Genomic DNA, 113,152 nt, shown 5'->3' on the forward strand with positions numbered 1-113,152 from the left:
GCGCGGACAACGAGGCCGGGCTGTCGTCGAGTTCGAGGCCGCACTGCGCCGCGCGGGCGCGCAGCAACTCGCATTCCGCGAACAGCTCGGCCACGCCCTCCGGGTCGGTCCTGACGGCGGCTGCGAGAGCCGCCCCCCTGGTACCGCCTTGACGTTTACGCCAGTTGTCCAGGAAGCGAATCTTCATACCTCCAGGGTCCCATCCCGGAGGGCATCCGCATCGCAGGGCGCGCGACCGCGTCGGTTCCCCGCCCCGCCCCGGTGCGGCCACCGTCCTCTTCCCTAGGGTACGGGGATGACGTCGCAGAACTATCTCTCCGAACTCTTCTCGCTGGACGGCCGGGTCGCCGTGGTGACCGGCGGGAGCTCCGGGATCGGCCGGGCCATCGCCGGGGCGCTCGCTCGCGCCGGAGCGAGCGTGGTGGTCGTGGCACGCAGGGAGCCGGAGCTGGTGCGTACCGTCGGCGAACTCGACGCGGAGGGCTGCCGGTCGGCCTGGGTGAGCGCCGATCTGGGGTCGGCCGACGGTGTGCGCAGGGCGGGCGACGAAGCGGCGGCAGCCTTCGGTGAGCCGGACATCCTCGTCAACTGCGCGGGCGTCAACCTGCGTCCGCCGATGAGCGAGCTCGACGAGGAGGTCTGGGACACCACGATGACGGTGAACCTCAAGGCCCCCTATCTGCTGGGCCGCCGCTTCGGCCCCGGCATGGCCGAACGGGGCTTCGGCCGGATCATCCACATCACGTCCCAGCAGGCACACCGGGCGTTCGTGCAGAGCGGTGCGTACGGGGTCTCCAAGGGCGCTCTCGAATCGCTGGCCCGCTCGCAGGCCGAGGCCTGGTCACCGTCCGGGGTCACCTGCAACACGCTGGTGCCCGGCTTCGTGATGACGCCGCTCAACGAGCGGCTGTCGTCCGACCCGGAGCGGGTCGCGGCACTGGCCGCGCGCACGATGGTCGGACGCAACGGCCTGGCCGAGGACTTCGCCGGTGCGGCGGTGTTCCTGGCGAGCGCCGCGTCCTCCTACGTCACGGGGCAGTCGCTGTTCGTCGACGGCGGGTTCTCGGTGCACTGAGGGGCTCTCGGTGCACCGAGGGGTTTTCGGTGCACCGAGGGGTTTTCGCGCACTCCGGCGGCCGGACGCGTTTCGAGACGCCCGGCCGCCACCGTCTCAGCCCTCGGTGCCTGGACCCGGCTCGCCGGACGCAGCATCGGCCGCCACAGCGGCTGCGACGTCGGAGGACGCCACGTCCTTGTCGACGCTCAGCCCCGAGAGCACACCCGTACCCCCTTCGAACTCCAGCAGGGCCAGCACGATGTGACCGGCCCCGACGTGATCGTGCCCGAGGCGCAGCGCCTCCCGGAAGGTGAGCTCCAAGACCTTGCGGGCCCCGGCGTCGTACGGGATCAGCTCGGGGACCTCGTCCACCGCGTCGGGCAGCGAGAGGGCCACCGCCTCCCTGACCGCCTCGGGCGAGATGCCCTGCCCGGAGAGGACCTGGGCGCCGAGGGCATCCGGCTCCGCCAGCAGGCCGAGGATCAGATGGCCCGTGCCGATCTCGTCGTTCCGCGCGGCGTGCGCCTCGTTGTTCGCGGCCATGACGACGTTCCTGGCCTGCTCGTCGAATCGGCCGAAGCCCTGGCTCGGGTCCAGGTCCGAGGTCTCGTCGGGCTTCTTCGGCACGAACCTCTTCTGGGCGGCCTGCCGGGTGACCCCCATGCTCCGCCCGATGTCCGTCCATGACGCGCCCGAGCGGCGCGCCTGGTCCACGAAGTGGCCGATGAGGTGGTCGGAGATCTCGCCCAGGTGGTCCGCGGCGACCACGGCTCCGGCGAGCTGTTCAAGGGCGTCGGGATGGGCCTTCTTGATCGCGTCGATGAGGTCGTCGAGACGGATGGGCGGATCGGCGCGTAGCGGCTTCGTCATGAGGCAACCCTAGGTTGACACCCAGAGGGTGTCAACCTTGAGTTGACATCGCGCGTGCCGAGTCTCGCCCGTGCCGAGTCACGGACGTCCGGACGTCCCCTCGTGCGGGGGGCTCAGACGTCGAGATCCACGACCACCGGGGCGTGATCGGAGGCACCCTTGCCCTTGCGCTCCTCGCGGTCGACGTAGCTGTCCTTGACGGCCGCCGCGAAGGGGGCGTTGCCGTAGACGAGGTCGATGCGCATGCCCTTGTTCTTCGGGAAGCTGAGCTGGCGGTAGTCCCAGTAGGTGTACGGGTGGTCGTACTTGAGGGGGCGCGGCACCACGTCCGAAAGGCCCTCCTCGCGCAGTGTGGCGAGCGCGGCACGCTCCGCGGGGGTGACATGTGTGGCGCCCTCGAAGAGCGACGGGTCCCAGACGTCCTCGTCCGCCGGCGCGATGTTGAAGTCGCCGAGGACCGCGAACGGCAGCGCCCCCGCGGCGTCGGATGCGACGGCCTTCTGGAGGGCTTCGAGCCAGCGCAGCTTGTAGGCGTAGTGGTCGTGGGCGACCTCGCGGCCGTTGGGCACGTAGACCGACCAGACGCGGGCCGGGCCGCAGGTCGCCGAGACCGCTCTCGGCTCCTGCACGCCCTCGTACTCCGGGCCGCCCGGCAGGCCCGTCACGACGTCCGCGAGGCCCACACGGGAGAGCAGCGCGACGCCGTTCCACCGGCCCGTGGCGTTGACCGCGGATTCATAACCCGCCTCGCGCAGCGCTTCGGTGGGGAACTGCTCCAGCGTGCACTTGGTCTCCTGGAGGCACAGCACATCGGTGCCGCTGCTCTCCAGCCAGGCCAGCAGCCTGGGAAGCCGTGCAGTGATCGAATTGACGTTCCAGGTGGCGATGCGCATGGAGCAAACCTAACCGCTCCCACTGACAACGGCGTCAGAGACGGGTCTCGTCGCCCGGGGTCAGCCGGCCGTGGTCCGCGCCGCCAAGGGCGCCGATCTGCCGGTCGTAGATCGGTCGGGCGAGGTCGGTGAGCAGGGCGTCGTGGACGTCGATCGCACGGCGCGGCTTCACCTCGCGCACGTAGTCGATGACCTCCGAGATCTTGCTCCAGGGGGCCATGACCGGCAGCAGCAGCGTGTCCACAGGACGGCCGGGCACCGTGAAGGCGTCGCCGGGGTGGAAGACCGAACCGTCGACGAGGAACCCGACGTTGGTGATCCTCGGGATGTCCGGATGGATCACCGCGTGCAGCTCTCCGTGCACCTGTACGTCGAACCCCGCGGCGGTGAACGCGTCACCGTGGCCGACGGTGTGCACGCGTCCCGGGAACGCGGCGAGAAGCTGCTCGGCCACACTGCGCAGGGTCCACACCCGCGCGGCGGGGTTGGCCTCCAGCGCCGCGCGCAGCCGCCCCTCGTCGAAGTGGTCGGGGTGCTCGTGGGTCACCAGGATCGCGTCGGCACCGACCGCGGCGTCTTCCTCGGCGAACCCACCGGGATCGATGACGAGCGTCTGCCCGTCCCGCTCCAGACGGACGCAGGAGTGGATCTTCTTGGTGAGGGTGAGAGACGAAGTGTTCATCCCTCCATCCTGCTACGCGGGCGGAGTGGTTTCCTCCTGTATCACGGACTGCGCGATCTCGAACGCCGCGCCTGCCGCCGGGATGCCGCAGTAGACGGCCGTCTGGAGCAGCACCTCCTTGATCTCGACGGGGGTGAGCCCGTTGCGCAGGGCCGCCCTGACGTGCTGGGCGAGGCCGCCGAGGTGCCCGGAGGCGACGACAGCGGTGAGGGAGACACAGCTGCGGGACCTGCGGTCGAGGCCCTCCCTGCTCCAGATCTCGCCCCAGGCGTAGCGGGTGAGGAGCTCCTGGAAGTCCTCGGTGAAGCCGTCGGACGTGGCCTTCGCGGCGTCCACATGGGCATCGCCCAGCACCTCGCGTCTGACCTTCATGCCCCGCTCGTACAGGTCGTCGCGCCCGGTGGCGGAGGCGTCGGGCAGCTCGACAGCGGCGGTGATCTCCGCGACGGGGACGACAGGGGCGAACGGTGCGGCGAACCCCGGCGTCGGCGGCACGGGGATCGACGCCAGGGTGTCCTGCCAGGCGGTCGAGAAGTGCATCAGCAGCAGGTCGGTGACGGCTGCGGGCTGCTCGACCGGGGCCAGGTGGGAGGCGCCGGGCACGAGCGCGAGCCGGGCGTCGGGGATGCCGGCCACCAGGGTCCGGGCCTCGGCGGGTCCGGTGACCTTGTCCTCGGCCCCGACGAGCACGAGGGTCGGAACCCCGATACGGGGCAGCTCCGTACGGATGTCGAAGGCGGCCAGGGCCTCGCAGGCGGCGATGTAGCAGCCCGGGTCGGTGGTGCGGACCATCTGGACGGCCCACTCGACGATGGCGGGCTGGGCGGCGGCGAAGCCGGGCGTGAACCAGCGCTCCGGCGAGGTCCGGGCGATCGGCTCCAGGCCGTTGGTGCGGACGATCACTCCACGCTGCCGGAACTCGTCGGCGGTGCCGAAGCGCGGCGACGCCGCGACGAGCGCCAGGGCCGCGACCCGGTGCGGGTGGCGCAGCGCGAGGTCCGCACCGACGGCGCCGCCGATGGAACAGCCCACGTATCCGAAGCGCTGGACGCCGACGCTGTCCAGCGTGGCCAGGAGCCGATCGGCGAGGTCGGTGACCGCGGCTGCGGGGTGCGCGGGGGCTCCGCCGTGACCGGGCAGGTCGTACCGGAAGATCCGCCAGTGCTGGGACAGCTCGGGTATCTGGCGGTCCCACATGTGCCAGGTGGTACCCAGTGACGGCCCGATCACCAGGACCGGAGCGTCTTCTGGCCCGTCAAAGCGGTATTGCATGGTGTTCGGTGGTGTCTCAGTCACCCGGAAAACCCTCTCATCTGTCACGAGATGTCACATCGCCGGGGTGGACGCCCTGGCCGGCCTCGGCCCTCTCACGATGCCAGCTCCGACGCCGGGGCCTCGCCCACAACCAACAGCCGGACTTCGAATCCACCTCAATCCTGCTCACCGTTCAGCTGGGTGAGACGCTCGACCAGGTACGAGACGTGGCTCACGCTTGCCCCTCCTCCGCAGCCCCGTGCAGACCGTCCCATGTGATGGCGGCTCCACGAAGATCCTCTACATCCGGCTTGACACACCACCGCTCGGTCGTCGCGATACCGGTGTGCCCAGCTCATCGCGCAAGGATGTGGTCCGGCACTCCGCTGTCGGCCAGGAAAGTGAAGCACGACGAACGTATCGAAAGTGCTGGTCACCGGCGTGGCACCGCCTAAAATGGCATGTGCTCCTCGTCCGGTTGTGCTGGGATCAATCCCTATGAATGATTACTTTCTCGATGAAGCCGACTTGACGGACAGGATGGAGCGGAATCTGGCGGAACACGCCTGCCATCTGCACCGGAGCGTGTCCGGTGCGACCGTCACGGAGACCGATGACCTCCTGGTCGCAGACAGCGGCCTGGACGACGACACGTTCAATATCGTCGCAGCGGCCCGCTTCGCCGCCGACGATGCCGCGGCCCGTATCTCCGAGACTCTCGGGTCGCTGGCCGGCACCGGCCGCGGCTTCTCCTGGTGGGTCGGACCTGCCTCGACACCGACAGACCTCACCACCCGCCTGACCGCGGTCGGTCTGCCGGTGTCCGAGCGTGAGACGGCGATGTGGGCCGAGCTGGACGTCACCCTGCCGGTTCCTTCTGTCCCAGGTCTGGACATCCGAACGGTGAGCACGCCCGAGCAACTCGCCGACTACGCCACGGTCCTCGCCGCGAACTGGAATCCACCCGCCGAAACCGTCCGTGACTTCTTCGCCCGGGCTGCTTCCGAGGCGCTGGCCGCGACCTGCCCGGCCCGGTACCTGGTGGGCTATGTGGAGAACCGTCCGGTCTGCTCCGCCGAGGTGTTCCACCACGCGAGAGTCGCCGGCATCTACAACATCTCCACCCTGGCCGCCCAGCGCCGGCGCGGCTACGGCGGAGCCATCACGCTCGCGGCCCTTCACGCTGCCCGCGAGCGGGACCACCACATCGCGGTCCTGCAGGCGTCTGCCGACGGCGAGCCTGTGTACCGCCGCCTGGGGTTCCGCGCCTGCGGCCAGTTCGTCGAACACGCCATCAACACGTGAACCTCCACGACTCCACGGACTTCCGTCCGTCGCCCCTGAGTGAGCTGGTCACAGCCATTCGTTGACGGCCGCTACGAGGACAGTGGCCTCGTAGCGGCCCGCGAGCTTGTCGTATCTCGTGGCCACAGCCCGGTTCCTTTTGAGGCGGTTGATGCCGCACTCGACGGCATGCCGAGCCTTGTAGTCCTCGGCGTTGAACCCGGGCGGCCGACGCGGCCCCGAGGCGGGGCACGCGGACCTTCTTCAGCACGGGCTCGAACCGCGGCGAGTCGCCGCGCTGCCGGGCGGTTCTTTCTGTAGTTCACCCTGCCGACGAGCTCCGGCCGGACAGACGAGCGGTCGGGCTGGTCAAGACCTCCGGTGTGGTGGAGGTGACCAGGAACTCATGGACGGAGGTCTTCGTGTCCCGCCGTAACGCCCTGCCGGCCGTTCGGTAGGCAGCTACTGGTTGAGCGGGTCCGCTCCGGCCGCGCGCCCGAGGGCGACGCCTGCTGCCCCGCGCTCCGTCCATCACACGGGTCCGGCTCCGGGCCGGGACGGAAGAGCCAGATCATCGAGGATCTCGGAGAGCTCCTTCTCGGTGACGGTGTCCAGCGGCCGGGCAGGCAGACGCACGGCCGCCGAGGCGATAACGCCCCTCCGCACCAGCACTTCCTTGTGCACGGCCCACGCCTGGCCGGGCCGGACACCGATGTGGATGAGCGGGAGAAGCCTGTTGAACGCGGCGCGCGCCTCGGCCCTCCTGCCCGCGGCCAGGTCATCGAGGAGGGAGCGAAGAAGATCCGTGAACTCGCAGGCAGGCATGGTGCCGACGGCGCCGTTGTCGTACTCCTCGATGAGCGCCTGGGCGTTCTGCCCGCCGAGCACGGCAAAGTCGGCCGAGAGAAGTCCTCGGAGCGAGTCGATCTTAGTGGCGGTGGGAGGGGCCTCCACCTTTACGGAGGTGATGCCGGTGACATGCGACAGCTCGGCGATGGTCCCCGCGGCGATGGGTACTCCGGTGACACCCGGTGCGTCCTGCACCATGACCGGTATGCCGGCTCCGGCCGCCACCTCGGTGAAGAATTCGCCGATCTGGTCGGGTGCGGGCTTGGAAAGGAAGGGGGGCAGCACCATGAGCTGGTCCGCACCACCTGTGGCTGCGGCATGCGCCTGTTCCAGTGCGGTGACGGTACTGGTGCCGTTGACGCCTGCGACAACGGGAAGTTCCGGGCCGCCGATGCGGCGCACCTCGCGCAGGATGATGGCTCGCTCTTCGGTGGTCAGTGCGAAGCCCTCGCTGGCCATACCGAAGACGGCGACGCCGTCCACGCCGGCCCGCAGCTGGAACTCGACCAGGGAGCACAGTGACCGCACGTCGAGTTCGCCGGTGGCCGTGAAGGGCGTGGCAAGGATGGGGATGAGGCCGGTGGGCGCCGGTGTCATGGTCAGTGCTCCTCGGAGAGTTCGGTGATCTTTTCGACGTCGACGTCGACGCCGAGTCCCGGCCCCGTCGGCAGTTCGTAGCCGGTGGGACCGGCCTTCAGCGGGGTGCGCAGAATGGACTGCGCGACCGGCAGAGCATTCGCCTGGAACTCGAAGAACGGACTGTCGGTGGCAACGGCCGAGACATGGACGCCGGCCGCCAGGGCGATCCCGAGGCCCACCGAATGGTGGCAGGCGACCGGGACGTGATGTGTGGACGCAAGGTCGGCGATGACGACAGCCTCGGTGATGCCCGTGCGCGCAACGTCGGGCTGTACCAGCTGGACCGCTCGCCTGGCGAGCCAGTCGGCGAACTCGTAACGGTTGCGCAGTGCTTCGCCGAGGGCGATGGGCGTCGAGAGACGGGCTGCGAGTTCGCGGTGGCCCTCGACGTCTTCCGGTGCCAGCGGCGCCTCGAAGAACAGAGCTCCGCGCTTGTCCAGCTCACGGCCCAGTTCGATGGCTTCGCCGATGCGGTAGGCCCAGTGGGCGTCCACCGCGATGGCGAGAGAGGGCGCAGCAGCCGCAACGGCGTCAAAGGTGGCCAGGTCAGCGGCGATGCCCTTGCCGAGGGCGAGCTTGGTCATCGTCGCTCCCTCTCGGGCCCATCGGGCGGCCAGGGCGGCGCGAGCCTCGTCGGTGGGCTCGGGCAGGCCGGAGACGTAGGCGGGGACGGTGGTACGCATCGGTCCGCCGAGCAGTTCGGCGACCGAAAGGCCGGTGATCTTTCCGTACAGATCCCACAGCGCGATGTCGACCGCGGCCATGGCGTCGGCCTGGTGGCCCACCAGGTGGCCCCGTTCGCGCATGAGTTGTCGCATGCCCTCCCACAGAGGGCGCACTCCTCGAGGATCACGACCGACGAGCCAGCCGGCCAGCAGACGGTCCACGACAGCGCGAGGAATCTCCGGACCCACCGGCGCGAGGGCCTCCCCCCAGCCGCTGAACCCCTGGTCCGTGTCGACTCGCACCAGCAGCGTCTCGAATCGCCCGGAGTAGAGGCTGCGCCAGGGCTCCCGAACGACGTAGCCGCGATCCGCAGTGAGTTCCTCGCCGTCGTCCAGCCGTCCGAGGTACGCCTCGGGGCCCTGGATCTTCACTACGTATGTCCTGACAGCGGTGATCCGCATCGCTTCCCAGCCCTTCGTCTACCGTCGCGATAAATAATGCACATCTCTTGCTAATAACGCAAGTGAACACCGTTATTTGTCGGATCCTGCGAGGGTGGCAGCACCAGCCAGTTGATTACACCTCTAACTGCATGAGACTTGCTAATATCGCAAGCATCAACCAGAATTGCGTCATGGTCTCTGAAACAGGCGGCAATCAGAGTGTGGAGCGGGCCTCCGCCGTGCTGAACGCGTTCACCTTGGGGCGCCCAGCGCTGCGCGTGTCCGACGTCGCGAAGGAAATCGGCCTGGGTCTCTCCATCACCTCCAGGCTCCTCTCCACTCTGGAGAGTGCGCAGTTGGTGCGCCGTGATCCGGTGAGTCAGCTCTACGAACTCGGGTCGGCCGTGCTCACCCTGGCCGGGGTCGCGCTCAACAACGATCCCGTATACCGGCAGTCCCGAACGGTGGCTCAGCGCCTGGCCTGGGAGCTGGGCCTCGGGGCGAACGTGGCCGTGCTGCGGGGCGACCATCTCTTCTATCTGCTGAACGTCGAAGGACACCTCGCACAGAAGTCGTTCTCCCTGATGGGACAGCGCAATCCCCTGCATGCCACAGGGATCGGCAAGTGCCTGCTCCTCGGCCTGACCGCGGAACAGCGCAAGGAACTGCTGGGCGAGGGGCCGTTCACCGCCTACACCACGCGCACCCTGACCGAACTTCATGTGCTGGAGGAGGACCTCGCGACAACTGTGGCGCGCGGATACGCGACGGAGGTGGAGGAACTCGCACTGAGCCGGGCGTGTGTCGCCGCGCCGGTGCGCGACCACACCGGCCAGGTCGTGGCGGCCCTCTCCCTGTCCGGGGCGTTGTCGGCGATCGCGCTGGAGAAGCGCGAAGCCGAACTGGGCAGCATCGTCATTGAGGCTGCCGACGCCATCAGCATCGGTCTCGGTTATCTGGGGCCCGTTCATACGCCCGCCAAACCTCAGAAGTAGCCGGCACAGCTCGACAGCACGATCACACGGCGTGGGCCGCGTCCTTCGGGAACGCGGCCCACGCCGTGTGATCGGTGTACGTGCGACAGCCGTCCTCCTGACACTCAGCGAGCCACGGTTCCGGCAGGGGCCTGGGCGAACGCGAGTGCCGATCGGTCCGGGAGCCCTTCCCAGTCCCCGTGCGTAGCGACGCACACACCGGCGACTGCGGCAGCCGTAGCCATACGTTCCTCTTCCGTGCTGCCCATGAGCAGCGCGGCAAGGTAGCCCGCCACGAACGAGTCACCCGCGCCCACCGGATCGACCGCCCGGACAGCGAGCGCAGGAGCGCGAGTGGTGCCCGCCGGGCCGACGGACAGGGCGCCTGCCGCGCCCATGGTGACCACCACTGTGCTCGGCCCCCGGCTCAGCAGCTCCTGCGCGTTCTCCTCGGGGCTCGCCGCCGGCCTCTGCGTCAGCAGGGATGCTTCGTCGTCACTGGCGAAGAGCACATCGACGAGGGGCAGTAGTTGCAGCAGTTCCGCCCTGGCTTCCTCCGCCGACCACAGCCGCGAACGGTAGTTGAGATCGAAGGACACGGTCGCTCCTGCGGCTCGTGCCCTGCTCAGGGCCGATCGGACGGTCCGCGCCGCCTCAGCCGACAGGGCTGAGGTGATCCCGGAGGAATGAACAGCGCGGCTGCTCTCCACAAGGCCGTCCGGCAGGTCGGCGGGACGAAGCCGTGAACCGGCGGAGCCGCTGCGGTAGTAGTGGACGCTCCGGCTGCCTGAGACTGGCTGCTCCTTGAGCATCAGCCCGGTGGGAGCGGCCCCGTCGAGGACAGCGTGTACTTCGAGGTCCTCGCCACGCAGCCGGCTCATGACGAGCCGGCCCAGTTCGTCGTCGCCGACCCGCCCGATCCACGCCGCCGAGCAACCCAGGCGGCGCACTCCGATGGCCACCGTGGATTCCGAACCGGCCACTGTCATGCCCAGCGTGCGGGCGTGCCGGAGCGGTCCGACGTGGTCGGGGACGAGGGTGGCCATGGTCTCGCCGAGAACGGTGAGGTCGACTGTCCGGCTTGCGGTCATGAGGTGTGGTCTCCGGAGGCGAGGACGTACCGGCGTGCGCGGTGGTGCAGCTCGGTCAGGGAACCGCCGCTCAGTGCGTCGCCGATCAGAGGGGAACTCACTCCGACGGCGACGGCGCCGGCCCCGCGGTAGGCGGCGATGTCGTCCACCCCGATCCCGCCGGTGGGCACTACGGGGATGTCGGGCAGGGGTGCGGCGAGGCCGGCGACATAGTGCGGTCCGAGGGCGGAGGCCGGGAAGATCTTGACCGCAGAGGGTGCGCACCGCCACGCGGTGAGCACTTCGGTCGGAGTGTAGGCGCCGGGCAGCGAGCCCAGCCCGGACGCTCGGGCCGCGGTGATCACTACGGGATCGGTGTGGGGGCAGACAACGAAACGTCCGCCCGCGTCCGCGGTGCGCGAGACATCCTCCGTGGTGAGGACGGTGCCTGTGCCGATCAGGACCTCGGAACCGAACTCCTTGGCCGCGGCGGCCACCGCCTCCATGCTGCCCGGGGTGGGGATCGTGACCTCGACGATCCTTACCCCGGCTTCCACGAGCACCCGTATCGCGTCCAGCAGGGGACCGTGACCGCGTGCACGGAGGATGGCCACGAGGCCGTGGCTGTGCAGGGCTTCGGAGAGCGGGTCGGGACCCGGAGGTACTGCGGGGGGCATGAGGGCCTTTCGAACGGGTGGGGAATGCCGGTCGGGAAAGGTGCACGGTGTTGCCGACGGCCGTGCACCTTCGTGCGGTCAGGCCGCGACAGCGGCCTCGGCCCGGGGCCCTGTGGTCTCCTTGACCCATCGCAGCACGGTGATCAGCGTCACGGCCGCGGCGAACATCAGGTAGTAGGCCGGGGAGAAGTCGTAGCCGGTGGCGCCGATCAGCCAGGTGGCGACGTAGGGGGAGGTTCCGCCGAAGAGCGTGACGGAGACGTTGTAGGGGATGGCGATGGCACCGGAGCGGATCCTGGGCGGGAAGAGTTCGGCCATCGTGGCGTTGATGGCGCCGTCGTATGCGGCGAGTGGCAGGCCGAGCAGGACCATGCCCAGCACAGCGAGTGGCATGTTGTCGAACGACATCAGTTGGAGGGCCGGCCACGCCACGATGAGCGTGCCCGCGGTGCCGCCGACCAGGAGTGGCTTGCGGCCGACGCGGTCCGACAGCAGGCCGAAGAGCGGCACCGCGACGGCTACGACGGAGAGACAGATCGTGGCTGCGAGGAACGACTGGACCTTGCTGAAGTTCATCGTGGTCTGCAGGTAGCTGACCATGAAGCTCTGGAGCATCCAGTGCCCCACACCCTTGATGACCATGATTCCGGACAGGACGAGCATGGCGACCCGGGCGGTGCGGAAGGTCTCACGCGTGGGCGACTCGGAGATTTCGCCCGCCTCCTGCATCGCAAGGAAGTCCGGTGTGTCCTGCATCCTGAGGCGCAGCAGCAGTCCGGCTATACCGAGTGGCAGTGCCAGCAGGAAGGGGAGACGCCAGCCCCATGCGGACATCGCGTCCTCTCCGAGCCCCGCGGTGAGGACGAGTGCGAGGCCGGAACCGACAACGAAGGCGACGAAGCCGATGGCGGCGCTGTAGCTGGTGAAGTAGGCGCGCCGGTTTGCGGGTGCGTACTCGAACAGCAGGGTGACCGCGCTCGATGTCTCGCCACCGGCCGCGAATCCCTGGACGAGACGCGCGATCACGAGCATCAGCGGGGCCGCGGCACCGACGGCCGCGTGCGTGGGCAGAATGCCCATGGCGAAGGTGGACAGGGAGGTCACCAGCACGATGATGGCGAGCACGCGCTTGCGGCCGATCCTGTCGGCAAGAGGGCCGAAGAAGAGGGCACCCAGCGGTCGCACGGCGAAGCCTGCGGCGAAGATCGCGAACGTGGACAGCAGTGCCGATGCCGGGTCCCCGTCGGCGAAGAATTTCGACGCGATGATCGTCGACAAGGTGCCGTAGATACCCAGGTCGAACCACTCGACGAAGTGTCCGGCGCCGGCTGCGAGCAGCAGCTTGCGTGGCGATACCGGCGCCGGGCACTCGGCTGCGCCGGGCATCGGCGGGCGGTGCGACTTGTGACGGATTGACTGGTCGGGCATGTCGTCCTCATCGCTCATCGGGGCAGTGCGGCTCTTTCGCGGGAGCGGACGGAGTAAGGCAGATAGCGCAGCCGCCCGACCAGCGGACGACGGCCTCGCTCGATCCATCATGCGACACTTCAAACTCTGCACGCCGCTTGCTAATAGCGCAAGAGATGATCGATATTTACCGAGGGTTGCGCACTCGCGTGCCCACCAGGCAGCCGGAGTGGCAGCCCATGGATCACTCGCACGGACACCCGGTCACCATCGGGCCGAGTCAGCAGCCCTCCGCCGGGTCCACACATGCAGCCTTGGCCGCGTTGAGCAGATCCAGGGAGCGCAGCAGGGTGTCGGTGCGGCGCCGCGCCGAGGCGCCGGGCGAGGAGGAGACCTTCAGGCCCACGAAGAGGGGCTCGGCACGCGCCGCGGCGCGAAGGCTCTGCGCGCTCCTCGCCCGGTCGAGCAACGACGGGTCACCGGCCACCACCGGATCCACCACCGGATCCGCCACCGGATCCGCCACCGGAAGGTGAACGTCCGCCCACGGACCGCCGCGAGCATCGGACCGGTCGGTGCAATGCCTCCACGGAGGACGGAGCCGGCACCGAGGGGGCGGAGTGGATCTCCACGGCACGGACGGTCGGCCGTCCCATGCGCTCGTGTACGTCATGCACTACCCGGAGGGCTGTACGTGCCACCGCCGGCGCGTCATCGCGCCCCTGCGGCGAGGCCGCCGCCAGCCCGAACCCGGGGTCGGACCACATGCGGGCGGCAGCGTCCGTCACCAAGGCGTGATGACGAGGTCACCATCGGCGAGCCGGTCCAGGATCCAGCCGCTGCCGCGTCGGTGCAACTGTCCTTCGAGAAGAGGCACTTCCAACTTCTACCTCTCCGGCGCCACCGAACCGCGCGACGGCACCGACGCGGGCGACCGCTACCGCCTCACGCTCCAACGGCGTGCTCCCCTACACCGCCGCGCCGCAGAAGACCCCCGCGGACGTCACCCTCACCTGCACGGTTCCTTGTCGGAGACGGCCGCGGTCACCCTGCGGCAGAGCTCGGTGGCGGTGAGCACCTGTGTCCTGGCTGCCGGCGTGAACTCAGTGCCCCATCATGGCGGAGGGGTCTGTGGCCTTGACCTTCTTGCGAGGGAGCAGCACGGCGGGAACGAGACACACGGCGACGAGGATGGTCGCCACCAGGAATACCGAGGCAAACGCGTCACCCATCTGGGAACGCACCTCGGCTGGAGTGGTCGCGGTGACGGTCTTGAGTCCGTTGGTGAGGAGCACCGAGAAGAGAGCGGTACCGATCGAGGCAGCCACCTGCTGGACGATGTTCATCAGGGTCGAACCGCGGGCCACCGTGTGCTCCCTCAGGGTGGCCAACGCCGACGCCATGATCGGCATCATGGAGGCACCCATTCCGAGGCCCATCACGAAGAGTGCGGTGATGATGTATGCATAGGAGGTATCGGCGCCGAGCTGGGTGAACATGCCCATGCCGACGGTGATAACCGCGATGCCGGTGATGACGATCTTGCCGGGGCCGATACGGTCGGCGAGCATCCCGGCGATCGGCATGGTGATCATCGCGCCGATGCCCTGCGGAGCGAGGAGCACTCCGGAGTCGAGCGCCGACTCCCCGCGTACCTGCTGGAAGTAGAGCGGGAACAGCAGACTCGCGCCGAAGAACGCCATGGCGAACAGCGACATGGCGATCACGGCGACGCTCAGGCCCCGATTCTGGAAGAGCCGCAGATCGATCAGCGGGTGAATGTTGCTGCTCCGCAGCGCCCAGGGAACGAACGCGGCGAGGAGGACCAGACCGATGACCGCGGGCACGAGGACCTTGGCAGCCCAGACCGTGCCGGTCTCCGGGATGGACGAGACGCCGTACAGGAAGGTCGCCAGTCCGGGCGAGAGCAACAGCACGCCCACCCAGTCGAAGGTCTCGGACGGCTCGACATGGTCCTTGGGCAGAACGATCGCCGCGTACGCCAGGGCTATCGCACCGATGGGCAGGTTGATCAGGAAGATCCAGTGCCAGGAGGCGATGTCGATCAGCCAGCCGCCCAGAATGGGGCCGAAGATCGGGCCGAGCAGCATGGGGATGCCGAGCACAGCCATGACCCGGCCGACTCTTTCGGGCCCGGCGGCGCGGGTCAGGATCGTCATACCGAGCGGCATCAGCATGCCGCCGCCCAAGCCTTGGACGACTCGGAACGCGACCAGCATCTCAAGGGATGTGGCGGCTGCACACAGCGCCGAACCGGCCGCGAACAACGCGACCGCGAGCAGGTAGAGCCGTTTGGTTCCGAACCTGTCGGCCGCCCAGCCGGTGAGCGGGATGACACTCGCCAACGCCAGCGTGTAGCCGGTCATGGTCCAGGCCACCTGGGCCGAGGTCGCCCCGAACTCCTTCTGGAACGTCTGGAGTCCGACCGACACCACGGTGATGTCCAGGATCGACATGATCCCGCCGAGCACGACCACTCCGGCCACGAGGAGGACCTTGCTGTCGAGCTTGTCGCGAGATCTTCCTTCAGGAGGGCCGGGCTCAACCCGTTGCGACGTAGTCATTGCTCAGCCTTTCGAAGAAGTGACGGAACCACCCCAAGCCACTCGACTCCATCCACTCACCCCCAGCTGGCGGCGTCTGTGTCGCGCTCCGGGCAGAGGTGGAGGCGGGCTCCGTCCGTTCGCAGGGGCCGGTCTGAATCCGTCTGAATCCAATAGAGATTGAGTTTTTTGACGGCCGGATCGAAGAGGCAGAATGCATGCGTTCCGTTGTGGGACATGAATGTACCAGCGCCGGTGGGCCCGTATCGTTTCGAGGGATGACAAGAAACGTGCACCTTCGTGATCGCGTTGCGGTCGCAATCCTTGACGCCGCAGCAGCACTGCTCGCCCGACGGGGGGAAAGTGTCAGCATGGCGGAGGTCGCAGCGGCAGCCGGCGTGGGCCGAACCACGCTGTACCGCTACTTCCCGAGCCGAGAGGCTCTGCTGGACACCCTGTCCCAGGACGCGTGTGCGGAGTTGATCGACAAGCTCGCGAACGCCGGCCTGGACGACGTCGAGGTGCCTGAGGGCATGGCGAGGGTGACCAGGATCGCGATGAGCCAGGCGGCCAAGTACCAGGCGCTGATACGCCTGCACGGCAAACCCGACGTGCCCGACGAGACAGCCCGGCAACTCATGGCGCCCCTCATCGCGCTCTTTGCCCGCGGGGCCGCCGATGGCACGTGGCGGAGGGACCTCAGCACGGACACGCTTCTCGACCTCTACATGGCGCTTCTGGAAGGGGCCCTCGGCCAGGCACTCCACGCCAAGCTCGGCGTGGAGCCCGCCGCCGCTTCCATCACCTCCGTCTTCATTCACGGAGCGGAACGCACGGCAGTGTGAAGCACCGGTGCTGCGAACTGCCGTCTTCGTGCGGCCCCCTGTGACCTTCAGGAGGCCGCACGCCCAACTGGGCACGGACGGCCGCCATCTGAGAGACGTGCCCGTCTTCCGCCAGCCGGCGTCCGGCGCCTCGTACGTCGCCTACGGTGCGCCGCGCGCGTCGTGGGTCAGCGTCCGTGGTGGTGCATGACGTGCTTGGTCCGCGAGTAGTCCTCCAGGGCGTAGACCGACAGGTCGCGGCCGTAGCCGGAGCCCTTGAAGCCGCCCCAGGGCAGCTCGTTGGCGAGCACCAGGTGGGAGTTGACCCAGACCGTGCCGGCGTCGAGGCGGGCCGCGACGGCGTGGCTGCGGCGGGCGCTCTCCGTCCATACGGAGGCGGCGAGGCCCGCATCGACGTCGTTGGCGCGGCGGATCGCCTCGTCCTCGTCGGTGAACGTCTCGATGGTGACGACGGGCCCGAAGACCTCATCACGGGTGATCTCGGCGCCCTCGGCGACGTCGACCAGGACGGTCGGGGCGACGAAGTAGCCGGGCAGGTCCTCCTCGACGGCGGCGCCCCCGACGGCCGGTCGCGCGCCGTGGGCGATGGCGCGGCCGATGTATCCGCGGACGCGGTCGTAATGCGGTTCGGAGACCAGCGGACCGATCTCGACCGAATCGCCCGCCCGCGGGTCGCCGACCGTGATCTGCTCGATCTCGCGCACGACGTGCGCGGTGAACTCCTCGGCCACGGACGCGTGTACGAGCACGCGGCAGGCGGCGCCGCACTCCTGCCCCGAGTTCCAGAACCCGGCCGTACGCAGTGCCTTCGCAGCCGCTTCGAGGCCGGCGTCCTCGAAGACCACGAACGGGGCCTTGCCGCCCAGCTCCAGGTGGGCGCGCTTGACGGTGTCGGCGGCGGCGCGGGCGACGGCCTGACCGCTGCCGGTGGAACCGGTCAACGCGATCATGGCGATGTCGGGGTGGCGGGCGAGCCGGTCACCGACCACGGAGCCGCGCCCCGTGACGACGTTGAAGACGCCCGCCGGGAGCAGGTCCGCGACCAGTTCGGCGAACTTCAGCGTGGACAGCGGGGTCTGCTCGGAGGGCTTGAGGACCAGGCAGTTCCCGGCCGCCAGGATGGGCGCGATCTTCCAGGCCCCCATCAGCAGAGGGTAGTTCCACGGGGTTACCGCGCCGATCACACCGAGCGGCTCGCGCAGCATCAGCGACGTGTGGTCGGCGACGTACTCGCCGGAGGCCAGGCTGCTCCCGGTGGCGCGCAGGGCGCCCGCCATGAAGCGGAAGCCGTCCGCGGTCATCGCGATGTCGTCGCGTGAGACCGCGAAGGGCTTGCCGGTGTCGGCCGACTCCAGGCGTACGAGGAGGCCGGCGTGGGTGTCGACCCGGTCCGCGATCGCCATGAGGACGTCGGCGCGTTCCTTGGGGGTGATGCGGGCCCAGGCCGGGTGGGCGGCGCGGGCGGCGGCCACGGCCCGGTCGGTGTCCCCGACCCCGCCGAGCGGGACACGGGCGAGGAGTTCCTCGGTGGCCGGGTCGAGTACGTCGGTCGTCTCGGCGCCGGTCCCGGTGAACCCGCCGTCGATGAAGTGTCCGAGCGGGGGCAGTTCGTCCGCGCTGATCAGGGGCGCGGTACCGGCTGCGGGACGGTGGACGGTGAACGTCATGGCAGGGTTTCCCTCGGTCGCGGTCTCAGACGGTCAGGTGGGGCAGTGCTGCGAGCGCGGTCCTGATGCGCTCGCGGTGTTCCGGCTCGATGTCGCGCAGCGGCTCGCGCGGCGCGCCGACGGCCAGGCCGATCTCCTGGAGGGCGGCGCGGACGCCCTGGATGAAGGGACCGCCGGTCATCAGCGTGTCCATGAGCGGGTAGACGCGCTTCCAGCGGGTGCGGGCCGACGCCAGGTCGCCCGCGGTGAGGGCCTGGTGGACGGCGACGAGGTCGGCGGCCATCACGTTGGCGGTGCCTGCCATGACGCCGGCAGCGCCCTCGGCGACCGAGGCGAGCAGCAGGCTGTCCCATCCGAGGAATGTGTCGATGACGTCGCCGTGACGGTGGATCAGCTGCCCGGCCTGCGCCATGTCGGCGCTGGTGTCCTTGATGTACTTGATGTTCTCGACCTCGCGGGCGAGCGCGCCGACGGTGTCCGGGTCGAGGTTGACGCCGGTGGCGTCCGGGATGTTGTAGAGCATGACCGGCACGGCGACGGAGTCCGCCACCGTCCGCAGGTAGCGCAGGGTCTCGTCCGCCGTCAGCGCCTCGTAGTACGGCGCGACCACCATCACGACGTCCGCGCCCGCCTGCTCGGCATGCCGGGTGAGGGCGACGGCCTCGCGGGTGGCGACTGCGCCGGTCTGGGCGATGACCGGGACACGGCCCGCGGCCTGGTCGACGACGGTCTCCACGAGGAAGCGGCGCTCGTCACCGGTCATGGCGGCGAACTCTCCGGTGGAGCCGCCGGCGACGACGCCGGACACGCCGCCTTCGATCGAGCGGTCGACGAGGACGCGCAGCAACTTCTCGTCGATGTCACCCACTTCGTCGAAGGGGGTGGCGAGTGCGGTCAGGATGCCGTTCTGCAGAGTCATGGTTGGCCTGCTTCTCCTTGCGAGGGTGGCGGGGTTCGGGCAGGGGGTGGTCGCGCTGGTCAGGAGGCGACGGTGAGGCCCGCGCGGGCGGTCTGCCGGTCGGTGGCGAGCAGTCCGCGGACGTCCGTCGCGGCGTTGAGGCCGGACTGGATGGCGGTCTCGGTGTAGAGCGAGCCCATGTAGTCGCCGGCGAGCATGACGCGGCCGGTGCGGCGGGTCAGGACGGGCTGGAGCTTTCCCCGGCCGGGGAAGCAGTAGGGGGCGCCCAGCGGGAGCCGCCAGATGTGCGACTCGGCGACCTCGGACGCGACGCCGGGCAGGACCTGGTCGAGATCCTCCAGGTAGGTGTTCCGGATGCCCTCGTCGTCCAGGTCCATGAGGTTGCGGGCCAGTGTGCCCGGCGAGAACGTCATCAGCGAGGACCCGGGGTGCCGCTCGCGGCTGTATCCGTGCTGGACGTTGGACATGTTGAGCACGACGTTGAAGGACCGCTTGGGCGTCGCGATGCCGTAGGCGTCGTCCCAGGGACGGCGTCCGGTCTCGTTCGTCAGGAACGCGGCGCTGACGTAGGGCCCGTACTGGATCTTCGACAGTGCGTCGCGCAGATCCGCGTCCAGGTCGGGGGCGATGCGGTGGGTGACCGGCGCCGGGGTCGCGAGCACGGCGGTGCGCGCCTCCACCTCGAACTCATGGCCGTCCTGCTCGTAGCGGACGACGACCGAGGCCTTCTTCTGTACCACTTCGCGTACGGTCGCCCCCCGCCGGACGCTGTCGCCGAGTGCCGCCGCGATGGATTCGGTGAGTGTGGAGGGGCCGCCCACGATGGAGTTCGACAGGCCGGCGCCGATGTTCCACACGAGGCTGAAGTAGCCGACCCCGGCACCGGCAGAGATCTGGTCGATGTCACCGGCGGAGCGGGTGACGGTGGGCTCGAAGAGGGCCTGGGCGTCGGCGGGGATGTCGCCGATGAACTCCTTGAAGCTGATGTCGTTCATGAAGTCGTAGACACGCTGCTGGCGTTGGGCCTCGCTCTCGCCCTTGCGCCGGCCGACGATGCGGGCGTACCTGCCGACCTTCGTGAACACCTTGGCGCCTGTGGTCAGCATGCCGATGCGGGCGGACGGCGACATCGGGATACGGAAGGGGTACGTCTCCACCCGGCCCTTGAGCAGCAGCTTGCCGTTCATGTGCAGTCCGGACAGCGATCCGGGGACGGGGACGGCGTCGACGCCGGTGCTGTCGAGCAGCCACGAGGTGGCGGAATCGCCGCCCGCGTAGACATGGCCGCCCCAGTTCAGGAAGTAGCGGCCGCGCTTCTCGGAACGGATACGGCCTCCGATCCGATGGTCCGATTCCAGGACCAGCGTGTCGAGGTGGCGCAGCCGCCAGGCGGCGGAGAGACCGGCGATGCCACCGCCGACGATGACGCCGTCTTTCATGGGAGTGCCCCCTGTTTTGCGGCAGGCCCGGCAGGCCGCCTGGTGAGTGGGGAGTGCGGGATGGGGACGCGCGCGATCGGAAGGGTCGCACGGCGAACTGAAAGCAACACTAGGATGTGATCACAGATCACACAATGGGTTCGGGGCCCGGATTTCGCGGAGCCAGGATGCGATCGGACATCACGCACCGAGCCCGGGTGCCCCCGCGGGGGCTGATTAGGATGCGACGGTGGATACCTCGAAACGCCTGGAACCGACGCTCTCCATGGCCGACCGCGTCTACGCGGTGCTGCACGAGTCGATCATGAGCGGAGAGTTCCCGGTCGGGTACCGGCTGCGCATCCGTGACCTCGCGGCCCTGGTCGGTACGAGCGAGATGCCCGTACGCGAAGCGATCCGCCGCCTCGAAGAGGCGGGCTTCGCCGAGCGCGTCCCCCACCGGGGTTCCGTGGTGAAGGGCCTGGATCTCGCCGAGCTGGTGCACGCCTACGACGTACGGCTGCTGCTGGAGGTCGAGGCCACACGGCTCGGAGTCGACCGCATCGGCGATGAGGGCATCGCCGAGATGCGGGAGGGGCTGATCGAGATGCGCCGGGCCATCGCGGAAGGCCGGGTGATGGACTACCTCGATCTCGACGAGGCCGTCCTCGGCGTCCTGTACGAAGCGTCCGGCAACCCGGTCCTCGTGGACACGCTCCGCTCCCTGTGGGCACAGTGCCGCGCCTACAAGACCGTCGGGGCCCGGTCCGCCCTCGACAAGCCGGACAACGATGCGCTGTGGCGCCACCAGGAACGCCTGGTCGACACTGTCGAGTCGGGCGACGCCGAGGCGGCGGCCGCCGTCACGCGCGAGTCCTTGGTGAGCGCCACGGACCGCATCAAGGCGCAGCTGCGGGACCAGAAGAAGAAGGAGCAGGGGAAGGAGTAGGAGTCGGAATCCCGTCCGGCTCCCTGACGGTCGGCCTCTCCGTCCGCCAGTACTCGGCCCCCTGGATACCGAGCGGCCCCGGGTCGAAGTGCGGGTCGAGGCCGTCGCGCCGCTGACGGTCGTAGTCGCGGATCACCTTGCGGACGACGGGGGTCAGCAGCAGGACACAGCCCATGTTCAGCCAGCCCAGGATGCCGTAGCCGATGTCCCCGGCCGCCCACATGGCGTCCGCCGTGACCGCGGTCCCGATGAAGGCGATGGCCACGGTTCCGGCCTTCACCAGCACGTCCAGCACCTTGCTGCGGCGGTCGCCGAGCAGAAAGACGAGGTTGGTCTGGGCAACGTAGAAGAAGAACACCATCGAGGTGAACGCGAACAGCGCCACGGCGACCGCCACGAAGACCGCGCCCCAGCCCGGCAGGCTGGAATCGATGGCTTCCTGCATGTAGTTGGGGCCCGCGACCGCGCCCGGGACGTTCTCGACGAGGAACCCGCCGGCCGGGTCCTTCACGTTGTACGCCCCGGTGACCACGAGCAGCAGTCCGCTCGCCGTACAGATCAGCAGAATGTCGATGTAGATACTGAAGGCCTGGATGATGCCCTGCTTGCCGGGGTGTGTGGTGGTGGCCGCGGCGGCTGCGAAAGTGCCCTCACCCAGGCCGGTCGCCGAGGCGAACACCGCCCGGCGCACGCCCCATGCCACCGCGTAGCCGACGATGCCGCCGAACACCTGCTCCTTGCCCACGGCGCTGGAGACGATGAGCACCACGGCGTCGGGCACCTTTGTGATGTTCAGGCCGATGATGACGAGCGCACTGACGATGTAGCCCACGGCCAGGAACGGGACAATCTTCTCGACGACCTTCACGACCCGCCGCGTACCACCGAGGACGACGAACCCCAGGACGACCGCGAGGACGACGCCCACCACTTTGCCGTCGACACCGAAGGCCAACTCGGCACTGGAGGCGATGTTGTTGGCCTGCACGCCGGGGAAGACGAAGCCGTAGCCGATCAGGGTCGCCACCGCGACGACGGTGGCCAGCCAGGGCGATTTGAGCCCGTACTTGATGTAGTACGGCATGCCACCGCGGTCCTCGCCGTGTTCGCGGCGTTTGTAGACCTGCGCGAGCACGGACTCGGCGTACGCGCAGGTGGAGCCGAGAAGCGCGGTGATCACCATCCAGACGAGGGCGCCGGGGCCGCCCGAGGCGACGGCGGTGGCGACGCCCGCGATGCTTCCGACGCCGATCCGGCTGGACAGGGACAACGCGAGCGTCTGCAACGAGGACAGTCCGCCCTCACCCGCCTCGCCCGCCCGCAGATGCCGGAGCATGTCGGGGAAGCGGCGGAACTGAACGCCCTTGGTGAGCAGCGTGAACAACACGCCGATTCCCAGGGCGACATAGGCCAGTGGATTCCAGATCCACCCGCTGATCGTGGACAGCATTTCCATGGAGGCGTCTCCAGTGGCTCGGTGACACCCGTCCCTGGACGACGGCGGCACTCTACGCCGTGAGCCCGCTCACAGGAAGCCTTGCGTGATCTGTGATCACATATTAATGTTCTGGTCGACCGGGGGCCGCCGGGCCGTGCCTGAGCTCTCAGCACCGACACCCACTGACACCCGTCCCTGGCTGACTCCTGCGGACGGTCCTGGCGGATACATCCCGACTCCCCCAAGAATCCTGAGAATTCCTGACTCCCCGGTGCGGCGAGGCACTTCACGCGCTCCGGCGCCGGGCCACGGGCAGACCACGGAAAAGGAACGCGATGACCGAAACGGGACGGCGTACCCCCGGGCGAGGGGCGGCGGCCGGCTCCGCCGGGACAGGGGCGCTGTGTGTGCTCGCGGCGTCCTTGCTGTGGGGCACGACGGGCACGTCGGCGACGTTCGCCCCGGATGTGGGACCGCTGGCGATCGGCGCGGTCGCCATGGGCCTCGGCGGGCTGCTCCAGGCGCTGATCGCCGCGCCCCGCATCGTCGCGGAAGCGGCCAGGCTCCGCACGGAGCGGGGCGTGGTGCTGATCGGCGCGCTGGCCGTGGGCACCTATCCCCTGGCCTTCTACAGCTCCATGCACCTGGCCGGGGTCGCCGCCGGGACCGTCGTGTCGATCGGCTCCGCGCCGCTCGCCTCCGCGGTGATCGAGCGGTACGCGGACGGGCGGCGCCTCACGCCCCGGTGGCTGGCCGGAGCGGCGCTCGGCCTGTCAGGAACCGCCCTGCTGTGCGCGGCCGAGGCCGCTTCGGCAGGATCAGGGGACCGGCAGTCGGCCACATCGACGGTGCTCGGGGTGGCGCTCGGCCTGCTCGCAGGCCTCACCTACGCCCTGTACTCATGGGCGGCCCACCGCCTGATCACCCGAGGCGTCACGGCGCGCGCCGCGATGGGCACCGTGTTCGGGATCGGCGGCCTGCTGCTGATGCCGGTCCTCCTCGCCACCGGCGCCCCGCTGCTCACCTCCTGGACCAACGTGGGCGTGGGCATCTATATGGCCCTCGTCCCGATGTTCATCGGCTACGTCCTCTTCGGCTGGGGCCTCGCCCACGTCCCGGCGAGCACGGCGACCGCCCTTTCCCTCCTGGAGCCCACGGTCGCGGCGATCCTGGCGGTCCTCGTCGTCGGGGAACGGCTGCCGGTGCTGGGGTGGTTCGGCATTCTGATGGTCGTCACCTGCCTCGCGGTCCTCACGGTGCCGTCCCGGGGGACGCCTCGTTCGCGGGCGGGGGCCGTCGAGCGAGGCGGCGACGCGGGAGACGGTCCGTGGGCGGGGCCGACCTCACCCGTGCCCCGGCAGCCCGGGGTCAGCCGGTGACCAGGCCAGGATCGCTGGTGCCGGCCTCGCCCGTCTCGACGTGCCCGGCGAACCGGCGGAGGAACCCCGGGTCCGCGTCCGAGACCACCGTGACGTCGTACCAGTGCTTACTGCCCCGCAGGTCGACGTTGTGTTTCACGGTCGCCCCCGCGCGCACCGACAGGGTCTGCGTCTCTCCCCCGTAGGCATCGGCACCACGCACGGTCAGCTGTACGGTCCCGTCCCCGGTGTTGGTGAGGGTCAGCTCAAGCCCCTCGCCCGCCCCGTCATGACGCGCCGTCACCTCAGGTCCGGCCGCCTTGCCCGGCCCGCGGAAGGTCCGCAGGAATCCGTTCGGCCCGTGCACGGTGAGGTCGGTCGCTTCCTCGGAGTACGCCGTGTTCCAGCTGTCGGAGACCGACGTACCGGCCCCGGTCGTGTAGGTCCACGGCCCGTCGGTGCGGTTGCCGGACGTCACCAGGAAGTGCGCTCCGGCGGCGTCGCCACCGCTGAAGGTGAGCTGGTACTTCCCGGTGGCCGGATCGGCCGCCCCGTCCACGAACGGTGCGTAGGGCAGCGGCCGGGTGGGCCGCCCGCCCTGCTCCTGCTTCGGCACGCTGCCGGTGGCCGGGGGCTGCGGTACGTAGTCGGGGTGCCGGTCACCGTCCGGGGGCGCGTACCCGCCGGTGGAGGGCAGCGAGGCGGGTGAGGTGTCCGTACGGCTGAAGTCGAAGGCCGAGGTCAGGTCACCGCAGACGGCCCGCCGCCAGGGCGAGATGTTGGGCTCGCGCACACCGAAGCGCTCCTCCATGAACCGGATGACGGAGGTGTGGTCGAAGACCTCCGAGCACGAGTAGCCGCCGGTGCTCCACGGGGACACGACGGTCATGGGCACGCGCTGGCCGAGCCCGTACGGCCCGGCCGCGTAACCGGCGTCGCCGGGAAAGTGGTCGGCGGAGGTGTCCACCGTGGACAGCCCCTGCGCCGCCCCGGACGGCACGAACGGGGGCACGACGTGATCGAAGAAGCCGTCGTTCTCGTCGTAGGTGATGAAGAGGGCGGTCCGGCCCCACACATCGGGGTCGGAGGTCAGCGCGTCCAGCACCTGCGAGATGTACCAGGCACCGTAGTTCGCGGGCCAGTTGGGGTGCTCGCTGTACGCCTCGGGGGACACCACCCAGGAGACCGAGGGGAGCGTACCGGCCCGTACGTCCGCCTTCAGATCGTCCAGGAGCCCGTCGCCGCTCTTGACGTCGGTGCCGGTGCGCGCCTTCTCGAAGAGCGGGTCACCCGGCTCGGCATTGCGGTAACTATTGAAGTAGAGGAGGGAGTTGTCGCCGTACGTCCCTCGGTAGGCATCGTCGATCCACCCCCAGGAGCCGTCGGCGTCGAGCCCGTCACCGATGTCCTGGTAGATCTTCCACGACACCCCGGCCTCCTCCAGCCGCTCGGGGTAGGTGGTCCAGCCGTACCCGGCCTCGTCGTTCCCGAGCACCGGACCGCCGCCCGACCCGTCGTTGCCCGTGTACCCGCTCCACAGGTAGTAGCGGTTCGGGTCGGTCGAGCCGAGGAACGAGCAGTGGTAGGCGTCGCAGATGGTGAAGGCGTCGGCGAGCGCGTAGTGGAACGGGATGTCCTCACGGGTGAGGTGGGCCATCGTCGTCGCCGTCTTGGCGGGCACCCACTGGTCGTAGGCACCCTTGTTCAGCGCCCGGTGCCCACCGGCCCAGTCGTGGTTGAGGTCCTGGAGGAACTGGAGCCCGAGATCGTCGGCCTGCGGCCGGAACGGCAGCACTTCCTTGCCGAGTCCGTCCTTCTGGTGCCAGACCGGCTTCCCGTCGGGCAATGTGACCGGACGCGGGTCGCCGAAACCGCGCACCCCCTTCATGGTGCCGAAGTAATGATCGAAGGAACGGTTCTCCTGCATCAGCACGACAATGTGCTCGACGTCCTGGAGCGTGCCCGTGCGTCCCTTCGCGGGGAGGGACGCGGCACGGGCGATGCTGCCGGACAACGCGGAGAAGGCGACCGTGGATCCGGCAAGTTGCAGGAGACGGCGACGGTTCAGTTCTGCCATGGGTGGAGGCCTCTGTGGGGTGAGGAAACATGAGGGCGGAAGCGACTGGAGTGTTCCAGAAGCGACCTGCTCCACGGAAGACCTCACGGTGCGCGCACGGTGTCGTCCGGCCGAACAGTCGGCGCCGGGGCAGTGGGCGCGCGGGCCTACAGCGCCGGGGCTACGGCTGCGGGGCTACGGCCGGGCCCGCCGTCAGGGAGTCGCCGCGGAGACCACGTAGACGACCGGAGCCGCCGGATCCGTCATGTTGACGGTGATCGTCTGGGTGGGGCGCGGGGACTCGTTCGTGTGGACCGTGCCCGCCCAGTCGACGCCAGGACCGAAGAACCAGCCGGTGATCCTGGTGTCCCGTTCGCCGATGCTGACCTTGCCGGTCTCCAGCGCCGCCCGGCCGGTGCCGACGCCGCTCAGGAAGCGGTCGAGTCCGGCGGAGGTCGTACGGAACTTCACGTACATCCGGCTGGCTTTCCAGTTGTTCGTCTCGTAGTACTGGACGCCGGCCGCGTTGCCGGGGACGGGCAGTTCGAAGATCCGGCGCTGCATGCCCGACGGCCAGTCCTCGCGCAGTCCCTGGGCCGCGGCCTCGGCCTCCTTGTCCTGGCCCGAGCGGCGGCTCTGGCCCGCGGAGATCACCAGGTAGCCCGCCGGGATGCCGATGAGCAGGACGATGATGGTCAGCGTGATCAGGCGCCGTCTGATCATCCTGCGCCGGTCCTGCGGAGGCGTCCCACCGCCGTCCCCCGGGGAGCCCGAGGAACCCGACGAGCCCGAAGAGCCGGAATGCCCGGAGGAGCCCGAGGAGCCCGAGGAGCCGGACGTGGGGGGCTGGCGCGGCACGATGTGGTGCTCGGCTGCGGTCATGTGCGGTGATCCCTCGAAGCTGCGGTACGGAGCGGAGTGCGGGTGGCCGGGGGTGCCGCGTGGCACGGCCCTCGGGTCACTCGGCGGGCCGGGTGCTGCGGGTGTTGCGGATGGTGCTCGCGGCCTGGTCGTAGAACTGTGCGTACCGCTCGTAGCGCTCGACGCGGCGGCGGTTGGTCCGCCGGAACCTCCGGGCGACCAGCCGCGCCAGGTCGGCGGCGCCGACCATGCCGGCCTCGGGGCCCAGCTGCGCCTTCGCGATCCGGGCCTCGGGGCGGTAGCCGCGGCCGGTGAGCTGACGCTTGAAGGCGTCCCTGGCCGGGCCGATCAGCAGGTCGTCGGCGGCGCTGACACCGCCGCCGATGACGAAGCAGGACGGGTCGAGGGCGGCCGCGAGATTGGCGATGCCGACACCGAGCCACTGGCCGATGTCCTGGAGGAGCTCGACACACATCGCGTCGCCCTCACGGGCCAGCTCGGTGATGAGCGGCCCGGTGATGTCGGGGATGTTGCCCTTGACCCGCTCGATGATCCCGTACGCGACCGGGGAGTCGGCCGCGGCCAGCTCCTTGGCCTCACGCACCAGGGCGTTGCCCGAGCTGTACTGCTCCCAGCAGCCGCGGTTGCCGCACGGGCAGCGGTGTCCGGCGGGCACGACCTGCATATGGCCGAACTCACCCGCGACCCCGTACTTGCCGCGCTTGACGTGCCCGTCCTCCAGGATCGCGCCGCCGATGCCGGTACCCAGCGTGATCATGACCAGATGGTCCTCGCCGCGGCCTGCGCCGAAGCGCCATTCCGCCCAGGCCGCCGTGTTGGCGTCGTTGTCCACCATGACGGGGACCACGAGACGGGAGGCGAGGGCGTCGCGGAGGGGCTCGTCGCGCCAGGCGAGGTGCGGGGCGAACAGCACCTTGGAGCGGTCCGCGTCGACCCAGCCCGCGGCGCCGATCCCCACGGCGTGCACATCGTGCCGGTCGGAGAGGTCGAGGACCAGCTCGACGATGGTGTCCTCGACGACCTGGGGGCTCTTCGACTTGTCCGGCGTCTCGGCCCGGATGGTCTCCAGGATGGTGCCGTCGGCGTCGACGACCCCGGCCATCACCTTCGTCCCGCCGATGTCGATACCCACCGTGGGGACTCTGGGCGCCGTGAGGTGCGAGCGCCGCTCCTTGGTGCCGACGGTCCGCAGGACGGTGGCGCGGGCGGAGCCGCGGTGTGTGAAGTCGCGGTACGTGCTCATCGTCCCTGCGCAGGTCGGGGGGCCGGGCGGTGATCAGTCCGGCGGCGGACGGCGCCCGCCGTACCCGATTCTGCCATTCCCGCGCCCCCGGAACGGATCTCCCGGCCGGAGACGAGGGAAGCGGGACAGGGTTTACGGGGTGTCGTCACCGGCCGGACGGCCGCCGATGTGGTCGGGGGACGGGGCGCGCTCCAGCTCGTGGCTGAGCTGGTCGAGCTCGCTCCCACCGGCCATCTGACGCGTCAGTTCGTCCAGCGTGACGTCGTCCTTGGTGTGGCTGCCTGACATGACGCCGCGCTTCAGCAGTACGAAACGGTCACCGACGAGATACGCATGGTGCGGGTTGTGCGTGATGAGGACCACGCCGAGTCCCGCGTCCCTGGCGGCCGCGACGTACTTGAGCACGACCCCCGACTGCTTGACGCCGAGCGCCGCGGTCGGCTCGTCGAGTACCAGGACCTTGGCACCGAAGTACACGGCGCGGGCGATGGCCACGCACTGGCGCTCACCGCCGGAGAGCGTGCCGATGGGCTGGTCGACGTCGCGGAGGTCGATGCCCATGCGCAGCAGCTCCGCGCGGGTGGTCTCGCGCATCCGCCGCACGTCCAGGCGCTTGAACGGGCCCGAGCCCTTCGTGGGCTCGGAGCCGAGGAAGAAGTTGCGCCAGACCGGCATCAGCGGAACGACGGCCAGGTCCTGGTAGACGGTGGCGATGCCCCGGTCCAGGGCGTCGCGCGGGTTGACGAGCGTGGTCTCCTCGCCCTCGATCAGGAACGTACCTGCGTCGTGCCGGTGCAGCCCCGCGATGATCTTGATGAGGGTCGACTTGCCGGCGCCGTTGTCGCCGAGCACACAGGAGATCTCCCCCGCGCGGACCTCCAGGGAGACGTTCTCCAGGGCCTTGATGTTGCCGTAGTACTTGCTGACGCCGTCGAGCTGGACGAGCGCCTGGCCGGCCGCGTCCCGGGGGGCCGGAGCCTGGGTGGCCGTCATTTCGTCGCCTCCGCGCGCTTGCGTACCCAGTGGTTGAGCAGGGTGGCCAGGAGCAGCATCGCTCCCAGGAAGAACTTGAACCAGTCGGGGTTCCACTCCGCGTACACGATGCCCTTGCTGGTCATGCCGAACATGAGCGCGCCGATCGCGGACCCGATCGCTGAGCCGTAGCCGCCGGTGATCAGACAGCCGCCGATGACGGCCGCGATGATGTAGATCAGCTCGTTGCCGACGCCCTCACCCGACTGCACCACGTCGTAGGAGAACAGCAGGTGCTGGCCGGAGACCCAGGCGGCGAAGGCGACACCGAGGTAGAGCCCGATGCGTGTACGGATCACCGGGACGCCGACCGCTCGGGCGGCGTCGGACTCGCCGCCGACGGCGAAGATCCAGTTGCCGAAGCGGGTCCGGATCAGGATCCAGGTGGCGACCGCGACGAGTGCGGCCCACCAGAGGATGGTGACCTTCAGCTCGACGTCGCCGATGGTGAGGTAGGAGGCGAAGACCTTACGGGCGGAGGCGAAGCCCTCCATGTTCCCGATGGACTTGGTCGAGACGGTCTCGCCGATCAGCTTGGTGAAGCCGAGGTTCAGTCCGGTCAGCATCAGGAACGTGCCGAGCGTGATGATGAAGCTCGGCAGCCTCGTACGGGTCAGCATGAAGCCGTTGAAGGCACCGAAACCCAGGGTGACCAGCAGCGACACAAAGACGCCGACCCAGACGTTGGCGGTCATCTGGTAGCTGAACATCGAGGAGATCAGCGCGGAGCTGGTCACCATCACACCGGCGGAGAGGTCGAACTCGCCGCCGATCATCAGCAGCGCCACGGGCGCGGCCATGATCCCGATGGTGGAGGCCGCGTACAGCACCGTTCCGAGGCTGGAGGTCTGCAGGAAGCTGTCCGCGACGAGCGCGAAGAAGAGGAAGACGGCCAGCGCACCGACGACCGAGCCGAGCTCGGGCCGGCCGAGCAGCTTGCGCAGCGGGGAGGTGCGCAGCAGACGTTCGTCGGTGTGGGACGCCGCCGGTTGCCCGGTCGCTGTCATCGCGTCCCCCGGTTCGTGTACTCGGCCAGCTCGTCGGCGTCGTCGCGGGTGATGACCTGCGGGCCGGTCAGGACGGGCAGGCCGCCGCCGAGGACGTTCTGGTTGTAGCGGTAGAGCCAGAGCAGGTCGACGGCCTCGTACCCCTGGAGGTAGGGCTGCTGGTCGACGGCGAAGCCGAGCGTCTTGTTCTGGAGGCCGGTGGCGACGCTCGCGTTGAGGTCGAAGGTGTCGATCTCGGCCTTGCTGCCCGAGGTCTGCTTCGCCTTCACGGCCGCGGCGGCGAACGGGGCGCCCAGTGTGACGACGGCGTCGATGCTCTTGTCGGAGTCGAGCTTGGCCTCGATGGACGCCTGGACGTCGGGCATGTTGGTGCCGTCGACGTAGAGGTTCTGCATCGTCCCGTCGAAGGACTTCTTCGCTCCGGCACAGCGCTGCTCATGGCCGACGTTGCCCTGCTCGTGCAGGATGCACAGGGCCTTCTTGCGGCCCCGCTTGCCGAGCTCGTCGCCGACGGCCTCGCCCGCGATGGACTCGTCCTGGCCGATGTGGGTGAGCGCGCCGAAGGCCTTGGACTCGGCGGAGCCCGAGTTCACCGTGATGACGGGGATGCCGGCCTTGACGGCCTTGGCCACGACGGCCTTCATCGAGTCGGGCTTGGCGAGCGAGACGATCAGGCCGTCGACCTTCTTGTCGATCGCCGTCTGGACGAGCTCGGCCTGCTGCTGGCCCTCGTCGTTGTGCGAGTAGAGGAAGTTGATGTTGTCCTTGCCTGCCGCCTGCTCGGCGCCCTTCTGGACGATGTCCCAGAAGGTGTCACCGTCACCCGAGTGGGTGACCATGGCGAACGTCCAGCGGGGCGTGTTCACCGCGGACCGGCCCTCGGCCGCCTGCCGGGCCGCCCGCTCCTCCGCCCGCTTGCCGCCGGTGCTGCTGCATCCCGCGAGGGAGGCCGCCAGTACCGCTGCCAGCACGGCGCCCATCACGCGTACCCCTGTACGAACCCTTGCCACGACGCCGTGCCCTTCTTGTGCTGCTCGCTGTGCTGCCTGGTGAAGCCGGGGAGGGCGGAGCCGCCGCCCGGCGGGCCAAGTATCCCCGAGCCCGGACCGGCGTGACCCGGCAGGGGCGCGGGCCGCGCCCTCCCGTCGTTCTAGCGACCACGCATGACCGCGTCAACGATTTTGTCCGAACATTCTGACCCGGGCCCGCGGAGCCCGGGATCTCAGGACCGGACCAGCAGCTGGAACTCGAAGGCGTACCGCGAGGCGCGGTAGACGTGCGAGCCGAATTCGACCGCCAGGCCGCCGTCGTCGAACGTGATGCGTTCCATCGTCAGCAGCGGCGCTCCGGCCGGCTCCGCGAGCAGCTCCGCCTCCTCCGCGGTGGCCGCGCGGGCGCCCACCGTCTGCCGGGCGCTGTGCAGGGTGATCCCCGAGGCGCGCATCATCCGGTACAGGCCGGTCGACTCGAGCCGCTCGGCGGAGAGGTCGAGCAGCTGCGTCGGCAGGTGGTTGCGCAGGAGTGCGATGGGCTCGTCGTGCGCGTACCGCACACGCTCGACGAAGTGGACGTCGCCGCCCTCCTCGATGCCGAGCGCGGCGGCGACCTCGGGGGTGGCCGGCTCGACCGTGCTGCGCAGGACCCGGGTCGTCGGCTGCCGGCCCGCGGTCTCCAGGTCGTCGTAGAGACTGCTCAGTTCGAGCGGGCGTCTGATCCGGCTGTGCACGACCTGGGTGCCGACCCCGCGCCGGCGCACCATGAGCCCCTTGTCGACGAGTGACTGGATGGCCTGGCGGACGGTGGGCCTGGACAGTCCGAGGCGGGCGGCGAGGTCGAGTTCGTTGCCGAGGAGGCTGCCGGGTGCGAGGCGCCCCTGCTCGACGGCCGCTTCCAGCTGCTGGGCCAGCTGGTGGTAGAGCGGGACGGGACTGCTGCGGTCCACGCCAAGACCCAGGGCGGCGGAGTCGGCGGTGGGTTTGGGCACGGCAGGGAGCGTACCGCACCCTTCGGTTTGTCAGGACATATAGTTGACAGTGCGCCCGGGGACCGGCACGTTGGGTCCATGCGCATCGGAATCATCGGCACGGGCCGGATCGGCTCCTTCCACGCGGGCGTCCTGGCACGCCACAGCGCCGTCACCTCGCTGGTGGTCGCGGACGCGGACGCCGCGCGCGCCGCCGAGGTCGCGGCGCGGACCGGCGCGACCACCGCCGCATCCGCCGACGAGGTGTTCGCGGCGGGGGTGGACGCGGTCGTGATCGCGTCGGCGACCTCGGCACACGCCGATCTCGTCGGCCGCGCGGCACGCGCCGGGCTGCCCGCCTTCTGCGAGAAGCCGATCGCGCTGGACCTGGCGGGCACCCTGGGCGCGCTGCACGAGGTCGAGCGGGCCGGCAGTGTGCTCCAGCTGGGCTTCATGCGCAGGTTCGACGCGGGGTACGCCGCGGCGCGCACCGCGGTGCAAGCCGGGGCGCTCGGCCGACTGCACACCGTGCGGGCCGTGACGTCCGACCCCGCTCCCCCGCCGGCCGCGTATCTGCCGCTCTCCGGCGGCCTGTTCAGGGACTGCCTGGTGCACGACTTCGACATCCTGCGCTGGGTGACGGGCCGTGAGGTGACCGAGGTGTACGCGACCGGCTCGGACGCGGGCCCCGCGATGTTCCGGGACGCGGGCGATGTGGACACGGCGGCGGCGCTGCTCACCCTGGACGACGGCACGCTCACCACGGCGACGGCCACCCGGTGCAACGGGGCAGGTTACGACGTCCGCATGGAACTGGCGGGCGAGCAGGACCAGATCGTGGTCGGCCTCGACGACCGTACGCCGCTCGCGTCCGCCGAGCCGCAGGGGCCGCCCGCGCCGGCCAAGCCGTGGCCGGGCTTCCTGGAGCGGTTCGCCCCGGCGTACGAGGCCGAGCTGGACGCGTTCCTCGCCGTCGTACGCGGGGAGCGGGCGAACCCGTGCGACGGCCGCGAGGCGCTGCACGCTCTGCGCATCGCCGAGGCGTGCGAGCTGTCGCGCGCGCAGCGCCGCCCCGTACGGCTGACGGAGATCGCCGAGGCCTGAGGGCGACGGGCGCTACCAGGCGACCGGCAGGCTCTCCGGGCCCCGTATCAGCATGCCCGTACGCCAGGACAGGTCGGCCGGTTCGATGTCGAGCCGCAGCTCCGGGCAGCGTTCGAGGAGTGACCGCAGGGCGATACGCGCCTCGATGCGGGCCAGCGGCGCGCCCAGGCAGTAGTGGATGCCATGACCGAAGGCGACGTGCCCGCGGGCGTCCCGGGTGATGTCGAAGCGGTCTCCGTCCGGGAAGCGGGCGGGGTCGCGGTCGCAGTCGGCCATCGCGACCAGGACGAGCTCGCCACCGCCGGGGATCACCGAGCCGGCGACCTCGATCGGTTCGGTGGTGAAGCGGTAGGTGGGGGTCTCGACGGGGCCCTCGTAGCGGAGTGTCTCCTCGACGGCGTTGTCGATGAGCCCGAAGTCCGCCCGTAGCAGGTCGAGTTGGCCGGGATGGGTGAGCAGGCTCAGGACGCCGTTGGAGATGAGGTTGACCGTCGTCTCGTGCCCCGCGACCAGCAGCAGCCAGGCCATGCCCGAGAGTTCGTCGGGGGAGAGCTGGTCGCCGTCGTCGTCCGAGGTGTGGATCAGCGCGCTCATCAGGTCGTCCCCCGGGGCGGCACGCTTCTGCGCGATCAGCCCGGCGAGGTAGTCGGTCATGGCGGCGCTCGCCCGTCCGCGCGCTTCGGCGTCGAGGGAGGAGACGGCGATGTTGGACCATTCGCGGAATGCCTGCCGGTCCAGGGACGGCACACCCAGCAGTTCGCAGATGACGGCCATCGGCAGCGGGAACGACAGCGCCTTGACCAGGTCGGCGCTCCGGACAGGCCCTGCGGTCATGGAGTCGAGGAGACGGTCCGTCATCTCCTGGATGCGCGGGGCGAGTTGTTCCATCCGGCGTGGGGTGAACTCCCTGGCGACGAGCTTGCGCAGTCGGGTGTGGGTCGGGGCGTCGCTCCCCAGCATGTTCGTCCCCGAGGACACCTTGCTCAGGCCCAGCGAGGGCGAGGCGCTCTGCCAGCTCTTGGAGAGCCGCTGGTCGGCGAGGAGGGCACGCCCAGCCTCGTAGCCGACGACGAGCCAGGCCTCCGCGCCCTCCGGGATACGGACCCGGTGCACGGGGCCGCGGGCCCGTAAGCGTGCGTAGACGGGATAGGGGTCACGGATGAAGGCGTCGCCGAGCGCGCCGAGGTCGAACAGGGCTTCTGCGGTCGCTGTGGACTCTGTGGTCAACGTGTTTCTTCCCTTCGGGCCGGACGGGCGGAGAGAACGGTCCCCTGTGCCACCGCGCACAGGGTCTCCGCTCCCTCGTCGTCCGTCGTGTACAGATCGCAGCGCACGACGGCCTGCCTGCGGCCGGTGTGCACCACTTCGGCGCGGGCGCTCAGGGTGCGCCCGCTCGCCGGACGGACGTACTGGATGGAGAAACCGCCGGTCAGGACGGCCGCTCCGAGCGTCGTCCCGGCGGCGAACGTCAGTGCGTTGTCGGCCGCGTAGGACAGCACCCCGCCGTGCAGGAAGCCGTTCTGCTGGGTGAGCTCCTCGCGTACGTCGACCTCGAGCACGGCCCTGCCGTCCCCGAACTCCGTGATCCGTGCGCCGACGAGGGCGCTGAACGGCTGGCTGTCGAGGACCTGCTGTGCGGTGTCGGGGGAGAGTTCAGGGGTGGTGGCCCCGGAGGTCTTGGAGGCCGTGGAGTTCTTGGCTGTCTTGGATGTCATGGAGTCCATCCCACCTCACCAGCGCACCGGAAGATGGCGGACGCCCCGGAGCAGCATCCCGGGCAGCCAGTCGGGTTCCCCTCCCTCCGGGTCGCGCACCAGGCCGGGGCAGCGCTCCAGCAGCGCGCGGATCGCGATGCGGCCCTCCATCCGGGCCAGCGGGGCGCCCAGGCAGAAGTGGATGCCGTGCCCGAAGGCCAGATGGCCCTGCGCCTCGCGCCGGATGTCAAAGGTGTCCGGATCCGGGTAACGGTCGGGGTCACGGTCCCCCGAGCCCAGCGCGACCAGCACCGCCTCGCCCTTCGGTATGACGACCGGGCCGACCGGAACGGGTTCGCGGGTGAAGCGGAAGGTCGACGTCGCGACGGGTCCGTCGTAGCGGAGCATCTCCTCGACGGCGCCGTCGATCAGCTCGGGCCGGGCACGGAGCAGGGCCAGCTGCTCCGGATGATCGAGCAGGGCGCGTACGCCGTTGGCGATCAGGTTGACGGTCGTCTCGTGGCCCGCCACCAGGAGCAGGAACGCCATGCCGATCAGTTCGTCCGGCGACAGACGGTCACCATCCTCGTCGTTCGCCTGGATCAGGGCGCTCATCAGGTCGTCGCCCGGGGCCCTGCGCTTGTCCTCCACCAGCGTGTCGAGGTAGGCGCCCATCGCGTGGACCGCCTCGTTCTCCTTCTCCGGAGAGACGGGCGTGACGATGGCGTTGGACAGCGCCCTGAAGACGTCCCGGTCGATGTCGGGTACGCCGAGGAGCTCGCAGATCACGGTCATCGGCAGCGGGAAGGCGAAGGCGTCGACGAGGTCGGCGCTCCCGCCGGGCACCATCGTGTCGAGCAGGTCCTCGGTGATCTGCTCGACGCGCGGGCGCAGTGACTCGATCCGCCGGGCGGTGAACTCGCGTGAGACGAGCTTGCGCAGCCTGGTGTGGCGTGGGGCGTCGAGCTCCAGCATGTTGGCGTTGATCGGGTTGCTCGACGCGGAGAACTGCTCCGTGACACGCCAGTCCTTGCTGAACCGCTGGTCGGCGAGGGCCGCGCGGGCCTCCTCGTAACCGACGACCATCCAGACGCGCTCGAAGTCGTCCGTGCGGACCTGGTGTACCGGTCCCTCGGCACGCAGCTTCGCGTAGTGCGGATACGGGTCGGCGCCGAATCCCTCCGCCCCGCGCAGATCGATCACTGACATCGCCCTGCCCCCATTCCGGACCGGCCGCGGTCCGACCGGTTCAGCCTAGGCGGCCGTCCCGCGCCCCGTCCTCGTCCTCATGGAGGAGACCCGCGTCGTGCACCAACAGGGCGATCTGGACCCGGTTGTCGAGCCCGAGCCTGGCGAGGATCCGGGACACATGCGTCTTCACGGTGGCCACGCTCAGATGGAGCGTCGCCGCGATCTCCGCGTTGGAGCTGCCCCGGCCGACGGCCGCGGCCACGTCCTGCTCGCGCTCCCCCAGTTCGGCGAACCGCTGCCTGGCGCGCGTCCTGCGGGACCGGCGCTCGTCCACCTGCCCTCCCGCCGCGTGGGCCATGAGTCTGCGGGTGACGGCGGGCGAGAGGACGGGCTCACCGGCCGCGACGCGCAGCACCGCATCGACGATCTGCGCCGGCGGGGTGTCCTTGAGGACGAACCCCGCCGCGCCCGCGCGGATGGCGCGGAGTACCTGCTCGTCGGCGTGGAAGGTGGTCAGGACGATGACCTCGGGCGCGCCGGGCCGCCGGCGTAGCTCCTCGGTCGCGGCCAGTCCGTCCGTGACCGGCATGCGGAGGTCCATGAGCACGACGTCGGGGTGCGTCCGGTCGACGAGGGCCGCGACCTCGCTACCGTCGGCGGCCTCCCCCACGAGGTCGATGCCGGCCGCTCCGCCCAGCATGAGGGCGAGTCCGGCCCGGACGAGCGGGTCGTCGTCGACGACGGCCAGCCGGACCGGCGGCGCCTCGGGAGGCGTGGGAGCACTCATGAGGGCCACGGTAGTCGGGCCCGGACCGTGAATCCGCCGTCCGTCCTGGGCCCGTGCTCCAGGCTGCCGCCGGCGAGGCTCGCGCGTTCGGTGAGGCCGATGAGGCCCTGGCCGGAGCCTGGTACCGGTTCGAAGGGGCCGGCGGGGGCGGGATTGGCCACCTCGATGGTCAGCCCGTTGCCCGGCCCGCCGGCCACGGTGATGTCGACAGGGGCTCCCGGGGCGTGCTTGCGGGCGTTGGTCAGCGCCTCCTGGGCGATGCGGTAGACGGTGCGCCCGGTGGCCGCGGGTGCCAGGGCCGGGTCGGTGACGCTGTTGGCCAGCGTGACCTCCATCCCGGCGGAGCGGGATTCGTCGATCAGGGCGTCCAGGGTGACGAGGGTGGGCTGGGGCCTGTTGCCGTCGTCGCTGTCACCCGGGGCACGCAGCACGCCGATGATCTCGCGAAGGTCCTGGAGCGCCTCGTGCGCGCTGTCCCTGATGACTCCGGCGGCCCGCGCGACCTCGGCCGGGGGCGCGTCCGGCCGGAATTCGAGGGCGCCCGCGTGGACGCTGAGCAGGGTCAGCCGGTGGGCGAGGACATCGTGCATCTCACGGGCGATGGCCTCGCGCGCCAGCCGCTGCGCCTGTTCGGCGCGGAGCGCGGCCTCGGTCTCCGCCCGGTGTGCGCGTTCGCGCAGGGTGACGACCAGCTGCCGCCGGGACCGTACGACCATGCCCCAGCTGAGCACCAGCAGGACCAGCAGCACTCCGATGATCGTGGAGGCGAGGAAGGATGTGGCCGGGTCGGGGCGCAGGAGCGGCTGGATCGGGACCGTGGCGATGGCGACCGCGCCGACGACGGCCACCGGCTTGAAGGGCCGGTGCACCGCCAGTCCGAACAGGGCGACCATCATCGCGCCCGTCGCGACGGGCTCCACGACACACAACAGGGTGAGGACCAGGGCGACCGCCACGGGCCACCGGCGGCGGGCCCAGAGGGCGCAGCAGGCGGCCGCCCCGAGCAGCGCGTCGGCGAGCACGACACCCTCGGGGGTGGTGTCGTCGGCTTCGACGGCGGCGAGGACGATCATCCCGAACCCCGCGGCGCAGACGAAGAGGACCAGGTCGACGATCCAGTCCCGTACGGTCCTGCGCGGTCCGCGGCGACTGCCGGGCCGCTCGTGGCCGGTCAGCGCGGAGGGCAGCAGCCAGGGGTATTCCGTACGGGGCATGCCGACAAGCTACGCAGTCGGGGGCGGCGTCCGGCGCCTTCGCCGCGGGAGAGATACCGAAGTCGCACGATCCGATACTTCCGTAGGGGCGCCGATGTCTCAGGAACGGCTACGCCTCGGCGCGGCGCCGCCCCCAGGCGGTGCCCGTCAGCACGAGTACCGCGCCCACCGCCCCCGGGACACCGAGGCGCTCGCCGCCGATCGCGATGCCGGTGGCGGCGGCCCAGAGCGGTTCGGTGCCGAGCAGCAGGCTGACTCGGGACGGCGAGGTGCGGCGGACCGACCACATCTGCACGAAGAACGCGAACAGCGTGCAGAACACGGACAGGAAGAGCAGCCCCGCCCACTCGGTGGCACCGAAGCCGCCCGCCACCGTCCAGGGTGCCGGGCCGGTCCCCGGGACCGCGGCCAGGACGGCGAAGACGGCGACGGCGCCGCCGAGCTGCACCGTGGTCAAGGACAGCGAGTCGGCGTCCTGGACCGCCTTGATCCGCGCCATGGCCAGGACGTGGACCGTACGGGCGAGGGCCGCGAGCAGCATCAGGAGGTCGCCGGCCGACGGGCTGGTGAAGCCGCCGCCCTGGGTCAGCAGCACCACACCGGTGACCGAGAGGCCCGCCGCCGCCAGGAAGGCTCCCGGCGGCCTGACCCGGGTCACGGCGGCCTCGGCCAGTGGGGTGAAGACCATCGTGAGGCTGATGATGAGTCCCGCGTTGGTCGCCGACGTGTGCACGACGCCGTACGTCTCCAGCAGGAAGATCCCGCTGAGCACCAGGCCCAGCAGGCCCGCGCCCCGCCACTGCGCGCCGCTCAGCGCGCGCAGCCCGCGCCACCCGGCGACGGTGAGCGCGGGCAGCACGATCGCGAAGCGGAGCACGAGGACGGCGATCACGGTGTGTGCCGTGGTGATGCCCTTGGCCGCCAGATAGCTGGCTCCCCAGACGGCGGCGACGAGCAGCAGCGGAAGGTCGGTGACCCACGCGCGGCGGGGTGGGGCGAGGGCGGGCAGAGCGACGGCGGACACCTGGTTCTCCTGGGTTCTCCACGACGTTGTCCACGAAGGGAAGCGATGTGGAGACCTCACCGGCTCGCACGGGAAGCGATCACCGTACCGAACGGCCGCCCCGGTCGGGAACCTCTGTCCGCGGACTGGCTCGGCCACCAGTTCGCAGGGTTCGTCGCCCCTCGAAGCGGTCCTGCGACGGCGCCGTCTCCTCCTAGAATGTCGGTCTTGGGACGCTAGGACAGACGGAGTTGGCACATGGGTGGAGCGCGGCTGGACGGACGGGTCGAGCGGGGGAACCAGACCAGGCAACTGGTGCTGGGGCGCGCGGTCCAGGTCGCATCGACCGAAGGTCTAGAGGGCCTGTCGCTCGGCCGGCTGGCCACGGAGCTGAAGCTGAGCAAGAGCGGCGTGTTCGCCCTCTTCGGGTCCAAGGAGGAGCTGCAGCTCGCCACCGTGCGGGCCGCCGTGACCGTTTTCGTCGATCATGTGCTCACCCCGACGAGGGCGGCTCCGCCCGGTCTGGGGCGCGTGTGGCGGATGTGCGAGAGCTGGCTCTCCTATTCACAGCGCCGGGTGTTCAGCGGCGGCTGCTTCTTCTACGCGACCATCGCCGAGTTCGACTCCAGGGAGGGCAAGGTGCACGACGCGCTGGCCTCCACACAGACGGGCTGGGTCACCTTTGTGGAGGAGACCATCGAGGAGGCCAGGGTGCGGGGTGAACTCGTCGCGGACGCGGATGTCTCACAACTGGCCTTCGAGCTCATCGCGTTCATGGAACTGGCCAACGCCGAGTCCGTACTGCACAACAACAACCCCGGCTACACCAAGGCCGCGCGGGCGATCCTGGGGCGGCTGCACGCCGTCGCCACCGACCCTTCGGTGCTGCCGGGGGCCCCGGCGGTGCAGTAGCCGGGGTGGTGCGGCTGCTGTCACGCCGCGGGCTGCGGGTCGAAGTCCTCGAAGCGCGCGCGTCCCCCGGGCCGGTAGGTGTGGATCGCGATGCCGCTCCCCGTGGTCCTGGCGCCGATCAGCTCGAAGGCCCTCGGCCGGCCTGCCTCCGGGAAGAGGCGCTTGCCGCTGCCCAGACAGACCGGATGGACGAGCAGGTTGACCTCGTCGATCAGGCCGGGGGCGCCGTTGGCGTGCGCGTCGGTCGCGTTGTTCGCGTCGTACTCCAGGAGGGACTGCGCGAGCGTGGCGCTGCCGTGGATCTGGAGCTCACCCTCCTCCATCCGCTCCTTGAGCCGGGCGACCTCGGCCGGCACATCGCCGGAGATCACGGTCGTGTTCTCCCACGCCGGGTCGGTCAGGGTGGTGGAGGCCACGTACTTGGGCAGGGTGTTGAGACGGGCGGCGATCGGGTCCTGCGGGTCGGTGACCCGGGGCCAGTAGCCCGCGAAGATGTCATACGTACGCCGTCCGAGCAGATAGGCGCCCGACCGGTCGAAGATCTCGTTGATGAAGGCGCCCATGTCCTCGTCCGCGAAGAAGGGCACCTGCCAGCCGCCGTACTCGAACCCTCCGCTGGTGTCCTCCTGGGTGCCCCCTGGCGCCTGCATCACGCCGTCCAGGGACACAAAGGTGGTGAGAATCAGCTTCGCCATGGTCCTGCTCCTTCGCTCCGTCGCCGGGTCACGGCCCCGGGTCCCGGCAGTCCTTCCGCTTCCACCTGTTCCGACCCCACTTTCGTCCGGAAGTCATCGGTGCGCCCGGCGAGGCCCAGGGTCACGACACAGCGCGCCACGCCCGGCGACCCGGCCTACGCTGGCGGGGACGAACGGCACGTGAACGAAGAGGGAGACCATGAGCCAGACACCCACCCCGGTCCGCAATCTCCACGACGGCAGCACCGTCCCCGCGGTGGGCCTGGGCACCTGGCCACTCGACGACGAGGCGGCCGAGCAGGCCGTGGCCGGCGCTCTGGGGCTCGGCTACCGGCTCGTGGACACCGCTCTGAACTACGGGAACGAGACCGGCACCGGGCGTGGGATCGCCCGCTCCGGTCTGCCCCGGCAGGACGTCTACGTCACGACCAAGGTGCCGGGCCGCCACCACGGCTACGAGAAGACGCTGGCCTCCTTCGAGGAGTCACGCGCCAAGCTGGGACTCGACTACGTCGATCTGTATCTCATCCACTGGCCGCTGCCCCGGGTGGACAAGTACGTCGACACCTGGAAGGCGATGATCAAGCTCCGCGAGGAGGGCCTCGTACGCTCCATCGGCGTCTCCAACTTCACGGCGGAGCACCTGGAGCGGCTGGAGCGGGAGACGGGGGTGGTGCCCGTGGTCAACCAGATCGAGATGCACCCGCTGCTCCCCCAGGAGGAGCTGCGGGCGGTGCACGCCGCGAAGGGCATCGTCACGGAGAGCTGGAGTCCGCTGGCCAGGGGGCGCCAGGTGCTCGAAACGCCCGAGGTGATCGCCGCCGCCGAGGCGCACGGGGTGACGCCGGGGCAGGTCGTGCTGCGGTGGCACACCCAGCTGGGCGCGGTGCCGATCCCGAAGTCCGCCGATCCCGGGCGCCGGCGCGAGAACCTCGACCTGTTCGGCTTCGAGCTGACCCAGCAGGAGCTGGACCGGATCGGGGCCCGGCCGCCGCACCGCTTCGGCGGGGACCCCGACACGCACGAGGAGTTCTGACGGCAACGGGGCGGCGACCGACCGTCACCGGTTGCGCGGGGTGACCTCCGACATGCGGGACCAGTCGTCCCCGGGAACGTCGACGTTGATGATCTCGGGGATCTCGGTGACGAGCTCCGACATGGTGTCGATCGCGGCCTTGAAGTGGTCGGAGTTCACATGCGCGACCCCCGCCTCCTGCGAGGCGAACGCCTCCAGCAGGACGAACTGGTCCGGGTTCTCGACGCTGTAGGACCAGTCGAAGAAGAGGTTGCCGGGCTCCTGGCGGGTGGCGAGGGTGAAGTCCTCGACAGCCGGGAGCCAGTTGTCCCGCTCGGCGGTACGCACGGTGAACTTGACGGCGATGAAGATCATGGCGACTCCTGGTCGGGGGCGGCGATCCGACCAGGATCCCATATCCTCACAGGCCGGGCAGGAACCGGCACACCAGCCTGCCCCGACCGGGCACCCGGTGCCGCGTCACCGGCCGCCGAGCGCCTCGTGACGGGCGGTCAGGCGCGCCGCGCCCTCCTCGGTGAGTGAGCCGAAGAGCCGCAGCCGGGAGATTCCGCCGTCCGGGAAGATGTCGATACGGACATGCGTGCCGCGCACGGGCTCCGGCAGGACGAAGCGATGGTTCGTGTCGGGCTGGAGCCGGGTGCGCGGCAGGATCTCCGACCGCACGCCACCGCCCTCGCCGTCGCTGCCGTCCCCGCCACTCTCTCCGTCGCTGACCGAAATCGCCGCCCAGCCCGCCGCGTTGCCCTTCAGACAGGCGGTGTCGATCTCGACCGCCCGGATCTCGGACTGCTCGGCCAGCCGGTAGCGGATCCAGTCGTTGCCCTTGTCGCGCCGGCGGCGGGTCTCCCAGCCGTCGTCCATCTTGCGGGAGCGGCCCGGTGCGATGGTGTGGGTGGCCGGGGAGTAGAAGCGGTCGGAGGCGTCCTCGACCTGGCCACCGTTCTCCAGGGCCACCACGTCGAACGTGCCGAGGGCGGCCAGCCAGGCGGGATCGGGCACCACCTCACCGTGGACACGCAGCCGCGCTATGCCGCCGTCCGGGTGCTGATTGACCCGGAGGTGGGTGAAGCGCTGCTCGGCGTCGACGGCGAAGCCGTTGGCCGCGTGGCCGCCGACTGCCGTACGGGGGACGAGGGTTGTCCACTTCACATCGGGTGCGACGAGGTCCTCGGGGGACGGGGAGCCCGGCACCGAGGCCGCCTCGACGGAGACCGACTGCGGGTAGTTGCCGCGGAAGTGCGCGGTGTCGACGATCAGGCCGCGCACCACCCCGGGCGCTCCGAGGCGTACGAGGGCCCAGTCGTGGTCCTCGTCGGCGGGGTGCGGCTCGGCGGCGCTCGTACCGCGCCTGCGGCGGGTCTCCCAGCCGTCCATGATCTTGCCCTTGTGCCCGAAGCGCTCGGGGTCGAACTCCGCGGGCTCCGGCTTCAGCAGGTTCTCGCGCTCGGCGAAGAACTCGTCGTTGGCCGCGATGACTCCGGCGCCGAGACGCCGGTCGGCGAGGTCCACGAGGTGGGTGAAGGGGAAGTCGGCGGTGCGGTAGTCGGCGTACGGGTCGCCGCCTCCGTACGGGCTCGCGTCGCCGGTGAAGTGCGGTGTCGCCGTCATGGTCAGTGGTTCCTTTCGAGGAGGCGGCCGGTGGGCTCGGCGAGTACGCCGTCGGCCGCGATCCGATTGCCGCGCAGCCAGGTGGACTTGACGACGCCGTGCAGGGTCCTGCCCGCGTAGGCGGTGACCTGGTTGCGGTGGAGGAGCCCGGCCGGGTCCACGGTGAAGGTCGCGTCGGGGGCGAGGACGGCGAAGTCCGCGTCCCGCCCGGCCTCGATGGCGCCCTTGCGGGTGAGCCCGGCGAGGCCGGCGGGGGCCGCGGACATCCAGCGGGCCACGTCGTCGAGGGTGTGACCGCGCCGGCGTGCCTCGGTCCAGATGGCGGGCAGGCCCAGCTGGAGCGAGGAGATGCCGCCCCAGGCGGAGGCGAAGTCAGGGGTCTTGAGGTCGGTGGTGCAGGGCGAGTGGTCGGAGACGACGCAGTCGATCGTGCCGTCGGCGAGCCCGGCCCAGAGCGCGTCCTGGTTGGCGGCCTCCCTGATGGGCGGACAGCACTTGAACTCGGTTGCCCCGTCGGGGACTTCCTCGGCGGTCAGGGTGAGGAAGTGCGGGCACGACTCGACGGTGACGCGTACGCCCTCGCGTCTGGCCGCGGCGATCAGCGGCAGGGCGTCGCTGGAGGAGAGATGCAGGACGTGGATGCGGGCGTTCAGCCTCTTCGCGTGGGCGATGAGCCCTTCGATCGCGGCGTTCTCGGCGCCCCTGGGCCGGGAGGCCAGGAAGTCGGCGTACTTCTCCCCGGCCCGCTGGGGGGCATCGGCCAACTGGTGGGGGTCCTCGGCGTGCACGATCAGGAGTCCGCCGAAGCCCGCGATCTCGGCCATCGAACGCGCCAGCTGTTCCTGGTCCAGCTCGGGGAACTCCTCGACGCCGGAGGGCGAGAGGAAGCACTTGAAGCCGAAGACCCCGGCCTCGTACAGCGGGCGCAGGTCCTTCGTGTTGGTGGGGATCGCACCGCCCCAGAAGCCCGTGTCGACATGTGCCTTGGGAGCGGCCACCCGCTGCTTGACGCGCAGGTGCTCGACCGTGGTGGTCGGGGGGAGGGAGTTGAGCGGCATGTCGACCAGGGTCGTGATGCCGCCGGCCGCCGCGGCGCGGGTGGCGGTCCAGAAGCCCTCCCACTCGGTGCGGCCCGGGTCGTTCACATGGACGTGGGTGTCGACGAGGCCGGGCAGCAGGACGTCGTCGCCGAAGTCCTCGACCCGCGCGCCGCCCGGCACCTCGGTGTCGTACGGGAGGACCGCCTCGATCTCCTCGCCGTTGACGAGGACAGCGGCGGCGCGGGTTCCCTCGGGGGTCACGACGCGCGTCGAGCGGAGTACCTGCTTCATGCCCACACCGGACACCTGTGCTCCTCACGCAGACTTCAACGATTTGTTGAAGGAGTCTTCACTCGGGAAAGCGGCCCGTCAAGACCTCATCCTCCCCGTCACACGGCCGAGGGAGCTCCCGCAGCACCGGTTGCAGATTTCCACGAAGTAAAAGTTCGTTTTCGACAGACGGAACGTAGAATGGGCCGCGAGTGGCACCACCGCGCTTCGGGCCGATCGGGAACAGCCCGGTAGGCTGCTGCCTTGCCTCCGCTTCGAAAGGACCGTTGACGTGCCGCCGTCCCACGCCAGCACTTCCGACTCCAAGCCCGCCGGTCCCAGTGGCGGTGTGCAGTCACTGGAGCGCGCCTTCGACCTGCTGGAGCGCATGGCGGACGCCGGGGGCGAGGTCGGGCTCAGCGAACTCTCCGCGAGCAGCGGGCTCCCTCTCCCGACGATCCACCGGCTGATGCGCACCCTGGTGGTGTGCGGTTACGTACGCCAGCAGCCCAACCGGCGTTATGCGCTGGGCCCGCGTCTGATCCGCCTCGGCGAGTCCGCGTCCCGGCTGCTGGGCACCTGGGCGCGTCCCTACCTCCAGCGTCTGGTCGAGGAGACCGGCGAGACGGCGAACATGGCGTTGCTGGACGGGGACGAGGTCGTGTACGTCGCCCAGGTGCCGTCGAAGCACTCGATGCGGATGTTCACCGAGGTCGGCCGGCGGGTGCTTCCGCACTCCACGGGTGTGGGCAAGGCCCTCCTCTCGCACACCCCGGCGGACGAGGTGCGCGCCCTGCTGGCGCGTACCGGCATGCCGGCCGCCACCGAGAAGACGATCACGACCCCTGACGGCTTCCTCGAAGCGCTCGAACAGGTCCGCAGGGCGGGTTACGCGGTCGACGACAACGAGCAGGAGATCGGGGTGCGCTGCCTCGCGGTTCCGGTGCCCGACTCCCCCACATCGGCGGCCATCTCCATCTCCGGGCCCGCGGGCCGGGTGACGGAGACGGCGACCGAGCGGATCGTGCCGATCCTTCAGCAGATCTCCAAGGAGCTCTCCGAGGCGCTGGCCAGCAACGGCGGCCCGACGGGCTGACGCGGCCGATCCCTCCTCGCGAGGCCTCCCGGCGAGGCCTCAGACCGGGGTGGACACCGACAGCCGGCCGTCCTCCATGCCGACCGTCCCGTCCACCCGGTCCAGATGCGCCCGGTCGTGGGTGACCATGACCGTGGCCGTCGAGCGTTCCCGGGTCAGGCCGAGCAGCAGGTCGAGGACCGCCGCGCCGCGTTCGTGGTCGAGTGCGCTGGTCGGCTCGTCGACGAGCAGCACCGCCGGTTCGTTCATCAGGGCCCGGGCGATGTTGATCCGCTGGCGCTGACCGCCGGAGAGCTGGTGCGGCCTGCGGTCCGCCTTGTCGGCCAGACCGACCGCGTCCAGCAGGTCCAGCGCCCTGGGCCTGGAGGCGCGTACCGAGCGGCGTGACAGATGGGTCATCACCTGGAGCTGCTCCACGGCCGTGAGTGACGGCAGCAGATGGGGCTGCTGGAAGATGATGCCCACGTGGTCCCGGCGCAGGGCCGCCTTGTCGGCGCTGCTCAGCCCGTCGGTCTGCGTACCCGCGACGACGACGTGTCCGTGGTCGGGGGTGACGAGTGTGGCCGCCACCGCGAGCAGGCTGGACTTGCCGGAACCGGACGGTCCGACGACCGCGGTGAGCGTGCCCGCCGGCACGTCCAGAGAGACCCGGTCGAGTGCGGTGAGCCGGGTGTCGCCGTCCGGGTAGGTGAGGGTGACATCGGTGAGGATGAGGGTCATCGGGCGCTCCCGAGTGCGGTGAGGGGGTCGACGGCGGTGATCCGCCGGATGGACAGGGCGGCCCCGAGCGCGCCGAGGACGATCATCACGCCGGCCGGGACGAGCACGGTCGAAGCGTCGAGGACGAAGGGCACGGCGCCGCCGTCCCCGCCGATCAGCGCTCCGATCGCCGAGGCGAGCGCGGTGCCCAGGCCCGTACCGACGGCCAGCATGACCACGGCCTGCCCGAGCGCGTCCCGCAGCAGATACGGGGTGGAGGCGCCCAGCGCCTTGAGCACGGCCACGTCGCCGCTGCGCTGGATGGTCCAGACGGTGAAGAAGGCGCCGATGACGAGCGCGGAGATGGCGAAGAGGAAGCCGCGCATCAGCTGGAGCGAGCCGTTCTCCGCCTGGTAGGAGCCGATCGCGCCGAGGGAGTCGTCCAGCCCGAGCGTGCTGGTGCCCGCCGCCTTGTCGCCCGCGGCGATGTCGGCGTCACCTGTCGTGGTCAGGGCGACCACGGTGGCCTGCCCCTCGGTGCCGCCGATGCGCTGCCAGTCGGCCAGCGAGGTCCACACCACCGGGGTGTGGCTGTACGAGGCGTCGCCGCCGACCGCGCCCACGGTCACCCGGGAGCCACCGAGGGCGAGCGTGTCACCGGCCTCGGCACCCAGCTCGTCGGCGGCCTGCCCGGAGAGCACGACCCGTCCGGCTGCCACGCCGTCGGGGGCGAGCCCACTGTCCGGTTCGACGCCGAACGCCGACACGGCGGCCGTGCTCCTCCCGTCCCCGACGGCGGCGTTCAGCGTCCGGATGCCCAGTGGATGGGCGGCGGTGACGCCCGGCTGCCGCGCCCAGGCATCCCAGGCGCTCTTCTCGACGACGGAATCGGAGAACGACTCCGACCTGCCGTCCGGGGGCGCGGCGAACGCGACGCGGTCGGCGTTCAGCCCCGTGACGGCCGAGGTGTTCTCCCTGCCCAGGCCTGCCGTGAGGCCGGACAGCAGCCCCACGAGCAGCGTGATCAGCACGACGACCGTGCCCATGAGGGCGAACCTGCCCCTGGCGAACCGTAGATCTCTCCATGCAACGAACATGACTCCAGGCTCATGCGCCGGACCTGCGAAAACATCGCGCGCCTGACGGGGCCGACATCAACCTTTCGATTGACTGCTCCCGGGGCGGCCCCGTCTACGCTGGAACGACCATGGATGCCCGAGCCCACACCCCCGTCACCACCGCGCTGCGGCTCTGTCTGCACGCGCTGCTCGTGGGGCTGCTGGCGCTCGCCGCGCTGCGCGCGAGCGCCGACGGCGCCCCGCACACCAGGGCCGTCGTGGTGCTCGCGGGTGTGATGGCCGCGCTGTACGCGGCGGGCGCGCTCGCCCCCTTCGTCCAGCCGCACACCCGGGCCGCCGGTGTCTGGCTCACCGCGCTGGGCGCGGTGTGGCTGGCGCTGCTCGCCCTGTCGCCCGACGCGCTGTGGGTGGCCTTCCCGCTCTACTTCCTCCAGCTGCATCTGCTTCCGGTGCGCTGGGGGCTGCCCGCCGTCGTGGTCACGGCCGCCGCGGCGATCGTCAGTTTCCTGCTGCACGGGCAGGAGGTCACACCCGGCACGTTCATCGGTCCGCTGCTCGGTGCGGCGGTCGCCGTCGCGACCGTGCTGGGATACGACGCGCTGTTCCGTGAGAGCGAACGGCGCCGCGAGCTGATCGACGAGCTCGTCTCCACCCGGGCGGAGCTCGCCGAGGCGGAGCGCACCGCCGGCACCCTGGCCGAGCGGGAGCGGCTCGCCCGGGAGATCCACGACACCCTCGCTCAGGGCCTGTCCAGTATCCAGCTCCTGCTGCGGGCCGCCGAGCGTTCGCTGCCCGATGACGGGCCCGCGACGGCACACGTACGGCGCGCCCGCGAGGCCGCCCAGGACAACCTCGCCGAGGCCCGCCGTTTCGTGAGGGCGCTGACCCCGCCGGACCTGCAACAGGGCTCTCTGGCCGCGGCCCTGTCCCGCCTGTCGTCGCGTACGTCGGCACCGGACCTCGCGGTGCAGTTCGCGGTCAGCGGCAGGCCGGTCGAGCTGCCCACTCCGTACGAGGTGGCTCTGCTGCGTACCGCGCAGTCGGCCCTGGCCAACGCGGTGCGGCACTCGGGCGCGCGGCGGGCGGAGATCACGCTCAGCTTCATGGACACCTCGGTCTCCCTGGACGTGGTGGACGACGGCCGGGGGTTCGACACGGCCGCGGAGCCGGTGCGCACCTCGGGCGGCGGTTTCGGTCTGTCGGCGATGCGCGCGCGGGCCGGCTCCCTGGGCGGGACGCTGAGTGTGGAGTCGGGGCACGGGCAGGGGACGGCCGTCGCCGTCACCCTGCCGCTCCCGGCCGCCGGCGGGCACGACCCGCAGGACACACACGACCCGCAGGAGCCACAGGACCCGCACGGCCCTCAGGACACACACGGCCCACAGGACACGGAGAACACCGGGAGCGCCGGAGGCGCGGAGGGCAGGGCGGCATGACCGACCCGATCAGGCTGCTGCTGGCCGACGACCATCCGGTGGTACGCGCCGGGCTGCGCGCGGTCCTGGACACCGAGCCGGACTTCCAGGTGGTCGCCGAGGCTCCCACCGCCGAACGGGCCGTCGCCCTGGCCGCGACCGGTGTCTGCGACGTGGTCCTGATGGACCTGCAGTTCGGCTCGGGCCTGCACGGCGCGGAGGCCACCGCGGCGATCACCGCCGCCGAGGACGCGCCCCGGGTGCTGATCCTCACCACGTACGACTCGGACGCCGACATCCTGGCCGCCGTCGAGGCGGGCGCCGCGGGCTATCTGCTGAAGGACGCCCCGCCCGAGGAGCTCGCCGCCGCGGTGCGCACGGCGGCGGCCGGCCGCTCGGCGCTCGCCCCCGAGGTCGCGCACCGGCTGATGGACCGGATGCGGACACCCGCCCAGGCCCTGACCAAGCGCGAGCTCGAGGTGCTCCAGCTGGTGGGCGAGGGGCTGTCGAACCAGCAGATCAGCAAGCGGCTCTTCCTGAGCCAGGCGACGGTGAAGTCCCATCTGGTGCACATCTACGCCAAGCTGGGCGTCGACTCACGCACATCGGCGGTGGCCTCGGCGACGGCGCGCCGCCTGATCCGCCGCTGAGGTCACGACCGCAGCGGCGGCTCCGTCACGACCGCAGGTACGGCTCCGTCACAGCTGGAGCGGCGGCTCGCCGAAGAGGTCCACGGCGACCCGTACGTCCCTCAGGCCGGGGGCGAGCGCGCTGACCGAGCCGATCGCCCCCGCGACCAGCAGCAGCGAACGGCGCAGCCGGGGTATCTCGGGCCTCCCGCCGGCCGCCATGGCATCCAGGGCGGCGAGCTCGTCCTCGGCGATGCCCCGGTCCGGGAACTCGACCCGGTATCCGGCAAGCTCGCGGCGCAGCCGGGAGACGGCGGTGCGCAGCTCCGCCACCCGCGGGTCCTCGCCGCTCCCCGTCAACCGCTCCTGCCCCACGCTTCGCAACAAAGCACTCCCCCTCGCACGTCCTTGTGCCGGTGTGTCGACCTGCCCCCCGGCCGCGGTCAAGTGCCTGAGGCCGTAGGCAAGTTAACGACATGAAAGGTGGCGCGCGCCACTGTGCGGACAAGGAATCAGGCTACCCAGGAGGTGTGACAGGCATGCCCGCGGTGCCCGCCGCGCAGTGGTATCCAGGGCGTATGACTCACACACAACGGATCCCCGTGATCGCCGGGGTGCTCCTCGCCGCCGGCGGCGGCCGTCGTCTCGGCGGCCGGCCGAAGGCGCTGCTGGAACACCGCGGCCGTCCCCTGGTCGAGCACGCGGTGCGGGCGCTGCGCAACGGCGGGTGCGGGCCCGTCCATGTCGTCCTGGGCGCCGCGGCCGACGAGGTGCGGGCCAGGGCGGACCTCTCGGCGTGCGCGGTGGCGGTGAACCCGTCGTGGGAGGAGGGCATGGGCTCCTCCCTCAGGGCGGGACTGAGCTCCCTGGCGGGTACGGACGCGGACGCGGCGCTCGTACTACTGGTCGACCAGCCGGGCATCGGGGCGGAGGCGGTGGCGCGGGTCCGCTCGGCGTACCGCTCCCGGGCGACGCTGGCGGCCGCCGCGTACGAAGGGGTGCGCGGCCATCCCGTGCTGTTCGGGGCGGACCTGTGGGCGGACATCTCGACGGGCGCGGTCGGTGACCAGGGAGCCAGGACGTATCTGCGGGCGCACCGCGATGCGATCACACTCGTCGAGTGTTCGGATGTGGCTCAGGCGTACGACATCGACACGGCGGCGGACCTGGCCCGCCTGGAGTGAGCCGGGGCACATCTGTCGACCCGAAGAATCTCGACATCAACAAACCATTGAACTTCCACCATGAGGAAACTAATATCCACTGATCAGAAGCCCCTGGTTCCGTTTACGGTTCCCCGCTGAAGGAGTGACTGCTCATGTCCGCACCAGCGCCGTCCCCGCTGGCCATCGTCGACGCCGAGCCCCTGCCGAGGCAGGACGAGGTCCTGACCGATGCGGCCCTCGCGTTCGTGGCCGAGCTGCACCGGCGGTTCACCCCCCGGCGGGACGAACTGCTCGCCCGACGCGACGAGCGCCGCGCCGACATCGCCCGCACCTCCACCCTGGACTTCCTGCCCGAGACGGAAGCCATCCGCGTGGACGACACCTGGAAGGTCGCCCCGGCCCCGGCCGCACTGGACGACCGCCGGGTGGAGATCACCGGCCCGACCGACCGCAAGATGACCATCAACGCCCTGAACTCGGGCGCCAGGGTCTGGCTCGCCGACTTCGAGGACGCGTCCGCCCCCACCTGGGAGAACGTGGTCACCGGCCAGCTCAACCTGATCGACGCGTACACCCGGAACATCGACTTCACGGACCCCGGGTCGGGCAAGTCGTACGCCCTGAAGCCCGCCGATGAGCTCGCCACCGTCGTCACGCGCCCGCGCGGCTGGCACCTGGACGAGCGCCACCTCCAGCTCGACGGCGCCCCGGTGCCCGGCGCGCTGGTCGACTTCGGCCTCTACTTCTTCCACAACGCGCAGCGCCTGATCGACCTCGGCAAGGGCCCGTACTTCTACCTGCCGAAGACGGAGTCGCACCTGGAGGCCCGTCTCTGGAACGACATCTTCGTCTTCGCCCAGGACTACGTCGGCATCCCGCAGGGCACGGTCCGCGCGACCGTCCTGATCGAGACGATCACCGCGGCGTACGAGATGGAGGAGATCCTCTACGAGCTCCGCGACCACGCCTCCGGGCTGAACGCGGGCCGCTGGGACTACCTCTTCTCCATCGTCAAGAACTTCCGTGACGGCGGGGCGAAGTTCGTCCTGCCGGACCGCAACCTGGTCACGATGACCGCCCCGTTCATGCGGGCGTACACCGAACTCCTGGTCCGCACCTGCCACAAGCGCGGGGCGCACGCCATCGGCGGCATGGCGGCCTTCATCCCCTCGCGGCGCGACGCCGAGGTCAACAAGGTCGCCTTCGAGAAGGTCAAGGCCGACAAGGACCGCGAGGCGAGCGACGGCTTCGACGGCTCCTGGGTCGCCCACCCGGACCTGGTCCCGATCGCGCTGGCCTCCTTCGACGCGGTCCTCGGCGACAAGCCGAACCAGAAGGACCGCCTGCGTGAGGACGTCTCGGTCGCCGCGGGCGACCTGATCGCCATCGACACGCTGGACGCGAAGCCCTCGTACGACGGCCTGCGCAACGCGGTCGCGGTCGGCATCCGCTACATCGAGGCGTGGCTGCGCGGCATGGGCGCGGTCGCCATCTTCAACCTCATGGAGGACGCGGCCACCGCCGAGATCTCACGCTCGCAGATCTGGCAGTGGATCAACGCGGACGTCGTCTTCGAGAACGGCGAACACGCCACAGCGGACCTGGCCCGCAAGGTCGCGGCCGAGGAACTGGCCACGATCCGCGCGGAGCTCGGCGACGAGACCTTCGAGTCCGGCAGGTGGCAGCAGGCCCACGACCTGCTGCTCCAGGTCTCGCTGGACGAGGACTACGCGGACTTCCTGACCCTGCCTGCGTACGAACAGCTGCGCTGACGTCCGCAGGGTGAAGCAACGCCCCCGGCGCCGATGGCGCCGGGGGCTTTTCGTGTCTGAAACTCGGCGTCAGGAAGACGCCAGGTGACGAATTCGGCCCAGCGGCACCGCTTCGCCCACTGCTCCAAGGTGGACCGCACCCTCAACTAGCGGCAGCGGCATCCTTCGGCAAGGACCGGCGGGGAGAGTTCCCGCATGGCCGTCTGCTCGGCCTCCGACATGCACGGCAGCCGACGTGCGAGTACGTCGAAGTGCTGATGCCCCCGCCATGCGTCGTGGTCGCCCACGACGAACAGCCGCCGACGCGCCCGACTCACCGCGACGTTCAGCAGGTTCGGGGCGGACGCCGCCCAGGCGCGCGGTCCTGCCTTCTCTCCGCCCGCGCCGAGGACCAGCAGCACGACATCGGCTTCCTTCCCCTGGGTCGTATGCACAGTGCCCACCCTGTCGCGGGGACGACCTGACACAGGCTGCGGCGGAGTCCGGCCACGACATCGGCTCGGAGGACGACCGGGTGTGGGTGGGATCGCCCCTGCGCGTCCGGCGCGGGCAGCCAGGTGCCGTACCTGTTCAACCGGTCCGCAACGCGCTGCGCCGAGGTGCGGGACGGTTCCCACTCCTCGGCCACACCGAAGGTTCGACGGAGTGCCTGCTGCCCCATGTGCGGCAGCGTGACGACTGGCTTCAGTTGCAGCGGATCGCCCACGATGACGCCTCTGCGTGCCCGCCACAGAGCACCCACCGGCATCTGGGCGGTCGCCTGGCCGGCCTCGTCGATCAGCATCCAGCCGAGCGACCGGGGCCCCAGACCCGCGAACACCCGGTCCACGGTGCACCGGAGCTGCGCGAAGTACCGCTCCGCCTCCTGGAGGGCCCGCTCGGCTTCGCCCAAGGCCGCTCTGCCCGCACGTGCCGCGCGGTGGTGACGGCCGAATCGGCACGGCTGAAACCCAGGAGCGCGTCGTCCACACCCTGCCGCTCGCCCCGCAGAGTGAGCACCGTCTGCCGCGCCTCCCGGAATCGGGCCGCTGCCTCCCGTCATGCTGCCAGGTCGCCGCAGCTCGGACAGCCTGTCCGCCCTCATGACGAGGACGGCCGCGATGAAGCTGCTCAGCAGGTCCGACCCACCCGACCGGCCGGCCTTCCGCCGGGACACCGACTTGCACCGGACCCGAATCGTCTCCGGCCGCAGGTCGTCGGTGACGCCGGACTGCTCGGCAACCCAGCGGGTGACGGCCGACAGGTCCCGTACGATCAGCGGTTGGTTGCCGAGCCGGGGTGGGCCTTCATCGTCGTCCTCCGAATCGGCTGCGCCCTCGTCCAACGGGCTGTCGTCCGACGAACCGTCGTCCTGGCGCCTGGCAGTACGGCTGGCACCGCCGTTGGCCACGGCATCAACGGCACCAGTGACAGCACCGACCGCCACGAAGCCGTCGAGCCAGCCTTGGGCCCCGGGGCCGGGCTTACGACTGCGCCCCGTCGCCCAGGCGCACGCGGAGAAGGCGTTGGAGTCCTGAACCAGCAACATCTCATCCGCGACGTCGAAGGCCAACAGGGCGCTGTCGCCTTGTTCCGCTCCGCGAGCAGGCCCCGGTGCAGCCGGTCACAGGCCCCTGCCTTCTGCCACCGGTCCAGACGCCGCCAGCACGTCCGCCCCGTGCCGAACTCCAGTTCTAACGACTAGAGTTCAGGCTATCTCGTTGTAGAGAACCGCCCTGGTGCGGAAGCCGTCAACGGCCGCCGAGAGATCATGGGCGCACTGACTTCTGGTCAGGAGTTGGTGATCCCCGGAAGCCGGCTCAGTGCCGTCCGCTTTGCCTGCTGGAACAGGTCCAGCTCCCTCCCGGCTTTCACGCGGACCCGTTCCTCCGTCCGAGCCTGGACGTTGGCGATCCGCTGGTGCGTGTCCGTGGAGAGCTGGCAGGTCAGATCATCCCTGGCCAGGTCCAGTTCCCGGTCTCCCACGGCCAGGACCCGGTCCCGGGCCCCCTCCGCCTGCGCCAATTGGTCTTGGATCTCCTTGCGGGGGTCCTCCAGCGTGGCGTAGGAGTAGCCTAGGTCCGCCATGCACCCGGCCCAGTCCTTCTCCACTTCCTGGAAGTCAGGTGAGTCCAGGGTTCGGCGGATGACTTCATTACTGAGGTCCTCGACGGTGTAGCGCAATTCGGACCACCCTTGTCCGTAGACCTCGTCTCGTGCCGCCTGGGCACAGGAGTCGGGGTCGTAGCTGATCTGCCGGCCGCTGGGCAGCGAGATCTCCACGTGGTCGTCCAGGTTGCCGAGCAGCGCCTCCTGCCAGTCCTCTCTCTTTGCCTCCGAAAGGGCGGCCAGCATTTCCGCGTTCGAATCGTCCGGCGGTCCCTCCAGCACCGCACCGGTCAGTCCGTAGCCGTCGCTCCTCGACCGTTGCGGCGACAGCACGGTGTAGGGATTGACGGCGGCTGCACGTCCCATCTCGGGGGCGGGGCCGATCTGGTATGCGTACCCGCGCTTCCGCATACAGGTCTGGACCAGCGCCTCCTCGGCTTCCCGCAGCGCCGTCCGCTCGTCCGCCGAGAAGTACATCGCGCCTGCCAGAGGCAGCGGCATGGAGACGTCGGACTCCGTCGCGGCCTCACGGCCGGGTGCGGCGCACCCGGCCGTGAGGAGCGCAGCGGCAACCGTCCTCCACAGCAGTCGGCGCACGGCTCAGCAGACCCATATGTTGGAGCCGACGCCGTCCTTGAACTTGGTGGTGCCGGTGTTCGAGACGACATAGCCCCGCAGGAAGCCCTGGGACTCGCCTCGGAACCAGGTGTTCGTGAACAGCGTAACGTCACAGGAATTGCCGTTGTTGTACAGCGACTTGGCGTTGTCGAACTTGGTGTACTGCCGCAGGTTGGAGTTGTTGCCGAAGACCTGGCCGGGGGTGCCGCCCCCCTTGGTCTGCGAGTAGGCGCACAACGCACCAGAGTCGCAGTCGTCCCAACTGGCCTGCGCCGGAGTCGCCGTGACGCCGATCCCCAGAGCGGCCACCAGCGTGCCGCCTGCAGTGACAGCCGCGACCTTTGTCCTGAATCCCATGGTGGGGCTCCCCTCAGTAGTTCACCGCCACTCGCGCTGATCACGAGCGGATGTCGACGCTGGTCAGGCTAAGCGGCCGGGCACTCGACAGGTACCTGCAACTATTCAGGGTCTGGGGCGAAGAGGGACAGACCGGGCTGCCGCGCCATCCGTCGGTGGGGCCCGGGACAGCCTCCAGGGGACGTCCCGGAACAGACCCCGCGACCAGGGGCAGCGGCTTGTCGTTGGTGCGGCGTTCCCATCAAACGGCAAGACATTTGATGCGATGGAGCAGGTCGAAGGTCTACTCCATCACGTAGCGGAGCTTGCCGATGCCCTTGATGTTCGGTGAGCCCTTGCGGAATATGGCGGGCAGGATCCGTCGACGACGGAGCTCGTCGCGGTGGGCGTTGGAATCGTAGCCCTTGTCTCCGAGCAAGGCTTCTGGTCGTCGCCGGGGCCGGGGCGGCCCCGCGACCGGAGGGATGCCGTTGACCAGGGCGAGGGTCTGGGTGACGTCGTTGACGTTGGCCACGGTAGTGATGCCCTTGAGCGGGGTGCCGCGTCCATCGCAGATCAAGTGGTGTTTACTGCCCGTCTTCCGCCAGTCGACCGGTGACGGACCGGTGCAGTCGACCGAGACATCGCTCCATCTGGCGGTTGCCGGCCATGCAGCCATCCGGAACGGGGGCGAGCGGCTGATGCAGGACGAGTTGTGGCCCTGATTCTTCCGGTGACACCTGCAGGAGTGGGTGAAGCCAGGGCCACGAGCAGCTGGGCTGCCCGCACACCGAGGCGGGCCGCACCCCCGCGATCACCGCGCCGGGGTGCGGCCCGCCGCCCTCAGACGCCCGGGACCGAGACCGTCAGCTCCCGCTCCCGCTCCTGCGGCTCCGGCGCGCGGGCGGCGAAGGGGCACTCCCAGTCGGCCGACTTGGGGCGGCCGGAGTAGCGACGGGCTTCGGAGAGCCGTTCGTACTCGTACAGGTTGGGGTTGATGTCACCCTGCAGCTTGATGTCCTGCTTGCGTATCTTGTCCGCCAGCCGGTCCCACATCCCGGCGCCCTTGATCCGGTCGAACTGCTCGTGCGAGTTGAAGGCCAGCATCGGGAACGGTGGCCGCCGGCCCCACCTGCGGTGGGTCTCGTGCAGGCCGATCACGAAGAAGGGATGACCGGCCACGCTGTACGCGAACTCCCCGGACCCCGCGTCGGACGAGTAGCCGTCGGCCCAGCGGTGTGTTCGCGCGTCCTGCTCGTGCAGCAACTGCAGCTGCTCCCAGAGGAGTTCCTCGAACCGTAGCTCGTCCACTCCGCGAGGCTGCTCGAAGGTCGCGACGAAACTGGTGAACGTCCGGGCGCTCCAGTCCGCCGATCCCACGAACTCGGCGAGGTCGTACGCCATCAGCCGGGCGGACTCCTCACCGCCGAGGAGGTCGTAGTGCCGATGGGCGATACCGCCGCGTCGCCAGGCGGATCTGCCCGCCAGGCAGGAGAACCGGTCCCCCAGGATGAACTCCTCGACCTCGCCGCGCGCATCCACCGTCATGGCCAGCCTTCCTTGCAACTACGTGCCTCCTCGACAGGGAGATCGTTCCTGTGTGTTTCCGACGGCGCCCACCCCGTGCCTGCCGTCGCCCGGTCCTGCGGGCATGCGGCGGTGACGGCCTGAAACGGGCATGGCTGAGCCCGTGGCGTCACAGGGGAAGATCGCCTTCTGATTGTGGGGGACGGATGCCCATCGGCGAAAATCCGCTCCTGACCCCGTCACCCAGGGTCAGGAGCGTCAAGGATCTCCGCGGCGGGGTCAGCGTCCGAGGCGGCCGCGCACCATCGTGGTCAGGGCGCTGACTTCCGGGAGGCGCAGGAGGTGGGCGACGGTCAGGAAGACGCCGAGCAGGACCAGGCCGCCCGCCAGCAGGGACGCGAGTGAGCCCGCGGCGCCGCTGCCGAGGGTCGTGGTCACCGCGTACGCCACGCCACCGCCTGCCGCCGCGGCGGGGACGGCCGCCGCGACCAGGCGGGCGTAGGTGCCGGCGACGCGGCGGCCGTCCAGGTCGCCGCCCAGCCGCTTGCGCAGGCGGCGCCAGGCGATGCCGACCCCGACCGCGTAGGCGAGGCCGTACGAGGCGGCCATGCCGGCGACCGCCCAGCGGGGGCTCAGGACGACGAAGCACAGCGCGGATCCGGCGGCGTTGACCAGGGCGACGACCACGGTGTTGTAGAAGGGGGTGCGGGTGTCCTCGTAGGCGTAGAAGCCACGCAGGACGACGTACTGGACGGAGTAGGGGATGAGCCCCAGTCCGAAGGCCATCAGGACGAACCCGATGCCGCGGGCCCCCTCGGCGCCGGAGCCCGCGTAGAGCAGGGTGGCCATCGGGACGCCCAGGGCCAGGAACGCGAACGCGCAGGGCACGATGGCGACGGCCGAGGTCCTCAGACCGTACGAGATGTCGTCCCTGATCGCCGCCGTGTCGTTCTCCTGCGCCGAGCGGGAGATCCGGGGCAGGGCCGCGGTCATCACCGAGACGGTGATGATGGCCTGCGGCATCTGCCAGAGCAGCAGGGCGTAGTTGTAGGCCGTGATCCCCGAGCCCGTGTGCCCCGCGTCCTCGGCCAGTGAACCGGCCTCGGTGGCGAGCTGGGTCACGACGATCATGCCGAGCTGGTTGACGAGCACGAACAGGAGCGTCCACTTGGCCAGGCCTATGGCCTTGCCGAGGCCGTGGCCCCTGAAGTCGAACCGCGGACGCAGCCGGAAGCCCGCGTCGCGCAGATACGGCAGCATGGCCAGCGCCTGCACGGTGAGTCCCAGCAGGGTGCCGAGTCCGAGGAGCCGTACGCCCTCGGGGGTGACGGTCGCGGGGCTGACCGAGGATTCGGTGAAGCTGCCGAAGGCCCAGACGAAACCGCCGAACGAGGCAATGATCACGAGGTTGTTGAGCACCGGCGTCCACATCATCGCGCCGAAGCGTTCACGGGCGTTGAGGATCTGGCCGAGGACCACATGGGCGCCCATGAAGAACAGGGTGGGCAGGCAGTACCGGGCGAAGGCCACCGTGACCGCCATGCGCTGCGGGTCGGAGGCGATGTCGGGGGACATCATGTGCACCAGCAGCGGGGCAGCGAGGACACAGACGACCGTGACGCCTCCCAGGGCGACCATCACCAGGGTGAGCAGCCGGTTGGCGTAGGCCTCTCCCCCGTCGTCGTCCTTCTTCATGGCCCGCACGAGCTGGGGGACGAAGACGGCGTTGAGCGCCCCTCCCCCGACCAGGACGTAGATCATCGTGGGCAGCACATTGGCCACCTGGTAGGAGTCGTTGAGCGTTCCGACGCCGATCGCCGCCGCCATGACGAGGGTGCGCAGGAAGCCGGTGATGCGGGAGACGATCGTGCCGGCCGCCATCACGGCACTGGACTTGAGCAGGCTCCTGGGCCCCCCGGACGGCTTTACCGGGGACTCCGGGACGGGGGCGGCGGGGGCGGCCGGGGCGGCCGGGGCGGGTACGCCGCCGGCCGGGAGGCGCAGGACCATCGTGTCGTCGGGGGCGAGGCGCAGCTGCATCGTGTCGTCGGGTGCGGCGCGCAGGACCATCGTCTCCTCGGCCTGCCCGCCGCCCATCGGCCCCCGGGTACCGTCCGTCGGGTCGTTCGGCGCGCCCATGCTTCTCCCCCACCGTGCGTCGGCGATCCCGGCCGTGTCCCGCGCACCGCGGCGCGTCGGGGACGTGGACAGGGGGTTTCACCGCTGGGGCCACCCGTGCGCGACCTCAGGCCATCAGCGTACTGGCGTGCGATTCGGGTGCGGTCGCCGCGCCAACCGTGTGCCGTGCGTGCCCCTGAGGCCGTGGACGGCGGCCCCCTCGGCGGCCGGCCGTCCGCGACCTCGGGAGACGGATCAGCCGATGCCCGTCCAGCCCTGCCACTGGCCGGCCTCGCCGAGCGCCTGGCCCGTACTCAGGGTGGAGCCGGAGTGCGACAGCACCTCGGCGTGCTCGAACCAGCTCGCGTCGCCGGTGTCGGTGTTCACGCCGACCAGCGAGATGGAATCGTCGCCGCAGTAGCTCGCCTTGAGGTTCGTGAAGTCCTCGAAGCCCGTTTCCGCGAGGGTGTGGCTCTCCGCCGAAGCCGGGTCCTCGGGGTCGACGACGATCTGCCGCAGCGCGCCCGTCTCCTTCTCGGACGCGTAGATGACGTCGCGCTCGGTGCCATCCTCCAGGCGGATCCAGTAGATACCGGCGGCCTTGGTGTCCGTCGCCCGGACCGGCAGGGTCTCGGGGTCGCCGAGTTCGACCGCACCCCCGGAGCCGTAGATCACCTCACGCGTCAGGATGTCACCGTCCTCCTCGATCGTGTAGAAGTCGAAGCCGGTACCCGACGGCATCAGATGCGCGCGCCAGTCGGCATCGACGGTGACGGACTGCTCCGCCATGACGGGGTCGCCCTCGACGCCTCTGACACTGAGGGTCCTCAGCACACCGTCCGTCGCCGGGGCCAGATAGGAGGTGCTCCAGGAGCCGCCCCCGCCTGCGCCGCCGATCTCGTAGAGCCCCTGGAGCGACCACGGCACCGCGTCGGCGGTCCTGTAGGTGTCGCTGATGACTCCGGCCTCGCTGACGATCTTGCTCAGATGGCCGTCCGGCTCCTGGCCGATGAACGAGGTGCCGCACGCCACCTCCGCGGTCTGCCCCGCCTCGGCCGCCTGCGCGCCGGCGCTGCCGCTCAGTACGGCACCCGTCGCCGCGACCAGCAGCCCCGCCGCGAGCAGACTTCTCTTCTTGCGCGTCCGCTTCATATGCCTCTCCGCCTCTCCAACTCGCTGGAATGATCTCGGCGAGAATGTCATCCGCCGTCGACGAGCAGGCCGCCGACGTGTAACGGCCTTGCCCCACTTAGGTCTTGGCCGTCAGCCCGCGACAACGACCGTGCGCTGCGCCGAGAAGTCGCCCCATGTCCCGTCGGGGAGCTTCGGCCTGATCTTGAGTGAGTGGCGGGTGCCGGGCGGCTCGGTCAGGACGAGCCGGTACGTCGCCCGGCCGGCGGGGGGTGTGCCGCCCCAGACGATCGTGGTGGTCAGCTTTCCGTCCAGGAAGAGCTGGTAGGCCGGAATCGTGCCGCCGGTGTCGGGCTGGTCCCAGGAGAGGTCGACGCGGGACTCGTCGCCGTCCGCCGTGGCCTTCGCCCGCAGCCCGGTGGGCGCCGTGCTCCTGGGGGCGCCCGACGCGGACGGGGTGGTGAGGTCCAGCGCGTCGCTGTCCGGCGAGGAGCGGTCGGCGGCGTCGCGGGCGCGGACGGTGAAGGTGTAGACGGTGCCGGGTCGCAGTCCGGTCAGCCGGGCCGTGGTCCGTGTGCCGGGGACGCTGTGGATCCTGGAGTCCTCCTGGTAGATGTCGTACGAGGTGACGCCCACGTCGTCCGTGGAGCGGCCCCAGGACAGAGTGACCGTCCGCCCGCCGTCCGCCGCGCCCCGTAGCTTCGACGGCACGGTCGGCGGCTCCTCGTCGGCCGGCGGGGCCGCGGGGGTGGTGACGGAGACGGCGGCGCTCGGGACGGAGTGGTGGCCGGCGGCGTCACGCGCCCGCACGGTGAAGGTGTAGGCCGTGGACTCGGTCAGCCCCTCGATGTCCGTCATCAGCCTCGCCGCGTCCACCGATGCGGCCTTCTTCCCCTCGCGGTAGACGTCGTAGCCGGTGACCCCCTCGCTGTCGGATGCCCGCTCCCACATCACATGTGCGGAGGTGGCGCTGCCGGCCTGCGCCGTCACCCCCTCGGGGGCCGCCGGCCTCTCGGTGTCCGCTTCCGCGGAGCCACCGCAGGCGGTGAGCGCGGCGAGGAGCAGCGCGGCGGAACAGGTCAACGCGGTGCGTGCGTGGGGGCGTTGCACGGTGATGCCTTCCATCCGACAGCAATGGTCCAGACCTATATGCCATGCGGGTGGGGTCGCCGACAAGGGGACGGGGCGAAAGGCTCGCGATGTCCACGATGAGTTCCGGGCGCGAAAGCAGTCACAAAGGTATGGAAACCAATGACGGAACCAATGAAGGAACCGCTGGCGGCACCGCATCCGGCGTCGATCTCGGACCGCCGGCGCGGCAGATCCTCGAACTGACCGGCTCCATCGACGACCGGCAGCTGGACGGCCCGACCCCCTGCCCCGACTACGCGGTACGGGAGCTGCTCGGGCATGTTCTGGGACTGACCGTCGCCTTCCGCGACGCGGCGCGCAAGAGGACCGGCCCGACGACCGACACCTCTCCGGACGCGGCCCTGCCGGTGCTGCCCGACGACTGGCGCACGACGCTCGGCCCCCTGCTGGACGAGCTGGTCGAGGCCTGGCACTCCCCGGCCGCGCTTGAGGGCATGACCCGGGCCGGCGGGATCGATCTGCCCGGCCGGGTCGCGGGGATGGTCGCACGCAACGAGCTGGTCGTGCACGGCTGGGACCTGGCCAGGGCGACGGGACAGGAGTTCCGGGCGGACGAGGAGAGTCTGCACGCCTCCGAGGCGATGCTGACGCCCGGGGACGACGACGACCGCTCCGGACCCGACGCGATCTTCGGCCCGCCGGTCCCTGTCCCGGCCGACGCACCACTGCTCGACCGGGTGATCGCACTGAGCGGGCGCCGGCCCGACTGGCAGCCGGGCGACTGACGGCAGCGCGACCGGCCACCGACCAGGAGTGAGGTGAGCCAGGAGGGAAACGGGCCAGGAGGGAGGCCGTCAGGTGGACGGGCCGTGCCCGCTCAGCTGGTGAAGAACTCGGTGATCTGGTGGGCCACCTGGTCCGCGCGCTTCCGGTGCGGATGGTGGCCGCCGCCCAGGGTGAGCAGCCGGCAGTCGGGGATCAGCGAGGCCATGTCCGCCAGCCTCCCCTGCGGCATGCTGCTCTCCGGTCCTCCCGCGATGATCAGCGTCGGCGCGACGATCTGCCCGAGCTCCCGCTCCCATCGGGGGTCGGGCTCGGCGATCTGGGCCCGGACGGCGGGCACGGCGTTCTCGTCGTAGTCCACCGGTCCTGTGGGGGTGCCATCGGCCACCAGCTGCCCGGGGAACGGCGGCGGGGTCTCGACCAGGACCAGGCGTTCCACCCGGTCCGCGTGCTCCTCGGCGAGCAGATAGGCGACCACTCCGCCCATCGAGTGGCCGACGAGGCCGACCCGGTCGAGCTCGCAGGCGTCGAGGAACTCCAGGACGTCGTCCCGCATCTGCTCGAAGGCGTACTCGTCGGGCCAGTCGCTCTCGCCGTGCCCGCGCAGGTCGATGGCGTACACCCGCCACTCCTCGCCGAGCAGGGCGCCCACCGCCTCCCAGCTCCGGGACGAGCCGCCGAGGCCGTGCAGGAGGACGACGGGCGAACCGAAGGGGTCGCCCCAGGTCCGGTACGCCAGCCGTACATCGCCGACATCCACAACAGACTGATCTTCCATGATGCGCACGCTACAGGCGCCACGCCCGCCTCGGCACCGCCCCCCGACCTGGCACGCTTGACGCGTGAAGCACACACGTCTCGCCCTCGTCGCCGTCGCGGCGCTCGTCCTGGCCGGCTGCTCCGGGTCCGGTTCCGGACCCGAGAAGGGGCTCGGCGACCCCGCGAAGAAGGACATCGCGATGCGACTCGTCTCCAGCGCGGAGAACTCCACGCTCGACTGGAAGTCCCAGTACGGCTACATCGAGGACATCGGCGACGGCCGCGGCTACACCGCCGGCATCATCGGATTCTGCTCCGGCACCGGCGACCTGCTGGAGGTCGTCGAGCGCTACACGGACGAGAACCCGGGGAACGCGCTCGCGAGATTCCTGCCGGCGCTGCGCGCGGTGAACGGCAGCGACTCGCACGAAGGGCTCGGCGACGCCTTCACCGATGCCTGGGCGAAGGCGTCGAAGGACCCGGACCTCAGGGCGGCGCAGGACGCGGAGCGCGACAGCGAGTACTTCGATCCGGCGGTCGAGCGCGCCGAGGCCGACGGGCTCAGCGCCCTGGGGCAGTTCATCTACTACGACGCGTACGTGATGCACGGGTACGCCGACGCCGAGGGCACGGTCGGCTTCAGGACCATTCGGGCCGACGCCGTCGCCGAGGCCGATCCGCCGTCCGAGGGCGGCGACGAGGAGGCGTATCTGAACGCCTTCCTGGACGCCCGGGTGGCCGCGCTCCACGAGGAGCCCTCACACAGCGACACCAGCCGGGTGGAAACCGCCCAACGCGTCTTCGTACGCGAGGGGAAGCTTCAGCTGGAGACCCCGCTGGCGTGGAAGGTCTACGGGGAGAGCTTCCGCATCGACGGGGACTGAAAGACGGGGAGCGAACGGCCTTCACCAACCGGCTGCCAGGGGGTTACCGGCCGTCCCGAACTCTGATAGGAAAGCTTCCTAACAGAACATCGGAACGACGAACTCCCCTGGGAGGACCGGTGCCTTACCCCCACAACCGCACCTCACGTCGCAGCACCCGACTCACCCGTACCGTCCAAGTCGCCGCGCTGGCCATCGGGCTGGCATTCACGGCGATTCCGGCCACCGCACACGCCGGCGCCCCCACGCCGTCGGCCGCACACCTGGAGGCAGCCGCGACCGGTCTCGACGATCCCGCGAAGAAGGACATCGCGATGCAGCTGGTCTCCAGCGCGGAGAACTCCACGCAGGACTGGGAGTCCCAGTACGGCTACATCGAGGACATCGGTGACGGCCGGGGCTACACCGCCGGCATCATAGGATTCTGCTCCGGCACCGGGGACATGCTCGCCCTGGTGGAGCTGTACACCGAGCGGCAGCCGGGCAACGCCCTGGCGGCGTACCTGCCCGCCCTGCGGGCGGTGGACGGCACCGATTCGCACGAGGGCCTGGACCCCGGCTTCACCGGTGCCTGGACCGAGGCCGCTGCCGACCCCGTGTTCCAGCAGGCCCAGCAGGACGAGCGCGACCGGGTGTACTTCGACCCGGCCGTACGCCAGGGCAAGGACGACGGCCTGGGCACACTCGGCCAGTTCGCGTACTACGACGCCATCGTGATGCACGGCGGCGGCGGCGACAGCACGAGCTTCGGTGCGATACGCCGGCGGGCACTGGCCGAGGCGGGCCCGCCGTCGCAGGGCGGTGACGAGACGGCCTACATCGACGCGTTCCTCGACGCACGGGTCTGGGCGATGGAGCAGGAGGAGGCCCACTCGGACACCAGCCGGGTGGACACGGCCCAGCGGGTGTTCCTGCGGAACGGCAATCTGAATCTGGATCCGCCGCTGGACTGGCAGGTGTACGGCCAGAGTTTCCACATCGGCTGACGGCAGCACCGCCACCCGCACGCCGGTGCGCGTACGGGCGCCCTCGACCGGACGCCCGTACGCGCATGGGGTCAGTGGGCGACGGGCAGCGCCCGCGAGTCCTCCTGCGGCTCGCCTTCCGCGGCTTCCTCGTCAGGACCGGTGTCCGGCGTACGGCCCCAGTGGTTGAACGCCAGGTTCAGCACGATCGCCACCACGCAGCCGGTCGAGATGCCCGAGTCCAGGACGACCAACAGGTCGTCGGGGAAGGCGTGGTAGAAGTCCGGCGCGGCGATCGGGATGAGGCCGATGCCCACGGCCGCCGCGACGATCAGGGCGTTCTCGCCCTTCTCCAGGGCCGCGGTGGCCAGCGTCTGGATGCCGCTCGCGGCGACGGACCCGAAGAGCACGATGCCGGCGCCGCCCAGGACCGGGAGCGGCACGAGGGCGATGACGGACGCGGCCACGGGGACGAGGCCAAGCAGCACCAGGATGACTCCGCCGGCGGCGACGACGAACCGGCTGCGGACCTTGGTCATGGCGACGAGCCCGATGTTCTGGGCGAACGCGCTACACATGAAGCCGTTGAAGAGCGGGCTGATGGCGCTGCCGAGTGTGTCGGCACGCAGTCCGCCCTCGATGGTCCGCTCGTCCGCCGGGCGTCCCACGATCTTGCCGAGGGCCAGCATGTCGGCGGTGGACTCGGTCATGCAGACCAGCATCACGATGCACATCGAGATGATCGCGGCGATCTCGAACTGCGGTGCGCCGAAGTGGAACGGCGTCGGGAAACCGACCACGTCGGCGTCGCCCAGTGCCCCGAAGTCGGTGATGCCGGCGGGGATCGCGATGAGGGTGCCGACGACCAGGCCGAGCAGGATGGCGATCTGCTGGAGGAAGCCCCGCAGCAGTTTGCGCAGGGCGAGCACGATCACCAGGGTGACGGCGGCCATCAGGATGTTCGTCGTCGAGCCGTAGTCGTCGGCGGTCTCGTTGCCGCCCTGCGACCAGTTGAAGGCGACCGGCAGCAGCGAGACACCGATCAGGGTGATCACGGTGCCGGTGACGACGGGCGGGAAGAACCGCACGAGTTTGCAGAAGTACGGGGCGAGGGCGAAGCCGAGGAGACCGGCGACGATGATCGCGCCGAAGATGACGGCGATGCCGTCGTGTCCACGGTCCTTGCCGATCGCGATCATCGGGGTGACCCCGGCGAACGAGACCCCGTTGACGAACGGCAGCCGGGCGCCTATGCGCCAGAAGCCGAGGGTCTGGAGCAGGGTGGCTATCCCCGCGGTGAAGAGGCTCGCCCCCATGAGGAAGGCGGTCTCCTTGGCGTCGAGGCCCACGGCCGGCCCCACGATCATGGGCGGGGCCACCACACCCGCGTACATCGCGGCCACGTGCTGGAGTCCGCTGGTGAACATCCTCAGGGGCGGAAGCGTCTCGTCGACCGGGTGGGTGCCACCCGGCTCTCCGGCTGTTCCTGACTCTGTTTCTGTTTCTGCTGGGCTTGCTTCTGCTGCGTTCTTGCGAAACCTGGGCGTAGCTGCCACGGCTTCCTCCGGTCGGGTACACGTCGAGTGACGTGGGTGTCAGGGAGGTGGTGCTGAGTGGTGCGTTCATGCAGGTCGTGCAGCTGGTGCGGGCAGCTTCGAGCTCACCTGCGCGGGGCACGTACGGACGTACGCGCCCCGCACGGGCTGCCGTGAACCCTAGGGGTGCACGGCGGCCGGCCGAGGGCCGTCCCCCTCGGCCGGCCTGTCAGGGGGTACGGAGCATCAGGCTCCGGCGGCGATCCGGGCCAGGCGCCCGGCCTCTTCGCGGGTCGCGCGGGCGATGGCGTCCTCGTCCACGGTGGTGAGGTGGTTGTCCTCGACGACGACCTCGCCGTTGACGAGGGAGAGGGTGACGGGGGCTGCGGCGCCGAAGACCAGCGCGGTCACCGGGTCGGCGATGGAGGCGTGGGCGAGTGTGTCGAGCTTCCACAGCACGAGGTCTGCGAGCTTGCCGGGTTCCAGGGAGCCGATCTCGTCGGCACGGCCGATGACCCTCGCACCGCCGTGGGTGCCCAGGCGGAGGGCCTGGCGGGCGTCGAGTGCCTTCTCGCGGTGCGCGCCGAGACGGTTGATCAGGAGGGCGTTACGCAGTTCGGTGTGGAGTTCGCCGGACTCGTTGGACGCGGTGCCGTCGACGCCGAGTCCGACCGGGACACCGGCGGCGAGCATGTCGGGGACGCGTGCGATACCCGCGGCGAGGCGGGCGTTGGAGGACGGGCAGTGCGCGACGCCGGTGCCGGTGCGGGCGAACGCGGCGATGTCGGAGTCGTTCATATGGACGCAGTGCGCCATCCACACATCATCGCCGAGCCAGCCCGTCGACTCGAAGTAGTCCGTCGGGCCCATCCCGAACAGCTCCTTGCAGAACTGCTCCTCCTCGACGGTCTCCGAGCCGTGGGTGTGCAGCCGTACGCCGCGCCGCCGGGCCAACTCGGCACCCTGACGCATCAGTTCGGTGGAGACGGAGAAGGGCGAGCAGGGCGCGACCGCGATCTGTGTCATCGCGTCGAAGGAGGTGTCGTGGTGTGCGTCGATGGTGGCCTCGGTGGCGGCGAGCGCTCCGTCGAGGGTTTCCACGGCGAAGTCCGGCGGCAGTCCGCCGTCCTTCTCGCTGCGGTCCATGGAGCCACGCGCGAGGGTGAAGCGTACGCCCATGTCCCGGGCCGCCCCGATGATCGCGCCGGACAGATCGCCGGAGCCACGGGGGTGGACGTAATGGTGGTCCATGGCGGTGGTGACACCGCCGCGGGCCATCATCGCCAGCGAGCCCTGCGCGGCCGCGCGGGCCATCGGCTCGTCCAGACGCGCCCAGGTCGGGTACAGCGCGACCAGCCAGTCGAAGAGGTTGTGATCGGTCGCCAGGCCCCGGGTGATCCACTGGTAGAAGTGGTGGTGGGTGTTGATCAGGCCCGGGGTGACGAGGTGACCGGTGCCGTCGACGCGCCGTACCACTCCCCCGAGGTTCTGCGGCGCCCGGCCGGCGCCGACGGACTCGATGCGGTTGCCCGCCACGACGATGTACCCGGACGCGTATTCGGTGTCGTGGGCGTCGACGGTGGCGATCGAACAGTTCTCGATGACGATGCGCTGGGGGTCTGCCGGAGCTGCCATGGTGCTTCCCTCTTCTGTGGCTGGCGATGCGGGCACGGCAGGACCCTAGGAGGATTTGAGTGCCACAGCGTTACGGCTGTGGGTGCCGAGATGGTGGAAGAACAGATTGAGCAGGACCGCCACGAGCGCTCCCGCACTGATCCCGGAGCCGAGCACGGTCTGCGCCCAGGACGGGAACCCGGCGTAGAAGGTGGGCGCGGCGAGCGGGATGATGCCCGCGCCGAGTGCCACCGCCACCAGGATGATGTTGGAGCTGTCGTCGAGCCCCGCCTCGGACAGGGTCCGGATGCCGCTCACCGCGATCGAGCCGAACAGCACGATTCCGGCGCCGCCGAGCACGGGCATCGGGACGAGTGACACGACGGCGCCAAGCACGGGGAAGACACCCAGGACCAGCAGGGCGCCTCCCGCGGCGGCGACCACGTAGCGGCTGCGTACCCGGGTCAGGGACACGACGCCGACGTTCTGGGCGAAGGCGCTGGTCGGGAACCCTCCGAAGACCGGGCCGAGGAGCGTGGCGACGCCGTCGGTGCGCAGGCCGCGGGTGATGGTGGGGCCGTCGGTGCGCCGCTCGCAGATCTCGCCGAGCGCGAGCATCCCGGCGGACGACTCGGTCATCAGCACCAGCATCACGATGCACAGGGAGAGGATCGCGGCGGGCTGGAACTCCGGGGCGCCGAAGGCGAAGGGCGTGGGCAGGGCGGCCACGGGCGATGAGCCGAGGGCGGAGAAGTCGGCCAGCCCGAACGGGATGGCGGCCAGGGTGCCGATGAACATGCCCGCGAGCAGGGCCACTTGCTTGACGAAGCCGCGCCCGAAGCGCTGGATCAGCAGGATGACCACGAGGGTGAAGGCCGCCAGGGCCAGGTACTTCATGGCGCCGAAGTCGGCGGCGCTCTCGTCGCCGCCCTGCGCCCAGCTCACCGGGACGGGCATCAGGGTGACGCCTATGAGGGTGATGACGACCCCGGTGACCAGGGGTGGGAAGAAGCGCAGCAGCCGCCCGAAGAACGGCCCCACGGCGAGGCAGAAGACGCCTGCGACGAGTACCGCCCCGTAGATCGCGGGGAGTTGGTGGCCGGGTGCGCTCGTCTCCGCGATGGCGAGCATCGGGGCGATCCCGGCGGAGGACGCGGCGTTGACGAACGGCAGCCGGTTCCCGGCGAAGCGTCCGGCGCCGAGGGTCTGGAGGAGGGTGGCGAGTCCGGCGATCAGGAGACTCGCGGCGATCAGCCGGGTCATGCCGGCCGCGTCGAGTCCGACGGCCTGCCCGATGATGAGCGGAGGGGTGACGACGCCCGCGTACATGGCGGCGATGTGCTGGAGCGCGGCGGGGACGAGCCGCGAGGGCGGGAGCTTTTCGTCCACCGGGTGAACTGCCGTGCCGGCAGCGGTCGGTGGTGACGTACATGGGCCTTTCGCCGGCCCCGTTGCAGGCTGTGCCATGGATTCTTCCCTCCGGGATGACCGGCCGCCGCCCGCGGTGGGGGGCGGCCGGTTCAGCACCGCGTCAGAGGTTGGTCATGTCGACCGGGATCTTCGGCTCGACGCCGTCCCGGAGCACCGTCGCCTCGATGAGGCCGTACGGGCGGTCGGCCGCGAAGTACACAGCACCCTCGGCGGTATCGTTCTTCAGACCGAACGGCTCCAGATCCACCAGGAAGTGGTGGTTGTTCGGCAGCGAGAAGCGGATCTCGTCGATCTCGCTGCGGTTGTTGATGATGCGCGAACCCATCTGGTAAAGGGTCTGCTGGAGCGAGAGTGAGTACGTCTCGGCGAAGGCCTGGAGCATGTGCTTGCGCGCCTGCTCGTAGGACTTCTCCCAGTTGGGCATGCGCTCTTCGTCGTCGGTCCAGTTGTAGCGCCACCTGGCGGAGACGTCGGTCGCGAGGATGCGGTCGTACGCCTCCTTGAGCGTCGTGTACTTGTCCTTGACGTAGCCCCAGAACTCCGAGTTGGTGGAGTTCATGACGGTGAGGTCCTTGAGGCCGGAGATGACCTCCCACTTCTCGCCGTCGAAGGTGATCTGGGTGGTGCGTGTCTCCTGGCCCTTGCGGACGAAGGAGTGCTTGACCTCGTCGGCGCCGATGAACTTGGAGTTGCCGTCGGAGGTCGCGATGCGCTCCCAGGCGTACTCCTCGATCCTGATCCGGGCCACCTCGATCGGCTCCTGCGAGGTCACGAAGTGCCGGGCGAGGTGGATGCCGAACTGCTCGGCGGACTCGATGCCGTGTTCCTTGGCGAAGGCGAACACCGTGTTCTTGGTGGTGTCGGTCGGCAGGACGTTGGCGTTGGAGCCCGAGTAGTGGACGTCGTCCATGTCGCCGGAGAGCGCGACCGAGACGTTGAGGTCCTTGATGTGGTGGGTGTCGCCGTCCCGCGTGATCCTGACGACGCGGTTCTCTGCTTTGCCGTACTGGTTCTGGCCGAGAATCGTGGGCATTGTCTGCTAGCTCCCTCGGTAAACGGAGTAGCCGAACGGGTTGAGCAGCAGCGGTACGTGAAAGTGCTCGCCCGGGGTGACGGCGAATGCGATCGCCACCTCCGGGAAGAACGCGCCGCTGTCCCTTACGCGGGGGGCGTCCTGCTGCGCCTCGGCTTGCTTCTTCGCGGTGAAGTACGACTCGGTGTCGAAGACGAGCCGTACATGGGTGGTTCCCTCCGGCAGGGCCGGCAGGTCCTTGCAGCGCCCGTCCGCGTCGGTCGCGGATCCGCCGAGCGCCACGTACTGGGTGTCGCCGCCGCTGCGGGCGGCCAGGGAGACGGTGACGGCTTCCGCGGGACGGCCGATGCTGGTGTCCAGGATGTGGGTGGACACCGATGCGGTGGTGTCGGTGCTCAAGACCGTCACGCTCCTTGTTCTCTTCGGGTGGTACGAGTTCTCAGGCGTCCTGTACGAGGCGGGTCAGCCGAATGCGGTTGATCTTGCCCAGCTCGGTGCGGACGATCTCGCGTTCCTGCTCGGGCGAGTTGCCGATCCGCGCCTTCACCGCGTCGCGCATCTGTTCACCGGTGGCCCCGGTGGCGCAGATCAGGAAGACATGTCCGAACCGTTCCTGGTAGGCCAGGTTGAGTTCGAGCATCTCCGCCTTGAGCGCGTCGGACGCGCCGGCCATCCCCTGCTGCTCACGGGCGGAGGCAGGGTCCCCCGGTGCGGGGCGGCCTATCGGCGGGTGGCCGGCCATGGCATCGGCCAGGTCCTCCGCGGAGAGCTCCGCCATGGCGGAGTCGCTCGCGGAGAACAGGGCTTCCGTGTCGGCGTACGGCCGGTGAGCGAGGACGGAGCTTCCCCATGCCGTGCTGGCACACACCTCGTGCAGCGCGGCCGCGGCCTCCCCGGTCGCCAGGGTGTTGAACCGGGCGAGGCCCGGTGTGGAGCTCGTAGTCACGGGAGCCTCCGTGGCTTTTTTCGCTGTGCGTTGTCGGGCTGCGGATAGCTAACGCCCTTCGCAACATCACGTCAACAGTTTGTTGAAATTCCGCGAACAGATTGCCGCGGACCGCCGCTACTCGCCCTTGGCCGCGTTGTCCCGGTTGAGGTAGTTGTACACGGTGAAGCGGCTGACGCCGAGCGCGCCGGCCACGGTCTCCACACCGTGCCGCACGGAGAAGGCACCGCGTGCCTCAAGGGTGCGCACCACACCCTGCTTGGCCTTGCGGTCCAGGCCCGCCAGGGGCATGCCGTACCGCCGCTCCATCGCGGCCAGGATGTGGTCCAGGGATTCGGAGAGCTGCGGAAGCCGTACGGCTATGACGTCGGCGCCCTCCCACGCGAGGACCACGTCCTCGGTGGTGGCCTGCTCGGGGGCGAGCAGCTCGGCCCCCATCGCGTCGACGAGCGGCTTCACCGCGGTGACCAGCGGGTGGTCTGCCGGTCCGGTCACGGGATGTCCTCCCCGATCACGTTGAGCTGGAGGGAGACCCGGGTGGCACCCGAGGCCAGCGTCCTGCGCAGCAGGGCGTCCACCGCGGTGAGGACCTCGTCCGCGCCCCCTTCGGCGGTGTTCCCGAAGGGCCCCACGTCCACGGCGTCCAGGTCCGCGGTCCGGATGACCTCGCGGGCCACCACCGCATGGGCGGGTGCCTCGTCGAGATCGAAGGGCTCGGTGGTGAATTCCACCCTCAAGCGCACGGTGCCTCCCTCATGTCCCGCCGCGTCGGTCGGCTCGCACGGCTCGCCCCGACCCTAAGCCACGGGCCGCGGGGCGCGGTGGGCCACGGGCGCGCCGGGGCCCCGTGGCTCCGGCTCACGGCCCGGCCCGGATACCCCCCGGGTGGACGACGCGATCGGGTCGCCGTGCGCGAAGTCTCCGGGCGGGATCCCGGGGTGGTGAGGCGAGCCGTCCGATGGGCTTCACTGGTCAGGTGGTCAGGTCTCTGCTCCCGTTGAGGTGAACCGTGAAGTACCGCTTACTTGCCGGTGTGTCCACGCTCGTGACGGCCGTGAGGCCGGGGGCGCAACGACGCCCGACCGGATCGAGTACCTCACCTTCCCCGGCCGTGTGCCCTGGCGGACCCCGCGTGGTCCGGGTTCCCGGCCTCTCACCACGCGGTCACTCGCGACCGCGTCCGCAGGTACAGCGCGACCCCCTCGGTAACTCATCCCCCACCGTTCCGGAGAGGAACACCGGCATGAAGACATTCCGCAGGACCCGTATCGGCGCGACGGCTGCCGCCGTCACCCTGGCCCTGGGCTGCACGGCCCTCGTCGCCCTGCCCTCGACCGCGGGCGCGACGACGGCCGAAGGGCCCAGGTCGACCGAAGGGCCCACGCTCTTCGACGACTTCGACTACACCGATCACACGGACCCGCAGATCGCGGCGCACGGCTGGAGCATCCGCTCGAACTCCGGCGGCCCCGGGGTGCCGGGTGCCTCCTGGGCGCCGGAGAACGTCACCTTCAGCGGCCAGGGGGGCGGCGACTCGGTGATGAACCTGGAGACGTCGACGGCGGGCACCGGGGAATCGACGGTGCAGACGGAGATCCTCACACAGTCCATGAAGTTCCGTAACGGCACCTACGCGGCGCGGGTGAAGTTCAGCGACGCGCCGACCTCGGGGCCCGACGGGGACCACCTCGTCCAGGCCTTCTTCACCATCAACGACCTCAAGGAGCCGATGGCGGACGACTACTCCGAGTACGACTTCGAGTACCTGCCCAACGGCGGCTGGGGTGAGTCGGGGAACATCCTCTACACCACCTCCTGGGAGACCTTCCGCCCCGACCCGTGGGAGGTCGTCAACGAGCACAGCGAGGCACGGCAGAGCTATGACGGCTGGCACGACCTGGTGGTGACGATCGACGACAGCGCCATCACGTACTACATCGACGGCGAACTGTTCGGCACGCACGGCGAGCAGTACCTCCCTGAACGGCCGATGTCGATCAACTTCAACCAGTGGCTGATCGACCTGGAGGGCCTGAGCAGCAGCGATCCCCGCTCGTACGACCAGCAGGTGGACTACGTGCTGCATGTGAAGGACCAGGTCCTCTCCCCGGCCGAGGTGTCGGACCTGGTGAGCGGCTACCGGGCGGCGGGCACGACCTTCGAGGACACGGTGCCGGGCGCCTGACCAGGCAGTTGTGAGCAGGTGCGGGGCGGAGGGCGCGGGTGCCTCCGCCCCGCTCCCGTGTGTCCGGAATTCGGGTCGCCATTCAGGGAGCCATCCGGGTCGCCTCTTGACAGCCTCGCCCCGCACCGGGCAATCTTCCATTAAGCAGAAACTAACTTCCGCGATACGGAAGGAGCGCATGATGGGCTACTCGGACCAGCGCTTCGATGTGAACCTCTCGATCCTCTTCACCGAACTCCCGCTCCTGGAGCGACCGGCGGCAGCGGCAGCCGCGGGCTTCACCGCGGTCGAGCTCTGGTGGCCCTGGACCGGGACCCCCACCCCCGCGCAGGCCGAGCTCGACGCCCTGAAGAAGGCGCTCGACGACGCGGGCACACAGCTGGTGGGGCTCAACTTCTACGCCGGCGAACTCCCCGGCCCCGACCGCGGGGCACTCTCACTGCCCGGCGACGAGTCCGACCGCTTCCGCGCCAACATCGACGTGGTGGCGGACTTCGCGGCCTCGGTCGGCTGCAAGGCGCTCAACGCGCTGTACGGCAACCGCGTCGGCGGCGTGGACCCGGCCGTACAGGACGAACTCGCCCTGGAGAACCTGGTCCTGGCCGCCCGTGCGGCCCACCGGATCGGGGCGACCCTCCTCATCGAGACCCTCAACTCCGTGGAGTCGCCGCTCTACCCCCTGGTCAGCGCGCCGGCGGGCATCGAGGTCGTCGACCGCGTCAACGAGGCGACGGGACTGGGCAACGCCACGTTCCTGCTGGACCTCTACCACCTGTCGATGAACGGCGAGGACCTCAGCCAGGTGATCAAGGCGTACGCCGCGAAGACCGGGCACGTCCAGATCGCCGACAACCCGGGGCGCGGCGCGCCCGGCACCGGCTCACTCCCGCTGGAGCGGCTCATCGACGAGCTGACCGAGGCCGGTTACGACGGCTGGGTCGGCCTGGAGTACAAGCCAGGCGACCGGCCGAGCGCCGAGGCCTTCGGCTGGCTCCCGCCCCGGGACCCCTGAGACCCGGCCCCTCCGTACCCACGGAGCCTTCGAGACCCAGCCACCTCCCGTACCCACGCTTACCGGAAGGCAGCACACCCTCATGAGCACCAACCTCCCCAAGGTCGCCTGGATCGGGCTCGGCATCATGGGCTCGCCCATGTCGGAGAACCTGATCAAGGCCGGATACCAGGTGACCGGTTACACCCTGGAGCAGGACAAGATCGACCGGCTGGTCACGGCAGGCGGCAAGGGCGCCGCCTCGATCGCGGAGGCGGTGCGCGACGCCGACGTCGTGGTCACCATGGTCCCGGCGTCCCCGCAGGTCGAGGCCATCGCGTACGGCCCCGACGGCATCCTGGAGAACGCCAGGCAGGGCGCTCTGCTGATCGACATGTCATCCATCACCCCGCAGACCTCCGTGGACCTCGCGTCGCACGCGAAGGACAAGGGCATCCGCGTCCTCGACGCCCCCGTCTCCGGTGGTGAGGCCGGAGCGATCGAGGCCGTCCTGTCCATCATGGTCGGCGGCGAGCAGAGCGACTTCGACGCCGCACAGCCGCTGCTCCAGGCGCTGGGGAAGACGATCGTGCTGTGCGGCCCGCACGGCTCGGGCCAGACGGTGAAGGCGGCCAACCAGCTGATCGTGGCGGTCAACATCCAGGCCTGCGCCGAGGCCGTCGTCTTCCTGGAGAAGTCCGGGGTCGACCTCGCCGCCGCGCTCGACGTACTGAACGGCGGGCTCGCCGGCTCGACGGTCCTGACCCGCAAGAAGGACAACTTCATCAAGCGGGACTTCGCTCCGGGCTTCCGGATCGACCTGCACCACAAGGACATGGGCATCGTCACGGACGCCGCCCGCAACGTCGGCGCGGCGCTGCCCGTCGGCGGGGTCGTGGCCCAGCTGGTGGCCTCGCTGCGCGCCCAGGGCGACGGCGGCCTGGACCACTCGGCACTGCTGCGCTCGGTCGAACGGCTCTCCGGCTCGTAGCCCCGCTCCTCCCCCTCCCCCTGAACTTCCGGGTCGCGGCGGCGCTGACACCTGTCCTGTCGCGCCCAGGCGCCGCCGCGATCCGGAACACCACACTCCAATTTCAACAAACTGTTGACGTCTTTGTCGCGGCGAATCTACGCTCCTGAGGCCGTCAGCAGCCCCGTACGGAAGGCCCTCATGTCCCAGCGTGTGCTCACGACCGAGTCAGGCGCCCCGGTCGCCGACAACCAGAACTCCGCCACGGCCGGCGCCGGCGGGCCGATCCTCGTCCAGGACCAGCATCTGATCGAGAAGCTCGCACGCTTCAACCGTGAGCGCATCCCGGAGCGCGTCGTCCACGCCCGCGGCTCCGGCGCGTACGGCTACTTCGAGGTGACCGACGACGTCAGTGGCTTCACCCGTGCCGACTTCCTCTCCGAGGTGGGCCGCCGCACCGAGACGTTCATACGCTTCTCGACGGTCGCCGACTCGCTGGGCGGCGCGGACGCCGTCCGCGACCCCCGAGGCTTCGCGCTCAAGTTCTATACGAACGAGGGCAATTACGATCTGGTCGGCAACAACACCCCGGTCTTCTTCATCAAGGACCCGGTCAAGTTCCCCGACTTCATCCACTCGCAGAAGCGGGACCCCTTCACGGGCCGTCAGGAGCCGGACAACGTCTGGGACTTCTGGGCGCACTCCCCCGAGGCCACCCACCAGGTGACCTGGCTGATGGGCGACCGCGGCATCCCCGCCTCGTACCGCCACATGAACGGTTACGGCTCGCACACGTACCAGTGGACGAACGCGGAGGGCGAGGCCTTCTTCGTCAAGTACCACTTCAAGACCAACCAGGGCGTGCGCTCCCTCTCCGCCGAACAGGCCGCCGAGCAGGTCGGCAAGGACGCCAACTCGCACCAGACGGACCTGCTCCAGGCCATCGAGCGGGGCGTCAACCCGTCCTGGACGCTCCACGTGCAGCTGATGCCGGCCGCTGACGCGGCGGACTACCGCTTCAACCCCTTCGACGTGACGAAGGTGTGGCCGCACGCCGACTTCCCGCTCCGGCGTGTGGGCCGGCTGGTGCTGGACCGCAACCCGGACAATGTCTTCGCCGAGGTGGAGCAGGCGGCGTTCTCGCCGAACAACTTCGTGCCGGGCATCGGCCCTTCGCCGGACAAGATGCTCCAGGGCCGGCTGTTCGCGTACGCCGACGCGCAGCGCTACCGGCTGGGCATCAACCACACCCAGCTCCCGGTCAACGCGCCGAAGGCGGCCGAGGCCGACAACTACGGCCGCGACGGTCTGCACGCCACACGCCACGGCTCGCGCCACGACAAGAACTACGAGCCCAACTCCTACGCGGGCCCCGCACAGACGGGCGCCGCTCTCGCCTCCCCGCTCGCGGTGCACGGCTGGACGGGCACGCACGAGGCGCCGCTGCACACGAAGGACGACGACTTCTTCCAGGCGGGCGAGCTCTACCGGCTGATGTCGGCGGACGAGAAGGACCGCCTGATCGCCAACATCGCGGGCGGCCTCTCCCAGGTCACCCGTGACGACGTGATCGAGAAGAACCTGGCCCACTTCCACGCGGCCGACGCCGACTACGGCAAGCGCGTGGAGGAGGCGGTCCGCGCCCTGCGCGAGGACTGAGCCTCCGCCGAGACCCTGCCCGTGCCGACGCGTCCACCCGGATGAGGGGTTGTTCCACGGTACGGGCAGGACGCGGCCGCGGCGGCGGTGCGATGCCAGTGCGGTGGTACGCGGGCGGGCGGCCCGGTCACCAGACCTGAAGGCCCGTGCAGCCCCCCCCCTTCGCGCTACCGCCGCGGCCCCTGTTTTCCCTGAACGAGGGCGTGGAGTACGGATACGGTCCCGCACTCCACGCCCTTTTCCATGTCAGAGGACGACATCGACGGCTTCCAGCAGGACAGCGGTGCTCGCCTCGGGGTCGTGGTTCATGGTGAGCGCCTGGTGAGACAGCCGGGCCAAGCGGCCTGCGAGGTCCTTGGTGGAGGTTTCGGCGGGCAGGAGCCCGAAGACGTCCGGGTACCGGTCCTCGGTAGCCGCGCCGAAGAAGTCGGCGTCCGCCACACCTCGGGCTGCGGGGGTCAGCCCGGGGTCACTGTGCTGAGCGATCTCGGGGAAGAGGACTCCGACCGCGTGCCCTTCAGTGGCCAGCGTCAGCCCGAGCCAGGTTTCCAGCTGATCGGGGAAGAACTGCGGCTTCATCTCGACTCCCGGCTTCTTCCACAGCGGGGTGCGGTCCCCGGCGAGGAGCGCGTCGGTCACCTTATGCTTCTGCGTGGGATGCATCCGCTCGCCGGCCTGCACGCGGGCGCGTACGGGCTCGTACCAGCCGAGCGCGTCGAGCAGGCCGAAGCCGATGGCCGCCGCGCTGGGCCAAGGCAGGACGCGGACGACTTCGCCGTCGAAACGAACGAACACCCGGTCGTTCGCGAGGAGATAAAGGCCGGTACGGGCGAGAAGGAACCCGGTGGTTGTCTTACCGGCCCCTTTGCTGCCCAGCGTGAGGAGCGTTGCGCCGTCAGCGGGGCGCATGACGGCCGATGCGTGGAGGATCTGCCAGCCGTCGGTGAGGAGCTGGCCTCGGACAATCTCCCTGGCGAGCCGGGCAGTAGCGGTGGCGACGGCTGTCTCATCGGTACCAACGATGCGCATGCGCCCGGCGGCCGGCTCCCAGGCGTACGACAACCCGTCCTCGGGCTGCGTAGCCGTGACAAGGCCGGTCTCGTCACGACTGACCAGCATCGGGGCCGTGGCATACGTGACCTCCTCCGCTCCCCCGGCAAGCACGCGGGCTCCCAGCGCCGCGTGCTGTACCTCGTCGACGTCGGCACGGATCACCGGACCGATGACGGTGCCCGGGTCGATGTCCGCAGCCGTCCACCACCGGCCAAGGTACCGGCCGGCCCAGTCGGTGATGGACGAGGTCTGACTGATGACGGTGACCGATTGGTTGTCGGCCGTCGTGATCCGGGTCGCGAAAGTCATGAGAATGACATCTCCTTTAGTGTGAAGCAGAGTTGGTGGTAGACGGCCTGCAACTTGGCTTCTGCGGCCGCCAGGTCGCGTTCCTCTTCGGCATCCAAGCGCGGGAGACACACGGTGGGGTGCCCTGAGGAGAAGTGCAACGGCATCCCCAGATAGGTGCCCTTCCTCGAGGCGGACAGTTCGACGAGCCCGTCCGTTACGCCCAGAACACGGGTGAGGGCGGACACCGTGGCAGCGGCAGGACCGGAGCGGACCCGGCCGATACCGGCGGCGATGCGGCCGGGCCTGGCGGCCATCTCCGCCCGGATCGCCTGGACGGGGATTCGGGCGGCCCGGCCATTGACCGTGGTGGAGGAGGCGCAGATCACCGCCAGGTCACCGTGCTCCCCGATCACATGCCCACGTACAGCCTGAGTCGGCACCCCCATCCTCCGGGCCAGAATGAACCTGTAGCGGGCGGTGTCGGTGCTCGATCCGATCCCCCACACCCGTGTGCTGCCGGACGCCTCCGCGTACAGCCGGGTCATCACGTCCACGGGGTTGGTCACCACGACTACCGGTCCCGTGAACCCTGCCAGTTCCTGGGCGAGGTGCCGGATCGTGAACCCGTTGGCGGTGAGGCCGGCCATGCGGATGTCTGCCGTGTGGTCGTTGGTGAAGGCGGCTCGCGGGCAGAGCACGATGGCATCACACGACTTCATTCGGGCGAGGTCGGCCCGGCACGCTCGAACGTGTGACGCGCTGACGAGGCTCATGTCCTCCAGATCGGCGACAAGCCCGTCGGCGCTGTGTCCGTGGAGGGACGAGACCATCACGGTGTCGCACCAACCGGCCTGGACCAGCAGTGTGCCTACGCCCTGACCGACGGCCCCGGCACCGATGATGCCGATGGCCGTCACCGGGTTGCCGCCCGTGCGACGTGAGCCAGGCACAGCCGCCACAGGTCACGCCCTGAACGATGGGGACCGAGCGCGGTGGTGCAGAGGTCGAGCATCCGACAGACAGCTCCGGCCTTCGCGACCACAGCCGCACCGTTCCGGGGCATCAGCAGACTCGTCGGGTGGGAGAGGTACGTGGTCAGAATGTTGGTGGTGTCCATCAGCCACAGGACGACGAGCTGCCTCAAAAGTCCACTCTCGTCCGCGGCTGACAGGTGCGCAGCCGCAGCGTCCGTATGCACCACGACTTGGTCCAGAACCATGCGGACGGCGTCTTCTCCCGGGCGGCGGGCGACCAGGTCGAGGAGGAGCCGGGAGAGGAGCTTGGCGAGGTCGGCGCAGGGTGGGTGACGCATCAGGCCCGGGTCGATGAACGTGGGTCGGCCGCCATCGAACGGGAACAGCACATGCTCCGGCTTCAGGTCTCCGAAGATGACCGTCCGCGCCGGGGAGGATGCGGCAGCGGCGTTGGCCCGACGCACACGAAAGGCAATGTCACGGAGTGTTTCCCCGTGCGGGGACCGGCTCAAGTACGCCTCGCCCCCTGGTCCGTTGAACTTGCGTAGGAAAGTCCCCGGGATTGACCTCTCAGTAATCGGCGCACGGTCGGCCAGCGCAACAACCTCGTGTCCGCGCAGCACCGGCGCGAGTTCCTGGCGCACGAGGTGTAGCAGTTCGGCTGTGCGCCCCGGGGACGCCGCGACCAGTTCGGCAAGGGTCGCTCCGTGAACGTGCTCGGTGAACAGCACCCCGGGGCGGAAGCCGACAACCTCGGGTACGCGCAGCCCTGCGCCGGCGAGCACGTGGATCTGTTGGGCCTCCCGTTCGAGGAGGGTGCCCGGTCTGGCGAGGTAGGCACTCTGAGCGGCCTTGACCGCGGACCAGTCACCGCCGCTCCCCCGAACGACGGAAACCAGCGACATCCCGAGCAGCTCCACCTTCGCGTATAACACGCCGCCGTCGACGGTGAGCCGCTGTACGTGGCTGGTGACGCTCGGGACGACGGGGCCGAGCTGAACAGTGGAGGTCGCCCACAGCTCGCCTGCAGCCTTTGCGATGTGCTCGGTCGCGTAGTGGGCTACCAGCTCCGGCGTGGGCGCTCGCAAGACGTCGGGGTGCAAGGTACTCGTGGCGAAGTGGGACATGGCGCACTCTTTTCTTCCGGGTCGACCGGTACGAGGGCATCGCAGGCAGGAGAGATCGCACATGCGGAGCGCACGATGTGCACGTCAGTCGCCGGGCGGCGTCGAGCCTGCCGATGCGGTGGTGCGGTGCAACGTGTCAGCAAGGAACAGAGCGTCGTCGGCATCCAAATAGTCGAAACGGATGCGGTTGCCACCGTGCCGGCCCCGGCAGTGCCCGCAGGTGGGCACCGACTCGACCAACGTCACCTGGCCGGTCGCGGAGATCACCCGCTCCAGTTCCCGGGCGAACCGCTCGTGGTCGTGCCAGTCCCCGAGGTCAAGGCCACACAGAACCGCATCGTCACCGCCGAGACTGCGGTACAGCTGCATGGCCACGTCCGTATCGAACACGCCGATGTCGATGAGGGCCCGCTCCCCCATGGTCTGGATGTCCAGGCGCCGCTCGACGCCGATGCGCGCCAGCGCGCGATGCAGCTGCAATGCCGCGTTCTGCACCTCGGTGAGACGGGCCTCTAACAGCCGCCCAAGAGACCGGACTTCCTGTTCCGAAGGCAGGAGGAGAAGCAGCTCGCGACCGGGGCAGGACAGAGGCTGTTCAAAACGCGCCACCTCTGCGGCGATGCCTTCGGCGAGTAGGTGGGCCCGCACGTTTCCGCGCGTCCAGGGATGGGCGGCCGAGGGCGTCAACCGCAGACGGCAGCCACCCGGAGCGCCGCCTTCCTCCAGCTCGAAGCCGAGACCGGCGTACTCCAGGACTAGCTTCAGCGCGCGAGTCGTGGCCGCCGCGGTCGTTGTATCGGCGTCGTCCGCCGCAGTCGTCAGCGAATTCGTCATCGGAATGTCCTCGTGGGGGTAGGTCCTGTCAGTGGTCCACTCGCTCCGGTCGCATCCCGCAAGGCCCTGACTCGGCGACTTCCGTACGGAGCCACGGGCAGCGATCTGAGCGGGCGGAAGATATTCGGTCGGCGCCCTCAGAGTTCCTTGATGCCGACGAGTACGCGACCGATCAAGTTCGGGTCGGCCCGCGTATCCCCGGACGCACGGAGGTCAGCCGTTGCACGCCGGCCCGCGGACGACACCGAAGAGTCGCGGCTCTTATCCGGGCTCGCGGGTGCGAGGGCGGTCTCAGCCCACACCACTTTGCCCGGCAGGCCACGGGCCAGGTAGTAACCCCAGTTACTGCTCATCGCCGCCACGATGAAGATTCCGCGCCCACCCGTCGCGTCGACGCCGACCTCCTTCAGAACGGGCGGCCTCACATCGCGGTCCCACACCGAAAGCCTGACGGCGTCGGGCGAGACCTCCAACAACAGCTCGAAGGTCTGCACGGTGCTCTGCGACGAGAACGGAAGCGTGGGCGCCTCGCCTTCCTCCGAGTGCCGCACGGCGTTGGTCGCCAGCTCGGACACCAGGAGCTTCGCCGTCTCGACGACATCGGAGGAGACGCCCCAGCCCGAGAGAACATCAACAGTGTGCAGCCGCGCCAGAGCCACAGCATGGGGCGTATCCGCCAACGCGAGCCGGCTCCTCCGGGTCTGTTCGTGGGGCACGGCAAGCCTCCTTCTCCAGAGAGGGAACAAGTAGTCACCAGCCACTCCCGAAGAGTGACTGACATCTAGATAACTCCGCTCCCCCGAAGGCCGGTTAGGGCTTTCAAGCGCTCGCCCAACAGGCTCACCTAGGGCGTTTTGACCTGCCCTTTACGTGGTGAGCCAAGAGCGCGGCAGCTACCGTGCCCGCATGGCCGCGATCCGCAACACCGCCCTTGAAGCGTGGATGACCGAGCATGGGTACAGCTCCAACAGCCTGGCCGATGCCGTCAACAGTGCTGTTGAAGAGCTGACGGGACGTATAAGCGGGCTCGACGGTTCATCGGTCCGTGCGTGGAAGGCAGGCCGAGTCACTTGGCCGAAGTCAGCAACCCGTACCGCGCTTGAGAACGTCACCGGCTTACCCGCCGTCGCCTTAGGGTTCGTTCCGCGAAGCCGGCCTTCACCCACCCCAGCGTCATCGCAGCAGGAGGAACCCGAAATGAAGCGCCGCACCCTCGTCGGCGGCATCGCTGCGGCAGCTGCCGCAGCAGCAGCCCCAGGGACAGCGTCACCGCGCCGGATCGGCATGAGCGACGTCAACCGGCTGAACAAGCGCTTCGCCGAGATCATCGCCAGCGACCACCGACACGGCGGGCAGCCTCGCATCGAGGAGCAGGCCGCAGCACTCGCCGACGAGGCGCTCAACCTCCAGAACGCGGGCAGCGCCACGCAGCGGGTACGCAGCAGTCTCTACGCCTCCGGAGCCGCGTTCCGCTCGTCTGCGATGTGGGCGGCCATCGACGGCCGGCGCTACGACGTCGCCAAGGCGCACATGCGTGAGGCCCAGGCTCTCGCCGAGATGTCGGGCGACCAGGCGATCAAGTTCCGCATCTGGAGTCACGCGGGCACCATGTACCGCCACATGGGCCGCCCCGCCGACGCGATCGCCGCCAACGATGTCGCACGCAACCTGCACCTCACCCGCCGCGACCCGCTGTTCGCGTCCCTCGGCCTGGCCCGCCAAGGCGCCATCCACGGCACGGCCCAAAATCGGACCGACACATATCGCGCCTTCGAACGGGCGCAGGACGCCATGCTGCGCGCCGATCCCGCCGACCACCGACCGGTTTGGTTGCTCGCCTTCTACGACCAGGCAGAACTGGACTCCTTGGCCCTCTCCGCGTTCCTGGCGCTCGGCGACTACCCGACCGCCGAGTACCACGCCCACCGCTGCCTGGCCTCCCTCCGGCCCCACATGGTCAGATCCCGGGCCATCACCACAACCCGTCTCGCGCATGCCCTCCTCGCCCAGGGCGCGGCCGAGGCCGCAACAGCCACCGCGATGAAGGTCCCCCCGGACGCTGCCACCCGCCACGCCCGCGTGTCGCGCATGCTCCAGGAGTTCGGAGCCGCACTCCGCGCCACCGCCCCGCGCAGCACCACCGTCCAGACCTGGACCGAGCACACCACCACCTGGAGGTCCGCCGCATGACCACGGCACCCGCCACCGAGCTGCGCACCTTTACCAGCCTGGACACCATCCGCGGCGACCTCCTCGACGTGTACGCCGAGGTTCGCGCCCCACTGCTCCACCTGCCGAACTATGCGGTGACCGCGTTCGGCGAACGCATCGACAGGCACTCCACCGAAGCTGGGTTCACAGCCGTCCTTGCGTACGCGGACGACCAGCCGGTCGGCTACGCCTACAGCAACACCATCGAGCACGGGGACCGCTACTGGCAGCGCACCAGCCCGACGCCGGAGGCGAAGTACACGGAACGCCCAGCCGTGGCCCTGAAGGAGATCGGCGTGCGCCCGGCCTGGCGCAAGACCGGCACAGCCCGCCGCACCCACGACGCCCTCCTCGCCACCCGCGACGAGCCGTACGTCACGCTCATGGTCAACGGAGCCGCCGGCGACGGAAAGGTCCACGCGCTCTACACGTCATGGGGCTACGAGAACATCGGCCAAAGCCAGCCGTCACCAGCCTCCCCGGTCCTCACCGTAATGATCCGCGCCAGCCGCTGACCCGCGCCCATGTCTCCATTCGACGTGGGGCGGTTCACTTCTCTGACACACGCCCGCCAAGAGACTGGATCAGCGTCTCCTCGGAGAGCTCTCGAACCCCGACATCGGGGTGGTCATCCCTTCCCACCCTCGCCAACCGGCGGATCTGCTCATAGTTCCGGGGATCAATGAACACCGGAACTATGAGTCGCGTACATCATCTGAGTACGTTCGGCCGCCGACGCCACAAGGCTGCGCAGTACTTGGGCGAACACCCTCGTCCGTGCTGGGTGCTGGGTGCTGGGTGTTGGAAAAGCGGGTCTTGGAAGTTAAGTGGTGTGACATGGCCATGCCATCTCGGCAACCGTAGATCAGGAGTCACTCCGGGCAGATGCCGCACAGGCGCCGAGCCGCGTCAGTACTCCCGTCACCGGCTGTCATGTACGCACGCGCCGCTTAACTTCTAAGACCCGTCATGGTGCACCGCCGCCATTGGGTATGGCTACAGTTCCATCCCGAGGTCCCATCAAGATCGGCTACAACTTTTCACGGGCTCGATGGAGACGATCCAGTTAATCGGCGTTTTCCTCAGGATCTCCCCCTTGACGACCACGTCATCTCCAGCAGTTCCCACAAGCTCACCGCACATGCTCTCACCCCGAGTGACCACCCGAACCATCGCTTTTGCGGGGTCCGAAACCGGACCGAACCAGGTGAAGCCGAGAGCGGTCACCAGGAGCGAAAGCGCCGCTAGGGTCAGGAGAGCCGCGCACCAGATCCGTCGCGCAATGGCCCTGACCTCTTTCCTGGTCCATTCGCGAAGTCCCTCACCGGTCAGGAGGATTTCCTCGCCGGGGGTCCCGGCAGCCGCCCGGACGGCGAAGACCGTCGCCGCGACGAGGCCTCCGAACGTCGTGACGAGCAGCACGGCGACAGTCACCCTTGTCCAGGGGACCAGATCACCCACAGTCTCGCGCCCCTTGACGACCAACACGACCCCCAGCAGGGCGGTCATACCGGCCAGCCCGGCCCGCCATGCCTCCGCCTGCTTGCGTGCAGTCGACAACTGCTCCAGCCGCAGCTCCTGGGCACGCTGAGCCCACCGCTTGCGCTCGATACTCATCCGATGTCGACCGACCAGTAGGCGCCGCATCCCGTATCCGGTGACTCGGGAGGCCTGTCCCCGTGCCAATAGCCGCATTCGCAGTACATCGTCACCTTCCTCAGCTGCGTCCGCCGAGCCCGCCGGAAAAGACCCTTCGCACCTTGAGGAGTGCCGAACACGAACGTCATCTCGGTGCGGGCCGCGCATTGAGGACACAGTCCCGCAACAGTGAGTCCATCCTCGTCTCGCACCACAGCGAAGCCTGTCTGGAGAGGGAACTCCACTTCGGCAAAGGTGACGCCGCCGTGATCAATCATCAAAAAGCTCCTCCGCGAGGACCAGGGAGAACAGGCGGGCGTAAACTCGCACCCTTTTCAGAACGTTCACGGCTGGTTCCCCCGTCGCTTCGGCCGCCCGTGTGAAGTGGTCCGGGCCCACGCAGCCCCTGAGTTCCGGCTTCTGCCCATCTAGATGGACAGTCAGCGCAAGCAAATCACGCCAGTGCACGATGCCCTCTGGGACCGCGTCGGCCGCGTATACGAGACGCAGACCGAGCGGAGCCATCCGGGTGAGCCGCTGGTGGGTCTCCTGCAGTGACATGCCGAGCCGTCCGGCGATCTGCACCAGGCGCAGGGCGTCTACTTCCCTCAAGTAGACGTCGTGCATACCGAAGGTGGGTATTTCCCGAGGGGTTACGAGCAATTCGTGGTCGTAAAGATCCGGATGCCAAGCGCTCAACTCCTCGGCGTCTTTCTTCGAAAGCTCCGGGAGAGGCGCACCCAGTACTCGATAGGGGGCGACGGTGTCGAGGAACTCGCCGACAGTGGAACCGAAGTCGAGGGCACCGGAAATGATTTGCCCGACACCGAGGGTCCAGTCCACAGGTTCCACGGCCCAGCGTGGAGTGACCAAATATTCCTGGAACAGCCAAGGTTGGAGGACCTCGGCACTTTGAGCGATCTCGGGGAGCTGAGCCTCGGGATAGGTACTGGAGAAGCAGTCGCGGGCTTCTCCGATTGATCCGATAATCATTGACGCTAGAAAAACCAGGTCCGGTTCGGTGATCGCCACGTTCGGGACTGTGAAAACGGTCAGTTCTTCCATCTGGATGGTCACACCTCGCCGCATGTAGCGACCGGACAATGTCGCCGCCACTGCCAAAGATGCGGGGCGGTCCAGGAATACCTGTCGGCCTGTCCAAGGATCTATGATCTGCAGCGCTTGGTCGATGAATCCGACGGTGTCGGCATCGGGCACCAGATCCTCCTCACCGTTGGCCTCCGGCAGCCGAAGGAGTCCGCAATCTTCCAGCGCCCCGAGTTCCAACCTAACTTCTTGATAGCTCGTTCCAGCCAGTCCAGCGATATGAATCAGCTGGATGGGTGTCAGAGCACTGCCAACCACCTCCAGATGTCGCAGCGCCTCCACCTGCACCTGACTGAGCGACGCCGGGTACAGCTCACGTCCAGCCACGCTCACCCCCAGAGGGAAAAATCGTTCGCACATCTCAAGGATCTGCGAGATGTCCCGGCCGAGTTCACCCGCCGCGTGGGCGATGTGGGCGGGCTGCAGCGCCCCAGAATTCCAGGGAGGGAGGGTGCCGAGTCGCACTGAGAGAAGCCTCATCTCAGCCACCGTGCATATGTGGTCTCCAAGCTGACCGAGTTCTGCACACGGCCCGACCCATCCTGCGGGCGCTGCCGCAGCCGCCCTGCGCACCACCTCGCGCAGCGGCTGGTCAAGTCGCACGGATGCCTTGACCAGACTCCCAGCAGTGCTTGAAGAAGACGGCAGACCCGGTGGAGACCATGCGGCAAGCGCCCCGGCAAGCGCGGCGTCCTCCTCCTTGAATGTCAGGTCGACAGAGGCACAGCGGTGCAGATGGCGCAAGTCCAGACCCGTTATTGCAAATTTTCGCAATCGACGGAGAAGTTCCGCAACCGTCTGCTTCTCATGCGCGGTTGCGTCGAGAATATCATCGAGCAGAACTGGGCTATCCTCACCATATCGGCGACGAAGCCGGGCCAAGAGAGCTCCGTCAATGGGATCGGCCAGGGGAAAACCCTCGACAGAGAGCGCCTGAGGTATGCGACGGAAGTTTCGCTGAGTACTGGACCTTCCCTTCCAGGCGCCGGACCGCCAGATCGTGAACCATCGAGGGTAAAAATAGTGGTTTCTGCTCTTTGGGTCGAAGAGTTCCTTGTCCTGGGGAACGCAACCAACCTCCACCAGTGGAACACTGGCACTCTGGCCCCAGCCGCCACCAATTGGTATCTCGACTCCGGCTTCGACGAGATGTTCAAAAACACGCTCGGCCACCTCTGCCGAGGAATCAGTAACTTCCCACAACCAAGACAGCGTCAATCCCGGCCACGCGTTCAGGGCAGGCAGTGAGTCATCGACTTTGCCATAAACCCAGTCTTCATGCCAGGTGCGAAGCTTCTTTCGGTCGACGGTGAATTGAGGGCGGTGTTCGTCGCGCAGATTAACGATCAACCCGTAAATCTCCTCGTTGGTACGCAGACCATCCGCCGCCAGACCACCCACGCCCGACACCCACCAGAGATCACGATCAAATTTGAGCGATTCAGCCGAATCATCCTGATATCGCAACTGGCGGGGCTGCCATTCCTCCGGAGCCGAGTCATGCTCAGCGGCAACAACCCTGTATTCGGCGATCCACAACAGCCGGCGAAGCGTCTGCAGAAGGGAGATCTTCTTGTCGGACTCTTCGTCTCCAGTGAGGTAGAGCCTGATCCTGGTTCCACCTTGCAGCATTTCTTCCGATGGAGTCACCTGCATCAGGCTGCCACTGCTGGCAATCCGGACCGCAAATCCCTCAGAGGAGGGAATGCCCTGCTGATCCACAGGGCGCGTGTACAGAATAATCTCGTCCGCAATCATGAAATAGCTGAAGACTCCAACGCCGAACTGACTATTGGAGACCATACGTAGTGGTGGATCGAGTTCCTGCCAAACGGCGTGTTCGGCACGGTAGTCCTGCGAGTAGACGAATCTCTCCCCGGCGCGAGAAAAGACATGCTCCAGCACTTCCCGGGTCATACCGACGCCGTTGTCCTCGCATTCGATGTATTCTCGGTCGCCGTCTAAGCCCTGCCGGAAGCCGATCTCCCCAGTCCACGGCGCGGGACGCCGCCCTTTCCTCCGTAGCCCTTCGAGACGAGTATCCCGGTATCGGCAGGCGTCCAGAGAGTTCTGGTAGAGTTCACGGATCGCAAGTCCGGGATCGTCGTAGAGTTGTCGCCCCATCAGCAGTTCGCGGATCTTGTCCTCGGAGAGCCGGAACCGGGTGAGGGGCACCTCGTACACGGCGGTGCCGTCCGGGCCCGGACGGTCGGGCCTCACTCCGTCATGAGTGATCCGGAAGGGCAGTGCGTCGGCGACCAGGCCCAGCCGCCCGAGTTCATGCAGACGACTCAAGACATGCTGCCCGGCGTTGGCCACGGCCTGGAAGGCATCCTGCTGGGCGGGATGAGTGCAGATCAGTGCCAGTTCGAGGTCCCCCTTGCGTCTCTGCATACGAAGCAGATCCGCGGCGTCCTTGACCGAGGCAAGGGACAACTCGAGGCCGGTGCCGATGTGATCGGCGATCACTGCGGGCAGGCGGCGTGGATCGGCCGCCAGGGTCCCCGCAAGCCACAAAACTCCAGTCCTCCCCCGCCAGTCGTCCGGCAACGCAGCGAGTCTCTCCTCCAGCCGTCCGTCGGCCGGCCCTGCGGCAACCGCGCGGATCAACGTCTCCACCAGATGGCGGCACTCACCCTGGCTTAGATCGGCCACGATCCCGCGGATCAGGTACGCCCCTCGATCAGCACAGACCTGTGAACGCTGGAGCTTCCACAGACCAGTGAAGCCATCAAGCCAGCGGTGGACCAGCCACATGACGAGGGTCTCCGCGGCTTCCGTCTCGTGCCGGCGGGTCAGTCCCTCGACCCGACGGGTCACCTGGGGGTACATCTCGTGGGTGAGCTCAAGGTCTGTACGGTGGCCCCGCTCGTAGCAACGCTTGAAGTCACCTGGCCGGATCACAGCGGCCTTTCGCACTCCTTCCGCGAGGACCGCCTCACGCATGAAGGGTGCTGCAATCATCACCGCTGCCTCCTCCGGCAGGATCGGGGGGCCCTCGGTGAGGATTTCCGCGGTGAAGTCGATGGTTCTGGACGGATAGTTCGGGTCGAACCAGTGGTCGGTCATTCCCGTCTTCTCACGGAGCAGATTAGAGACCTCCAGATGTGTGCGCGCACAGTCTTCCGCGATCCCCGTCACATGTCCCCGTATCTCATCCGTGACTCCGGAGGTCAGGTCCCAGAGACGGTTGTCCGCGGCGACGCGGCGCCACGCGGAGACAAGTTCGTCACCCTCGCAAATCACCTGGTCCGCGGCATCTCGCAGCATCGTCACCGGGTAGGCGTTCGGAACCTGGGAGCGATCGTCTCCTCGCCCCGTAGTCCTGCGCATTTCCTTGGTGACCTCATTGAGTACCGTGGACAGTGTGCGCGCCGGGTGGCGGCGGTCGAGTACCCGGGCGAGTGTTCTCGTGAACACGCTGCCGTCCTCGCCGTAGTGGCAGACCTGCCCGGGTGCGCACCCCGCTACCATCACCTGCGAGCCTCCCGCCGGGTAATGGAGCACACCTCCCCCGCCCCCCTCCGAAGGAAGGCCGGCCGGGGAGTCTCGGCACGCATCGACGAAGAACACCACGAGTTTGGCCCGGCAGTGGCTTAAGTCGGGAATCACGGGCACAAGGCTGTCCAGGACAAGCTCCCCGCCCTCGCGGAAGGCATCGCTGGGAACCAGGTAGTCAACTCCGTCGATGCTGACGCCATGTCCAGAGAAGTAGAGCAGCAGCACACTGCCCTCCGGGGCTCCAGCACAGGCCTTCCTTATGGCAGCCCGAATACGGTTTCCGCTCGGATCCAGCCTGTCCTCACCGATCGAATCGACCGAGTAGGAAGACAGTGTCAGTGCCGACCGCATCTTCTCAAGGTCGTTCCTCACTACCTGCGAGATGGGGGAGAATGTCGTGTCATCACATTGCGGCACACCGATGAGTAGCGCTTGACGTTGCGTCACCGGCCTATGGTACGAAAAGTGCCCATCAGCCGGCAGCCGATCTACACAACCAACTGCTGCCCTCAGCAGCGTGGTCGCCCACGCCAGGTCGTGCGGATCTTGCCCAGGACGCCCCAGTTCTTCAGGCGAGCGAATCCGTGCTCGCCCAATGCCCGGCCGGACCGCCAAAGCCTTGTTGGACAGCGTCTGCCCTCGTGTCCGAGGCCGTTCGGGCGGGCTGCAGGCGGTGATCGCCGCCGGGTCGGCGCCGAAATCGCTGTCGTCGAGCCCGAAGTATCTCAGGGTCGGCAATTGCACCGAGCCTGGCCGCCCGCAACTTCTGCGTGAGCTTGTCGTGACGGCAAGCGGTGATCTCCGAGGTCCGTCCCGGGTCCGACCGCGGAGACCCAGACCAATCGGCCCTCTTCCCGGCGGAGATCGGCTTCGGCCAGATCTGCCCCACGCGCTGCTCAGCAGCCGGCAGCGCGTGAGCGAGGCGTGAGCGGACGGTCCGACACAGGGCGGCGTGAGCCATGAGCCGGATCAATTCGCTCGCCGCGCAGTGCTGACCAGGGGAAATAGCAGCGCGCGGCAGCGCCAGGCATCCTCCAGCAGGGATCCAATCCCACTCCTGAAGCGGGTGTCACAGGTGCGCTTCCTGCCGGCGCAAGCCGAAAGAGCACCCACGGTCGCCCGTAGGTGCTCTCCAGGAACACGACTGCGGCCCCTCCGGGGTCAGGCCTCCGCGAACGGCCGGATCGCCGTCGGGGCGTGGCCCGGCTCCGTGGCCAGGTCCTCGAACTCGTTGACCGACGCGATGTCGCTCCCGCTCATCGAGATGTTCGTGACCCGCTCCAGGATCGCCTCGACGACGACCGGGACCCGGTGCTCGGCTGCGAGCTTCTTGGCCTCCTCGAAGGCCGGCAGGAGTTGGTCGGGCTCGGTGACGCGGATCGCCCTGCAGCCGAGGCCCTCGACGACCTTGACGTGGTCGACGCCGTAGAAGCCCAGCTCCGGGGAGTTGAGGTTCTCGAACTCCAGGTTGACCTGGAAGTCGATGTCGAAGTTCCGCTGCGCCTGCCTGATGAGTCCCAGGTAGGAGTTGTTCACCAACACGTGGACGTACGGGATACGGTGCTGCGCCCCGACGGCGAGCTCCTCCAGCATGAACTGGAAGTCGTAGTCGCCGGAGAGCGCGACCACCGAGCCGTCCGGGTCGGCCGTGGCGACGCCCAGCGCGGCGGGGATCGTCCAGCCCAGCGGCCCGGCCTGGCCGCAGTTGATCCAGTGGCGCGGCCGGTGGACGTGCAGCATCTGCGCGCCCGCGATCTGGGAGAGGCCGATCGTCGTCACGTACCGGGTCTCGGGGCCGAATGCCCGGTTCATCTCCTCGTACACCCGCTGCGGCTTCAGCGGCACGTCGTCGAAGTGCGTACGGCGCTGAAGGGTCGCACGGCGTTCCTGGGTGGACGCCGCCCACCGCGAGCGGTCCTTCAGCTTCCCCTCGGCCTTCAGCTCGCGCGCCACCTCGACGAAGAGTTCCAGCGCGGCCTTCGCGTCGGAGGCGATACCGAGGTCCGGGGCGAAGATCTTGCCCAGCTGGGTGGGCTCGATGTCGACGTGGACGAAGGTGCGGCCCTCGGTGTAGACGTCCAGCTTGCCGGTGTGGCGGTTGGCCCAGCGGTTGCCGATGCCGAGGACGAAGTCGGACTCCAGGAAGTTCGCGTTGCCGTAGCGGTGCGAGGTCTGCAGGCCGACCATGCCCGCGTTCAGGTCGTGGTCGTCGGGAAGGATGCCCCAGCCCATCAGGGTGGGGACGACCGGGACGCCCGTCAGCTCGGCGAACTCCACGAGAAGCGCCGACGCGTCGGCGTTGATGATGCCGCCACCCGCGACCAGCAGCGGCCGCTCGGAGGCGTTGAGCATCTCGACGGCCCGCTCGATCTGCCTGCGGCTCGCGGCGGGCTTGTGGACGGGCAGCGGCTCGTACAGCTCGGGGTCGAACTCGATCTCGGTGAGCTGCACATCGATCGGCAGATCGACGAGGACCGGTCCCGGCCGGCCCGTACGCATCAGATGGAAGGCCCGCTGGAGGACGCCGGGCACCTGCGCGGCCTCCAGGACGGTGGTGGCCGCCTTGGTGACCGGTGCGGCGATGGACGCGATGTCGACGGCCTGGAAGTCCTCCTTGTGGAGCACGGCGGTCGGCGCCTGACCGGTGATGCAGAGGATCGGGATGGAGTCGGCGATGGCCGAGTAGAGGCCGGTGATCATGTCGGTGCCCGCGGGCCCCGACGTACCGATGCAGACGCCGATGTTCCCCGCCGTCGCACGGGTGTAGCCCTCCGCCATGTGGGAGGCGCCCTCGACGTGGCGGGCAAGGGTGTGCTGGACGCCGCCGGAGGCCTTGAGGGCCGCGTAGAACGGGTTGATCGCCGCACCCGGCACACCGAACGCGTTGCTGACGCCTTCACGCTTGAGGATCTCAACTGCCGCTCGGGCAGCGGTCATACGAGGCATGAGTGCTCCTGCTCGGACCTGGTGGAGTCGGGCTCTGTCGCGCCACCTGAGAGCACCAATTCCGCATTACGGAAATTTAGTTCTGCTATACGGAAATCAATCTAAGGGGGCCCTGGACACCAGTCAAGGGAGGGCACGAAGTGGCCGATTCGCTCCCCCGAGCGTCGCTCCTGGTGGACGATGGACATACGGAACGCAGCCGCCGCCGCTGAGCGGAAGGAAGGGGCAGCACGTGGAGTCCGTACCGGTGCGCTGCCCGGTCTGCCATCGGGAGCACGCCTACATCACGCCGGTATATCCCTGCCCGTGCGGATCCCCGACCGCCCCGCCGCTGATGCGCGGAGCGCCGGCCGCACCCATCACGCACCGGACCTGGAACGACGACTGGGTGAGTGTGCGCTGCCACTCCTGTGGACGCCGTGACCAGTGGCCACATCCCGAACTCTGCTGCCCCTGCGGGGCGGTGCTGCGGATCCCCGTGCGGCCGGTGGCCACGCCGCCGCCCACCGGGGGCGGTTCGCCCGGCCCGTCCCACATACCGCTGCCGCGCACCGCCGCGCACCCCCGTCCGTCGTTCAGGCCCCTGGTGATACGGACGGCACGCGATGCGGTGAACACCGCGGCGCTCTATCTGAGATGGCTGGGCTTCCGCGATGTCATCCAGCCCGAAGTACGGCCCAGCTCGCGGATCGACCTCAGGGCCGCCGGTATCATCGCCCAGGTCGACGCGACCACGCGGCCGACGGCCCTGCGTGACGTCGAATGCCTCTGGCTGAACGCCCTCAACACCTCGGTGTCCAGCGTGCTGTTCTCGCTGGCCGGCTACACCGACGAGGCCCGCTCGCGCGCGGACGGCCTCGCCATCCCGTTGTTCGTGCTCGACCTCACCGGCACACCGCAGCCGGTGAACGGTCCCGCCGACGAACTGGTCAGCGTCGGCCCCGCCCCCGTCGAATGATTTCGGTCACCTGTGCCCTGCCAGCCGCATATGTTCGAGCTGTTGTCAGTATGAGGACGTAGAGTGAAGGCATGGTCTTAAATCCTCGACTTTCCACCCACTCCGCCCCCGTATTCCTGACTCAGCCCGTCCACCCGTCCGTCGTCGAGGCCAACGACGCGATTCGCGCGTTGGTCGACTCACGGGCAGGCAAGGACTGGACGTCGACGGAGGCCGCGGAGTACGAGGTGCTGCTCATCGAGTGGGCTGCGGCGACCCAGGGCATAGGCGCCGGCATCATAGAGGCGGCCTGACCGGCTCCCCGTAGCCCTCGCGCAGTTCGATCTTCCTGACCTTGCCGCTGACGGTCATCGGGAACGCCTCCAGGATGCGCAGCGCGCGCGGGATCTTGTAGTGCGCCAACTGCTCGCCGCAGTACGCCGTCAGCTCGTCCAGCGTCGGCGGGTCGGCCGGGTCGCGCGGGATGACGCAGGCCAGGATCTCCTCGCCGTACCGGTCGTCCGGCACCCCGACCACCTGGACGTCCGCGATCTTCGGGTGGCCGTAGAGGAACTCCTCGATCTCACGCGGATACACGTTCTCGCCGCCCCGGATGATCATGTCCTTGATCCGGCCGACGATCTGGACGTACCCGTCCTCCCGCATCGTCGCGAGGTCCCCGGTGTGCATCCAGCGTCCCGCGTCGATGACTTCGGCGGTGCGCTCCGGCTGGTCCCAGTATCCGAGCATCACGCTGTAGCCCCGGGTGCACAGTTCACCGGACTCACCGCGCGGCAGTGTCACGCCCGTCACGGGGTCGACGACCTTCACCTCGATGTGCGGCATGACCCGGCCCGTCGTGCTCGTGCGGCGCTCCAGGTCATCGTCCCGCCGGGTCTGGGTGGAGACCGGCGAGGTCTCCGTCATGCCGTAGCAGATGGAGACCTCCTCCATGTGCATCCGGTCCACGACCCGCTTCATCACCTCGACCGGGCAGGGCGATCCCGCCATGATCCCGGTGCGCAGCGAGGAGAGGTCGTACGAGGCGAAGTCGGGCAGGCCGAGCTCCGCGATGAACATCGTGGGCACGCCGTAGAGCGACGTGCAGCGCTCCTGCTGGACGGCGGCCAGCACGGCGGCGGGCTCGAAGGCCGGCGCGGGGATCACGATGCAGGCGCCGTGCGAGGTGATGCCGAGGTTCCCCATGACCATGCCGAAGCAGTGGTAGAACGGCACGGGCAGACAGACCCGGTCCTGTTCGGTGTAGGCGACCAGCTCCCCCACGAAATACCCGTTGTTGAGGATGTTGTGGTGGGAGAGCGTGGCCCCCTTGGGGAAGCCGGTGGTCCCCGAGGTGTACTGGATGTTGATCGGGTCGTCGCAGGACAGCTCCGCCTCACGCTCCGCCAGCTGCCGCGCCGTCACGGACCCGGCGGCGGCGGTCAGCTCGTCCCAGGACGGATCCCCGATGTAGTGCACGGACCGCAGCGCGGGACAGTCGGCACGGACCTGGCCGACGAGGGCGCGGTAGTCGCTGGTGCGGTGCGCCAGCGAGGCGACCAGGACGGAGATCCCGGACTGCTTCAGCACGTAGGCCAGTTCGTGCGCGCGGTAGGCCGGGTTGATGTTGACCATGACGGCGCCGATCCGGGCCGTGGCGTACTGGACGAGGACCCACTCGGGGCAGTTGACCGCCCAGATGCCGACCCGGTCGCCCTTGGCCACGCCGGAGGCCATCAGCCCGCGGGCCAGCTCGTCGACGGCCGCACCGAACTCGGCGTACGTCCAGCGGCGTCCTGACACCACGTCGACCAGGGCCTCCCGCTGCCCGTACGCCTCGATCGCCCGGTCCAGGTTGCGTCCGATGGTGTCGCCCAGCAGCTCCGTGGTGCTGGTGCCGTGCGCGTAGGACAGGCCGCTCATCGCAGGTCCCCCTCGTCGAACTCGGTGCCGGTGCCCTGCGCGGTGCGCTCACGCAGCTCGATCCTGCGGATCTTCCCGGAGACGGTCTTGGGCAGCTCGGCGAACTCCAGCCGGCGGATGCGCTTGTACGGGGCGAGGACCGCCCTGGAGTGCGCGAACAGCACCTTGGCGGTGTCGGCGCCCGGCTCCCAGCCCTCGGCGAGCACGATGTACGCCTTCGGGACGGAGAGCCGCACGGGGTCGGGGGCGGGGACGACCGCCGCCTCGGCGACCGCCTCGTGCTCCAGCAGGGCGCTCTCCAGCTCGAACGGTGAGATCTTGTAGTCGGACGCCTTGAACACGTCGTCGGACCGGCCCACATAGGTGATGTAGCCGTCCTCGTCCCTGGCGCCGATGTCGCCCGTGCGGTAGTAGCCGCCGGCCATGGACTCGGCCGTGCGCTCGGGGTCCCCGTGGTAGCCCGTCATCAGGCCGACGGGTGCCGTGGACAGGTCCAGGGAGATCTCGCCCTCCGCGACACCCGGTACACCGGTGACCGGATCGAGCAGCTCGACCTTGTATCCGGGGCTCGGCCGGCCCATGGAGCCGGCCTTCAACAGCTGTCCCGGTGTGTTGGCCACCTGCACGGCGGTCTCGGTCTGCCCGAATCCGTCGCGGATGGTGACGCCCCAGGCGCGCCTGACACTCTCGATCACCTCGGGGTTGAGCGGTTCACCCGCGGCGACGACCTCGCGCGGCGGCGTCCTCAGCTGCGTGAGGTCGGCCTGGATGAGCATGCGCCAGACCGTCGGCGGGGCACAGAAGCTGGTGATCGCGGACCGGTCCATCTCCGCCATCAGCCGGGCGGCGTCGAACCGGGTGTAGTTGAAGATGAAGACCGTGGCCTCGGCGCTCCACGGCGCGAAGAGGTTCGACCAGGCGTGCTTGGCCCAGCCGGGCGACGAGATGTTCAGATGCACGTCGCCGGGCTTCAGCCCGATCCAGTACATCGTCGACAGGTGGCCCACGGGGTAGGACACATGGGTGTGCTCGACGAGCTTGGGGCTGGCCGTGGTGCCCGAGGTGAAGTACAGCATCAGGGGCTCGCCGGCGTCCGTCTCGCGGTCCGGGGTGAAGGTCTCGGATGCCGTGTCGGCCCCGGCGTAGGAGAGCCAGCCGTCGACCTCGGCGCCGACCGCGATCCGGGTGTAGTCGCCGGGCACCTCGTCGAACTTCGCGGTGTCCCCCGACCGTACGAGGACGTGGCGGACCTTGCCCCGTGAGACCCGGTCGCGGAGATCGACCGGTCCCAGCAGGGGGGTCGCGGGGATGACGACGGCGCGCAGCTTCATCGCGGCCAGCGCGGTCTCCCACAGCTCGGTCTGGTTGCCGAGCATCACCAGGATCCGGTCGCCCTCGCCCACGCCCTGTTCCCGCAGCCAGTTCGCGGCCTGGTCGGAGCGGGCCGACATCCGGGCGAAGGACACCTCGGTGCGGGTGCCGTCCTCCTCCACGATGTGCAGGGCGGTGCGGTCGTTGTCCTCGGCGATGACGTCGAACCAGTCGAGTGCCCAGTTGAAGGAGTCGGGGCGGGGCCAGCGGAAGCCCTCGTACGCAGCCGTGTAGTCCTCACGGTGTTCGACCAGGAAGTCCCGGGCAGCCCGGAACGTCTCCGTCGCACTCGTTGCAGGCATGTGTCCTCCTCATCGCGAACCCGTGGCCTAACATCATGTGAACAGTGACCCAGATCTCACCACCCCCGGACGGGGGTAGGTCCGGGAGGGCGGAGAATCAGCGACGTGGCGGAACCGGGTGAGGCGACCGAACTGCGGGCGGCCCTGCTCGGGCTGCGCCGGGCCAGCGGGCTGCCGGTGGTCTTCGGCGGGCTGCTGTCCGACGCCCGCCACGCCCGGATCGCCGAGCTGAACGGGGCGCAGACACCCGCACTGCGCGGGCTCGTCATCTCGGCGGGCAGCGGGCTCGGCGGCAAGGCCATCGCCCTGTCACGGCCGTGCGCGGTCACGGACTACCGCTCCTCGCGCCACATCAGCCACGAGTACGACACGGCCGTCGCCGCCGAGGGCCTGCGCTCGGTCGTCGCGGTGCCCGTCGTCGTACGCCGCGCCGTGCGGGGTGTGCTGTACGGGGCGCTGCGCGAGCCGCTCACGCTCGGGGACCGTACGTTCGACGCGGCGGCGTCGGCGGCCCGCGATGTGGAGCAGGCCCTGGCCGTCCGCGACGAGGTCCAGCAGCTCCTGGCGGCCACCAGGGAGCAGATCGCAGATCCTGGTGCGGGCCCCGGCACCTGGGAGGACGTCCGCGAGGCTCATCGTGAGCTGCGCGCCCTGGCGCCGAGGATCGTCGACCCGGCGCTGCGTGAGGAGCTGCTCACGGTGTGCGGGCGGCTGGCCGCGGCCACGGGGGCCGATCGGAGCCCGTCGGCCGGGCGGGTGCGACTGGCGCCGCGCGAGGTGGATGTGATCGCCTGCGTCGCGTCGGGCGCGACGAACGCGACCGCCGCCGAACGGCTCGGGCTGCGGCCGGAGACGGTGAAGAGCTATCTGCGGTCCGCGATGCGGAAGCTGGGGGCGCACACCCGGCTGGAGGCGGTGGTGGCTGCCCGCCGCGCGGGACTGCTGCCCTGACCTGAGGGCTGTCGCGTAGTCCCTAGGACCTGCCCAGTGTCAACAACGCTCGTGATCAATACCTCCGCAGAATACGCGGGCCCGGTGGCATCGGGCTTGAGCGAGCGACACTCGCAGGGGTGCGTGGCAGCGCGGACCGGGTGGTGCCGAGCCTCATGATGGGGCGGGTGATCAGCGTCCTGTTCGCGGTCCTGACCGCTCTCAGCAACGGCACCGCCTCCGTGATGCAGCGCCGCGCCGCCCTGAAGGTCCCCGACAACGAGGCGATGCACCTGTCGCTGATCGGGCATCTGCTGCGGCAGAAGGTGTGGCTGGCCGGCATCGGTCTGGTGATCGTCGCCGCCGTCTGCCAGGCGGTGGCGCTGGCCACGGGTCCCATCGCCGTGGTCCAGCCGATCTTCGTGATCGAGCTGCCCGCGACGCTGCTCGTCGCCGGGTTCATGATGCGGGTCGGGGTGCCGCGCACCGTCTGGGCCGGGGTGGCGGCCGTGACGCTCGGCCTGGCCCTCGGCATGGCTTCAGCGGCGCCTGGCGGCGGCAGCGACCAGGTCAGGGGGGTGGCCTGGATCCCGGCGCTGGTGGCGACCGGGATCTTCCTGGCCGTACTCATCGGCTCGGCGCTGAGCACCTCCGGCAACACCAGGGCCGCCCTGCTCGGACTGGCCGCCGCCTGCGGTTACGCGCTGACCGCCGCCCTCATGAAGGACGCCATGGCGCGGCTGGACAGCGGGGGCGTGAGCAGCCTGCTGACGGCGTGGCAGCTGTACGCCACCGCGGTGGCCGGCGTGGGCGCGCTGTTCCTCCTCCAGAACGCGCTCCAGGCCGGGTCGCTGGTGGCGGTGCAGCCGATGCTGACGCTGGGGGACGCGCTGATCAGCATCACCTACGGGGTGACGCTGTTCGGCGAGGAGCTGCGGACCGGCGGGTGGCTGTTGCCCCAGCTGATCGGGCTGGTCCTGATCGCCGTGGGCTGTGTCGTCCTCGCCCGCTCCCCACTGGCGAGCGCGAACACCGCGCCTCCGTCCCGTGTGAGGTGACGGGCCCCCGGGTCAGGGCCGGCCTCGCGCCGGGATCTCCTCGCCGGGCGGCACCGGTCCCGGCGGGGTGCCGTCACCGAAGGGGCGTCCGCCCAGCCGCTCCCTGTGGTGCGGCGCGGTCCAGCCCGACAGGTCGGGGCCGAGCGGCACGATGCCCGTCGGGTTGATGCCGGTGTGCACCTGGTAGTAGTGCCGCTTGATGTGGTCGAAGTCGACGGTGTCGCCGAAGCCCGGGGTCTGGTACAGGTCACGGACGTACGCCCACAGGACGGGGCCCTCGGTGAGCTTCGAGCGGTTGCACTTGAAGTGCCCGTGGTAGACGGCGTCGAAGCGCACCAGCGTCGTGAACAGCCGGATGTCCGCCTCGGTGATCGTGTCCCCGACCAGGTAGCGCTGTCCGGCGAGGCGTTCGGACACCATGTCGAGGCGGCGGAACACATCGGTGTACGCCGCTTCGTACTCGCCCTGGCCTGCGGCGAATCCGGCCCGGTAGACACCGTTGTTGACGTCACGGTAGATGCCGTCCATCACCGTGTCGATCTCGTCGCGCAACGGCTCGGGGTAGAGATCGGGCGCTCCGGGCCGGTGCAGGGCGGTCCACTCGGTGGCCAGGTCCAGCGTGATCTGCTGGTAGTCGTTGGTGACCAGTGAACGGGTCGGTACGTCGACGATCGCGGGCACGCTGACCCCGCCCGGGTAGCCGGTCTCCCGCGCGTCGTAGGCCTCGCTCAGGAAGCCGATGCCGAGCACCGGGTCCTTGCCGCCCTCGTCGAGGGTGAAGCGCCAGCTGCGGTCGTCCTGGATGGGGTCGGCGACGGCCAGCGAGAGCGCGCTCTCCAGACCGAGCAGCCGGCGGGAGACCAGGGCACGGCTCGCCCACGGGCAGGCCCTGCTGACGACCAGGCGGTAGCGCCCTGCCTCGACGGGCCAGCCGTCCCGGCCGTCGGCGGTGATCCGGTCGGCGAAGTGGCTGCGGGAGCGCTTGAAGGGCTTGTGGCCGTACGCGGTGTTCCCGCCCTGTTCCCGGTCCTCGGTGTCGCTCATGGTGTCCCCCTCGGGGCGTCGTCTGCATCGGACCTCTGGATACGTCTCTTTCCCCGCCTGCCCGCCGCGACATCGGCCAGCGCCACGATCAGCCCCGCGATGACGAACGCGACCGAGACGAGCAGCCCGTGGTCGTAGGCCCCCGCCCAGTCGCCCGGGCCGAGCCGGGCGAAGAAGACCGAGCCCACCGCGGCGATACCGATGGACGAGCCGACGCGCTGGCTGGTCTGGAGGGTGCCGCCGGCGCTGCCCGCGTTGTCGACCGGGACCTCGGAGAGGGTGAGGGTCTGGTTGGGTGCGATGACCAGCCCGCTGCCCAGGCCGGCCAGCAGCAGCGGCGCCGCCATCGCGAGCCCCGCGCCCCTGCCCGGCACCAGATGCGCGGCCATCGCGGTGAAGCCGAGACCGACGGCGACCATGGTGAGCCCCACGACGATGAGGGGCCGGCCGAAGCGGCCGACCAGTCGGCCTCCGATGCTCGCCGACGCACCGGCGCCCAGGGCGAACGGGGTGATCGCGAGGCCGGCCTCCAGGGCGCTGTACTGCAGCCCGGACTGCAGATAGAGCGTGCTGATGAAGAAGATCGAGGTGAAGCCAGCGAAGTACAGCAGGATCATCAGACAGCCCAGCCAGAAGGTCCGGAGCCGGAAGAGCGACAGCTTCAGCACCGGCTGGAAACCCCCGCGTGTGCAGCGGGACTCCCAGGCGACGAACGCCATGAGCAGGACCGCGGCCACCACGACCAGCAGCCATTTCCCGTTGCCCGGCCACTGCTGGGCCTGGACGAACGGCAGCAGCAGGGCGAGTACCCCCGCCCCGAGCAGCAGGACGCCGATGGGGTCCAGGTCGCGCGGGCGCACCCGGCCGGCCGACGGAGTGTCGGGGAGCAGCCGTCTGGCCAGCAGGAGACAGACGGCGCCGATCGGCAGGTTGACGTAGAACACCCACCGCCAGCCCTCCCGCGCCCCGGCCATCTGGATCAACAGGCCACCCAGGAGCGGCCCGACGGCGGTGGAGATGCCGACCACGGTGCCGAACATGCCGAAGGCGCGGCCCCGCTCGCGTCCGGAGAACATCTGCTGGATCAGGGCGGAGATCTGCGGTGAGAGCAGTCCGCCGGCCGCGCCCTGGAGGAGCCGGGCGATGACGAGCCAGAGGCTGGACTGGGCGGCCCCGCAGGCGGCGGAGGCCAGGATGAAGAGGGTCAGCCCCGCCATGAACACCGCGCGCCGCCCCCGCGCGTCGCCGAGGCGGCCTCCGGGGATGAGGACGAGGCCGAAGGCGAGGGCGTAGCCCGACAGCACCCACTGGAGGTCGGACTCCGGGGTGTCGAGGCCCTCCTTGATCGACGGCAGCGCCACATTGACGATGGAGACGTCGAGCAGCGTCATGAAGCCCGCGACCAGACAGACGGCGAGGGCACGCCAGCGACGGGGATCGGAAGGGCCGGGTCCGGGCGTGCCGGTGTCCCGGTGCTCCGTGCTCTCTGACATGTCCCGCACCTTAGGACGCGGCTCCGTGATCCACGTCCCGGGCGCGCCGCGCGGCGGCCCGCCGGACCCCGTCAGCCCTCATCCGCCTGTACGGCCGCTTCGCGGGTAGCCGTGGAGGCATGACTGTCGCGAAAACGAGTGTTCTGGTCCTGGACTGCGCCGAGCCGCTTGAGCTCGCGGACTTCTACGCGAAACTCCTCGGCGGTGAGACACGGAGCGGGAACGATCCCGACTTCGTCGAGATCGTCGGGAGCACCGGTGTGCACCTGGCCGTCCGCCGCGATCACGGCTACGCGCCTCCGAGCTGGCCCCGCCCTGAGGACTCCCAGCAGGCGCATCTGCGCGTCCTGGTGGATCCGGGGGACATGGACGAGGCCGAGCGGGAGGCGATAGGCCTCGGCGCCCGGCCGGTGGACACGGGCGACAGCAACAGCGGCCCCCGCGATGTCCGTGTCTACACCGACCCGGCGGGACACTCGTTCTCCCTGGCCGTGTACCCGGCCAGGCCGCCGTCCGCGGGCCCGCTCACGTAGCAACGGGGCTGTCGGGCCGCCGCCCTGGCCACCGCGGGCGTTCCGTAGGATTCGACCGTGACGAAGGGGACGACGGGGGCTACGGGGACGACAGGCACCACCGGGGCCGGGACGGAACGTCCGCCGCACGAAGCGGCGGTGGCCGGCGACCGGGCCGCGGTCCTGGAGGCCCTGGCCGGGAGCAGGCTCTTCGTGCTCGTCGCCCGGCTCCACGCGGACACTCCGGGCTTCACTCCCCCGCTCCTCGTACAGCCCGATCCGGCGACGCCGGGCCGGATGTGTGTCACGGTGCTGACGTCCGGGGCGCTGCCTCCCTGGCACCCCGACTGGGTGTTCGAGGCGATCGGTCTCGACGAGCTCGGGCGTCGCTGGCCCCCGGGCGCCCGGTGGCTGACGGTCGATCCGGGCACGCCGTACGCCGTCACGCTCGACGCGGGGCCCGGGAAGCGCCGCGCCTGGGCGAAGGCGCAGGCCAGGTCCGGCGGGCCGCGGACCGGCCGGCTGCTGACCCTCGGGACGGGTCCGCTGCACGGGCCGGCCGCACACGGTCTGGCCGTCGGTGCCCATCTCGCCGTGCACAACGGACTCGTCTGGAACGCCCTGGGCGCCGCCTACGAGGGGTACGCGACGGATCGCTCCCGGCTCCGTAACCCCTGGGGCGTGCATGACCGCGCCACCTACCGGAAGACGCTCGAATCACTGCTGGCCGCCCGTCTCGTGGGCCGTACGTACGAGTCGGTGCTCCGGATCCGGCAGGGCCTCGCCGGGCGGCTCGGCCGCACCCCGACGGCCCCCGAGTGGTCGGCCGCGCTCACCGATGCGCTGGCCCGCCACCGCTCCGGACCCGAGGAGGCGGCCGACGCCCATGAGGCACTGCGGCTGGCCGTCACGTACGAGGACCGGTTCCGCGCCGACGGCGTGCTCGGCGCCGGCGAACGGGTCGACACCCTCACCGCCTTCGACCACGGCCGGGCGGTGAACCTCGTGCGGCTCGCTCTGGGTGCCCGGCTCTGCGATCCGGAGGAGGCCGAGCAGGCCGTGCTGCGGATCGGTGCCCGGGCCCGTCAGGCGTACGGCTCCTGGGCGGAGTTCTCCCTCGGTTACTCACTGGCCCGCGTCATGCACGTCGACGCGGACGACCCGTCAGGAGCGACGTACGCGCAGTCGCTCGCCCAGCACCGCCTCCTGACGCGGGACCCCCGAAGCCCCTACCGGAACCTCGCCTGGTCATGAACGCACTGCCCTGGGGCACCCCCGCCCACGCCTCCCCCTGGATATCTCCGTCCGTGACGGAACACCTGCTGCACGAGGCGGGAGTACGCGGCGACGTCGAGGCACAGCTGCGCGTGCTGGCCGGCGAGGATCTCTACATCCTCGCGCCGAAGGCCGAGGTGGACGCGGCTCCCGACAGCATCACCTGGCGCTCGCACCGGGACGAGGCCGGCCGGAGCTGCCGTGGGGTGCTGACCCGGGGCATGCTGCCGCCGTGGCACCCGGAGTGGGTGTTCCACGCCGTCTCCCTCAAGTGGCTGGCGGAGACCGACTGGCCGGACCCGTATCAGCTGCTGTCCGTCAACACGGGGACGCCGGCCCAGATCCTCCTCCCCGCCACACCCCCGCACCGCGCGCTGTGGCTGCGCCACCACGCGGAGAACGACCGCCCCGCGGGCGACCGGCTGATCGCGCTGCGGCACGGGGCACTTCACGGCCCGCTGGCCTACGGGCTGGCGTGCGGGGCCCATCTGGCGGTCGGCAACGGGGTCCCGTGGAACGAGGTGGGCACTGCCTATCGCGAGTACGCCCATGAGCGGGAGCTGCTGCGCGACACCTGGGGCATCACCGAACCGGCTTCCTGGCGGGAGCAGTTGGACTACCTGCTGGACGCGCGCAACAGCCCGGCCGAGCCCGACTTCGTCCTGCGGGTGCGTGCACAGCTCGGAATCGGGCTCGGTGAGCAGCCCTCCGCCGATCTGTGGCGCGAAACGGCTGCCGGGCACGCCCAGGACATCGGGGCGAGTCATGACACGGTCAGGAACATCGAGGAGCTGGTGCGGCGCATCGTCAGATACGAGGCACGCTTCCGCGCCGACGGGCTGCTGTCGCCGGACGGCCGGGTCACCACGACGGTCGCCTACGACTACGGCCGCGCGGTGAACCTGGCGAGGTGGGGGCTCTCCGCCCGTTACTGCGTCCCGCACGACGCCGAGCAGGCCATCGTGTACGCCGGTGCGCTGAGCAAGTCGGCCTACGACTCCTGGGAGGACTTCTCCGCGGGGTATGCGCTGGGCCGGGTGCTGCGCTTCGACGGTGAGGACTACGGCGCCTACTACCAGGACAACGTCACGGCGCACCGTCTGCTGACGGAGAGCGAGGGCAGCCCCTGGCGGAACATCCCCTGGCGCTGAGGGCCGGCCGTACGGGGCGAGGTCACGGAGCGGGGCTGCCACGGTCCCGCCGGTCGGCCCCCAGCACCACCAGCAGAGCGATTCCGCTGAGGACCACGTTGCGTGTGGCCGCGTCCAGACCGTTCCAGTCGTGCGACTGCCACATCGCGAACCACTCACCGCCGATCGCGAGGAACCCCATACCGAACAGGACCAGCACCATCACCAGACCTGCCGTGGAGGTCTGCCGGGCTCGCGGACTCCGACGTGCCCAGAGCCAGGTGCCGGCGAGCAGGACGAGGGCGGTCACGGTCTCCCAGGCGATGATCGCGACGTACGCCGCGTCCTGCAAGGTGCGTGAGGTGACCGCCCGCCACATCAGGTCCTCGTCCTTGAACGTGGTGTCCATCGCCAGCACATGACGCACGAAGTCCCGGTTCGTGCCGAAGTCCGTGATGTTGCCGAAGGCGACCAGGGCGATGAGAAGTGCGACCGTCGCGGTGAGCAGTGCGGCGGCGACCTCGTGCGATCCGAGAGAACGTGTACGCGGCAGTGTTGGTGCCGTTCCCTCGGGCGGGACGGGCTGCGCATCCAGTGAAGAGTCCATGATCCAACTATGGTCCGGGCGGGGACCGGTGGGAAGAGTCCAGGGCGGACAACCACGCGGCTGTGCCCAGTGCCGGGATCCCGCCGGAACGCTTCCTGGAATTAACCTCGGATGCCTTGTCATGACTGTTCTACGCGCATAGCTTATGGCCCTCACCACACTCCGAGGGGCAGCTCACCGTGCAGATATCCAGATCCGGCTCCGCCCTGCTGGCCGCCGCCGTCACCGTGACCCTGTCGGTGACCGCGCTGCCCGCCGCTTTCGCCGCACCTTCGGCGTCGGCCGTCATCTCCGAGGTGTACGGCGGCGGGGGCAACTCCGGTGCGACGCTCACCCGTGACTACATCGAGCTGGCCAACGCCGGCGACAGCTCCTTCGCGCTGTCCGGCTTCAGCGTCCAGTACCTCCCGGGGACGCCCTCCGCCGCATCGCGGTGGCAGGTCTCCGAGCTCTCGGGCGATGTCGCGCCCGGCGGCCGCTACCTCGTCGCACAGGCCGCGGGGACCGGTGGCACGGTGGATCTGCCGGCCGCCGACGCGACCGGGACGATCCCGATGTCCGCGGCGAGCGGCACCGTCGCGCTCGTCTCCGGCACCACCCCGCTGACCTGCAGGACCGCCGGGGACTGCGCTGCCGACACCCGGATCGTCGACCTCGTGGGCTACGGCGCAGCTGTCGTGCGCGAGGGCAGCGGTCCGGTGACCGGCGCGTCCGCCACCGCTTCCGTGGCGCGCGGCGCGAGCCTGGCGGACACCGACGACAACGCCGCCGACCTGACCGCGGGCACCCCGGCGCCCGTCAACGCGGCGGGCGAGACGTCCGGTTCGGAACCCGGCGAGCCGGGTGACCCCGGCGGTCCGACCGAGCCGGGCACGGTCCGGGTGCACGACATCCAGGGCACGACCCGGCTCTCACCGCTCGCGGGCCGGTCGGTGAGCGGGGTCCCCGGCGTCGTCACCGGCGTACGGACCACGGGTTCACGCGGCTTCTGGATCCAGGACACGGCGCCGGACGACGACCCCCGCACGAGCGAGGGCGTGTTCGTCTACACCGGCTCGACCGCTCCCGCCGTGGCCGTCGGTGACTCGGTGCTGGTCAGCGGTCAGGTCACCGAGTACTACCCGGCCGCCGACGCCCAGTCGCTCACCCAGATCACCGCACCGCTCACCACCGTCCTGTCCTCGGGCAACCCCCTTCCCGACGCTGTCGTCCTGGACTCCTCCTCGGTGCCGGACGCCTATGTGCCCACGGCCGACGGCGGTTCGATCGAGTCCCTCGATCTGGACCCGGCGGCGTACGCCCTGGATCTGTACGAGTCGCTGGAGGGTACCCGCGTCACGATGGCCGACACCCGGGTGACCGGCGCGACGACGGCGTACGACGAGGTCTGGGTGACGGTGAAGCCCCGGGAGAACCCCACCCGGCGCGGCGGCACGCTCTACCGCTCGTACGAGGACCAGAACACCGGCCGGCTCAAGGTGATGTCGCTGGACGCCGCGCAGCCCGTCCCGGTCGCCGATGTGGGCGATGTACTGTCCGGCTCCACCACGGGCGTCATCGACTACGCGACGTACGGCGGCTACAACGTCCAGGCCACCGAGCTGGGGACGCTCGTGGACAACGGTCTGAAGCGCGAGGTGACCCGGAAGCAGCGGTCCGGGGAGCTCGCCGTCGCCACGTACAACGTGGAGAACCTCGACGCCGACGACGAGCAGGCCAAGTTCGACACGCTCGCCCAGGGCGTGGCGGTCAGCCTCTCGTCCCCGGACATCGTGTCCCTGGAGGAGATCCAGGACGACAACGGCGCGGTGGACGACGGCACGGTCGGCTCCGACGCGACACTGAAGCGCTTCACGGACGCGGTCGTCGCCGCCGGCGGCCCCCGGTACGCGTGGCGCTATGTGGCGCCCGCCGACGGCCAGGACGGCGGCGAGCCCGGGGGCAACATCCGTAACGTCTTCCTCTTCAACCCCGACCGGGTCGATTTCGTCGACCGCCCGGGCGGCGACGCGACCACCGCGGTGAAGGCCGTGAAGACGAAGAAGGGCGCCACGCTCTCCGTCTCGCCCGGCCGGATCAACCCCACGAGCACGGCCTGGGACAACAGCCGCAAGCCGCTGGTCGGCGAGTTCCGCTTCCGCGGCGAGCCGGTCTTCGTCATCGGCAACCACTTCGCGTCCAAGGGCGGCGACCAGTCGCTGCACGGCCGCTACCAGGAACCGGTGCGCGGCTCGGAGACCCAGCGGGTGCGGCAGGCCGCGGAGGTCAACACCTTCGTCACCTCACTGCTGAAGGCGGACAGGTCGGCCCGGGTCGTCACGCTCGGCGACCTGAACGACTTCGCCTTCTCCCCCACGATGAAGGCACTGACCAGCGGCAAGGTGCTCAAGCCACTGATCACCACGCTGCCCGCGCAGGAGCAGTACAGCTATGTCTACGACGGCAACTCGCAGACGCTGGACCACATCCTGACCAGCCCCGCGATCCGCCGCTTCGACTACGACGTGGTGCACATCAACGCGGAGTTCGCGGACCAGGCGAGCGACCACGACCCGCAGATCGTGCGGATCGACGTCAAGGGCCGGGGACACAAGCACTGACCTGGGCGTGGTGGCGGCCCCGGGTGGGCCGCCACCACGGCAGGGGCATCACAACGGCGGCATCACATCGGCGTGGGGGAACCGGCCCGCGCCTGCTGCGGGAGCCTCGCCGTGGCCGGGGCCCGATCCGGCTCGGGCCCCGGTTCCAGGGGCCGGTCGGTGAAGAAGCGGGTCACGAGGGCGGCGACCTCCTCGGAGCGCTCCAGCACGACCCAGTGGTCGGACTCCGGGAGGGTGAGGAAGCGGCTCCCCTCGATGGTCCCGGCGAACTCCCGCTGGATCTCCGGCGATGTCACGGTGTCGTGCTCCCCGGTGAAGACCAGGGCGGGTACGCCCGACAGTCCGCCGGAGAAGTCGGGCCGGTCGTCCAGCGCCCGCCGCAGCGAGTCGGCTGCGTGCTCCGAGTGGGCGAGGGCGTGCAGGAAGGAGCGCCGTACGTAGCGCCGGGCGAGCTCCCTGCGGTGCACGGGGCGGTCCGGGTCCAGGCACATCAGCCCGTCGGTGGCCAGCGCGGCGAAGCCGTCCGCGTCGCCCTCGGCCAGCGCCTCGACCGCCCGCCGCCAGTAGTCCAGCCGGTCCTCACCGACGTCGGTGGGTACGCCGCCGAGTACCAGCCGGGCGACACGCCCCGGGTTCTGCCGCGCGTAGCCGAAGGCGACGGCCGCACCGTAGGAGAAGCCGTAGAGATTGACCCGGGGGATGCCGAGGTCGTCGATGATCCCGGCGACCGCCGCGCGCAGGACCGGGCCGCCGGGGCCCGGCGGCAGGGGGTCGGCCGAACCCATGCCGGGCAGATCGGCGGTGAGCACATCGGCCACCGGGCCCAGGTGCTCGTCCATCTGCGGCCAGCCGAACATGCCTTGCAGCGCGCCGCCGATCACCAGGACCGGTTCGGTCGGGGGCTCTCCGCCGGCCGGGTCACGGGGCAGGAGACGGTAGCCGTAACGCAGTCCGTCCACGGTGAGCGACCGGATGATCTCCTCGGGCATGATGCTCCTCGCTTCCCGTCAGGCTCTGGTGAGCACGAGCGCCGCGTTGTGGCCGCCGAAGCCGAGCGACGTCTTGACGGCGCAGTCGAACCTGGCGCGGCGGGCCTCCTTGCTCACCACGTCGACGGGGATCGCGGGGTCGGGGGCGTCGAGGTTGCCGGTCGGCGGGACGAGCTGGTGCTGGAGCGCCAGGACGGTCAGCGCCGCCTCGATGCCGCCGGCGGCGCCCAGGGTGTGTCCGGTCATGGCCTTCGTCGAGGTGACGAGGGGGTGTTCGCCCAGGACACGGCGCAGCATGGTGGACTCGATGAGGTCGTTGGCGACGGTCGATGTCCCGTGGGCGTTGACATGGCCGATGTCACAGGCGTCGATGCCGGAGTCGGCCAGGGCCGTGCGCAGCGCCCGCTCGATGCCGATGCCGTCGGGGTCGGGGGCGACGGCGGAGTGGGCGTCGCTCGATGCGCCGTAGCCGGCGACCCGGGCGCGGACGGTGGCGCCGCGGGCGCGGGCGTGCTCGGGGTGCTCCATGACGAGGAGGCCCGCGCCCTCGCCGACGACGAAGCCGTCGCGGTGCGTGTCGAAGGGGCGGCAGGCGGCCGGCGGGTCGTCGCGGCGGGTGGAGACGGCCCGCATCTGGCAGGCGCTGGCGATCAGGAGCCGGGAGCGGACCGATTCGGCGCCGCCCGCGACGACGATGTCGCAGGCCCCGGAGCGGAGCATCTGGTGGGCCGTGCCGATGGCCACGGTGCCCGACGAGCACGCGGTGGAGACGGCCTGGCTCGGGCCGTGCACGCCCAGGTCCATGGCGACGCTGCTGGCCGCGCCGTTGACGACGCTCAGCGGGGCGAGCTTCGGGGAGACGCGCCGCGCCCCGCGTTCGGTGAGGGCGGTGTGCTGCTCGTCGTAGAACGGCAGGCCGCCGTGGGCCGAGCCGATGACGACGGCGACCCGTCCGCTGTCCCAGACCGAGGCGTCGAGGCCCGCGTCCGCGACCGCCTCGCGGGCGGCGATCACCGCGAGCTGCGAGAAGCGGTCCATCAGCCGTTGCGCGGCGACGCCCAGGACGGCCGTGGCGTCCAGGGCGTCGACGGTGTACATGAAGTCGCAGGGGAGCCCGTCGAGTTCCGGAAGGTGCGGCACCGAGGGGGCGACGGTCGTGTCGCACACGCCGCGCCAGGCGTCCTCGGCCCCCACACCGGCCGCGGTGACCAGACCGATGCCGGTGACCGCGGCGCCGAAGGGCTCGATGCCCGGCCGGCCGGGCCCGGGTCCGAAGGGCTTGCGGCCGCCCGTCACGCGCCGGCCTTGGCGCACACGGCCGTGATCAGGTTGCCGACGGTGTCGCGCGACGACAGCACGACATCCTCCAGATCGATGTCCATCCGGTCCTCGATGAGCAGCCTGAGCTCTTCGAGGGCGAGCGAGTCCAGCCGCAGCTGCCGGAGCGGCACCTCGGGCCTGATGGCTCCCGGATCGGTTCCGAACCTGGTGACGAGCAAGGCGCTGATCTCTTCCGAGGTGCTCATGAGGACGCTCCTCCGCTCTCGTTACGCGGTGACGCCGGCCGCGTGGGGGGTGAGATGGCCATCGGGGACGCCGGCTGCTCGGGAGGGACCCTTTATACGCCTTCGCAGAGGCCGTTCCCGACCCCGTTCCCCCGTGAGGAGGGGGTGCGGCCAGGTGTGCGATTTCACCGCGCCGCGAGAGGGGTGACACCCCATCGGACGGAGGATCTACGGGGCGGATGCGCTCCGCCGGGGGCGCCTGCCTCCGCACCTCACCGAACTGCGCCTTCCGGTCCCCCAACTCCATTGGAGTGAAAGGGATTTGGACACACGAAGGCATCATTGTCATGCCTTTGCCAGATGGATAACCTGTGCGCACTCAGCGGCCCCCGGCCCACCCCACCGGCCGACGGCCCCCTCTCCCCCACAGACCTGGAGCAGGTATGCCCCGACGTCCCGCCGGCCACACCCGAGGCCGCGCAGCCGTTCTGGCCTCTCTCACCGCCACCGTCCTCGTCGCCACGGGCCACCCGGCCGGCGCCGCCCCCGCCGACACGGACCCGATGAACCAGGCCTTCGAACAGGCCGCCGAGCAGTACGGCGTACCCCGTGACGTGCTCGCCGCCGTCGGCTACGGCGAGACGCACCTGGACGGGCACGCCGGGCTCCCCAGCCAGGACAACGGCTACGGTGTGATGCACCTCGTGAGCAACCCGGTCAACCACTCCCTGGAGAAGGCCGCCGAGCTGACGGGCAGGTCCGAGGCCGAGCTGCGCGAGGACACCGAGGCCAACATCCTGGGCGGCGCGGCCGTGCTGCGGAGCCACGCCGACACGCTCGGCCTCGACCCGGCCGAGCGGGCGGACGTCGACGCCTGGTACCCGGCCGTGGCCCGCTACAGCGGGACCGAAGGCGCTGTCGCCGCCCTCTACGCGGACTCCGTCTACACCTTCCTCGCCCAGGGGCTGCGGGCCACGGTCGCCGGCGGCGAACAGGTCACGGTCACCTCACGCCCCGTCTCCCCCGACAAGGGCCCCCTGGCGAAGGCCGACATCACGGCCAAGAGCGAGGACTACCCCGCGGCGCTCTGGGTCCCCGCCAACTCCGCCAACTTCGCGACCGGCCGCACCGCGACGGTGGACAAGGTGGTCATCCACGTCACGCAGGGCTCGTACGCAGGGACCATCAGCTGGTTCCAGAACGCAACGTCGCAGGTCAGCTCCCACTACGTGGTCCGCTCCTCGGACGGCCAGATCACCCAGATGGTGCGCGACAAGGACACCGCGTACCACGCCAAGAGCGCCAACGCCTCCTCGCTCGGCATCGAGCACGAGGGGTTCATCGACGACCCGTCGTGGTTCACCGACACGATGTACCGCTCGTCCGCCGCGCTGACGGCCCACCTGTGCGACCAGCACGGCATCCCCAAGGACCGGACGCACATCATCGGGCACAGCGAGGCCCCCGGGAACGACCACACGGACCCGGGCGCCAACTGGAACTGGACCTACTACATGCAGCTGGTCGGCGGCGGCTCGGGCAGCGAGGCCGACGGTCTTAGCTTCGAGTCGTACACGACGCAGAAGTCCGGCTCGACGGGCGCGCAGGTGAAGGCCGTCCAGACCCTGCTCAACCAGCAGGGCTACGACGCCGGCACCGAGGACGGCGTCTTCGGGACCAGGACGCAGGACGCCGTACGGGCGTTCCAGACGGCCCGCGGCCTGGACGCCGACGGTACGGTCGGCCCGCAGACCTGGACCGCGCTGCTCTCCGCCGGCACCACACCGACGCTCGTCGCGGGCGCCACGGGGGACACGGTGAAGCGGCTCCAGCGGGCCCTCACCGCGGCGCTGGGCACCACCGTGAAGATCGACGGGACCTTCGGCACCGACACGGACAAGGCCGTCCGCGACTACCAGAGCGCACGGAAGCTGACGGTCGACGGCAGCGTCGGCCCCGACACCTGGACGGCCCTGCAGTCCGGACGCTGAAATCGAGGTGGATCAGGTGGTCGGCGCTCGTACAGAATGGCCCGATGAGCGCCGACACCCTCCAGGCCCCCGCGCGCGCCCTGAGGCATGTGGCCGCCCGGTCGTCCGGGCCGCCGCTCGCCCCGTCCCTGCGGGTGACCCTGAACTTCCACCCGGACCGCGGCACGGGCCGCACGGTGCTGGAACGCCTGGCGGAGGACGGGGTGTACGCCTCCCAGTTCGTCACCGGCACCAGCAACGGCGGCCTCACCGCGCATCCCGGCGGTGACCGCTGGCGCTGGGAGAGCCGGATCTTCGGCGGCGCCTACGACGGCGCGAGCGCTCACGAGCGTCCGGTCTACGGCGCGCTGGACTTCCGCCGCTCCCCCTACGGCGCGGCGCCCCGCTTCGGGTCCGCGCACTTCAGGCTGAGCGCCGGAACCCTGCCCCACGCCACGTTCTGCTATCCGGACAGTTCCCTGGAACCGTCCGACTTCGGTGTGGCGGCGGCCGGGAGCCGGCTCATCGCGCTCGCCGAGGCCGGTGGCCGGGACGCCCTGGACGACTACATCGAGGCGCAGATACACGGCCCGGTGCGGCTCGACCACCATGTGGAGGCTCTCGTCCTCGACCCGTGCTTCCG

104 protein-coding genes and 2 pseudogenes (2 of these 106 running past the window's edge) are annotated in these 113,152 nt (G+C 69.7%); 34 read left to right on the forward strand and 72 right to left on the reverse strand.

Annotated features, from left to right (window positions below; all coding sequences use genetic code 11):
• On the reverse strand, positions 1-187 hold the 5' end (the start) of the coding sequence (locus OG623_RS05140; protein WP_406144664.1) for a DUF6278 family protein. It extends 275 nt beyond the left edge of the window; only the first 187 of its 462 coding nucleotides appear in the window; it begins with the start codon at positions 185-187; the stop codon falls past the left edge of the window.
• 108 nt (positions 188-295) lie between these two features.
• On the opposite strand from OG623_RS05140, the gene OG623_RS05145 reads away from it, so the two are divergent.
• On the forward strand, positions 296-1,075 hold the full coding sequence (locus OG623_RS05145) for an SDR family NAD(P)-dependent oxidoreductase (RefSeq protein WP_406144665.1): 780 nt from the start codon (positions 296-298) through the stop codon (positions 1,073-1,075).
• A 96-nt stretch (positions 1,076-1,171) separates the two neighbouring features.
• Here OG623_RS05145 and OG623_RS05150 read toward each other — a convergent pair whose 3' ends face one another.
• The 4 genes from OG623_RS05150 to OG623_RS05165 form a co-directional block, all read right to left on the reverse strand.
• On the reverse strand, positions 1,172-1,927 hold the full coding sequence (locus OG623_RS05150) for a Clp protease N-terminal domain-containing protein (RefSeq protein WP_406144667.1): 756 nt from the start codon (positions 1,925-1,927) through the stop codon (positions 1,172-1,174).
• 113 nt (positions 1,928-2,040) lie between these two features.
• Positions 2,041-2,820: an exodeoxyribonuclease III gene (locus OG623_RS05155; protein WP_406144669.1), complete on the reverse strand. Its 780-nt coding sequence runs from the start codon at positions 2,818-2,820 to the stop codon at positions 2,041-2,043.
• A 34-nt stretch (positions 2,821-2,854) separates the two neighbouring features.
• Positions 2,855-3,502 carry an MBL fold metallo-hydrolase gene (locus tag OG623_RS05160; RefSeq protein ID WP_406144671.1) on the reverse strand — a complete coding sequence of 216 codons (648 nt, stop codon included), beginning with the start codon at positions 3,500-3,502 and terminating at the stop codon, positions 2,855-2,857.
• A 12-nt stretch (positions 3,503-3,514) separates the two neighbouring features.
• Complete coding sequence (locus OG623_RS05165) at positions 3,515-4,774, reverse strand: alpha/beta fold hydrolase (RefSeq protein WP_406144673.1); 1,260 nt, start codon at positions 4,772-4,774, stop codon at positions 3,515-3,517.
• A gap of 522 nt (positions 4,775-5,296) precedes the next feature.
• On the opposite strand from OG623_RS05165, the gene OG623_RS05170 reads away from it, so the two are divergent.
• Entirely contained in the window at positions 5,297-6,061 is a 765-nt protein-coding gene (locus tag OG623_RS05170; protein ID WP_406151684.1) for a GNAT family N-acetyltransferase, read from the forward strand.
• 48 nt (positions 6,062-6,109) lie between these two features.
• Here OG623_RS05170 and OG623_RS05175 read toward each other — a convergent pair.
• From OG623_RS05175 to OG623_RS05185, 3 genes and pseudogenes are all read right to left on the reverse strand, one after another.
• Positions 6,110-6,271 (reverse strand): annotated as a pseudogene (locus OG623_RS05175) (IS5/IS1182 family transposase); the annotation flags it as partial.
• Between the two features lie 300 nt (positions 6,272-6,571).
• Positions 6,572-7,486, reverse strand: coding sequence for a dihydrodipicolinate synthase family protein (locus OG623_RS05180; RefSeq protein WP_406144675.1), 915 nt, complete (start codon positions 7,484-7,486; stop codon positions 6,572-6,574).
• Positions 7,487-7,488: 2 nt separating this feature from the next.
• A complete protein-coding gene (locus tag OG623_RS05185) occupies positions 7,489-8,625 on the reverse strand; it encodes a mandelate racemase/muconate lactonizing enzyme family protein (RefSeq protein ID WP_406144677.1) in 1,137 nt (378 codons plus the stop codon).
• Between the two features lie 203 nt (positions 8,626-8,828).
• Between OG623_RS05185 and OG623_RS05190 the strand changes: the two genes are divergently transcribed.
• Positions 8,829-9,632, forward strand: coding sequence for an IclR family transcriptional regulator (locus OG623_RS05190; protein WP_406144679.1), 804 nt, complete (start codon positions 8,829-8,831; stop codon positions 9,630-9,632).
• Positions 9,633-9,736: 104 nt separating this feature from the next.
• Here the strand turns inward: OG623_RS05190 and OG623_RS05195 are convergent, their stop codons facing one another.
• The 6 genes from OG623_RS05195 to OG623_RS05220 all read right to left on the reverse strand — a co-directional run bounded on the left by OG623_RS05195 (position 9,737) and on the right by OG623_RS05220 (position 15,272).
• On the reverse strand, positions 9,737-10,702 hold the full coding sequence (locus tag OG623_RS05195; RefSeq protein ID WP_406144681.1) for a sugar kinase: 966 nt from the start codon (positions 10,700-10,702) through the stop codon (positions 9,737-9,739).
• Complete coding sequence (locus tag OG623_RS05200; RefSeq protein WP_406144682.1) at positions 10,699-11,358, reverse strand: bifunctional 4-hydroxy-2-oxoglutarate aldolase/2-dehydro-3-deoxy-phosphogluconate aldolase; 660 nt, start codon at positions 11,356-11,358, stop codon at positions 10,699-10,701. The genes OG623_RS05195 and OG623_RS05200 overlap by 4 nt, the downstream gene beginning before the upstream one ends.
• 78 nt (positions 11,359-11,436) lie before the next feature.
• Positions 11,437-12,786, reverse strand: a complete 1,350-nt coding sequence (locus OG623_RS05205; protein WP_406144684.1) for an MFS transporter — start codon at positions 12,784-12,786, stop codon at positions 11,437-11,439.
• Positions 12,787-13,045: 259 nt separating this feature from the next.
• Complete coding sequence (locus tag OG623_RS05210) at positions 13,046-13,279, reverse strand: hypothetical protein (RefSeq protein ID WP_406144686.1); 234 nt, start codon at positions 13,277-13,279, stop codon at positions 13,046-13,048.
• Positions 13,242-13,532: a DUF4862 family protein gene (locus OG623_RS05215; protein ID WP_406151686.1), complete on the reverse strand. Its 291-nt coding sequence runs from the start codon at positions 13,530-13,532 to the stop codon at positions 13,242-13,244. The genes OG623_RS05210 and OG623_RS05215 overlap by 38 nt, the downstream gene beginning before the upstream one ends.
• 336 nt (positions 13,533-13,868) lie before the next feature.
• Positions 13,869-15,272 carry a DHA2 family efflux MFS transporter permease subunit gene (locus OG623_RS05220; RefSeq protein ID WP_406144688.1) on the reverse strand — a complete coding sequence of 468 codons (1,404 nt, stop codon included), beginning with the start codon at positions 15,270-15,272 and terminating at the stop codon, positions 13,869-13,871.
• 335 nt (positions 15,273-15,607) lie between these two features.
• Here OG623_RS05220 and OG623_RS05225 point away from each other — a divergent pair, with 335 nt between their 5' ends.
• Entirely contained in the window at positions 15,608-16,174 is a 567-nt protein-coding gene (locus OG623_RS05225; RefSeq protein ID WP_406144689.1) for a TetR/AcrR family transcriptional regulator, read from the forward strand.
• A gap of 167 nt (positions 16,175-16,341) precedes the next feature.
• Here OG623_RS05225 and OG623_RS05230 read toward each other — a convergent pair whose 3' ends face one another.
• From OG623_RS05230 to OG623_RS05240, 3 genes are read right to left on the reverse strand one after another with little or no spacing between them, the layout of a single operon-like run.
• Positions 16,342-17,841: an aldehyde dehydrogenase family protein gene (locus OG623_RS05230; RefSeq protein WP_406144690.1), complete on the reverse strand. Its 1,500-nt coding sequence runs from the start codon at positions 17,839-17,841 to the stop codon at positions 16,342-16,344.
• 25 nt (positions 17,842-17,866) lie between these two features.
• Positions 17,867-18,760 carry a 4-hydroxy-tetrahydrodipicolinate synthase gene (gene dapA, locus OG623_RS05235; protein WP_406144691.1) on the reverse strand — a complete coding sequence of 298 codons (894 nt, stop codon included), beginning with the start codon at positions 18,758-18,760 and terminating at the stop codon, positions 17,867-17,869.
• Between the two features lie 59 nt (positions 18,761-18,819).
• A complete protein-coding gene (locus OG623_RS05240; protein WP_406144692.1) occupies positions 18,820-20,199 on the reverse strand; it encodes a flavin monoamine oxidase family protein in 1,380 nt (459 codons plus the stop codon).
• 229 nt (positions 20,200-20,428) lie between these two features.
• Here OG623_RS05240 and OG623_RS05245 point away from each other — a divergent pair, with 229 nt between their 5' ends.
• Positions 20,429-21,127 carry a GntR family transcriptional regulator gene (locus OG623_RS05245; protein WP_406144694.1) on the forward strand — a complete coding sequence of 233 codons (699 nt, stop codon included), beginning with the start codon at positions 20,429-20,431 and terminating at the stop codon, positions 21,125-21,127.
• Here the strand turns inward: OG623_RS05245 and OG623_RS05250 are convergent.
• Positions 21,078-22,583 (reverse strand): alanine/glycine:cation symporter family protein, encoded by a 1,506-nt coding sequence (locus OG623_RS05250; protein WP_406144696.1) that lies wholly within the window; start codon positions 22,581-22,583, stop codon positions 21,078-21,080. The two genes, OG623_RS05245 and OG623_RS05250, sit on opposite strands and share 50 nt — an antisense overlap.
• A gap of 317 nt (positions 22,584-22,900) precedes the next feature.
• Between OG623_RS05250 and OG623_RS05255 the strand changes: the two genes are divergently transcribed.
• Positions 22,901-23,944, forward strand: a complete 1,044-nt coding sequence (locus OG623_RS05255) for a DMT family transporter (RefSeq protein WP_406144698.1) — start codon at positions 22,901-22,903, stop codon at positions 23,942-23,944.
• Here the strand turns inward: OG623_RS05255 and OG623_RS05260 are convergent.
• The 7 genes from OG623_RS05260 to OG623_RS05290 all read right to left on the reverse strand — a co-directional run bounded on the left by OG623_RS05260 (position 23,934) and on the right by OG623_RS05290 (position 32,127).
• Complete coding sequence (locus OG623_RS05260) at positions 23,934-26,000, reverse strand: phosphocholine-specific phospholipase C (protein WP_406144699.1); 2,067 nt, start codon at positions 25,998-26,000, stop codon at positions 23,934-23,936. The two genes, OG623_RS05255 and OG623_RS05260, sit on opposite strands and share 11 nt — an antisense overlap.
• A 192-nt stretch (positions 26,001-26,192) precedes the next feature.
• Entirely contained in the window at positions 26,193-26,702 is a 510-nt protein-coding gene (locus OG623_RS05265) for a hypothetical protein (protein ID WP_406151688.1), read from the reverse strand.
• Between the two features lie 235 nt (positions 26,703-26,937).
• The gene (locus OG623_RS05270) at positions 26,938-28,104 is read right to left on the reverse strand and encodes an ROK family glucokinase (protein WP_406144700.1); all 1,167 of its coding nucleotides are present in this window, start codon (positions 28,102-28,104) and stop codon (positions 26,938-26,940) included.
• 132 nt (positions 28,105-28,236) lie between these two features.
• Complete coding sequence (locus OG623_RS05275; protein ID WP_406144701.1) at positions 28,237-29,097, reverse strand: ATP-binding cassette domain-containing protein; 861 nt, start codon at positions 29,095-29,097, stop codon at positions 28,237-28,239.
• Entirely contained in the window at positions 29,094-30,143 is a 1,050-nt protein-coding gene (locus tag OG623_RS05280) for an ABC transporter permease (RefSeq protein ID WP_406144703.1), read from the reverse strand. The genes OG623_RS05275 and OG623_RS05280 overlap by 4 nt, the downstream gene beginning before the upstream one ends.
• Entirely contained in the window at positions 30,140-31,123 is a 984-nt protein-coding gene (locus OG623_RS05285) for a substrate-binding domain-containing protein (protein ID WP_406151689.1), read from the reverse strand. The genes OG623_RS05280 and OG623_RS05285 overlap by 4 nt, the downstream gene beginning before the upstream one ends.
• A 242-nt stretch (positions 31,124-31,365) precedes the next feature.
• Entirely contained in the window at positions 31,366-32,127 is a 762-nt protein-coding gene (locus OG623_RS05290) for a GntR family transcriptional regulator (protein ID WP_406144705.1), read from the reverse strand.
• A 78-nt stretch (positions 32,128-32,205) separates the two neighbouring features.
• On the opposite strand from OG623_RS05290, the gene OG623_RS05295 reads away from it, so the two are divergent.
• Complete coding sequence (locus tag OG623_RS05295) at positions 32,206-33,210, forward strand: Gfo/Idh/MocA family oxidoreductase (protein ID WP_406144707.1); 1,005 nt, start codon at positions 32,206-32,208, stop codon at positions 33,208-33,210.
• Between the two features lie 12 nt (positions 33,211-33,222).
• Here the strand turns inward: OG623_RS05295 and OG623_RS05300 are convergent, their stop codons facing one another.
• The 6 genes from OG623_RS05300 to OG623_RS05325 form a co-directional block, all read right to left on the reverse strand.
• A complete protein-coding gene (locus tag OG623_RS05300; protein ID WP_406144709.1) occupies positions 33,223-34,437 on the reverse strand; it encodes a cytochrome P450 in 1,215 nt (404 codons plus the stop codon).
• Complete coding sequence (locus OG623_RS05305; RefSeq protein WP_406144711.1) at positions 34,434-34,925, reverse strand: PaaI family thioesterase; 492 nt, start codon at positions 34,923-34,925, stop codon at positions 34,434-34,436. The genes OG623_RS05300 and OG623_RS05305 overlap by 4 nt, the downstream gene beginning before the upstream one ends.
• A 15-nt stretch (positions 34,926-34,940) precedes the next feature.
• A complete protein-coding gene (locus OG623_RS05310; protein ID WP_406144712.1) occupies positions 34,941-36,113 on the reverse strand; it encodes a cytochrome P450 in 1,173 nt (390 codons plus the stop codon).
• Between the two features lie 40 nt (positions 36,114-36,153).
• Positions 36,154-36,882, reverse strand: a complete 729-nt coding sequence (locus OG623_RS05315) for a response regulator (protein WP_406144714.1) — start codon at positions 36,880-36,882, stop codon at positions 36,154-36,156.
• Positions 36,879-38,096, reverse strand: coding sequence for a sensor histidine kinase (locus tag OG623_RS05320; protein WP_406144716.1), 1,218 nt, complete (start codon positions 38,094-38,096; stop codon positions 36,879-36,881). The genes OG623_RS05315 and OG623_RS05320 overlap by 4 nt, the downstream gene beginning before the upstream one ends.
• 109 nt (positions 38,097-38,205) lie before the next feature.
• Positions 38,206-39,120, reverse strand: coding sequence for a DMT family transporter (locus OG623_RS05325; RefSeq protein ID WP_406144717.1), 915 nt, complete (start codon positions 39,118-39,120; stop codon positions 38,206-38,208).
• 237 nt (positions 39,121-39,357) lie between these two features.
• Here OG623_RS05325 and OG623_RS05330 point away from each other — a divergent pair, with 237 nt between their 5' ends.
• The gene (locus OG623_RS05330; RefSeq protein ID WP_406144719.1) at positions 39,358-40,011 is read left to right on the forward strand and encodes a TetR/AcrR family transcriptional regulator; all 654 of its coding nucleotides are present in this window, start codon (positions 39,358-39,360) and stop codon (positions 40,009-40,011) included.
• A gap of 20 nt (positions 40,012-40,031) precedes the next feature.
• Here the strand turns inward: OG623_RS05330 and OG623_RS05335 are convergent, their stop codons facing one another.
• Positions 40,032-40,706, reverse strand: a complete 675-nt coding sequence (locus OG623_RS05335) for a dihydrofolate reductase family protein (protein ID WP_406144720.1) — start codon at positions 40,704-40,706, stop codon at positions 40,032-40,034.
• Positions 40,707-40,905: 199 nt separating this feature from the next.
• Between OG623_RS05335 and OG623_RS05340 the strand changes: the two genes are divergently transcribed.
• A complete protein-coding gene (locus tag OG623_RS05340; protein WP_406144722.1) occupies positions 40,906-41,742 on the forward strand; it encodes an aldo/keto reductase in 837 nt (278 codons plus the stop codon).
• A gap of 24 nt (positions 41,743-41,766) precedes the next feature.
• Here OG623_RS05340 and OG623_RS05345 read toward each other — a convergent pair whose 3' ends face one another.
• From OG623_RS05345 to allB, 3 genes are all read right to left on the reverse strand, one after another.
• Positions 41,767-42,096: a putative quinol monooxygenase gene (locus OG623_RS05345; RefSeq protein WP_406144724.1), complete on the reverse strand. Its 330-nt coding sequence runs from the start codon at positions 42,094-42,096 to the stop codon at positions 41,767-41,769.
• Positions 42,097-42,201: 105 nt separating this feature from the next.
• Positions 42,202-43,350, reverse strand: coding sequence for an allantoicase (gene alc, locus OG623_RS05350; RefSeq protein WP_406144725.1), 1,149 nt, complete (start codon positions 43,348-43,350; stop codon positions 42,202-42,204).
• A gap of 2 nt (positions 43,351-43,352) precedes the next feature.
• Positions 43,353-44,681 carry an allantoinase AllB gene (allB, locus tag OG623_RS05355; RefSeq protein ID WP_406144727.1) on the reverse strand — a complete coding sequence of 443 codons (1,329 nt, stop codon included), beginning with the start codon at positions 44,679-44,681 and terminating at the stop codon, positions 43,353-43,355.
• A 271-nt stretch (positions 44,682-44,952) separates the two neighbouring features.
• Here allB and OG623_RS05360 point away from each other — a divergent pair, with 271 nt between their 5' ends.
• On the forward strand, positions 44,953-45,756 hold the full coding sequence (locus tag OG623_RS05360) for an IclR family transcriptional regulator (protein ID WP_406144729.1): 804 nt from the start codon (positions 44,953-44,955) through the stop codon (positions 45,754-45,756).
• Between the two features lie 39 nt (positions 45,757-45,795).
• On the opposite strand, the gene OG623_RS05365 is transcribed toward OG623_RS05360, so the two are convergent.
• Together OG623_RS05365 and OG623_RS05370 are read right to left on the reverse strand one after the other, a co-directional pair.
• The gene (locus OG623_RS05365; RefSeq protein ID WP_406144730.1) at positions 45,796-46,476 is read right to left on the reverse strand and encodes an ABC transporter ATP-binding protein; all 681 of its coding nucleotides are present in this window, start codon (positions 46,474-46,476) and stop codon (positions 45,796-45,798) included.
• Positions 46,473-47,552 carry an ABC transporter permease gene (locus tag OG623_RS05370; RefSeq protein ID WP_406144732.1) on the reverse strand — a complete coding sequence of 360 codons (1,080 nt, stop codon included), beginning with the start codon at positions 47,550-47,552 and terminating at the stop codon, positions 46,473-46,475. The genes OG623_RS05365 and OG623_RS05370 overlap by 4 nt, the downstream gene beginning before the upstream one ends.
• Positions 47,553-47,662: 110 nt before the next feature.
• Between OG623_RS05370 and OG623_RS05375 the strand changes: the two genes are divergently transcribed.
• On the forward strand, positions 47,663-48,970 hold the full coding sequence (locus OG623_RS05375) for a sensor histidine kinase (protein ID WP_406144734.1): 1,308 nt from the start codon (positions 47,663-47,665) through the stop codon (positions 48,968-48,970).
• Entirely contained in the window at positions 48,967-49,599 is a 633-nt protein-coding gene (locus OG623_RS05380) for a response regulator (protein ID WP_406144736.1), read from the forward strand. The genes OG623_RS05375 and OG623_RS05380 overlap by 4 nt, the downstream gene beginning before the upstream one ends.
• Before the next feature lie 48 nt (positions 49,600-49,647).
• Here the strand turns inward: OG623_RS05380 and OG623_RS05385 are convergent, their stop codons facing one another.
• A complete protein-coding gene (locus OG623_RS05385; protein ID WP_406151690.1) occupies positions 49,648-49,953 on the reverse strand; it encodes a DUF5955 family protein in 306 nt (101 codons plus the stop codon).
• Positions 49,954-50,156: 203 nt separating this feature from the next.
• On the opposite strand from OG623_RS05385, the gene OG623_RS05390 reads away from it, so the two are divergent.
• Positions 50,157-50,762: an NTP transferase domain-containing protein gene (locus OG623_RS05390; protein WP_406144738.1), complete on the forward strand. Its 606-nt coding sequence runs from the start codon at positions 50,157-50,159 to the stop codon at positions 50,760-50,762.
• A 134-nt stretch (positions 50,763-50,896) separates the two neighbouring features.
• Positions 50,897-52,516 (forward strand): malate synthase A, encoded by a 1,620-nt coding sequence (aceB, locus tag OG623_RS05395; RefSeq protein ID WP_406144740.1) that lies wholly within the window; start codon positions 50,897-50,899, stop codon positions 52,514-52,516.
• Between the two features lie 146 nt (positions 52,517-52,662).
• Here the strand turns inward: aceB and OG623_RS05400 are convergent, their stop codons facing one another.
• Both OG623_RS05400 and OG623_RS05405 read right to left on the reverse strand, forming a co-directional pair.
• Positions 52,663-52,950, reverse strand: coding sequence for a hypothetical protein (locus OG623_RS05400; RefSeq protein WP_406152135.1), 288 nt, complete (start codon positions 52,948-52,950; stop codon positions 52,663-52,665).
• The gene (locus tag OG623_RS05405; protein ID WP_406151691.1) at positions 52,842-53,300 is read right to left on the reverse strand and encodes an AAA domain-containing protein; all 459 of its coding nucleotides are present in this window, start codon (positions 53,298-53,300) and stop codon (positions 52,842-52,844) included. Before OG623_RS05405 ends, OG623_RS05400 begins: the two co-directional genes overlap by 109 nt.
• Here OG623_RS05405 and OG623_RS05410 point away from each other — a divergent pair.
• A complete protein-coding gene (locus OG623_RS05410) occupies positions 53,224-53,442 on the forward strand; it encodes a hypothetical protein (protein ID WP_406152137.1) in 219 nt (72 codons plus the stop codon). The two genes, OG623_RS05405 and OG623_RS05410, sit on opposite strands and share 77 nt — an antisense overlap.
• 844 nt (positions 53,443-54,286) lie before the next feature.
• Here OG623_RS05410 and OG623_RS05415 read toward each other — a convergent pair.
• From OG623_RS05415 to OG623_RS05445, 7 genes are all read right to left on the reverse strand, one after another.
• Positions 54,287-55,201, reverse strand: a complete 915-nt coding sequence (locus OG623_RS05415) for a hypothetical protein (protein WP_406144742.1) — start codon at positions 55,199-55,201, stop codon at positions 54,287-54,289.
• 3 nt (positions 55,202-55,204) lie between these two features.
• Positions 55,205-55,579, reverse strand: coding sequence for a peptidase inhibitor family I36 protein (locus OG623_RS05420; protein WP_406144743.1), 375 nt, complete (start codon positions 55,577-55,579; stop codon positions 55,205-55,207).
• Positions 55,580-55,862: 283 nt separating this feature from the next.
• Positions 55,863-56,237, reverse strand: coding sequence for a transposase (locus tag OG623_RS05425; protein WP_406144745.1), 375 nt, complete (start codon positions 56,235-56,237; stop codon positions 55,863-55,865).
• Positions 56,238-56,401: 164 nt separating this feature from the next.
• The gene (gntA, locus tag OG623_RS05430; RefSeq protein WP_406144747.1) at positions 56,402-57,106 is read right to left on the reverse strand and encodes a guanitoxin biosynthesis heme-dependent pre-guanitoxin N-hydroxylase GntA; all 705 of its coding nucleotides are present in this window, start codon (positions 57,104-57,106) and stop codon (positions 56,402-56,404) included.
• A 258-nt stretch (positions 57,107-57,364) separates the two neighbouring features.
• Positions 57,365-59,224, reverse strand: a complete 1,860-nt coding sequence (murJ, locus tag OG623_RS05435; protein ID WP_406144748.1) for a murein biosynthesis integral membrane protein MurJ — start codon at positions 59,222-59,224, stop codon at positions 57,365-57,367.
• 234 nt (positions 59,225-59,458) lie between these two features.
• Positions 59,459-60,355 carry a hypothetical protein gene (locus tag OG623_RS05440; protein WP_406144750.1) on the reverse strand — a complete coding sequence of 299 codons (897 nt, stop codon included), beginning with the start codon at positions 60,353-60,355 and terminating at the stop codon, positions 59,459-59,461.
• Positions 60,356-60,466: 111 nt separating this feature from the next.
• The gene (locus OG623_RS05445) at positions 60,467-61,459 is read right to left on the reverse strand and encodes a fibronectin type III domain-containing protein (protein ID WP_406144751.1); all 993 of its coding nucleotides are present in this window, start codon (positions 61,457-61,459) and stop codon (positions 60,467-60,469) included.
• Positions 61,460-61,575: 116 nt separating this feature from the next.
• Between OG623_RS05445 and OG623_RS05450 the strand changes: the two genes are divergently transcribed.
• Positions 61,576-62,211 (forward strand): TIGR03086 family metal-binding protein, encoded by a 636-nt coding sequence (locus OG623_RS05450; protein WP_406144752.1) that lies wholly within the window; start codon positions 61,576-61,578, stop codon positions 62,209-62,211.
• A 92-nt stretch (positions 62,212-62,303) separates the two neighbouring features.
• Here the strand turns inward: OG623_RS05450 and OG623_RS05455 are convergent, their stop codons facing one another.
• Complete coding sequence (locus tag OG623_RS05455; protein ID WP_406144754.1) at positions 62,304-62,987, reverse strand: alpha/beta fold hydrolase; 684 nt, start codon at positions 62,985-62,987, stop codon at positions 62,304-62,306.
• 64 nt (positions 62,988-63,051) lie between these two features.
• On the opposite strand from OG623_RS05455, the gene OG623_RS05460 reads away from it, so the two are divergent.
• Together OG623_RS05460 and OG623_RS05465 are read left to right on the forward strand one after the other, a co-directional pair.
• Positions 63,052-63,852: a chitosanase gene (locus tag OG623_RS05460; RefSeq protein WP_406144756.1), complete on the forward strand. Its 801-nt coding sequence runs from the start codon at positions 63,052-63,054 to the stop codon at positions 63,850-63,852.
• 119 nt (positions 63,853-63,971) lie between these two features.
• The gene (locus tag OG623_RS05465; protein ID WP_406144757.1) at positions 63,972-64,838 is read left to right on the forward strand and encodes a chitosanase; all 867 of its coding nucleotides are present in this window, start codon (positions 63,972-63,974) and stop codon (positions 64,836-64,838) included.
• 71 nt (positions 64,839-64,909) lie between these two features.
• On the opposite strand, the gene OG623_RS05470 is transcribed toward OG623_RS05465, so the two are convergent.
• The 8 genes from OG623_RS05470 to OG623_RS05505 form a co-directional block, all read right to left on the reverse strand.
• Positions 64,910-66,373, reverse strand: coding sequence for a nucleobase:cation symporter-2 family protein (locus OG623_RS05470; protein WP_406144759.1), 1,464 nt, complete (start codon positions 66,371-66,373; stop codon positions 64,910-64,912).
• Between the two features lie 225 nt (positions 66,374-66,598).
• Positions 66,599-67,987 carry an 8-oxoguanine deaminase gene (locus OG623_RS05475; RefSeq protein ID WP_406144761.1) on the reverse strand — a complete coding sequence of 463 codons (1,389 nt, stop codon included), beginning with the start codon at positions 67,985-67,987 and terminating at the stop codon, positions 66,599-66,601.
• Between the two features lie 45 nt (positions 67,988-68,032).
• A complete protein-coding gene (locus tag OG623_RS05480) occupies positions 68,033-69,433 on the reverse strand; it encodes a nucleobase:cation symporter-2 family protein (RefSeq protein WP_406144763.1) in 1,401 nt (466 codons plus the stop codon).
• Between the two features lie 64 nt (positions 69,434-69,497).
• The gene (pucL, locus tag OG623_RS05485; protein WP_406144765.1) at positions 69,498-70,430 is read right to left on the reverse strand and encodes a factor-independent urate hydroxylase; all 933 of its coding nucleotides are present in this window, start codon (positions 70,428-70,430) and stop codon (positions 69,498-69,500) included.
• A gap of 6 nt (positions 70,431-70,436) precedes the next feature.
• Positions 70,437-70,829, reverse strand: a complete 393-nt coding sequence (gene uraH / locus OG623_RS05490) for a hydroxyisourate hydrolase (RefSeq protein WP_406144766.1) — start codon at positions 70,827-70,829, stop codon at positions 70,437-70,439.
• 40 nt (positions 70,830-70,869) lie between these two features.
• The gene (gene uraD / locus OG623_RS05495; protein WP_406144767.1) at positions 70,870-71,376 is read right to left on the reverse strand and encodes a 2-oxo-4-hydroxy-4-carboxy-5-ureidoimidazoline decarboxylase; all 507 of its coding nucleotides are present in this window, start codon (positions 71,374-71,376) and stop codon (positions 70,870-70,872) included.
• A 117-nt stretch (positions 71,377-71,493) separates the two neighbouring features.
• The gene (locus OG623_RS05500; RefSeq protein ID WP_406144769.1) at positions 71,494-71,871 is read right to left on the reverse strand and encodes a helix-turn-helix domain-containing protein; all 378 of its coding nucleotides are present in this window, start codon (positions 71,869-71,871) and stop codon (positions 71,494-71,496) included.
• Positions 71,868-72,119 carry a hypothetical protein gene (locus OG623_RS05505; protein ID WP_406144771.1) on the reverse strand — a complete coding sequence of 84 codons (252 nt, stop codon included), beginning with the start codon at positions 72,117-72,119 and terminating at the stop codon, positions 71,868-71,870. The genes OG623_RS05500 and OG623_RS05505 overlap by 4 nt, the downstream gene beginning before the upstream one ends.
• A 629-nt stretch (positions 72,120-72,748) precedes the next feature.
• On the opposite strand from OG623_RS05505, the pseudogene OG623_RS05510 reads away from it, so the two are divergent.
• The 4 genes and pseudogenes from OG623_RS05510 to OG623_RS05525 form a co-directional block, all read left to right on the forward strand.
• Positions 72,749-73,561, forward strand: a pseudogene (locus OG623_RS05510) (glycoside hydrolase family 16 protein); the annotation flags it as partial.
• A gap of 181 nt (positions 73,562-73,742) precedes the next feature.
• Positions 73,743-74,573 (forward strand): TIM barrel protein, encoded by an 831-nt coding sequence (locus tag OG623_RS05515; RefSeq protein WP_406151692.1) that lies wholly within the window; start codon positions 73,743-73,745, stop codon positions 74,571-74,573.
• Positions 74,574-74,655: 82 nt separating this feature from the next.
• Complete coding sequence (locus OG623_RS05520; RefSeq protein ID WP_406144773.1) at positions 74,656-75,543, forward strand: 2-hydroxy-3-oxopropionate reductase; 888 nt, start codon at positions 74,656-74,658, stop codon at positions 75,541-75,543.
• 180 nt (positions 75,544-75,723) lie between these two features.
• Positions 75,724-77,181 carry a catalase gene (locus OG623_RS05525; protein WP_406144774.1) on the forward strand — a complete coding sequence of 486 codons (1,458 nt, stop codon included), beginning with the start codon at positions 75,724-75,726 and terminating at the stop codon, positions 77,179-77,181.
• A gap of 246 nt (positions 77,182-77,427) precedes the next feature.
• Here the strand turns inward: OG623_RS05525 and OG623_RS05530 are convergent, their stop codons facing one another.
• From OG623_RS05530 to OG623_RS05550, 5 genes are all read right to left on the reverse strand, one after another.
• Positions 77,428-78,543, reverse strand: a complete 1,116-nt coding sequence (locus OG623_RS05530; protein WP_406144776.1) for a hypothetical protein — start codon at positions 78,541-78,543, stop codon at positions 77,428-77,430.
• Positions 78,540-79,475 (reverse strand): lactate/malate family dehydrogenase, encoded by a 936-nt coding sequence (locus OG623_RS05535; RefSeq protein WP_406144778.1) that lies wholly within the window; start codon positions 79,473-79,475, stop codon positions 78,540-78,542. The genes OG623_RS05530 and OG623_RS05535 overlap by 4 nt, the downstream gene beginning before the upstream one ends.
• Entirely contained in the window at positions 79,439-80,626 is a 1,188-nt protein-coding gene (locus OG623_RS05540) for a phosphotransferase (protein ID WP_406144780.1), read from the reverse strand. Before OG623_RS05540 ends, OG623_RS05535 begins: the two co-directional genes overlap by 37 nt.
• 84 nt (positions 80,627-80,710) lie before the next feature.
• Positions 80,711-81,460, reverse strand: a complete 750-nt coding sequence (locus tag OG623_RS05545; protein WP_406144782.1) for a hypothetical protein — start codon at positions 81,458-81,460, stop codon at positions 80,711-80,713.
• A 137-nt stretch (positions 81,461-81,597) separates the two neighbouring features.
• Positions 81,598-82,176: an ATP-binding protein gene (locus OG623_RS05550; protein WP_406144784.1), complete on the reverse strand. Its 579-nt coding sequence runs from the start codon at positions 82,174-82,176 to the stop codon at positions 81,598-81,600.
• 568 nt (positions 82,177-82,744) lie between these two features.
• Between OG623_RS05550 and OG623_RS05555 the strand changes: the two genes are divergently transcribed.
• Positions 82,745-83,650 (forward strand): hypothetical protein, encoded by a 906-nt coding sequence (locus tag OG623_RS05555; RefSeq protein WP_406151693.1) that lies wholly within the window; start codon positions 82,745-82,747, stop codon positions 83,648-83,650.
• Positions 83,647-84,186 carry a GNAT family N-acetyltransferase gene (locus OG623_RS05560; protein ID WP_406144786.1) on the forward strand — a complete coding sequence of 180 codons (540 nt, stop codon included), beginning with the start codon at positions 83,647-83,649 and terminating at the stop codon, positions 84,184-84,186. The genes OG623_RS05555 and OG623_RS05560 overlap by 4 nt, the downstream gene beginning before the upstream one ends.
• A gap of 505 nt (positions 84,187-84,691) precedes the next feature.
• Here OG623_RS05560 and OG623_RS05565 read toward each other — a convergent pair.
• The 3 genes from OG623_RS05565 to gcl form a co-directional block, all read right to left on the reverse strand.
• Positions 84,692-85,180 carry a hypothetical protein gene (locus OG623_RS05565; protein WP_406144787.1) on the reverse strand — a complete coding sequence of 163 codons (489 nt, stop codon included), beginning with the start codon at positions 85,178-85,180 and terminating at the stop codon, positions 84,692-84,694.
• 399 nt (positions 85,181-85,579) lie between these two features.
• Positions 85,580-90,364: a caspase family protein gene (locus OG623_RS05570; protein WP_406144789.1), complete on the reverse strand. Its 4,785-nt coding sequence runs from the start codon at positions 90,362-90,364 to the stop codon at positions 85,580-85,582.
• A 714-nt stretch (positions 90,365-91,078) separates the two neighbouring features.
• Positions 91,079-92,863, reverse strand: coding sequence for a glyoxylate carboligase (gene gcl, locus OG623_RS05575; RefSeq protein ID WP_406144791.1), 1,785 nt, complete (start codon positions 92,861-92,863; stop codon positions 91,079-91,081).
• Between the two features lie 232 nt (positions 92,864-93,095).
• On the opposite strand from gcl, the gene OG623_RS05580 reads away from it, so the two are divergent.
• Entirely contained in the window at positions 93,096-93,821 is a 726-nt protein-coding gene (locus tag OG623_RS05580) for a hypothetical protein (protein ID WP_406144793.1), read from the forward strand.
• A gap of 71 nt (positions 93,822-93,892) precedes the next feature.
• Complete coding sequence (locus tag OG623_RS05585; RefSeq protein WP_406144795.1) at positions 93,893-94,114, forward strand: hypothetical protein; 222 nt, start codon at positions 93,893-93,895, stop codon at positions 94,112-94,114.
• On the opposite strand, the gene OG623_RS05590 is transcribed toward OG623_RS05585, so the two are convergent.
• Both OG623_RS05590 and OG623_RS05595 read right to left on the reverse strand, forming a co-directional pair.
• Positions 94,098-95,723, reverse strand: coding sequence for an AMP-binding protein (locus tag OG623_RS05590; protein WP_406144797.1), 1,626 nt, complete (start codon positions 95,721-95,723; stop codon positions 94,098-94,100). The genes OG623_RS05585 and OG623_RS05590 overlap by 17 nt on opposite strands.
• Positions 95,720-97,396 (reverse strand): AMP-binding protein, encoded by a 1,677-nt coding sequence (locus OG623_RS05595; RefSeq protein WP_406144799.1) that lies wholly within the window; start codon positions 97,394-97,396, stop codon positions 95,720-95,722. The genes OG623_RS05590 and OG623_RS05595 overlap by 4 nt, the downstream gene beginning before the upstream one ends.
• 105 nt (positions 97,397-97,501) lie before the next feature.
• On the opposite strand from OG623_RS05595, the gene OG623_RS05600 reads away from it, so the two are divergent.
• Entirely contained in the window at positions 97,502-98,347 is an 846-nt protein-coding gene (locus OG623_RS05600; RefSeq protein ID WP_406144800.1) for a response regulator transcription factor, read from the forward strand.
• A 167-nt stretch (positions 98,348-98,514) separates the two neighbouring features.
• Positions 98,515-99,384, forward strand: a complete 870-nt coding sequence (locus OG623_RS05605) for a DMT family transporter (RefSeq protein ID WP_406151695.1) — start codon at positions 98,515-98,517, stop codon at positions 99,382-99,384.
• A gap of 12 nt (positions 99,385-99,396) precedes the next feature.
• On the opposite strand, the gene OG623_RS05610 is transcribed toward OG623_RS05605, so the two are convergent.
• On the reverse strand, positions 99,397-100,428 hold the full coding sequence (locus OG623_RS05610) for a glutathione S-transferase family protein (protein ID WP_406144801.1): 1,032 nt from the start codon (positions 100,426-100,428) through the stop codon (positions 99,397-99,399).
• On the reverse strand, positions 100,425-101,921 hold the full coding sequence (locus OG623_RS05615; protein WP_406144803.1) for an MFS transporter: 1,497 nt from the start codon (positions 101,919-101,921) through the stop codon (positions 100,425-100,427). The genes OG623_RS05610 and OG623_RS05615 overlap by 4 nt, the downstream gene beginning before the upstream one ends.
• Positions 101,922-102,040: 119 nt before the next feature.
• Here OG623_RS05615 and OG623_RS05620 point away from each other — a divergent pair, with 119 nt between their 5' ends.
• The 3 genes from OG623_RS05620 to OG623_RS05630 are packed head-to-tail and all read left to right on the forward strand — an operon-like array spanning position 102,041 to position 104,859.
• Positions 102,041-102,454: a VOC family protein gene (locus OG623_RS05620; RefSeq protein WP_406144805.1), complete on the forward strand. Its 414-nt coding sequence runs from the start codon at positions 102,041-102,043 to the stop codon at positions 102,452-102,454.
• A gap of 57 nt (positions 102,455-102,511) precedes the next feature.
• Positions 102,512-103,687, forward strand: a complete 1,176-nt coding sequence (locus tag OG623_RS05625; RefSeq protein WP_406144806.1) for a DUF1266 domain-containing protein — start codon at positions 102,512-102,514, stop codon at positions 103,685-103,687.
• Positions 103,684-104,859, forward strand: a complete 1,176-nt coding sequence (locus OG623_RS05630) for a DUF1266 domain-containing protein (RefSeq protein WP_406144808.1) — start codon at positions 103,684-103,686, stop codon at positions 104,857-104,859. Before OG623_RS05625 ends, OG623_RS05630 begins: the two co-directional genes overlap by 4 nt.
• Positions 104,860-104,881: 22 nt before the next feature.
• Here the strand turns inward: OG623_RS05630 and OG623_RS05635 are convergent, their stop codons facing one another.
• A complete protein-coding gene (locus tag OG623_RS05635) occupies positions 104,882-105,445 on the reverse strand; it encodes a DUF2165 domain-containing protein (RefSeq protein ID WP_406144810.1) in 564 nt (187 codons plus the stop codon).
• A 179-nt stretch (positions 105,446-105,624) separates the two neighbouring features.
• Between OG623_RS05635 and OG623_RS05640 the strand changes: the two genes are divergently transcribed.
• Positions 105,625-108,045: an endonuclease/exonuclease/phosphatase family protein gene (locus tag OG623_RS05640; protein ID WP_406144812.1), complete on the forward strand. Its 2,421-nt coding sequence runs from the start codon at positions 105,625-105,627 to the stop codon at positions 108,043-108,045.
• Positions 108,046-108,107: 62 nt separating this feature from the next.
• Here the strand turns inward: OG623_RS05640 and OG623_RS05645 are convergent, their stop codons facing one another.
• The 3 genes from OG623_RS05645 to OG623_RS05655 are packed head-to-tail and all read right to left on the reverse strand — an operon-like array spanning position 108,108 to position 110,560.
• Complete coding sequence (locus tag OG623_RS05645; protein ID WP_406144814.1) at positions 108,108-109,034, reverse strand: alpha/beta fold hydrolase; 927 nt, start codon at positions 109,032-109,034, stop codon at positions 108,108-108,110.
• Between the two features lie 18 nt (positions 109,035-109,052).
• Positions 109,053-110,330 (reverse strand): beta-ketoacyl-[acyl-carrier-protein] synthase family protein, encoded by a 1,278-nt coding sequence (locus OG623_RS05650; protein WP_406144815.1) that lies wholly within the window; start codon positions 110,328-110,330, stop codon positions 109,053-109,055.
• Complete coding sequence (locus tag OG623_RS05655; protein ID WP_406144817.1) at positions 110,327-110,560, reverse strand: acyl carrier protein; 234 nt, start codon at positions 110,558-110,560, stop codon at positions 110,327-110,329. The genes OG623_RS05650 and OG623_RS05655 overlap by 4 nt, the downstream gene beginning before the upstream one ends.
• 422 nt (positions 110,561-110,982) lie before the next feature.
• On the opposite strand from OG623_RS05655, the gene OG623_RS05660 reads away from it, so the two are divergent.
• A complete protein-coding gene (locus OG623_RS05660) occupies positions 110,983-112,530 on the forward strand; it encodes a peptidoglycan-binding protein (protein WP_406144818.1) in 1,548 nt (515 codons plus the stop codon).
• A 44-nt stretch (positions 112,531-112,574) separates the two neighbouring features.
• Positions 112,575-113,152, forward strand: partial view of a DUF3626 domain-containing protein gene (locus OG623_RS05665; RefSeq protein WP_406144820.1) — the 5' portion only. 253 nt of this gene lie beyond the right edge of the window; only the first 578 of its 831 coding nucleotides appear in the window; the start codon lies at positions 112,575-112,577; its stop codon lies beyond the right edge, outside the window.

This window comes from Streptomyces sp. NBC_01012 (genome assembly GCF_045162755.1).
GTDB lineage: Bacteria > Actinomycetota > Actinomycetes > Streptomycetales > Streptomycetaceae > Streptomyces.

Bases quoted from the DNA above. Each gene is read 5' to 3' on its own strand.
- OG623_RS05145 (WP_406144665.1), top strand. From the start codon at position 296: ATGACGTCGCAGAACTATCTCTCCGAACTCTTCTCGCTGGACGGCCGG.
- OG623_RS05150 (WP_406144667.1), bottom strand. From the start codon at position 1,927: ATGACGAAGCCGCTACGCGCCGATCCGCCCATCCGTCTCGACGACCTC.
- OG623_RS05155 (WP_406144669.1), bottom strand. From the start codon at position 2,820: ATGCGCATCGCCACCTGGAACGTCAATTCGATCACTGCACGGCTTCCC.
- OG623_RS05160 (WP_406144671.1), bottom strand. From the start codon at position 3,502: ATGAACACTTCGTCTCTCACCCTCACCAAGAAGATCCACTCCTGCGTC.
- OG623_RS05165 (WP_406144673.1), bottom strand. From the start codon at position 4,774: ATGCAATACCGCTTTGACGGGCCAGAAGACGCTCCGGTCCTGGTGATC.
- OG623_RS05170 (WP_406151684.1), top strand. From the start codon at position 5,297: ATGGAGCGGAATCTGGCGGAACACGCCTGCCATCTGCACCGGAGCGTG.
- OG623_RS05180 (WP_406144675.1), bottom strand. From the start codon at position 7,486: ATGACACCGGCGCCCACCGGCCTCATCCCCATCCTTGCCACGCCCTTC.
- OG623_RS05190 (WP_406144679.1), top strand. From the start codon at position 8,829: ATGGTCTCTGAAACAGGCGGCAATCAGAGTGTGGAGCGGGCCTCCGCC.
- OG623_RS05195 (WP_406144681.1), bottom strand. From the start codon at position 10,702: ATGACCGCAAGCCGGACAGTCGACCTCACCGTTCTCGGCGAGACCATG.
- OG623_RS05200 (WP_406144682.1), bottom strand. From the start codon at position 11,358: ATGCCCCCCGCAGTACCTCCGGGTCCCGACCCGCTCTCCGAAGCCCTG.
- OG623_RS05205 (WP_406144684.1), bottom strand. From the start codon at position 12,786: ATGCCCGACCAGTCAATCCGTCACAAGTCGCACCGCCCGCCGATGCCC.
- OG623_RS05215 (WP_406151686.1), bottom strand. From the start codon at position 13,532: ATGTGGTCCGACCCCGGGTTCGGGCTGGCGGCGGCCTCGCCGCAGGGG.
- OG623_RS05225 (WP_406144689.1), top strand. From the start codon at position 15,608: ATGACAAGAAACGTGCACCTTCGTGATCGCGTTGCGGTCGCAATCCTT.
- OG623_RS05230 (WP_406144690.1), bottom strand. From the start codon at position 17,841: ATGACGTTCACCGTCCACCGTCCCGCAGCCGGTACCGCGCCCCTGATC.
- dapA (WP_406144691.1), bottom strand. From the start codon at position 18,760: ATGACTCTGCAGAACGGCATCCTGACCGCACTCGCCACCCCCTTCGAC.
- OG623_RS05240 (WP_406144692.1), bottom strand. From the start codon at position 20,199: ATGAAAGACGGCGTCATCGTCGGCGGTGGCATCGCCGGTCTCTCCGCC.
- OG623_RS05250 (WP_406144696.1), bottom strand. From the start codon at position 22,583: ATGGAAATGCTGTCCACGATCAGCGGGTGGATCTGGAATCCACTGGCC.
- OG623_RS05255 (WP_406144698.1), top strand. From the start codon at position 22,901: ATGACCGAAACGGGACGGCGTACCCCCGGGCGAGGGGCGGCGGCCGGC.
- OG623_RS05260 (WP_406144699.1), bottom strand. From the start codon at position 26,000: ATGGCAGAACTGAACCGTCGCCGTCTCCTGCAACTTGCCGGATCCACG.
- OG623_RS05265 (WP_406151688.1), bottom strand. From the start codon at position 26,702: ATGATCAGACGGCGCCTGATCACGCTGACCATCATCGTCCTGCTCATC.
- OG623_RS05270 (WP_406144700.1), bottom strand. From the start codon at position 28,104: ATGAGCACGTACCGCGACTTCACACACCGCGGCTCCGCCCGCGCCACC.
- OG623_RS05275 (WP_406144701.1), bottom strand. From the start codon at position 29,097: ATGACGGCCACCCAGGCTCCGGCCCCCCGGGACGCGGCCGGCCAGGCG.
- OG623_RS05280 (WP_406144703.1), bottom strand. From the start codon at position 30,143: ATGACAGCGACCGGGCAACCGGCGGCGTCCCACACCGACGAACGTCTG.
- OG623_RS05285 (WP_406151689.1), bottom strand. From the start codon at position 31,123: ATGGGCGCCGTGCTGGCAGCGGTACTGGCGGCCTCCCTCGCGGGATGC.
- OG623_RS05295 (WP_406144707.1), top strand. From the start codon at position 32,206: ATGCGCATCGGAATCATCGGCACGGGCCGGATCGGCTCCTTCCACGCG.
- OG623_RS05305 (WP_406144711.1), bottom strand. From the start codon at position 34,925: ATGACATCCAAGACAGCCAAGAACTCCACGGCCTCCAAGACCTCCGGG.
- OG623_RS05310 (WP_406144712.1), bottom strand. From the start codon at position 36,113: ATGTCAGTGATCGATCTGCGCGGGGCGGAGGGATTCGGCGCCGACCCG.
- OG623_RS05315 (WP_406144714.1), bottom strand. From the start codon at position 36,882: ATGAGTGCTCCCACGCCTCCCGAGGCGCCGCCGGTCCGGCTGGCCGTC.
- OG623_RS05320 (WP_406144716.1), bottom strand. From the start codon at position 38,096: ATGCCCCGTACGGAATACCCCTGGCTGCTGCCCTCCGCGCTGACCGGC.
- OG623_RS05330 (WP_406144719.1), top strand. From the start codon at position 39,358: ATGGGTGGAGCGCGGCTGGACGGACGGGTCGAGCGGGGGAACCAGACC.
- OG623_RS05335 (WP_406144720.1), bottom strand. From the start codon at position 40,706: ATGGCGAAGCTGATTCTCACCACCTTTGTGTCCCTGGACGGCGTGATG.
- OG623_RS05340 (WP_406144722.1), top strand. From the start codon at position 40,906: ATGAGCCAGACACCCACCCCGGTCCGCAATCTCCACGACGGCAGCACC.
- OG623_RS05345 (WP_406144724.1), bottom strand. From the start codon at position 42,096: ATGATCTTCATCGCCGTCAAGTTCACCGTGCGTACCGCCGAGCGGGAC.
- alc (WP_406144725.1), bottom strand. From the start codon at position 43,350: ATGACGGCGACACCGCACTTCACCGGCGACGCGAGCCCGTACGGAGGC.
- allB (WP_406144727.1), bottom strand. From the start codon at position 44,681: ATGAAGCAGGTACTCCGCTCGACGCGCGTCGTGACCCCCGAGGGAACC.
- OG623_RS05365 (WP_406144730.1), bottom strand. From the start codon at position 46,476: ATGACCCTCATCCTCACCGATGTCACCCTCACCTACCCGGACGGCGAC.
- OG623_RS05370 (WP_406144732.1), bottom strand. From the start codon at position 47,552: ATGTTCGTTGCATGGAGAGATCTACGGTTCGCCAGGGGCAGGTTCGCC.
- OG623_RS05375 (WP_406144734.1), top strand. From the start codon at position 47,663: ATGGATGCCCGAGCCCACACCCCCGTCACCACCGCGCTGCGGCTCTGT.
- OG623_RS05380 (WP_406144736.1), top strand. From the start codon at position 48,967: ATGACCGACCCGATCAGGCTGCTGCTGGCCGACGACCATCCGGTGGTA.
- OG623_RS05390 (WP_406144738.1), top strand. From the start codon at position 50,157: ATGACTCACACACAACGGATCCCCGTGATCGCCGGGGTGCTCCTCGCC.
- aceB (WP_406144740.1), top strand. From the start codon at position 50,897: ATGTCCGCACCAGCGCCGTCCCCGCTGGCCATCGTCGACGCCGAGCCC.
- OG623_RS05410 (WP_406152137.1), top strand. From the start codon at position 53,224: ATGACGCCTCTGCGTGCCCGCCACAGAGCACCCACCGGCATCTGGGCG.
- OG623_RS05405 (WP_406151691.1), bottom strand. From the start codon at position 53,300: ATGCTGATCGACGAGGCCGGCCAGGCGACCGCCCAGATGCCGGTGGGT.
- OG623_RS05420 (WP_406144743.1), bottom strand. From the start codon at position 55,579: ATGGGATTCAGGACAAAGGTCGCGGCTGTCACTGCAGGCGGCACGCTG.
- OG623_RS05425 (WP_406144745.1), bottom strand. From the start codon at position 56,237: ATGGCTGCATGGCCGGCAACCGCCAGATGGAGCGATGTCTCGGTCGAC.
- gntA (WP_406144747.1), bottom strand. From the start codon at position 57,106: ATGACGGTGGATGCGCGCGGCGAGGTCGAGGAGTTCATCCTGGGGGAC.
- murJ (WP_406144748.1), bottom strand. From the start codon at position 59,224: ATGGGCGCGCCGAACGACCCGACGGACGGTACCCGGGGGCCGATGGGC.
- OG623_RS05440 (WP_406144750.1), bottom strand. From the start codon at position 60,355: ATGAAGCGGACGCGCAAGAAGAGAAGTCTGCTCGCGGCGGGGCTGCTG.
- OG623_RS05445 (WP_406144751.1), bottom strand. From the start codon at position 61,459: ATGGAAGGCATCACCGTGCAACGCCCCCACGCACGCACCGCGTTGACC.
- OG623_RS05450 (WP_406144752.1), top strand. From the start codon at position 61,576: ATGGAAACCAATGACGGAACCAATGAAGGAACCGCTGGCGGCACCGCA.
- OG623_RS05455 (WP_406144754.1), bottom strand. From the start codon at position 62,987: ATGGAAGATCAGTCTGTTGTGGATGTCGGCGATGTACGGCTGGCGTAC.
- OG623_RS05475 (WP_406144761.1), bottom strand. From the start codon at position 67,987: ATGGCAGCTCCGGCAGACCCCCAGCGCATCGTCATCGAGAACTGTTCG.
- OG623_RS05480 (WP_406144763.1), bottom strand. From the start codon at position 69,433: ATGGCACAGCCTGCAACGGGGCCGGCGAAAGGCCCATGTACGTCACCA.
- pucL (WP_406144765.1), bottom strand. From the start codon at position 70,430: ATGCCCACGATTCTCGGCCAGAACCAGTACGGCAAAGCAGAGAACCGC.
- OG623_RS05515 (WP_406151692.1), top strand. From the start codon at position 73,743: ATGGGCTACTCGGACCAGCGCTTCGATGTGAACCTCTCGATCCTCTTC.
- OG623_RS05520 (WP_406144773.1), top strand. From the start codon at position 74,656: ATGAGCACCAACCTCCCCAAGGTCGCCTGGATCGGGCTCGGCATCATG.
- OG623_RS05525 (WP_406144774.1), top strand. From the start codon at position 75,724: ATGTCCCAGCGTGTGCTCACGACCGAGTCAGGCGCCCCGGTCGCCGAC.
- OG623_RS05530 (WP_406144776.1), bottom strand. From the start codon at position 78,543: ATGACTTTCGCGACCCGGATCACGACGGCCGACAACCAATCGGTCACC.
- OG623_RS05540 (WP_406144780.1), bottom strand. From the start codon at position 80,626: ATGTCCCACTTCGCCACGAGTACCTTGCACCCCGACGTCTTGCGAGCG.
- OG623_RS05545 (WP_406144782.1), bottom strand. From the start codon at position 81,460: ATGACGAATTCGCTGACGACTGCGGCGGACGACGCCGATACAACGACC.
- OG623_RS05555 (WP_406151693.1), top strand. From the start codon at position 82,745: ATGAGCGACGTCAACCGGCTGAACAAGCGCTTCGCCGAGATCATCGCC.
- OG623_RS05560 (WP_406144786.1), top strand. From the start codon at position 83,647: ATGACCACGGCACCCGCCACCGAGCTGCGCACCTTTACCAGCCTGGAC.
- OG623_RS05565 (WP_406144787.1), bottom strand. From the start codon at position 85,180: ATGACCGCCCTGCTGGGGGTCGTGTTGGTCGTCAAGGGGCGCGAGACT.
- gcl (WP_406144791.1), bottom strand. From the start codon at position 92,863: ATGCCTCGTATGACCGCTGCCCGAGCGGCAGTTGAGATCCTCAAGCGT.
- OG623_RS05585 (WP_406144795.1), top strand. From the start codon at position 93,893: ATGGTCTTAAATCCTCGACTTTCCACCCACTCCGCCCCCGTATTCCTG.
- OG623_RS05590 (WP_406144797.1), bottom strand. From the start codon at position 95,723: ATGAGCGGCCTGTCCTACGCGCACGGCACCAGCACCACGGAGCTGCTG.
- OG623_RS05595 (WP_406144799.1), bottom strand. From the start codon at position 97,396: ATGCCTGCAACGAGTGCGACGGAGACGTTCCGGGCTGCCCGGGACTTC.
- OG623_RS05610 (WP_406144801.1), bottom strand. From the start codon at position 100,428: ATGAGCGACACCGAGGACCGGGAACAGGGCGGGAACACCGCGTACGGC.
- OG623_RS05615 (WP_406144803.1), bottom strand. From the start codon at position 101,921: ATGTCAGAGAGCACGGAGCACCGGGACACCGGCACGCCCGGACCCGGC.
- OG623_RS05620 (WP_406144805.1), top strand. From the start codon at position 102,041: ATGACTGTCGCGAAAACGAGTGTTCTGGTCCTGGACTGCGCCGAGCCG.
- OG623_RS05630 (WP_406144808.1), top strand. From the start codon at position 103,684: ATGAACGCACTGCCCTGGGGCACCCCCGCCCACGCCTCCCCCTGGATA.
- OG623_RS05635 (WP_406144810.1), bottom strand. From the start codon at position 105,445: ATGGACTCTTCACTGGATGCGCAGCCCGTCCCGCCCGAGGGAACGGCA.
- OG623_RS05645 (WP_406144814.1), bottom strand. From the start codon at position 109,034: ATGCCCGAGGAGATCATCCGGTCGCTCACCGTGGACGGACTGCGTTAC.
- OG623_RS05655 (WP_406144817.1), bottom strand. From the start codon at position 110,560: ATGAGCACCTCGGAAGAGATCAGCGCCTTGCTCGTCACCAGGTTCGGA.
- OG623_RS05660 (WP_406144818.1), top strand. From the start codon at position 110,983: ATGCCCCGACGTCCCGCCGGCCACACCCGAGGCCGCGCAGCCGTTCTG.